The sequence below is a fragment of the Metabacillus litoralis genome (assembly GCF_003667825.1).
GTDB lineage: Bacteria > Bacillota > Bacilli > Bacillales > Bacillaceae > Metabacillus > Metabacillus litoralis_B.
The window spans coordinates 298,014-413,356 of the sequence record NZ_CP033043.1 but is presented as its reverse complement, the minus strand read 5'-3'; the positions used below and the strand labels follow the sequence as shown (position 1 = coordinate 413,356).

The window sequence follows — 115,343 nt, the reverse complement described above, 5'->3', positions numbered from 1 at the left end:
AATCAGGCATGCCATACCCTGAAACTTCAATACCTTTTAATGCCTTATGATAGTTTTGTTCTTCGATTGTGTGATAGGTCTGAATAATATATGCTTCTTCTCTTAACCAATCTTCAATCTTCTGAAACAAGGCTGAACGCTTATTTAAATCATCTAAGGATATTAAATAATTAAGCTCCATATCAATATGTTGTTTTGTTTTAGAGTCTAGTGCCATTCGAAGAACACTATTATCACTTGAATACATCATATAAAGACTAAGTTCCTCATTTATCTCAAACGTTTCACCTGTATAAATGATATCGTAAAGACCAAGTACCTTTTTCTCATAGATTTCTGAGGCTTGTATGACGGACACCTCAATATTAAGACCTATTTGCTGACAACGAATTTCCAGCCATTCCATGTCCTCTTTTGCTTCTTTAAAATCAAATGTTGCCACCTTAAGTACTTGTCCTTCATAACTGCTTAAAGACAGTAGTCTTTTTGCTTCTTTTAGATTATTCTCTAGATGATTAACGATTTGTTTACTTTGGTTCAACCTAAAGCTATATGCAGGATATCTCCTTGGATATCCAAGCTCCTTTACAAGTTTGAATGGGTCAACAATTTGCTGAATTGCCAAACGAAAGTTTTTATTATGATGACACCCATTTCTATTCAAATTAAAGACGAAAAAAAAGCTACCAAGCTCTTGATAAGTCGCTGTTTCGTGTTCCCCAGTATAAACTCTTTCCTCTATCTTATCTGGTTGTTCCTTTAAATTCGGCATATGCCAAACTTCAATTGTATCTAAGAAAGGTCTTCCCTGAAAATGATGAGGAAATGCCTCTAGCACAAGTAGATGTTCTTCATTTTTTTCCACTTGATATGGACCGGTTCCAATCGGCATTAAAGGATCTAATTCAATATCATGAGGAATAATAGAGGAGAAAAAGCTGCTCATAACATCAAGAAACATGTAATTTGGTTTCTTCAAAGTAAACTGTATCGTAATGTCATCTATCATTGTTACTTTTTCCACACATTCAAAGAGAGTGTGATAAGGAATTTGTTGATTAGTTCTTAATCTCTCAATCGTATACTGAACATCTTTTGCTTGAAGGACTCGACCGTGGTGAAACATTACACCTTTGCGTAAATAAAAGGTCCATTCTATTCCATTATTCTCTTCCCAGGCCAGAGCAATGCCGGGAATATAGGTTTTACTTCCCCGATCATAGCGAACTAGCGGATCAAAAATATGTTGTACGATGTGAGCTTCATGAACTATTCCAACAAAAGTAGGATCTAACGTATGAATTTTTAAATTTTGAGGAATTTTTAACGTGTCTCTTCGACCAGTAGAGTGAGTGATAGACTTTAACCCAAAATGACTGTGCATATTATGTAACAGTTTTTCTTTTATTACCTGAGAAAATTGAATACTCAAAATATAGGAGTATGCTTCTTCAAAATTCTTTTCAGTGAGTAATCTTTGCACATTACTAGTAGCAGCCTCCAGTAATGAAAGATGAAAAAGTAAAGTTGATTTTCTCCCTCTACCTTTTTGAGGCATCCATTTAAGATAGCCTAACTCCATCATTTTCTTCATCAAAATATTTGTATTTCGCATCGTACAAGAAAGATGATGAGATATTTCCCCTGTTGTTGCTTCAATCCTTTCTTCTTCCTTGTACTCTTGATAGGCTAATCGCAAATTAACATAATGTTCAATAAGATTCATAGTTCCTCCTAAAATACGAAATCATGTTAACACCGTTTACAGTTTTTCTTCTTATTTTTTTCATTATAATAAAAAATGAAGAAAGAAGGTAGATAGCATGAAATTTCGTGACTTACATTCAACGATAAAACTTAGAATAATCACAGATTTTTTTACAGACATTACTCAAATGTCCATTCTCCCGTTTATGGCCATCTATTTTAGTAGTCATGTTGGAGCTGGTATGACTGGGATACTTCTGATGATAAACATTTCTATCTCTATTGTAGTGGGATTATATTCTGGTTACCTTTCAGATCGTATTGGTCGTAAAAAAATGATGATCATCGCTCAAGTGATCCAGGTCATCGCACTAACCGTGATGGCATCAGTCAACTCACCATGGTACACTTCCGTTTGGATTACTTATTTAATGTTTGTCTTAAGTAACATGAGCTCTAGTTTAATTGGCCCTGCAGCAAACGCAATGATTATTGATATTAGCTCTGAAAAAGAAAGACCATTTATTTATGGGCTTGGTTATTGGACTGGTAACATTTCGATCGCATTAGGGGCAGCAATTGGCGGTCTACTTTTTGAAGATTATAAGTTCCTCCTTTTTCTTTTGTTTCTTATTGTCAGCGGCGTCACTTTGCTTCTTATCATCTTTTATATAGATGAGACATTAACTACACCTAAGATAGATATTGAAGAAGTTCAACAAAAAGCAGGAATCATCAATCACTATATGGCTGTTCTTAAAGATCGTGGCTTTATGTTATTTGTGCTTGCGACCATTTTCACAATGTCATTGGAATTTCAGCTTGATAAATATGTCGCAGTAAGGCTAAAAAATGAATTCCACACTTTCTTTTTCTCCATTGAAATAACAGGGATTAAGATGTTTGGACTTATTATGCTCATCAATACCATTACAATTGTGTGCTCCACTTTGTATTTGTCAAAATGGTTAAGTAAATATAATCCGAAAGTAATTTTAAGCATCGGTCTTTCTATTTACGCCTGTAGCTTTAGTGTTCTTGCGTTCAGTAATTCTTTTAGTTTACTTGTTTTATCAGCTCTTTTATTTACTCTTGGAGAGCTTATGTATTCACCTGTTCGTCAAACGATTTTAGCAGGAATTGTTCACGAACAAGCAAGAGCCTCATATATGGCAGTAGACAATCTTTCTTATAACGTGGCTATGTTGTTGGGTAGCTTGGGATTAACGCTAGGAGCGTTTATTCCTTCTAAAGCTATGGCTGTTTTATACTTTGGACTTGGTATCTTAGGGTTACTTTGCTATCGCTATTCAATTGGTATAAAGGAACGAAAATCAGTAGAACAAAACCAAAGGATAATGAATACGTTTTAGGTGAAAAGTTGATTCAATCGAATCAACTTTTTTTAACTTTCTTACTTAACCAAATTTGCATGAACTTTTTGGTTTTGACCAAAATAACAAACGAGGAGGTTTTTTACATGAATCATGCAACAATCCTATTAATTAAATTTGTGACATGTCTTATTGCCTTTGGAATTGGTCTAGATTTGTTTTTTGATGCAACAATCGTGGATATTGTTTCATTCAGTTTATTTGTCACAATTGTTTCATACGCCGTTGGTGAATTAGTGATATTACCTCAGTTAGGTAAAAGAGCTGCTGCAGTTGCTGACTTTTTACTCACATACCTTAGCGTTTGGATTTTTGGAAGCTTTCTGTTTGAAAGCTATCTACAAGTAGCATGGGGAAGTATCATTTCTGCTGTTATCATTACAGGTGCAGAAGTTTTTGTTCATCTTTTTGTTGCAGAACGTCAACATACTCCATCTCCTTCTAGAAGGAGAGGTCCTGTTTTGAATTCAAGATTAGCTTTTGGTACTGAAATGGCAGAAGAAGAAAATCTAAAAGATCTTTCTAATACTTTTAAAAAAAATGAAGAAAACAAGAAATAGTGGTTAGAGCTCTTACATAACAATCTGTCATCAGCTAAATGATGATGACAGATTGTACATGTTAAACAGATTCTTTTCTTCAAAAGTTACTTCTTTACTCAGATAAAAATTCTAGCACTCGCTTATTAATGTAACTTGGGTTTTCCATAGACATAAGGTGACCTACCTCTTTTACCAACTCTACTGTCATACAAGGAGATGAGTTCACAGCACGCTTGTAAGCCTCATCAACGTTATACATTACTTCATTTTCACCAAGCATTAATAAAATTGAGTTCCTAATTGAAGCTAATTCCTCATCCATAAACACATAAGGAAAACCATTTTCTTTAGGTGTTGTACTTTTAGATGGTTCTATCCAATTCATAGCTGCCACTAATTGTTCAGCTACAAAAGAATGTGGCTTATATCGATCATCAAAAATCCAGTTTAAAAACGATTGTACACCACTTGGATTTTTCACCATACCAAATGCATGTGTATAAAACTTAGCGTCAAACGGCACATATGTTGCAGCCGGACTCATTAACACAACCCGGTTCACTTTTTCTGGATAAAACAATAGAAAGTTAACTATATTTAACGCTCCATAAGATAACCCAACGATATCTGTCTTTTTAATCTGCAATGCATCCAAAACATCTTTAAGCCAAAGCGCATAACTTGGGCGATCTATAAAATCTGTTTGGGATATACTTTTATTTTTATCTCCTAATATATCAACACATATTACTCTGTAATATTTACTCCATTCCACTACATTTGGGTACCACATCGTTGAGCTCATGCTGCCTCCATGCAACAAAATTAAAGATGGAGCAGTCTTATTACCACTTTCAATAATATGTGTTTTTCCTTGAACGGTGTTCACATAATAAGTGGAATACTCAACCGGCCATAGCTCTAGACTTTTATCGTAAGACTCATGATATTGTTTTTCTTCTGTCATTATCATCTTTTCGGCCTCCATTTTATAACAAATTAATTAACGTACGTTATAATATGTATTATAAATAACACTATTGGAAACATCAACCATTTTTTATTCAAACTCAGTTATATTGAATACCATTTTTTCAACCTATCATGATAAAATAAACATACACTCGTACTTTTCATAGTTATATGTAGGAGGTTTAAAGTGACGGTAGAAAAACAAATATTATATTTGCTATCTAAGGTAGAACAGTTAGAAGGAAAAAAAATAATCAGTATTTATGAGGAAAGAAACTATACTTCTCAATCGATTCGGAATATGTTATCGAAGTTAAAAAAAGAAAAATTTATTACATCACCTCAGCGTTCAGTTTATGCAATAACTACATATGGACGGGATTTTATCACCACGATTGAACGAACAGAAAATTTTTATCAGCATCGTTGGAATAACAAATGGTACATGATTTTAACTGAGATCCCTGAAACAGAACGAAAAAAAAGAGACGCCTTTCGAAGACAGCTCATTCAACTTGGCTTCGGTCAATTATATAATAGTGTTTATATTTATCCTTGGAATCTAACAAACAAAGTACTAAATATGATCGATACATTAGAGATCGAAGAATACGTAACCATTCTTGTTAGTGATGAATTTCTTTTAAATAAGGTTCATAATCAAGGTGCAAAAGGACCTAATGAAGCAGCAAGAATATGGGATCTCGAAAGGATTCATAACATCTATATAGAAAAACTTGATTGGATTAAAAATGAATATGAACCAAAGCTTCATCCTTATTTAAAAGGAAACCTGCAAGATCCTTTAAAACTATTTATTTTCTATTTAGAAATCCAAGAAGTTCTCGATGTGCTTCTTGAAGAGGACCCCATGCTCCCTCCTGAATTTTTACCAACTAGCTGGTTAGGAACAAGAGCTTTAGCACACATCACAAAAATTCAAGCATCACTTGTTAATCTCATTCCAAATGATTCTTTTTACTACCAGTTTCTCACATCCATTCATGACAATGACAAATAAACATACTACGCCTCTAGCCCTAGTCAAAATAAAGCTAGGGTTCATTGTTGTGTTCCTTCCTTTTCCTTAAGATATAAGTAACTACAAATTGTACCGAAGGGAAAGATTATATGAAAAAATTATTTTTGCTTTTATTTTTTATTGGAGGTTTGTTCCTCATTATTCATTCAAATACAACATGGTTTGTTTTTGGAGGAAATGGCTCTTCAGCGGAGGTTTCAAATAAAGTGGATAAAATTGAATTAGATATTTCCGGAGCAAGTACGAAAATAATTCCTGAAAAAACGGATCAAGTAAGAGCTGAATTAAAAGGAAAAGGGAAAGTAGTGGTAACAGAAAATGGAGATACAATAAATGTTGAGTCAAAATCTCAAAAATGGTTTCACCTATTTTCTATGTTTAATAAGACTGAAATAACTATATATATTCCGGAGGATTATGAAAAGGAACTTATCATTGATAGTGGCTCAGGCAATGTTTCTTTCAACGGTCACTCAAAGATGAAATTGGATTCTTTAATGATCGACATGAGCTCAGGAAATGTCCAAATAAGTAAGTTAACAGCACATGAACTAGAGCTTGACGGATCATCAGGAAATGTTAACCTTTCATCTATCTCAACTAAATCTGGAATTTTTGATATGAGCTCTGGAAATCTGACGATTAAAGAACATACTGGGAAAGTTGAGGCTGATCTTTCCTCCGGGAAAATAAACTTAGAAATGAACAAATTGATTGATTCAATTGATGTTGAAATCAACTCTGGTTTAGCAACGATCAATCTTCCATCAAATGCTGACTTTACCCTTAATGGGAGTATTGGCAGTGGTCATATTTCTACTGATTTTGATTTAAAAGAATTACAAAAAAATTCTGAAGGAATGTTTGGTGTGTACGGCTCTGGTAAACACCAGGTCAACATTGATGTTTCCAGCGGAAAAGTAGAAATAAACTAAATATAAATAGAGGATAACTATAAGGAGTAAGTCCTGTTTGTTATCCTCTTCTCATTAACGAGATTTCTTTTTTTCTTTCCTTTCTTGTCGTTCAAAATGGCATTCATTACATATTTGAAACTTAAATTTATAGGACAAATTTTTACCGCACACTTTACATACTTTCTTTGTTATTTGGACACCCGACTTTAGCTGCTCATGAATTTTGTCACTAATTTCTTCACGCAGTCTTTCCCAGTAATGTGCTTCAGTGTTCCGGCCTAATTTATATAAAAATAATAAATGGAGGCCAATTGATTTATAAGAGAGTTCAAGTTCTTCTAAACCTGAATCTTTAATTAAAGGATCTGGTAGGTCCTCTCCATCAACAATCGCTTCTAGCTTTTGTTTCCATTGAGCTCTAAGGGTTGGTTCATTCGTTGAGAACGGCAAATGTAAAAAACCATATAGATCTGCCATGGATAGTTTTGCTTCGATGATTGTGTCTTCAATCATTTCGTACAATAGCTTTTCTTCTGCAAGAGAAGCTTTTTTTGTTCCCTTTGGACTTTTAAATTGATCCCATAGATAAAAAAACAAACCAAGCTTTCTCGAATATTTTTGGAACCGTTCAAGTACACCTGTTGTCGGAGCAATCGCGAATCCTTGAAGTGGTTGATCCTCTTGGTCTAGCAGGCGTGCCATTGCTTTTGGGTTGTGTACAAATGCTACCTTCCCAATATTATAAATTCCTCTTCTGCCGGCACGGCCAGCAATCTGTTTTACTTCTTGTGAGGTGAGCCACCTTCTTCTTGTACCGTCAAACTTATCATTTTCTAAAAAGACAATTCGACGTATAGGTAAATTTAGTCCCATGCCAATTGCATCTGTCGCTACGATAACGGTCGTCTCACCGTTAATAAATCTCTGCATTTGTTTTTTTCTTGTTTCTGGAGGCATGCTTCCATATATCATACTAACTTGACGACCTGTTCTTTGCAGCTCAGAAGCTGTCTCAAGCACTCTTTTCCTCGAAAAGCAAACTAGAGCATCCCCCCTTCTCGTTTGATTCAGGCGAAATAGCTGTGGTTCAACTTCTAGAGGGATATCTCTAATATATTCATGGATTTCAATATCAGAGTCACCGAGAAGCTGCAAAATCATTGGTTTTGCATTAAAGCTGCAAATAATATGAACTTCTTTTGCATTTGCTTTTGTGATGGCTTTATACCAAGAAAACCCACGATCTTTATCAGCAATCATCTGTGATTCATCAATCACTACCACATCATAAAAATCCTTTTCATAAAACATTTCAACAGTACATGCTATATGAGCAGCACCTTCAATTGTTTTTTCTTCTTCACCAGTTTTCAAAGAACATGGAATACCCTCTGCATTTAACTTTTCGTAGATCTCAAGAGCCAGTAATCGAAGGGGAGCCAAATAAATCCCACTACTTGCGTCCTTCATACGTTGAATCGCCTGAAAGGTTTTCCCTGTATTTGTTTCTCCAACATGAAGAATATATTGGATATTTCGGCCAGCTGGTGGATTATATTCTCTTCCAAAAATATCTTCAACCATTCTGGCTTCTTCTTCTTTGCTTCGTTTAATCTCTTCTAATTCTTCAACAACCTTACGTTCCCGCTCCGAAAGGTCATGCTCAAAAATTTTCTGATGTGCTTGAAGATCGAAAGGAGTATCGATAAGCTTTGTTAAATCTGTTACATACTCTTCTAGTAAGTCAGCGAAAAATTCTTCTGCAAGCTCCATAAATAAATCAAAGGCTATTTCCTTAATTAATGTATCTGGCACAGGTTCATGAAAAACATGCTTATATTCATCAAAAAGGTTTGAGGATAAACGTTCTTTAATCCAATTTGGCCCAAAATCAAACAAATAACCAGATATTAACCGTTCATACATTTCTGTCATGTCTTCTTCATATTGATGTCTGTTATAAGCTAGATGTGCTTCATCATATAAATAAGTTGAGAATGTTAAGCCTTCTGAAGCAATAACAACACCCTTTTGCTCAATTTCAATGGCAAGATGTGAACCAATTAAATAACGAACATATAGATATAATTCTTCATAGTTATCGTTAAGTAGCTCCTCTATATAAAATTCAAATTTTAAAATTAACTTTTTGGTAAGTTCACGGTGTTCCTGCATTTTTCGGCGATCTTCATACAATTCTTTTGCTTTCTCATATCTTTCGTTCCAATGATCACTATGATTCAAGAACATGTCATCTAACCAGTTTAGAACTTGAAAAGCCTCTACATCTCTTATTTCACTTCGAAACATTTGATTTATTAGCTTTTTAGTTACTCCTTCTAAGTCAAATCCTCTTTCTATTAAAAATTCCTTTTTCTCATAGCTCGCTGCATGACTCGCTGTTGTATTTAACCATGAATTTAACCAAATTTGATCGATATACTCTCCACGTTCTCTTACATATTGTTCGTATGAAGGTAATGTTTCTTTCGTTTCTAAATACTTATCTATATCCTCTAAAACCTTAGTTTTAGTACGTTCAACTGCCATTGTATAATAACTTGCTAATATGTCATTCATGATAAAACTCCTTCACCATGTAGGTTATCTCTAGTTTCTATATTTAATAATCAATTCATGTATGTATTGGCTAATTTGTCATTGTTCTTTTCATTGTAGATGAAAAATATGAAGAAGTGGTAGTATAATGTACGATAAAAAGCGAAGGGAATGATATAGGAGAAACTTTTCACTGAAAAATAGAAATAAAAAAAGAGCTGAAGGCAGCTCAATTTAGTGGAGCATTTCATTTAAAATCTGGACATGTTGTCGATCTTTATCCAATATCCTTTCAATAAGTTGTCTGCTATCATCGTCTAAATCTCCTCTTACAATTTCCTCTGACATGCCAATTCCGTAAAAGCTTTCACCTTTCTTGGCACTCTCAATAATGCCCTCTGTTGTGTCTGGGATTCGAAACTGGCTAAGGTACCCTTGAATGGAACCAACTAATCCTTCACTACTAACAGGTGTACCACCAAGATTTTGGATTCTCTCCGCTACTTGTAAAGCATGCTGTTTATGCTCCTGTTGCATTGTTTGAAATTGTTTTTTTATTAATCCATCATCAAGCTTTTCAATAAAATGTTCATAAGAACGAATCCCCATATATTGTCCTTTTAAAAATTCATTTAAAGTATCGATCACATTTTCCTCTTTCAATCACATTTCTCTCCTTTTTTAATCTTATATAATTAAGTAATTCTTCAACTTGTTGATTTATCAAATTTCACTCTATTTCCTTTTTCTTTTATAAATTGAAAGCCATATAGCAAAAGTGCTTTAAATTGAAAAACGAAGAGCAATTGTAATCTATTCATACGAACCAACGAACTAATTCCTAATTTCTGAAACCAGTTTACTAGTCGGAAAGAAAAGAATGAATCAACAAGCAGATTAATCAATAGATATAAATAAAATTTTCCATAAGTGAACTTCATAATCCATAGAGAGCCTATAAAAAAAGGACCCCAAATGAGTGGTGTTTCCCCTCGTATTTTAGGATGGATCCTTTCATAAAACCACCACCATCTTCTTTTTTTTGCAATAAAGCTTTCGAGCCATACAATAATTGAAATAAATAAACTTGCAGGATAAAACCGTTTAAATGATTTTTTATCGATAACTGGCAGAGAAAACCAAGGAAGGATCATCATTAAGAACAATAGAAGCCTTGAATATTTAAGCAATTATAGTTTCTCCTCCTTTTTTAAAAATTTCATTTAAATGCTATATGAATAAAACTTCTTTTAATAATTAGTTTTGGCAGAGACATGATTAATATACAACCTATTTTCATAGAGAACTATCATATTTGTAATAGAAGAAGCCCACTATAAAAGTGGGCTTCTTCAAGAAATATTAGATATTTTTTAAAGCTATTTGCTCCTTAGACTCAAGGTCTTCAATCATTTTAAGCCAAGCCTCAGGCTTATTAGGTAATACAGTATAATACCTCTTCAAAAATTTCACAACTACATCTGAATGAATAGTTGAGTGATTTTCTCCCATTGGTAAAAAGCAAAGATCAAGACCTGTTACAGCCTCACCATCATTATTCCAAGAAGGATGAACATATGGAAAGTCAATTCGTTTATAACCAAGGTGAGCTAACACTTCTCGACGTACATATGGATCCATTGGTTTTACACCGCCAAACTCATAACCTTCAACACGATATGGATCATAAATTTCCGCGAACATACCAGATAGCTTCTGTCCACTTTCATTAGCTAGCTGCTCCAGGTCCTGTGATCGTTTGTTTGCTAAGAAAGGACCAATACCAAGGCCAGCCTGACCAATAATCGTAAAATCAGTCATTGCAACATTAAAGTCTTCATAATAACGATACTCTGTTGCTCCTACAACTTTGCCTTCGGAAACAGCAACAAATACACGAATACCTGGATCTTCTAAAGGTTCTTTCCACAAGTTAAATTCCAATACTTCTTCAGGCGGGAAAATTTCCTTCATAAGTTGATGCATTTGTGCAAAAAGTGGGTCTTCAATATTTGATATACGGATATATTCCATTGAACTTTCTCCTTTGTGTTTTTATTTTAAATGAAAGGATTTTTCCATTCCATAAGAGTGCCATAATTGCAGGATTCTTCATCTTCTAAATAGTTTGACATAACTCCAATTGGTGTTCGGCTGCACCGTAATAAGAATGTTAATACAGGATCTTTAACTGTTCCTTTTACAACAGCTTCTACATATTGCTCAGGTGACATATTGTCAGACTTTTTATAATAACCTGGCATTCGTCCACCACCAAGCAATCGTTCTAACCCTAACTGAATAACAACTTCATACATGGAAAGCATCAGCCATTTTCCTAGACCTAATTTTCTAAATTTAGGCCTTACACCTATATCGACAACATATAAAGTGTTGCCTTCTGGGTTATGATTACGGATATAGCCGTTGTCTGTTATTTCTTCCCATGTATGGTTAGGATGATCCGGATCAAAGTTTACAATTAATGCAGTCATTGACCCAGCCATTTCCCCATCAACCTCAATACATAAAGCACCTTGTTGAAATAACCCAATGTGATTTTCCAATTGTTCTTCATTCCACCAAAGCTCTGATGGAAAAGGAGGAGGAAAACTTTCTTGTTGAATCAGGATTAAATCTTTAAAGTCCTTTTCTTCATAGTTACGAATGATAGCTTTAGTTGGTTTATCTTGGTCGAAAACATAAAATTCTTTTCGATACATAGAAACCTCCTGTTTAATATGTTACTTTTTCTGGTTCCCAATCAGGATATAGATCCGTACGACGGTCTCTCCATGTAGTAACAGATCCTGAGAGGCGTACTTTATACAAAAGTTCTAGATTCAAGTCTGCTGTTACAATCATATCTTGATTTATTTCACCTTCAACCATAATTCCTTTTGGTGGGAAAGGCACATCATTTGGTGTAATAACAGCTGCTTGCCCAAAGTTTCCTCTCATAAAATCAACAGTTTGAAGAGAACCAACTGTACCAGTTGTTACAACGTACACTTGGTTTTCAATAGCTCTGGCATGGCTGGTGTAGCGAACGCGATGAAAACCATGACGATCATCTGTACAAGACGGACAAAAAATCACATCCGCTCCCTTTGCCTTTGCCATTCGAACAATTTCAGGAAATTCAATATCATAGCATGTAAGCATAGCTATTGTCCCTTTATCTGTTACAAATACTTGCAGACTATCACCTGCACTCATATTCCACTCTTCTACTTCGGTAGGTGTAATATGAAGCTTTGCTTGTTCAGCTACTCGACCATCTGGATAAAAAAGGTGGGCCACATTATATAACTTACCTTCTTTTTCAATGACATGTGTTCCTCCAATAATATGCATTCCCGTATTGATGGCAAGTTCAATAAATAAAGATCTATATTTTTCAGTAAAATCGGGTAATCGATAAATAGGTAATGCATGACCCTTTTCATCCCCAATTGATAATAATTGTGTTGTAAAAAACTCAGGAAACAAAATAAAATCTGAACCAAATTCTTCAGCTGTTTTAACATAATGTTTGACTTGACTTTCAAACTCCTCAAACGAACGAATCGTGTGAAGGTGATATTGTACCGCAGATACTCTTAAGTTCATTTTTAAACCCTCTTTCAATCAATCTATGAAATCATAAAACACACTCATGGATGCTACTATCCACATTATTAGATAACAAACAATTTTTTACAAGTACATACTTTGCTTTCACTAAGTGTGTAAAAGTATACTAATGTATTTTACAAAGCATAACAAAAAACCACAAACAAAAAATTTGTGGTTTTTAATCTAACCTCTTATAGTTACTAGTCTAAACAATTATTTTCTGATATAATTTATTGGTATAATGATTTAACCTTTTGTAGATCTCCTATTAAATCATTCAATTCCCTTCTAGTTAAATGTACAGGTAATTGATCGTATAAAGTGACAAATTGCCCGCCATCCTCATCTTTATGCTTTGTTAAATATTCATAAAGTAGCAATAACTGCTTCTCTTTTAATGTTGATTCTGTATAAAAATGCTTTACTGTATGTATGGAAAACTCATTCATAGCAAAATCAAATTCTCCAGAAATAATTGTACCTTCAATTTTCATCTCTACACCACCTTATCTTCATTTTTATTTATTTTATCCTTTATATTTCTCAGTTATTTTGGAAATATTTTATATATCACCTATAAGAGTGTAGCTTGTATAATACTTTTATTAACCTCCAACTTCCTTAGAAAGGAGTGTTTACTATGGAAAAATTCTTTTCAAAAGTCGAACATTGGCAAGATAAGCATACCCTTCTTCGAGTAGCATATACGAAAACGAGACTAGGGAGAACTTCATTTTCAGGTCGAGTTATCCATTTATCCCCAGATAGGACTCAACTTTTATTTTACAATGTTGATACAAAATCTGTGTGTAGTCTTGAATTGAATGAAATTGATGATCTTGTCCCTTACGAAAATAATTAATAGGTTTTAAGTAACGATACTCTCTGAAACAAATATACTTTTGTCAAATTATAAGAATGATCGTCGAAACCCTTATCATTTTTTTCAAAATTGGCTACAATAAATTTTGAATTTATAACTATTTCAAGGAGTTTCAAATCATGCAAAAAAAGACAACCCTACAACTCATCTCAAATATAACACTTTATAGGGCATATAAAGATGCAATCAAATTAAAAGCATCCGATGAATTTATTCATTTATTACTGAATGAAATCGAATCCCGCCCAATGCCGCTACCAATCTCAACAAAATAATCCTTATTAAATTTATATCTTTACGACAAATTGCAACAATATCACCTAAAAGCCAACTCCCCCCCCGCGAAATATGTTGAAATATATTCTGAAAATTCTATATTTCATGAGATAAAATATAGATTTATATGATAAAATTGTAAATAAAATATTAAATTTATGTAAATTTTTTCAACTACTATTATTTTTCAGGGGGCTGTGCCTATGATTTCACCAGTAACTTGCTTTCATTTATCTGAAACATTACTAGATGTGATCCCCACTAATATAAGCAGCAGTAAAGTTGTATTTGTTTGCATAGGGACTGATCGTTCAACAGGTGATTCATTAGGTCCATTAGTAGGTTCCTTCCTAAAAAAGAAGGGTTACAGAAATGTAATTGGTACAATTAACAACCTTGTACACGCTAAAAATTTAAATGAGAAGCTAAGAGAAGTTCCTTTAAATAAGAAAGTAATTGTAATCGATTCAATGTTAGGGAAAGTGGACTCAATCGGCAAGTTTTATGTATTTGATGGAGGATTAAAACCTGGTGCAGGGGTTGGGAAAGAGTTAGATGCTGTTGGCGATTATAGCATTACAGGTGTGGTCAATGTTGGAGGATTTTTATCACAACAAGTGCTTCAATACACTGAACTCTCTCTTGTTTTAAAGATGGCAGAAGAAATGACTGAGGCGATAGAAAAGAGATTTCCTATACCAGAATGGTTAAAAACATCCAATGAAATGAATTGGAGAATTACATCTTAAATTAGAAAGAAAGATTGAAGAGACGTATAGTGGTCCATTCAATCTTTTTTTAATCTCTTTCTATGAAAGAGTCTTTATATTCTATGTTGCTCACAATACTGGTCAATTAGCTTTTCTATATTATCATGTACTGGAAAGTCCCCTGAAAAAGAGAACTTAATCTCTTCAACAAACTCACCTTGATGATAAACATGTATAGCCCCATTCTGATTGATTACACTAAACTCAGGTTCAAACCGGTATCCACTTCTCTCTACTGCACCCAAATCCACAACACAACCTCTCAATAGATTTTAATCGTGGCTAGTATGAGCTAAATGAGATTTTTTATCCTCTTATTTGTATGCATTCATCATGCCGATGTAGTGATTTCCTCCATTGATGCAAACTGTTCTTCTGCTGGAGGCAACATTTTGTGAGTTTCCTGCTGAAAGATAATTTATCTATTGTCTTTTTGTCACAATTCAAGCAAGACTCACATAAGATAATTGGGTCAAATGCCCAAAAATTGATGATTGAATATTTTCCTGGAGGGTGACTTCAATGAATAAAAAAATTCAAAATAGGTATAATGCGAACTTAAATTTCATGCATACAGAAATTGCCATGAACGAGTTGAAAACCTTTTTCGAATACAATTTTTCAGAAGCTTTAAATTTATTAAAGGTTTCTTCACCTATACAGGTACATAAAGGTAAAAAAGATTTACATTCTTTCACAGATTGGAAAAGAACAACCCTTTTTAAATACGGATTTACACAGGGTGAAGGATTATATACAAACCTAAGATCAATTAAAATAAACATTCCTATTGAACAATATGATCCATTCTTTACTGAAGAATGGGAATGGGAGAAAATCATCTTAGAAAAACATAAAAATATAGATTATTTGATAACAGAAGCTAACAATATTTATAGTTCGATTAAGAAAACAGAGGAGCATATGAAACAATTTCATCCTACCTTTCAACCTGTTTTACCAAAAGGTTTCCAAAAATTGTCTAAAGTAGAACTTGAAAGCGCAATCGCGAACACAGCAGTAACCAATACTGAAGAAAAACTAATAAAACGTTGTGGTGCTATTCTTTTTCTTAATGAATATAAAAATACAAATGATGAGTCTTACACAATAGGATTATTGAAAGTGTGGAATCCACTTCTTAAAAGCCCAGTTACATTGTTTTCTATTGGCTTACGAGCAGATGTAGGAAAGTTCAATTCAGTTGGTGGAAAAGTGGATCAAACAAATTTATGTATGCTACTTCTAAAAAAATTAAATGATCAACAGGTAAAACCTTATAGTTGGAAAGAAGATAATGATGTGAAGAATATATCTCTAGGAACTAAATAAAGAAAGAAAAAGAGACCAGGTGAAAACCACTGGTCTCTTTTTTGACGCGCCTTAGAGGATTCGAACCTCTGACCGACGGCTTAGAAGGCCGTTGCTCTATCCTGCTGAGCTAAAGGCGCATTATCTAAAGACAAAAATGGCTCCGCAGGTAGGACTCGAACCTACGACCGATCGGTTAACAGCCGATTGCTCTACCACTGAGCTACTGCGGAACAAAATGTATGATATAAAGTGGGCCTAAATGGACTCGAACCATCGACCTCACGCTTATCAGGCGTGCGCTCTAACCAGCTGAGCTATAGGCCCATAAGTTTTTTGGAGCGGGTGAAGGGAATCGAACCCTCATCATCAGCTTGGAAGGCTGAGGTTTTACCACTAAACTACACCCGCATATCGAAATGAATTGGAGGCACCACCCGGATTTGAACCGGGGATAGAGGTTTTGCAGACCTCGGCCTTACCACTTGGCTATGATGCCTTAAAATAAATGGCTGGGCTAGCTGGATTCGAACCAACGCATGTCGCAGTCAAAGTGCGATGCCTTACCGCTTGGCTATAGCCCATTGAATTAGCTTCAAGAATTGGCTTCCTTGAATATGCTACATGAATCCTCATCGCAAGAGGATATTTTGGGTTATTTCTGACAGGAAATAACACGAAATATCGTCGACTACTAGGTATACTTTCAACCTTAATCAGTCTCGTTCACTTCATATTCCACACTTTTTACACATAAATTAATGTCTTGTGCTCAAACCAACAAGAGGAAATTTCTTTTCTGCATCTATAATTACTAAGTAACAAGTTACTAAGCAACAAGTCTGAATATAAAATTGGGGCGGCTGATGGGAATCGAACCCACGAATGTCGGAACCACAATCCGATGCGTTAACCACTTCGCCACAACCGCCACAAAATTTTAAATTGGCAGGGGCAGTAGGAATCGAACCCACACCAAAGGTTTTGGAGACCTCTATTCTACCGTTAAACTATGCCCCTAAGATTTTTTTTAGAATCAGTGGAAGATATTTTGCTATCACAAAAATCTATGGTGGAGGGGGGCAGATTCGAACTGCCGAACCCTAAGGAGCGGATTTACAGTCCGCCGCGTTTAGCCACTTCGCTACCCCTCCATATATAAGAGTGCCGGCGAGAGGACTTGAACCCCCAACCTACTGATTACAAGTCAGTTGCTCTACCAATTGAGCTACACCGGCATTATTATAGATATCTATATAAAGCTCTATCTTACTTACCAGTCACCCAAATCTCAGAAAGATTATTCAAGAAGCGGCTCGATTTGTGTGCTGAAGCAAATACTTCGAAGCATATTCGATCGTGCTCTACCAATTGAGCTACACCGGCATTTTTTTTGCAAAATTGAAAGGTGGCTCGGGACGGAATCGAACCGCCGACACATGGATTTTCAGTCCATTGCTCTACCAACTGAGCTACCGAGCCATATAATTAGTTAGTATTAATATATAAGATACAGGATTGCTTCTTTACGTATTAGTTATTTGTTCTGATAACTTGGTAGTATTTTAAGGTTTTCAATTAGTAAATCGTCCTCATCTCGGAGGGTTTATTCAAGAAGCAGCTCGATGAGTACGCTGAAGTTTATTCAGAGAAGCATATTCGAACGTGCTCTACCAACTGAGCTACCGAGCCCAAAAAAGTTTACGGCTTCCACTAAGCTTCGAATCTCTTCGTCAGCTCCCTCACTCACATCCTCACGTATAGTCATACGCTCCGGTGCTCGTTCACTTGCTTCCTCGACCTTCTCGCTTATTGAAACCCTTTTACTCAAAAATTAGAGTCTGAATTTCCATTATTATCTATTATAATAATGGCGGTCCGGACGGGACTCGAACCCGCGACCTCCTGCGTGACAGGCAGGCATTCTAACCAACTGAACTACCGGACCGGAGTTTTTTAACGAAGTGAAAATAACTTACCTTAACATTTACCATAACATTACATTTAAAGTTTGGTTGCGGGGACAGGATTTGAACCTGCGACCTTCGGGTTATGAGCCCGACGAGCTACCAGACTGCTCCACCCCGCGATAATAAAATAAAAAATAAATATGGAGGAGGAAAGGGGATTCGAACCCCTGCGGGCTTTGACACCCCTGTCGGTTTTCAAGACCGATCCCTTCAGCCGGACTTGGGTATTCCTCCAATAACATATGTGACCTATTGGCCGTTTGTGCAAATGGTAGCGGCGGAGGGAATCGAACCCACGACCTCACGGGTATGAACCGTACGCTCTAGCCAGCTGAGCTACACCGCCATAATGACAAAACGCTCACTGTTTAAAAACCATGCTCGTCATGTCTCTTGTCAGACACATTCCTCGCAAGCCTACAATGAAGCTTATTCATGATGTTTACGGCTCGCTCTAGCCAGCTGAGCTACACCGCCATAATTGTATATGTTACTTATAAAGAAATTAAACAAATTTGGTGGAGCCTAGCGGGATCGAACCGCTGACCTCCTGCGTGCAAAGCAGGCGCTCTCCCAGCTGAGCTAAGGCCCCTTAATAATGAATGGTCGGGAAGACAGGATTCGAACCTGCGACCCCTTGGTCCCAAACCAAGTGCTCTACCAAGCTGAGCTACTTCCCGTACTAAATATCAAAGATGTATGTGGAGATCAGAGACTTAGCTTTGCTTAAAAGCACAACTCTTATTCACACATCTTACTTTTAAATCTAATATTGGCGCGCCCGAGAGGAGTCGAACCCCTAACCTTTTGATCCGTAGTCAAACGCTCTATCCAATTGAGCTACGGGCGCATATAATCTAAATTAATCTATAAAAATTAAGGTAGTTATTTTCGCTAGCGCGAAAAAACTATGGTGCCGAGGACCGGAATCGAACCGGTACGGTAGTCACCTACCGCAGGATTTTAAGTCCTGTGCGTCTGCCAGTTCCGCCACCCCGGCACTACTATTGGAGCGGAAGACGGGATTCGAACCCGCGACCCCCACCTTGGCAAGGTGGTGTTCTACCACTGAACTACTTCCGCGTACTGGATAGTTATTTTACTATCATAAAAAAAACATGGTGCGGGTGAAGGGACTTGAACCCCCACGTCACAAGGACACTAGATCCTAAGTCTAGCGCGTCTGCCAATTCCGCCACACCCGCTTTTTAAGTTGTTTCGCTAGAGCGAAATATTATGGTGGAGGATGACGGGATCGAACCGCCGACCCCCTGCTTGTAAGGCAGGTGCTCTCCCAGCTGAGCTAATCCTCCAAATTAATACGTTACTTCCTATATTAAGTTATAGTAAGTGACCCATACGGGATTCGAACCCGTGTTACCGCCGTGAAAGGGCGGTGTCTTAACCGCTTGACCAATGGGCCATATTTTAATTGTTTCATGACCATAAAATGATCATGCCTGGCAACGTCCTACTCTCACAGGGGGAATCCCCCAACTACCATCGGCGCTGAAAAGCTTAACTTCCGTGTTCGGCATGGGAACGGGTGTGACCTCTTCGCCATCATTACCAGACAATTTTTAAAGACAAATATTATTATAATAACTTCACAAAAAATTTCAAGACCTTTTTATAAAAAACTTATTTATCATGTTTCACTTCAACGAAGCAGGATTTATAATTTATCACATTAATTAATTATGTGTCAATATCTTAATACATTTTCTCGACAATGAAGATAATCTTATCATCTAGTATAAAAAAGGTAAACACTTATAGGCAATTATCCCTTTGTTTTCTTAAAAAGTTCGTCCCCCCTTTCTCTATCTCATTAAATCATTCTAAATAGGATAAACTACTTTTGACATTTTTGGAGGTGTATAGAAATGAGCTTAGAGGAAGAAAGAGATATTATTACTGTTGAAGATGAGTACGGAAAAGAAAGAACGTTCTCAGTTGAAGCATTACTTGCTGTGGAAGCTGAAACCTATGCTCTATTAACATCAAATGAGAATAATGATGATCCCATCATTATGCAGGTTTTAGACGAGAAAGATGGTCAATATCTTGTTGGAGTTACAGATCCAATTAAAAAGAATATCGTTTTAGATGCGTATGAAATTGCTGTTGATGCGAACCCCGCTGATTAAACCAAAGGAGATCGGTGATGAAAGATAACATTATTGAAGTAATGGACGAAGACCTGAAGCTTAAAATTGAAGAAGAACTAAAAGGAATGACCTATACTAAGAACTTTCGCTCACCTTCTGCAGAGGAATGGTATGTTTTTTTACCAAGTTATAAAGATCCTTTAACAGGTGGAGCTGCTGGAAAAACAATCATTCACTACAATCTTTTTGATACGAAGCATATTTTTATCAATACGACTATTATCTTTGATGATCCTGAATTACATATAAGAAAACATCACCAACTTGTTTATTCGATTTCTGATGAAATAGTTAATCGACTTGTCGGCTACGCAGACACCTTATTGTCTGTTCATTCTGGTGAAAACTCATATAATGCTGAATATAAACAATAAGTAAAAGGGGGAATAAAAAATGCCCAACAAATTAATTCAAGCGATTAAAGATTATTCTAAGCCAATACATGAATCTAAGGATTTAGATTCTTTGATAAATGAAATTAGTGACCACCAATTTGTCCTTCTTGGAGAATCTTCTCATGGTACTTCTGAGTTTTACACAATGAGAGCAGAACTTTCGAAAAAACTTATAAAGGAAAAAGGATTTACATATCTTGCAGTTGAAGGTGACTGGCCTGCATGTCAGCAAGTAAATAGATATATAAAAGGTATTGATAAACAATCCTCACATGCACGTGATGTGCTAAAATCCTTTAATCGCTGGCCAACATGGATGTGGGCCAATGAGGAAATGATTGATTTAATTGAATGGTTAAAAAATTACAATCAAAATCAAGCCGAAGATAGAAAGGTTGGTTTCTATGGAATAGATGTTTACTCTTTATGGGAATCAATTGATGAAATTATTAAGTATTTAGAAAGAACAACTCCTTCTCAAGTTGAAACAGCAAAAAAAGCTTTTGCTTGTTTTGAACCATTTAATCGCCGCCCTGAAAAATACGGCATTTCTGCTTCATTTTATGGTGAAGGCTGCCACGAGGAGGTTTCCAAATTATTATCAGATATCCGTCTGAATAAATCAAATTATTCAAGTAATGAAGAAAATGCATTGGACCTTGAAGTAAATGCAATCATCACAGCAAATGCTGAAAATTATTACCGAACAATGGTATTGAATGATAATGAATCATGGAATATTCGTGACCGTCATATGGTAGAAGTCATTAATAAAATCCATCAATTTTATGGAGAAAATGCAAAGGGTATTATTTGGGAGCATAACACCCATGTTGGGGACGCACGTGCAACAGACATGGTTAACGAAGGAATTGTAAACGTAGGACAGCTCTTAAGGGAACAAAAAGGGGAAGACCAGCTTTTTATCATTGGATTTGGCACACATCACGGAACAGTTATTGCAGCAGATCAATGGGGTGTAAACCTAGAGAAAATGGTCACCCCTCCCGCTCAATCTGGCAGTTGGGAAGACTGTATGTATCAAGCAGGTTCACATGATAAATATTTAGTATTCAATGAACAAAATAAGCATCTTTTCAATAAGACGATTGGGCATCGAGCAATCGGAGTTGTCTATAATCCTGCTTACGAACATTATGGAAATTATGTACCATCAATCATGTCAGATAGATACAATGCTTTCATCTATATAAACCAGTCAAATGCTCTAAGTCCAATCGAGGTCCAAGAGGTCTTACTATAATTAAGGTAAAGAGTTAAATTTTACTCCCTTCTTTCCTATAAGTAAAGGCTAGAAATTAATTTTTCCCTTGTTATAATGCTAAATGGATAGATTATTTCATAAAGGTGGGCATTTATGGGGAACACATGTCGGTTTGTTGTCAATGCGGTAGGTAAAAAGGGAGAAACTTACTATACCCAACTAAACACAAAAAAAGAACTTGAAAATTGGATAACAGACCATCAAGACAAATTATTAATGGATGAATTAAAAATCGTAGACAAGAAATTACCGCCTTTCTTAAAATGGTTTTTGAACAAATAAAATAAGAAGCATAAGTAGATATGAGGTATCTTCTTATGCTTTTTCCTTTTTATAAAGGAATTTTAAAAGTCTTTTGATACGATTACTTCTCCATTCTGTGCATCGATAAACGCTATCTTTCCATCCAGCTTCGGAAAATCAGGTACATAAACCATTACATAATAAGAAGTTTGTTCTTTATACTCCTTTTTCCACTTAAGCTTCACGTCAAAGTATCTTTGATAATTTTTCACTGCTTCCTGCATAGAAATGGCTGGCTTTGGGTTTATTTTCTTAAGATCCTCAAGGTTCATGTCAGGACCCAGGTAATGATCGATTGTCCCGGTTGTTCTGTTCACACCTATCCATGCTGAACCAAATCGATTTCGAACATTACCCCAATGGACGTTAAAGTGGAAATGGATAAAATCCCCCTCTTCTTCATCTTGAGAATTCCTCCTAACCATTCGTAAAAACTCATCCGCATTTGGATAAAGTGAAAACAAAAATTCTAGCGCAAGCTTCTTACATTGTTCCTCATTAAGAAATAAATCTCCTTTTCGGTCAAGAAACGAAAACAGCCCGCGTATCTGATTTGTTTTCTTGTCATGCTTAAACTTTAGTGTAAGCTGATTTCTCTTCTGAAAAAAATCATTAATTGACGTTCCTTCAACTTCACTAGTAAAAGCCTTTGGTCTCCAAACCGAGCCGATCTCATCACCTAAATCACTTTCACGTATTTTCTCAAATTCATCTTCATTAAAACCAATCAACTCGTTAAGTAACCTCTCTATTTTAGGAGGAGAAAGCAACTCCAGGTCTTCTTCTGCATCTTCCTCAACATCCTTTAACACACTTGTCCCATCAGCAAACAAATCGCTGAAAGGGAAAGACGGCTCATAAACAAGCTTTGACGAAGCGCCAGTATAGTCATGTAACTTATTAGATAGATTTGTAGTTTGTAATTCCATTTCAAGTTCTCGTAGAAATCTTTCCTTCATCTTCTCTTTTTCCATGATAAATTGTGGAATTCTAATATCCTCAGCAATTCCCATATATTTAAATAGCACTACTTCTCCATCTTCTAATATTGACAACCAAAATCCGGTATGAGGAAGGGCTAAACCTTCTTCTTTTTGCACGTATGAAAGTCTATATCCTCTATTTTCTTCTCTTTTCCATTCCTCCAAAGTAAACTGATGAAGTGCCGAAGGGTAATGATTTAAAACAAAGTCTATTGCCTTTTCATATAACTGTTTCTCAGAAAAGATTAAGGCTGATGGTGATAGTAGGTCTTTATTTAAATCAAGTAGTGTTCCATTCATACTAATCTCAATCCAAACACCATTATCTTCATACTCTCTATGTTTCCATACAAAACAAGCAACCTCATCTTCTAATCGTAACTCTTCAATTTCTAGATCAAAGTCTTCCGTGACCTTCCCGATTTCTAACGCCCGCTCTCTTAACTCAGTTAAATTCATGTCATTCTCCCTTCTAGTATTAGAAAGTAATGCTATAAATTATTACGGTTGATCTTCATAAAAGTTCCTATTAAATTGTCTATTTTTTACAATCATGACATATTTCATCTATTAAAAGTATTTAAAATCTTCATTTTACACTTATTGGATCTTTTCATTTTTAACTTTCCCCAATATAATTACCTGTTAAAGGGGGGAAATGAATGGCGGACATAAAACAATATATTTTCTTTGATTTCGAGATGTTATGCTCTGATCAAGGGATGGCTTTTGAGAAGATGGAAGCCATTCGTTTGGGCGCGGTAAAATATGAGTTAGATTCAGAAGAAATTTCATATTTTGATCGATTTATTAGACCAGAAAATAGAAACCCATTAACTGACTTCTGCAAAACGTTAACGGGTATTGATGATTCTGATTTAGAAAAAGCTAGCGATTTTAAAGACGTTTTTGCTGATTTTCTTGAATGGGTTGGTGGGTTAAAGAAGTCTCAATATTTTTCCTGGTCTCCAAGTGATTTATCACGTTTAAAAATCGATTCATTAAAACATAGCATCCCAGAACGGACAATTAGAAAAATCGAAACACGATATACAGACTTTCAAGATACTTTCAAAAAAAGAGTTTCTAAGAATAATATATCGGTTGAGGATGGATTAGCTCTGTACGGATTAGAGTTTCTAGGTGATAAGCACAACCCTATGTATGATGCTTACAATACACTTCGTATCTACCAAAGCTATTTGTGTGAACCAATTAAGTCTGACATGATTATGCTAAAACAATTTATCTTTGAAGAAGAATCACCTAAAGACATTAGGATGATAAACCTAAAGCTTTCTAAACAGCTGCAACAAGATGCAAAAGAAATTCTAGAACAATTACGCGAAATATACCGGATACGTGATGTTAAAAAGCTCTTAAAGCCAATAAAGAGACTTTCTCTAAAATATGAAAATGTATGTATAAATCGATCTGGAATATTTACTACACAAAATGTATGTAATGCTGAGAGCTTTCTTTCGTTTTATCAAGATTTCCTATTCACCTTTGAGGAACATTTTGCACATTCATCGAGAGTTGTTATATTTCATGAATATATGCTTAACCCATTAAAGCAATTAATCTCAACAAACACTTAAACTCCACTTATAATAGTGGGGTTTTTTTAGTGTCGTATTTATTATTAACTTCTAACTGAACAAGTATATCTACGGTTTAATTAATCCTCTATCTTACTTATTAACGTTTGATAAAATCTCTCTGGTTCATCCGGTGAGAGATGTACTTTCTTTACTTTTCTCTTAAAGCCATACATGAATTTTGCTTCCTGCTCACAAGTAAATTCGATTTCAAATATTGGCTTTTCTTTCATAAAATCAGCTAGTACTGCATCAAATACCTTTTTACTCTCATCTTTGGACAATTTTTCGGGACCATCATAATAATGTATGCTTTTTATTTCCTCTAAAGGTACGATTAGCTGCTTTCCTAATCCAACCTGTAAAGACACAAGCCGGTCAGTGATTATAAAAGGCGTTAGACGAATTGCTTGAATTTCAGCTAATAAAAAGAAAAGGGTATACACATTCAAAACGAGTGAGATGATAGCCACAACCTCATTCCAAGAATGTAGCAGAAAATGAAACCCTACAGATTCGAGGATCAAGGCGTGAATTAGCATGATATTTAATGCCATAGAGCTTGATTTTTTGTGGTACGTAAACATTTCTTGATTATTACTTATTGTTAGTGACTTTTTTCTCCAAGTGCAAAGACTAAAATAAAACATAGAAAGCTCAGATACGATGATGTTTAAGAATCGTGAAGGCTTTAACTCATGATAAATAGACTGTTCTATTCGATATTGCAGAGTAGGAATTTCCGCTTGATGTGTTTTTACTCTTTTTAAGATAGCAGGTATTTTTGTTATTAATTTATAAACAATATAAAGCTCTAGTAATAGTAACGCAGCTTCCCCCGCAAAAAGCAGATATTTAACAAAAGAATAGGAAGAAAGTAGTCCGTTCGGTACAACGAGATAAGCAATTCCATAGCCTGCTAATGCAACAGGAAGTAAATATTTTAAAGAGTAGCGTTTTCTTATGATAAAAAAATAGGTCAATAAAGGGACCACAATAATAAAATCAAACAAAGAACCTAACGCAACCTCATTTGGGAGCGGTTTCACAAATTCCACACGATACAGCATTGTGTTGGTTGTGATAATTAATGAAAGCAGAATAAAAAAACTAATCAGGTTTTTCTTTGATATTGAATGCATATTAATACCTCCTTTCTTTTATTATATAAGAAAAAATAGGAAGAAACGGGAGTTCACAAAGGTAATTTATTACAATTTGATGACGAGTTTTTTTATTTGTTTTTGTGGTGTGAAATAAAATACATAATTTAAGCTAAAAGGAAAAAGATTAATAATATATAAATTTCATTTAGGAGAATGAATATGTCGATTATAGAATTAATATCAAGAATCGCTATTGCCTTTACTACGCTATTAGTTTTAACGAGAATAATGGGACGAAAAGAAATCTCTCAAATGACTTTTTTCAATTTTGTTTCTGGAATTGCGATCGGTACGATTGGGGCTTCATTAGTAATCAATTCAACAGTTTCAATTAGAAACGGCATTATAGCATTGGTTGGATGGAGTCTATTCACAATTGCTCTTGGTTATATCGATATCAAATCGAAGAGAGTACGTACAGTCATTGAGGGACAGCCGCGAATTTTGATTAAAAACGGGAAAATTATGGAGGATGAACTTCGTAAAGTTCGCCTAGATGTTAATGCATTAAATGCCTTGCTTAGACAAAAAAATGTATTTTCTGTGCTTGATGTTGATTATGCTATTTTCGAAACGGATGGTAAGTTATCCGTTATGAAGAAAGAAGCCCAACAACCGTTAACGAAAGCGGATATGAATATTCAATCTACAAAACCCGTTTATTTTCCAATAGCTACTGAGGTAATAAATGACGGAAGAGTAATCTCAACAAACCTACAAAAATTAAACCTAAATCAAGAATGGCTTGAACAGCAATTACAACAATCCGGAATTGAATCGATATCAGACGTATTTTATGCTCAAGTTCAGAAAGACGGAAGCCTCTATATTGATACAAAAAATGATTTGATACATTAACAAGCAAAAGAGGCCTTACCAATTTGGTACAGCCTCTTTCATTCGACATACTTCGGGTCGTGCCTGTCACTTGTCAGACTACTTCCAAGCACTATTCGCAATGTCAATAACGTGGCGAACCTTCGCCCATTGCTCTTCTTCAGTTAGTAAGTTACCTTCTTCTGTGGATGCGAATCCACATTGTGGACTTAAGTGTAACTGATCTAAAGATACGTATTGTGCCGCTTCGTTAATTCGAGCTTTAATAGCATCGGCATCCTCAAGTGAGGGTGTTTTTGTTGTGATTAGACCCAACACTACGTGAAGGTCACTTCTCTTAATGTGGCGAAGTGGCTCAAAACCACCTGAACGACTATCATCAAACTCTAGGAATAGACCATCAAGGTTAAGTTGTCCAAAAATAATTTCTGATGCACCATCATAGCTTCCAGAAGAAGCATAGGATGATTTGTAGTTTCCACGACAAATATGCATTGTCATAACCATATCATCTGGCTTAACAGAAGTAACTTCATTTACTGCATGCTTAAACTGATGGATCAGTTCGTCTGGATCAGACCCAAAAGCTCTTACAAGGTTACGACTGCTCTCATCAAAAAATAATGCCCAAGCCGTGTCATCAAGCTGTAAGTAACGGCAGCCTTCATCATAAAATGCAATTACTGCGTCTTTGTATGCTTGAATGAGATCTACATAAATTTCTTCTAAACTACTATAAAATTGTTTTTCAAAATCACTGCCAATTCCTTCTCTAAAGAAAATCATATTTGGACTTGGAATAATCATTTTTGCAATATGACCTTCGTTACCAACTACTTCGTTTAAAAAACGGAAATGCTCAAGCATATAGTGATTATTAAATTTAATTTTGCCATTAATCTGAATATTGAAAGCAGAAGTTTCCACATCATGGAATGGTACACCACGCTCTGTTTCAACAACCTCAATACCCTCTAATCCTGCTAAGTAATCAAAGTGCCACCAGCCGCGTCTAAATTCTCCATCAGTAATTGTTTTTAGGCCTACTTCTTTTTGCTTAGTTACTAACTTTGTAATTTCTTCATTTTCTATATTCGTTAATTCTTCAGATGTTATACTTCCTTCAGCATACTGTTTACGTGCTTCTTTTATACGCTGTGGTCGTAGAAAACTTCCTACATGATCAAATCTTGGTAAAGTAGAAACAATAGTACTCAAAATGTATCCTTCCTCTCTTTGACTCCGAAAGCATTTTAAAATAGTAATCTAGTACGGAATCATTCTTGCTACAATTGATTATACACATTTTTTCATTATTCACCTAATTTCGCGATTGTTTATTTCCGCTATTTAGAATTTTTAATAAACTCTTATAAATATAATTTTGGCTCTTAAATATGTATTTTACGCCAATCCCTACCTATTTTAAGAGATTAGCGTATTGTAAAGTGAATATTCTAAATGAAAACGACTCTACCGTTCAACTCCACACCAATCAACAATTGTTAGCGCAATAATTTCAGCGGCTTCAAAAACTTTATCAATTTCAATGTATTCATTTGGGTAGTGAGCTTTTTCAGTAACGCCCGGCCCAAACACAATAGTCGGAGTTGAACCAACTGAAGTTAGCAGGCCACCATCTGTTCCCCATGGAGATGCTTCGATAACTGGTTGCTCGCCTGTAACTTTTGAGTAGCTTTTTGTTAATGAAGACATGAACGGATGATTAAGATCAATTGAACCCGGAACCCATCTTGCTCCAAACCATTCAAGAGAAACTGGATATTTAGCAAACCACGGATCAACTTTTTCTAGGTCTTGAATCCATTGTTCAAATTCTTTCTGAGCTTGCTCTATCTTTTCATCGGGAGAAATGCCTACTCTTCCTTCTAGTTTGACAAGATCAGCGACAGAGGATGGCCAATCTCCACCTTCAATTTTTCCTATATTAATTGGGATAGGAATAGGGATATTATTGTAGAGGGAATCTGTAATACGCTCATTTCTACTTTTTTCAAGTTTTTTAATATGTTCAATCACGATCATAGTTTTTTCAATTGCACTGACTCCTTCATACCGTGTTCCTCCGTGTGCAGCTAGACCTTTAACTTTTAACCGAAACCACATTGATCCTTGCTGCTTCGGGAATATTTTCATATTTGTCGGCTCAGGAATGAGAGCAGCATCTGCCTGGTAACCTCTTAATATCGCTGCTAGTGTGCCAGCGCCGCCACTTTCTTCTTCTATTACACTTTGAAAAATAACATCACCTTTCAACGGAATACCAAGTGCACGTAAAGCAGATAATGCCAAAAGAAGGGAAACATTGCCCCCCTTCATATCTGTTGCACCACGACCATAAAGCTTCCCATCAATTACCTTCCCGCTATAGGGATTCTGGTCCCACTGTGTTACATCACCCTCAGGCACAACATCAATATGTCCATTTAGTATAAGAGAACGACCTTCACCTGTTCCCTTTAATACACCAACAACATTTAGACTGCCTTTAAATTCAGTTCTTGGTGAAGCAAAATAAGGATGTTCAACTAGCTGTTTCCCCTCAGGCTCCCACGCATCCACTTTTAAGCCAATTTTGCGTAGTTTTTCAATAACAATTGTTTGAGCTTTCCGCTCATTCCCCTGTATGCTATTTTCTTGAACTAAATTTTGTAATAGCTTTATTCCATGATCATGATTATTAGCTAGCCATTGGTTAATTTGTGCCCGAAGCATCTCTCGTTCTCCGTTCACCCTTCATCCCCCATCTCTTTTTAGTAGGTTCTGTTCTTACTATTTTCTGATAGTTGTAATTTAGCATTTGTAAGACTCACAACTTCTTCAACTGAATATGGTTTCATCACTTCTTTTAACAGTAAACCCTCATTTGTTACTTCAATTACTGCCATTTCTGTAATAATCATGCTAACACACCTTTTTGCGGTTAAAGGAAGTGTACATGTTTTAACAATTTTGGACTGCCCTTTTTTATCACAATGATTCATTAAAACAATGACTTTTTTTGCTTTTTTTGCTAACTCCATCGCCCCACCAATACCAGGTACTCGTTTACCTGGAACAATCCAGTTTGCTAAATCACCTTCTTCACTTACCTGTAGTCCACCGAGAATGGTCATGTCTAAATAACCTGAACGAATCATTCCAAAAGCTGTGGCACTATCAAAATAAGATGCTCCCGGCACAATCGTCACCGGAAAGCCTGCTGCATTGCACAATGTTGGATTTTCTTCTCCCTTTTTGGGTGACTCACCCATTCCTAAGATTCCGTTTTCGGCCTGAAACATCACTTGTAGATTCTCAGGTAAATGGTTTGGTACAAGAGAAGGAATTCCAATACCTAAATTAACAATCATGCCTTCTTCAATTTCCTTAGCTGCCCGTTTGGCAATTCTATTTCTAGCATCTAATTCTGCCACTTTTCTGACCTCCCCTTTCGGAATTTCGACATAATTCGGGGAATGACAGGCACCACTTCCACGTCTCCCCGGAACAGGCACCACCCACTACTCCCAAGCCCATTTCCAATCAATCCCTTTGCTTTGGACGACGATGTCTACGTATACGCCTGGTGTGATGATGGCTTCTGGATCAAGTTCTCCTGTTTCGACGATTTGTTCAGCTTCGACGATTGTATATCGACCAGCCATTGCTACTAGGGGGTTGTTATTGCGGGCACTTGTTTCATATACAAGGTTTCCAAAGGTATCAGCTTTTTTGGCGTAAACGATTGAAACATCTGCTGTAAGTGCTGTTTCTAATAAAAAGTCTTGGCCGTTTATCTTGATCATTTGTTTGCCTTCTTCAATCATGCTATCAATCCCGATATCAGTGAGAATACCTCCAAGACCAACTCCACCTGCCCTAATTCGTTCTGCCAATGTTCCTTGAGGGCAAAATTCAACTTCCATTTTGCCATCTATCATTAGCTGCCCTGCAACCGGATTTGATCCAATATGGGAGACGATCATTTTTTTCGCCCTTCCTTGACTAACCACTTTGCCAATCCCTATTGTAGGAAATCCGGCATCATTTCCTATGAGTGTTAAATCCTTTATTCCCTTTTGAAGTATGCCATTTATAATAGTAGGTGGATTTCCTACTCCTCCAAATCCTCCAAACATAAGTGAACATCCATCAATAATACGGGAAAAACCTTCTTCTAAACTCCCAACCTTATTTATCCTCTTCTTTGGCATTGGTTGCTTCATGGTCTGTTCCCCCTGTTAGTCTTAACTCTGACTGTATTTCGGAAACAACTTCCTTAAAAATAGAAACAAGTTCCTCTATTTCATCTTTTAAGATAATAAAGGGAGGAGAAATGATAATCGCATCTCCACCAACCCCATCATGACCTGCGGAGGAAGGATAGATTAATAAGCCTTTTTCTCTAGCTTTTTTTACAATCTTGTTTGTAACAGCACCATTACATTGAAAGGATTGTTTTATTTTATTATCAGAAACAAACTCAACCCCGATCATTAATCCTTTTCCACGGACATCACCAATTATGTCAAAGTTGGCTGTTTCTTCCCTAAGTCTTTTCAGCAAGTATTTGCCATGTTCTTTTACCTTATCTACTAACTTATGATTCTCAATATAATCTAAAACCGCTAATGCACTAGCTGCTGATTGAGGGTTGGCACTATACGTATGGCCACTCATGATAGAGTTTGAGCCATCTAGAATCGGTTTCATCACTTTTTCACTTACGAGTGTTGCAGCAATAGGGGTAAAGCCCGCACTCATTCCTTTTCCCAGTGCAATAATATCAGCCTTTACTCCCCAATGATCTAGGCCGAACATTTTACCAGTTCGACCGATTCCCGTCATTACTTCATCCGCTATAAATAAAATGTTGTAGCGATCACAAATCTCTCTAACTTTCTGATAATATCCGTCCGGGGGTACAATAACACCTCCTGCTGCACCAATAATTGGTTCAGCGATGAAAGCAGCAATATGATCAGCTCCGATTCTTTTTATTGCTGCTTCCACTTCAGATGCACACACTAACTGACAAGAAGGATAGGTTTTATCAAAAGGACATCTGTAGCAATAAGGAGCTGTAACAGAGGGATAATCCTCTAATAAGGAAACAAATCGTTCCCTGCGATTGACATGTCCAGACATAGATAACGCACCAAGAGTGATCCCATGGTAGCTCACCCACCGCGACAAAATTCTTTGCTTCTTAAAATTCCCTTGCTCCTGCCAATATTGGATTGCAACCTTCATCGCTGTTTCCGTTGCTTCTGATCCACTATTTACAAAAAAGGACCAATAATCTTCATTAGCATCAACAAGTTTGTTTAATTTCTCAGCCAGACGTTCAGCTGGCTCTGAAGTAAATTGAGAACGATAAACAAATGAAACTTTATTAGCTTGATTTTGCATGCTTTTAATAATTTCTTCTACACCGTGACCAAGGCTCGCTGTAACTGCACCTGAGGATCCATCAATATATCGCTTTCCCGTATTATCGTATAGATAAATCCCCTTCCCATAACTCACAGTTGGATATTGCTCATTCATGGTTGGTTTAATTAATAATGACCGCTTCATACGATCGCCTCTTTCTTTTACATAAGCAACCTTAAAATTTAAAATAGTTACGTTTTAATAACCTAGGCATTGTCATCAATGAGTGGAAAGAAATCACTTTATCTACTTTCTTCGTATCAATCAAATACAGCTGATCTTCTAGCTCCTCAATTATCTTTTCATCTTGATATTCCATTCCACATGAGGTACATTTCACACCAGGCGTGTCGGTAATTTCAATAGCACGTGTACCATCAGGCAGTTCCCAAAAAACTGTACAGGTTATGTTTATTACATTAGCGGATTCACACCATTCACATTTCATTTAAAATAATGACACCTCCCTTTTACCTCTGTTTGTTACCTAACTTTCTTTCTTTTGTTGTGCCTGAAACTTTTTCTCCTTTAATTCATCACGCTTTTCTCGCTTTTCTTTTAATGATGAATAATTTGGATCTTCTTGGAAGCTTTGTCTACGGTGAAGACGTTCTAATGACTCTGGTACAAGGTTAAATTTCTCATCATTTAAAAGAGAGGTAATACCTGTTTTAGACGGTTTAATCATTTCCCCTCCATAAATCTCATTAAAGTAATCATCTGCACGCCCTGCAATATACTTTTCTGGTTCGGGATACGTTGTGATTACACCTTCAAAGTTGCGTAGTACCGTTTTAGTCGGACTTTGCGAAATGACATAGTTTGGTTGTAATGTAATTTTCCCTCCACCACCAGGTGCATCAACGACGAAGGCTGGAACAGCATAACCGCTCGTATGTCCTCGTAAGCCTTCGATAATTTCTAATCCTTTTGAAATCGGCGCTCTAAAGTGACCGATCCCTTCTGAGAGATCACACTGATAAATGTAATAAGGGCGGACTCTAATTTTCACCAAGTCATGCATGAGCTTTTTCATAATCGAAACACTGTCATTAATTCCTGCTAAAATAACAGCCTGATTGCCGACAGGCACACCTGCATCAACAAGCATTTCACAAGCACGCTTAGATTCTTCTGTTATCTCAATAGACGTATTAAAGTGTGTGTTTAACCAAACAGGATGATATTTTTTTAAAATGTTACAAAGGTTTTCAGTTATTCGTTGCGGAAACACAACAGGTGCTCTTGTGCCAATCCGAATGATTTCCACATGTGGGATTTCACGCAAGTTTTTTAAGATATATTCTAAAATTGTGTCATTTATTAAAAGTCCATCTCCACCAGATAAAAGAACATCCCTAACTTCTGGTGTATTGCGAATATAGTCTATTGCACCATCTAGTTGCTTCTTAGGCACCCCCATCCCAATTTGCCCCGAAAAACGACGGCGGGTACAGTAACGGCAATACATGGAGCATTGATTGGTGACGAGGAAAAGTACACGATCTGGATAACGATGTGTTAAACCTGCTACAGGAGAATCTTCATCTTCCTCTAACGGATCTTCCAAGTCATACTTCGTTTTCTTTATTTCTTGGCTAATCGGAACAGATTGCATTCGAATTGGACATCTCGTATCAGTTGGATTCATAAGTGATGCATAATAAGGAGTAATATTGAGTGGAATCGTTTTTGTAGATATTTTAACACCCTCTTCTTCCTCAGGTGTTAAGTCAATGACTTGCTTTAAATCATCAAGAGTTCGGATTGTATTTGTTAGCTGCCAAATCCAATCATTCCATTTTTCATCCGTGACATCTTTCCATAAACTAATTTCTTTCCAATGACGGTCCGGTTTATATAAATCATGCATACTGAAGATTTCCCCCTTACATTTTGTTATTCACAATTTATTAAGCAAGATTTGTGCCAACTATAAGAAGGGAAACCATTTCCTTTAGATAAACCGTTATGATTAACCGTTTTTTAAAATAAATTTAGTTCGAATGTTTATAAAGAAATAACTTTCTTTTTATAAAAAAGAACTGCCATTGCCAAGATTCGGGCAAATCACATCTGTTAAACTTGCTAAAAATTCGGCAGCATGTTAAAAACTTGGCAGTTAATGAGAGAGATCTTTCACCCATACGTTCATATCTTCAAGCTTATCAAATATATAACAGTTCTTAGTCAATCTCCCATTATATTCATAACCGAGCTGATAAAATGCTGCATTCATCCCAAAGGATAGTGACCTCGCAATTGAAAACGCACAAAAAATCCCATTATTACGTAAATCTGTTTCAAGAAATAATAGCAGCATTTTCATTAACCCGTACTTTCTATGTTCTGGTAATGTTGCACAGTCAGTTAACTCAGCATTTTTAAAATCAATGTTCACATCTGCAGAAGCAGCACTAACTAATAAGTTATTGCTCTCCACTACATAAAAAAGATTGCCGGCATTAATCAGTTTTTTTACATAGTCTTTATTATTCATCGGTGTTGGATAAATTTCAAATACCTTGCCATATAAATCGGCCAGTTGTTCAGCATCGTTGATTTCTGCTTTTCGGAAATGATAATGAGCAGGTAAGTCTGTTTGATTTATTTGTCTTTCTTTTTGAAAGACTTTTTCAAGAATAGTATTCTCTTGAATCCAGTGTTCACTTGTTCTTCGTTTATCATCTATATACTTCGTCATAATCATGTTATCTGCTCCATTAAAATATCCTTTTATGACTGCTTCCATCTCATATCCTTTTGATAAGAGATCCATCCATTGCTCAGGGCGTGTGTAAAAAATTATTTTTTGAAAGGTATTTTCTAGGCTTAATCTTTCTATTTCCTGCAAAATCATTGTCATATTTCCCCGGTAATGATCGACTCGAATTCGTTCATTAAAATAATCTAAATACAGTTGCATGACATACCGAGATGTTGAAATTAACTTCGTTTCGGAAGACAAGGTCATTGTATCCACCTCATTTTTAGTGAATTTTATATTTTTTCATTTTATATTGAAGAGTTTGTCTTGGGAGTTCAAGGATCTCGGAGGCCTTAAGCACATTTCCACTTGTTTTTTGTAAAGCTTGTTGAATTAAGTCTTTCTCTGTTTTCTCAACAACTTCACGAAAGGATTTCATTACAACCTTCTCAGCAGGAACTTTATCTTTAATAAATGAAGGTAAGTGGTGGATAGTTATTGTATCCTCATTTTCTACCATGTTCATCGCATATTCAATTACATGTTCAAGCTCCCTAACATTTCCTGGCCAAGAATGACTTTCTAACAGTGATATCACTTTCTCATCAATATGAATGACAAGTTTACCAAAATTATAGTTATATTTTTGAATAAAATGATGAATTAATAGAGGGATATCTTCAGTTCTCTTTCTTAAAGGAGGAATTTCAAGAAAAAATACATTTAGCCGATAGTATAGATCAGTCCTTAATTGCTTCTTTTCCATACAAATATAAGGATGCTCGTTCATCGCGACAATAACTCTTACATCTACTGAATATGAATCAACACCTCCCACTCGCCTAATAATCCCATCTTCCAGGACTCGTAATAGCTTTGCCTGAAAATCTAATGGCATTGTATGAATCTCATCTAAAAACAGCGTTCCACCATGAGCAAGTTCAAATAATCCTGCCCGATCGACCGCTCCTGTGTAACTCCCCTTTTTCGTCCCAAATAAAATACTTTCAAGCAAGGATTCAGGTAAAGAAGAGCAATTTTGAGCAATAAATGGTCCATCTTTTCTTATGGAACCATTATGAATGGCTTGAACCATTAACTCCTTTCCTGTTCCAGTCTCACCATATACCATAACCGGTGATGTACTAGTGGCAGCTTTTTTAGCCAACCTCTTTAAGTCTTTTATTTCTTCACATGCAGTTACAAAATGGTCCCACTCATACTTTGCTCCTGAAGTGGATATTGGCCTTGATTGCAGTCCATTCATTTTTTCTTGAAGTTCAAGAAGCTTTTGAGAAAGTTGTTTCACTTTTGTAAAGTCCTTAGCAATTTCGACAGCCCCAACAACGTTATTCCCAACTTTAATAGGTAATGTAGTATTTACCGTATCAATTAGCTGACCTTTACTATTTTTATAGGTCTGAGATTGCTGATAAATTGTATTTCCTGTCTCAATAACCTTAAGCAAGGTACTTGTTTGCTTATTTAATGAAGGAAATACCTCAAGAACATGTTTCCCAAGTACTTCCTCCATTTCAACTCCGTCGTGTTTCGCAGCTACTTGATTATAAAAAATTGTGACTCCTTCAGAATTAACAGCATGGATCCCCTCATCAATACTTTCTAAAATCGCCTCAAGCATTTGTTTCGTTTCAAAGGATTTTAAAAACATTGGAACACTTCCTTAAAAATCGTAAGAGATGTAGGCCTTATTTCTATTTTTATTAAGAAAGAGCGAGTACTATTCTAAATCCATGGTTTGAACTTTCTTCCTTAAGCTTGCACGTCCTTCATCCCAGATGACTGAAACATCAGATTCAAAAAGAGCTGAAAGCTTCCTGGCAGATAGCATCTCTTTTGTTTCACCAGAATCGAATACTTCTCCCCTTTTTAATAAAAGAGTATGAGAAAAAATTGGCAAGATCTCTTCAACATGATGAGTAACATAAAGAAGAGTTGGTGCAGATTCCTTTTTCATCATAGCTTCTATGGATTCTAATAGCTGTTCACGTGCAAGAAAGTCTAAACCTGTTGTCGGTTCATCTAAAATTAACAGCTCTGGCTCTGTCATTAATGCTCGAGCAATCAAAACTCGCTGCCTTTCTCCCTGTGACAACGTTTCATATGCTCTATCCGCATAATGTAAACTGCTTAGTTCTTTTAATAGTTCAATCGCTTTTTGTCTCATTTCTTCTGTTGGTTTCTCATAAAGTCCGATTGAAGCAAAAGCACCACTTAATACAATTTCAAAAGCAGTATCTGATGGATAAAATTTCTGTTGTAGTTTTGTCGATACTAGTCCTATTTTTTGACGAAGTTTTTCCGCTAAATAATCATGACCAAATGCCTTCCCTAAGACTTTCACATCTCCTTCAGTTGGAAAATAGTACGCACAAAGCATATTTAAGAGCGCTGTTTTTCCAGCTCCATTTAATCCGTACAATACCCAATTTTCATGCTTTTGGATCTCCCAATTAATATCCTTTAAAATCCATTGACCATTTCTTTTAAGTGAAACGTGTTTTAATTTAATTATCGATGTCATAAGTTTCTCCCTTCACCCACATTAGCTTTTTCCTCTTAATAATATAAGTTTAAAAGAAAAAAGCGATTGAATAAAGGCAATCGCTTTGCTAACTGTAATGGTCAAAAACATTTCTTCAGGGTTAGAAATGAAAGAGTGCTTTCAGCCCTTGATAACCAAAATATAGTCCAAACCCTAGTAATGAAGCACCAGATATAATGGAGATTACTTTTAAGCTTGTATCATTTAAAAATTTACGGAATCCTGTTGTAAGACCAGCAACAAAAACGTCCCACAATGTTAACCCGACAAAAATCATGCAGCTGTAAACCAGCAGCTGGCTTGTACCGTTCATTTGGATCGTCTTAGCTAATACTGAGCCATAAATGCCTAACCAAAACAAAATAGAAAGTGGGCTTGTTATAGACATCATAAACCCAGTAAAAAAGCATTTTGTTAAGGAATCCTTTTTACGACTTATTGTTAGATTAACCTTGTTCACACCTAGAATGCTCTCAATACCTGAATAAATAAGAATAAATCCACCAAACAACCATAGAAAAATTTGGACAATGGGTATATCTAAAAAATTCACCATACCTAGGTAAACAAAGAGCATAAAAAAAGCATCTGCAACCATACTTCCTGCTCCAACAATCCATGCATGCCAAAATCCATTTTTTATTCCCTTATCTAATCGAGCAGAATTAACTGGACCAATCGGAGCAGCTAAGGATAATCCTAAAAAAATGTAACTAATTAATATGCTGATACTCAATGAAACCACACACTCCCTTTTTACCCGACTTGTACATTATATGAAGGGAGTTGTCCACTATGATTAAATGTTAAAAAATGGAGTAAGAATACTCTGGTTTTTAGGGCATGATAAGTTTACCAACGGTTATTAGCGAGGTGTTTCAATATGGCAAAAGAAAAAGAGCAAGAACAAACAGGTACTGATGATGCTATAATTTTGATGTTTTTAGATCTTGTTGAGCAAGACGGAGTTGAAGTTGATGTTACTTTAAGTGTAAACGGAACTGTTGTCTCAGGAACTCTTATTGGGGCAACTGCCTATTATGAAGGAATCACAGAAGCATCGAAGAATTTTCATGATAGTACGATGTCAAAAATTATTTCAAAGAAGTTTCATGATTTAAAAGAAGAATACGCAAAGCAGAAACAAGAAGAATCTGATCAAGAGTCCAAAGACAATTCGACTCCTTTCACCTTTATTCATCTTAAAGATGCGAAATATCTAAATACAAACAGTCAAGAAACTCCTAACCGCGGTACATGGTGGAGAGGAAGAATTTCAGCAGTTGATGGCTTTTCCTTCAATTCGCTTGTCTAATTATATTCCCCTTACTAGTGTAAGGGGTTTTTAAATGATGCTTAGCCTTCTATTTCTGAAAGCAACCGAAACTTTACATAATAAAATCGATTCTTTGAAACCCTAATTATTAGGGAGTTTTAGGAGGGTATTGTATGGGAAAATCTGCGAATAACACATCACAAGGCAACTTGAAGTGGTGGCAGTTATCACTCATTGGAATTGGATGTACTATTGGAACCGGTTATTTTCTTGGGTCTGGAATTGGAGTTAAAATCGCTGGACCTTCCATCGTTTTTTCCTTTTTATTAGCTGCACTTGGTACTTTTATTGTTTATAACGTTTTAGCAAAAATGACCGCTAAAGACCCGCAGGAAGGCTCATTTTGCTATTATGCTGGAAAAGCATTTGGTAAGTGGGCTGCATTTGGTTGTGGATGGAATTATTGGAGCTCCAATATTCTTGTCATGGGAAGTCAATTAACAGCACTAGCTATTTTGTCACAATTTTGGTTTCCTAATGTTCCTTTATGGATTTTCTCAGCAGGATATGCTGTACTTTCCATCCTTGTTGTCATCTCTGGAACGAGTGGGTTTGATAAAATGGAAGACATTTTTGCTGTTGTAAAATTTGCTGCGATTCTTATGTTCATCATTCTTGCCTTTGCCGCACTCTTCGGATGGATAGGTGGCGGTGACGCAAAACCAACAGGTGTACCTGTCGCACCAAAGGAACTTTTCCCTGATGGTTTTAAAGGCTTTTATGCTTCACTCATTTATGCCTTTTATGCATATGGCGGTATTGAAGTTATTGGATTAAAAGCAATGCAATTAAAGGATAAAAAGGACGCACCAAAAGCTGGATCTTTGATGTTAATAAGCTTAACTTCCGTATATGTTTTATCGTTAGGACTCGCTGTTTCACTAGTTGCATTTGATAAATTTAGTGAAAAAGAAAGCCCATTTGTCACAGCTTTATCTGATTTTAATTTGGCCTTTTTCCCACATGTTTTTAACGGCGCCATTATTATCGCTGGTTTTTCTACCATGACAGCCGCTTTATATGGAGTAACAAACCTCCTTGTTACTCTTGCTGATGACGGCGATGCACCAGCTGTATTTTCAAAAAAATTAACGTTTAAAAGCTTACCCTTACCTTCATTAATTCTTGCAACGGTTGGGCTTATTGCCTCAATTGTTACTGCTTTACTGTTACCTGGAAAAATTTATGAATACATTACAACAGCAGCAGGAATTTTGCTGCTATACAATTGGATCTTTATTATCTGTTCCTCATTTAAACTTCTGAAGCTAAAAGTCTGGAATAAGATTTTAGGATATATTGGCTTGTTACTTCTTCTCGCTGCTATCAGCGGAACTTTATTAGAAAAATCAATTCGACCTGGTTTTTATGTAAGTATATTATTTGTTACCATTATCGGGATTGTGTGTTTAATTATGAGAAAGCATTGGAAAAGTCCTAAATCTTCTACCAAAATGAAATATTATTGATGCACCGTTTGGTTCCATATACAGCAAAAGCCGGTTTTCAATAGAACTCCGGCTTTTGCTTTACACCTGATCCTGTCATTGTCCATTTACTTCTTTTGCCTCGTGATTTTCCCAATGATATTCTGCAAGAATATCAGCAAAAACATCAACTGTTCTTTCAAGTTCATCAAGATTATTATCTACTCCACCAATTTCAATTAACATGGCTTTATTAGATACATCTTGATTATAAACACCATTGCCCTCACTTTTTGATTTTAAAAACACACCTCGACTAATTCCTGGATATTTTTTTTCGAGTTTCTGATGTAGGGTTTTCGCAAAATCAAGATTTTCTAAATAGTTTTCATTTTCTTTTCCCACAACAAAATAGAGTCTTGCGTAAGTCTCTCCATTTATTGTTTTGGTTGTTATGTTCTTCCTTGCAGAATCACGATGTATATCAATGTAATATACATATTCACCTTTTGTTGCCGTTGCTGCTTGATCCACAATTGTTCCAGAAACGGTATATGCCTTCGTTGACTTCCAACCTTTTTGTTGTAGCTCTTGCGTCATATTGGTTTTATCTTGCTCAACACCAATTCCCTTTTTTATAAGATTTTCAGCTAACCGACTTCCTAAGCCAATTACATTTACACGCTCATCTGAACTGATTGCCTCATTTGGCTGTTCGGCTCCCTCTAGTAACGGTAAAAATGACTCCCAACTATGGCTCTGATAGATAAACACTGTTTTTTCTTCTGGATTCGTTATTTGTTCATCATCACTGTCTCCCGTTGTTCTTCCCTTTAATTCTTCCTCCACAACTTTTCTTTCCTGAAGTAAAATTTCTGTTGGCGGTGGGGATTCATATGGAATGTTGCTAAGATTTGTTCCTTCACCTGCAACAGCTATCTCTGTATCATATAATCTGAGACCAGGTAATTCATTTCCTAGAAATGTCCTTGCGTCCGTAGGCTTTACACTAGTTGCAAGCTGGATGGCTAAGGTAGATAGATTAGATGTTGTTAATAAGGGGTTTTTAGATTCCGGGTAGAAATAATGATTTTCAAATTGGAGAAAATGTACAAATAACTCTTCTGTGTTCAGTTCACCGATTGTTCTTTGAATACTTCTGGAATCCAAAGTAACATTCATCGAAATCAGAATGCCAATTAAGGAGAACATGAGGAGGATTATTAGAATAGGCACATAAACAAGTTTTAAAATGAATGGTCTTGTCGATTTCACCGTACAACCCCCTTCACTTATATATATGAAGTGAAGATGATTGTATGGCTAATTTTTCTTAACTTTAAACAGAAAAGGCCACTATGTTGTCATTTTACACACAGCGGCCGATCTGTTAACTAACACTTTCTATTTTAGTCTGCTTGAGTTCATCTTTTTTCTCCTTTTTATAAAAGAAAAGAAAACCAATCAACCCTAAAAACGATGATCCTGCTAGTAAGAAATATAACGTTGATCCCCCAAAGTTTTCAAAAATAATTCCTCCAACTGAAGATCCGATAATTCCTGTTATACCAAAGGAAATGCCTACAAACACCATGTGTCCCGTTGCTTGCAATTCTTCTGGAATGACTTTATATAGGTACTCAAGAGCACCTAAAAAAACGATGGCAAAACAAATTCCATGTAAAACTTGAATACATAAAAGCATCGTTGGATCCTGAGAAAGCGCTGTTAATATCCAGCGTATACAATAAAGAACTGAGGCGATAATGATATATAAAATCGGGCTAGAGGAGCGAAACCATTTGGCACTTAAGAAAAAAAGAAGTGCTTCACTTGATACACCAATAAACCATATCCAACCAACTAACATTTCGTTTCCACCTATTTCAAACAAATATAAGCTAATAAACGAATCACTAGTTCGATGTGTTAGCAAAACTAACGCAATCAAGATGAAAAATGCGGTTAAGGTTGGATCTTTAAAAAACATCCCGATGTCTTTATAGTTCACCTTTTTGCTACCTGCTTTTGCATCAGTCAGGGTTAATGAAAGCAAACAAGTAGAAACGGCAAGAACAGTAATAGGGATGGCTAGAAATCCAATTCCAAACTTCGAAAGTAAAAAGCCACTAAATAATGAAACGAGGGCAAAACCAATAGACCCCCACATCCTTATGGAGCCAAATGTAACGGAGTGAATCTGAGATTGTCTTTTTGCCAGATTGTCAGCCAGAGGATTAACTGGTGAGAAAAAAAAGAAAAAAAGAGATCCAGCTATAATAATCCACAAAAATGAATCAATCTGAAACAGCCAAATAACACTTACAGAAAATCCTATCAAACAAGCAAATAAAACTTTTTTAACCGTCTTATACTTGTCACTAGCATATCCCCATAGCGGCTGAGCAATCAAGCCGACAAATGGACCAATTGCCAAAAACCAACCAATCTGGGAGCTAGAGAACCCTTTATACTGAAAGTAAATTGGGAGAAAACTAACAACCATTGATCCGATAGCGCTAACAAAAAACATAAATGTTCGTAATGGTACAAGGGAGTTTTGGTTTATCATAAAAAAATCCTTTATGTTTTATTTGCAAGTATGAGATGATGATTAGTTTCATACTTACATATCTTAGAAGTTTAGTTATCAATTTTTCTATTATAAAACATCTTCTCCAGAAATGTAAGGGTTTTAAACTAGTATTATACAAGAAAAAACACCAGTAAATAATTACCAGTGTCTCCTCCATTAAATCTATTTCTATTTGTTAAACATGATGTTATTCATCGTTTTCACAATTATCTTTTTCTACATTACATCTTTGGTGCTTCCATTCCGAGTACTGCCCATTCATCTTTTGATGGTCCATAAACTCCTGAAACATCAATTCCTGCTTGCCGCATAAGTACTGTCAATTGTCCTCGATGATGTGTTTGGTGCTGAAGTAAAAATAACAATAATGTTCCAACAGGCATTTTCTGTCCGAAAAATTCAATCATATCCTGCAAGTTATGATCTGACCATTGAGTTTGGATTGCCTCTGTAAATGCCTGAGATGACTGCTTATAGCTTTCGGAAATATAAGTTGAGGACGTTGGTACAGGAAAATCTTCAGATGGTCCTTCAAATCTTAGGTTAGTTTGGGATGAAATAACACGAATGGCTGTCACTATATGCCATGCAACTCTTCCCAAGGTCCAGTGATTAGGTGTAATCTCCTGATTAAGCGAATCATCAGTTAGTTGATTCAGTAACTTTTGTGTAGAAGTTGCTTCAAATTGCCAAGACATTATAAAACGTTCTTTCGTTTGAAACATAATGATCCCTCCATTTATACAAACATCCTCAATCAATTCTCTATAAATGAAGAATCACCTTCTTATTTTTTGAAAAATAGGAATAAATTTACATACTCAACAAGAAATGTAACCCATAAAATTTATAAAACTATTCACCTTTTTCTGTAGCACGAATCGTTTCCTTTTCTTTTAAGTAGTTTAGGTAATTCGTTTTATCCTCTAATTCACGCTCTAAGTAACCCATGTACGCGAATAATAAACTAATATCCTTAGATAATTCATTGTCTTTTCCTCGGACATATTTTTCTCTTATCTTTTTAACCTCTTTTTTCACAATCCACCGCTCTTGATTAACTCCTTCTTCTATGACGTCAAACCCTTTCACATCAGCTGACGTAATCAGCTCAATTCCCATAAAGCGTTTCACAGGATTTTCTTCATGTTTATTAATGATATAAACAAACTTTTCTGATTCAAGTTCCGAAAGCGCATCAGGGTGAATTTTAATTGATTTTGGGATTACATCTTGATTTACAATAAATTCTTTTAACTGATCAACAATCTTCATTACTATAGCCCCCATTTCAATGAATGTTGATAAAATAAACGATTAGTACAACCTATTCAATGGCTATTTAAAAAAGTACCGAATCGCAAATAAGAGCTTACAACGAAAAAAATCTAAAATAAAAACAGACCCTAATAAGGGCCTGTTGGGTGGTTTAGTTGGTTTTATATTTTTTGAACGTTAGCAGCTTGAGGACCTCTGTTACCTTGCTCAATGTCAAAAGTAACTTCTTGTCCTTCATCTAAGCTTTTATAACCTTCTCCTTGAATTGAAGAGAAGTGAACAAATACGTCATCTCCACCTTCAACCTCAATAAATCCAAAACCTTTTTCTGAGTTAAACCATTTTACTCTTCCTTGTGCCATTACAAATTTCCTCCTAAATCAATCAAAACATGTTTGATAACAATTTCGGTTATTATTATTACCCGTTGAAAAAAAATTAAACATATATAAACTCTTTTTTTAAAAATATTTTTTAACCAGGTTAAAACTGTGTTAAATTATAGCTAAATTTTTATTAACCCGTTTTTTCTATGTTAAAATGATAACTTGAAGAAACTGGATTACAAATACACTTAACCTCCTTTTTAGGAAGAAAAATTTATGAATATGAGATGGAGATTGAAAAATGACTAATTATAAAATTTTGTTTCTAGACATTGATGGTACACTGTTAAGACCAGACGACACAATAGAAGATTCCTCAAAAAAAGCTATAGCTCAAGTGAAGAAAAAGGGAGTTGAAGTATTCCTTGCGACAGGTCGCCCGTTACATGAAATATCACATATTGCAGAAGAATTAAATATTGAATCATTTATTGGCTACAATGGAGCGTATGCCATTCATAAGGGTGAGGATATTTTTCGGGCTCCAATGTCGAGTTCAACGGTTGAAAAGTTTGTTGATATTGCCAAAAACAATGAGCATGAGCTTGTCTTGTACACTCATGAGGAGAATATTTTCTCTGACTTAGAAAGTCCAGTCGTAAAAGAATTTATTTCAGCTTTTCATCTACATAAAAATAATTCCTATTCACTTGATGTAATTGATAAAATTTTAGGAATCACTCTTATTAATTTAAGTGAGAATGAACCAGCACTTTATGAAAAAGAAGATCCTTCGATTCATTTATCACAGGTCAATGTTGATGGATTACGTCATTGCTATGATGTGATTCGAGACAACGTAAATAAAGGGATTGCTGTTCAACATATCCTAGAGCTACTCTCTATCCCAAGAGAAGCTGCCATTGCTTTCGGTGATGGAATGAATGATAAAGAAATGCTCGAGCTTGTTGGAGAAGGCTTTGCTATGGGAAATGGACATCCCGATCTTTTTCAATACGCGAAATATAAAACAACGAAAGTAACAAACTCAGGTGTATACAACGGTTTAAAATCACTTGGACTTGTTGACTAAGCTATTTTTCTAACTTGTCTAAGATAAGGAGGGAAAAGTGCTTTGTACGAACAAAAAACAAAAGAAAATGATAAAAGTGTCATTGAATATATTGAAAGCGTGGAAAGTCCCAAAAAACGTGAAGATGCCTACAAATTATTAGCTATTTTTACGGAAGTATCAGGCTATCAGGCAAAGATGTGGGGACCAAGCATTATTGGGTTTGGGAAGTATCACTATAAATACTCCACCGGTCATAAAGGTGATGCACCTCTTGTTGGCTTTTCTCCACGAAAAGCCAAAATTAGCTTGTATTTTGCAACAGGTGATTCCGAACGAGAGAAGTTACTAGAAAAATTCGGCAAGCACACTAGTGGAAAAGCATGTGTTTATATTAATAAACTGGCAGATATTGATACAAAAGTTTTAGAGGAGTTAATTTCTCAATCAATCAACTTTTTGAGAAGAACTTATCCAGAGTAACAAAACTAAACCGTTCATAAGGTGTTGAACGGTTTAGTTTTTAATTTTTTTCACTTACTCCTCAGACATCATCGTTAGTGTTGTCTCTAATAAGACATTTACTCCCTTTTCACAATCTTCCCAGCTTGACTCCTCCACCTCACAATGACTCTTTCCATTTACACTTGGAACAAACACCATTGCAGAAGGAACAAAGCTTGCTAAAAATTGTGCATCATGTCCAGCACCACTTACCATTCTTTTGTAGGAGTAACCTAATGTGTCTGTTGATTGCTCCAAGAGTTCGCATAGGTCTGGATTAAACCAAACCGTATTACGATCCCATAATTTTCTTATCTTTACTTCACAACCTTCTATAGATGAATTGGGGAGTGAACGGATAATTTCTTCAACTTTTTGGATGATCATGGAATCTTTATGTCTTGCTTCAAAAGAAAAAACCACTTTATTTGGAATGACTGTGTGTATATTCGGTAGCACACTCAACCTTCCTAATGTATAAACCAGTTCACCATCTAAGATTCCTACCTTTTTGCGTATTGTTGAGATAAGATGATTTGCTTCAAAAAGTGCATCCTTTCTCATACTCATCGGGGTTGTCCCAGCGTGATCAGATTCTCCAGTTACTTCTAATTCATAACATACCATCCCTAACACACAATCAACGATTCCTATGCTAAGATTTTCACTTTCTAATATCGGCCCCTGTTCAATATGTAACTCTAAAAAACAAGATGCTTCTGTTAATCGATTTTCTATCGCTCCATCATATCCACTTTTTTTCAGTGCCTCGGAAAAGGTCTCTCCATTTTGATCTGTACTTTTAATCATATCCGATTTACTAAACTTTCCTGATAGTACACCTGAAGCCATCATTGACGGTTCAAACCTTGCTCCTTCCTCATTGGTAAAATTAACAATGGTAATAGATGTTTCAGGCTTTATCTTATTTTCCACAAGTGTTCTCACAATCTCTAATCCCGCTACAACACCTAAAACACCATCAAATTTACCACCATTTTTAACTGTATCTAAATGTGATCCAATGACAATCGGAGGCCTCTTATTTTTTCCTTCTAGTGTTGCATAAATCGATCCCATATCGTCCACCTTTACCTTCATTCCAAGATCTTCACAACATTTACAAAAATAATCTCTAACCAAGATATCCTCCGATGATAATGATAATCTGGTTACCCCATTATTTTCTGTACGACCAAAATTAGCGAATGTTTCTAGTTCATTTTTAAGTCTTTCCCCGTTAATTAATAGCTTTTGTCTCTGCATTAGATCACTCCTTCTTCATATGTAGTATCTTCTTTGTTTTATTTTCACATTATTCTGATAGTAATGTCAGTTTATTTGGTATCTTTTCTGTCAGACTAAATTCCGACAAAAGGTGAATCATTTTTGACAAAACTCTGTTATCTTTTTATAACAAGAAGTTCGTTTCAACATATTAGTCAAAAGCAATATTATTATCGAATCAACAAAAAAACTGCCCCTACAATTTAGGAACAGTTTCATACTTGTTTCTTTTTATTTAACATCAAATCAAGATATAGCTGACACTTTTGATTGAAATCTGAAAAGTCAATTGTCGTTAACTCGGCAATTTGCTTCATTCGATAATTTAACGTATTTGGGTGAATAAACATCTGTTCAGCAGTTGGCTTCAATTTACAATTATTCACAAGATAATACTCAAGAGTTTTCACTAACTCTGTTTGGCTTTCCTTGTCTTTTTGTTGAAGAATCTCAAGGTTTTTATTTGTATAGCTGATACTCTTATTTTTTTCATTTATCACATCGAGATAGCGAAAAATACCAATTTTATCATGTTCATATGGAACATTTTCCTGTGTTCCAAGTTTTTCAGCAATTGAAACTACTTCCAGTGCTTCTTTGTAGCTCTTTTGAAGAAATGTAATAGGTTGAAATTCATTACCGATCCCAATAAAAATGTCTGAATATCGTTTCTCATCAAAGTTTGATAATAGATTTTCGATAATATTTAGGGCAGCTTCTACTGGTGAGTATTTAAGAGAATAACAACCGACGATAATCACAATATTTGTTCGATCAACTAAAACATGGCTTGTATTGTCTTTTAAGTTTAAATATGATCGAATGGTTTCTTTTAGTTCTTCTACAAGCTCCTCATCAGCATGAACGGCATTCACAACCATAACACTATAAATGGACGGCAAAACAATATCAAGCTGTGTCGCTTCCCATCTTAGTTCCTTCTCATTAACAAAGGCACCATTAATAACCTCTCGAAAAAAATGTTCGATTTTCTCAGCTTTTTGTTGTTTTAATTTATTTTTCTTATAAATCATCTTGCCGACATGAAAGGAAGCATCATAAAGGAAGGTTAACTGTTCATCAGTTAAAGGATCCTCAATTTCTTGTATCCATATGTACCCCATAATTGTTCCTTTGTATTTGGCACTTACAACAACACGCTGATTTAAACCTATTTCCCTCATTTCATGGATTCTAAAAGGGTGTTCATTTGTTTTTAATCTGTCAATAATTCCTGTTTCGACGAACTTTTCAAAAATATTTAATGGGCATTTTTTGGAAAAAATCGTTTGTTGATTTGCTGAATCAAAATGATCCACATAATAGGAATTATAAGCAAGTAAGAAAAAATGATCACTCTCAAGAATAACAGGCTTTTTTAAACCATTGCTGATTCCGTCCACAATTTCGTGTAAATCAGATAAAGATAACACACGCTCTAATAGCTCATCCATATGAAAACTCCTACTCATTGTTTCTTTACCAATATGATACTTTGTCAATAGAGACTTGTATAGATTCTTTGTAGGAAATGTAGCAAGGTTTTTTGTTATAAGTAAAAAGCGGACATCAAATTGTCCGCTTCATTCCTTATTTCTCATCTTCTATTACTGTGACTGAATCACTGCCATTGTCCCGTTTTGCTTCTTGAAAAGTAATATGATTATCCGTACGATTTGTTCGAGTTGCATATGATTTTAACAACTCTCCCATATCAATCCCTGTCATTTCTTTTAATGGTTCTTGAATATCTACCATTGTTTTTGTAATGCTTTTACCAAATGAAGAAACACCATGACCATTACCGGAATCAATAATCTTAACGGAATCGATATTCGTTAGAGGCTGTGCAATTTTTTCTGCAAATACTGGTAACATCTCAATTAATTTTTCAGTGATAATCACATCTCCGTGTTTTTCCATTGCCTCAGCTAACAGCTTACGAGCCTCTGCTTCTGCCTTACCACGCTCACGAATGACATCCGCTTCAGCAGATCCTTCTTCACGACGGATTCTGGCTTTTGCTTCTCCATCAATTTCAGATTTTCGTGCCTCGGCTTCTGCTTTACGTGTTGTTTCATAGTATTCGGCATCAGCTTTTGTTTTACGAACCTTACTTTCTTCTTCCTCAAGCTTAACTGCACGTTCGCGTTCTAAAAATTTTAGCGTTAATTCTTCTTCCTTCACCTCTTTAGCAAGCTTTGCTCTTTCCAATTCATAAGATTGCTCTGATTTAGCTCTTGCACGTTCAGTTTCCTCTTTGAAGGCAGCATCTTTAATATCTTTTTCCTTCTTCGATTCCGCAATTGCGATCTGGCGCTTATATTCTTCCTCTTTTGCCTCTTGATCTGTTTGCGCTCTATGAATTCGGGTTTCACGCTCACTATTCGCCTCGGCGATTTCTGCTAATTTACGAACCTCAGCAATACGAGGCCTTCCTAGGTTTTCCAAATATCCGTTTTCCTCATCAGCATCTCGCAAATCCGTTAACCCTAGTGAAGTAATTTTAAAGCCCATTAAATCTAATTGTTTTTGAGCTACCTCAGAAACATCATGATTAAATTTTTCACGATCACTGTTAATATCCTCAACCGTCATTTTCGAAAGAATTGCACGTAAATTACTTCCAAGTACCTCAATAATTTCTGCTTCAATTTCTTCCTGTTCTTTTCCTAGAAATTGTTCAGCATAATTGGCAATACCATTCAACGTATCTGCCACCTTTACCATGGCAACAGCATCTGCTACAATCGGTACGCCTCCATTTGTGTATACTCTTGGTGTTGATAGCTTTAACTGAAACGAAGTAAGATTTACAGGTGTAGCCGTTTGGAAACGTCTGAGTCTGTAACCGCCACCTCTGATAATTTTCATAGAACGTCCTTCTTGATCTGCAAATATATTCGTTTCTTTCTCAGGATCACCTAGTTTAGGACCAGTAATAATAAGTGCTTGGTTTGATCTGGCTGTTCGATAACGAATTTTCACCCAAAAGAAATAACCTACTCCAGCTATTGCTGCTACAATTAACAATGGAATTAAAATGACGATAACACCAAAGAAACCTGACATATGTTTTCCCTCCGTATGTTTTGATAATGTAAATTTTTATGATCCCACGTGGGAAATGACCATTTCTATTTACAATCTGTATAATGAAACGTAACTAGTTATGTTCATTATGTAATACGTACAAAGTAGACGAAAGTTTCACGAAATTAAAAGTTCTCTAACTTTATAACAGGAGGTGTATAATGTCATTTTCGCACGTTAATAATAGTGAAGTTCTCCCTGTTTTCGCTCATTCTGTTTTGGAAGAGTTAATCACTGGCGAGATCATTCAACAAAACAATTCATCATTAATTAATACGAGTTCAGGCATATTCGTTGTGTCTGGAAGACCGGATATTGATTTTATAGAACATACAATTCTTCCTATTTATGAAAATAAGAAACGAAAGAATGAACGATTTACCTTGTTTTCTACTTCCAAAGAATGGGATGAGTTATTACTAAATAAAGCAACCAATGAGTTTAAGCAATACAAGCGGTATTCTTACCTTTTTAACAAACATAGATATTCATTACTGATATTAAAAGATTTAACAGATGGGTTTGAGTTAAGAAGATTTAATGTAGACACGATTATCAAAAGTCATGAGTTTAATGAAGCCTATATAAAAGAATACTGGGGGTCAGTGGCGCGTTTTCTTCAGCATGGATTTGGATATTCCATTTCATATAAAGATAAAATTGTAAGCGAGTGTATTTCAATATTTGCTTTTGAGAACTACGCGGAAATTGATGTGGCTACTTCTTCAAACTTTAGTGGAATGGGTTTAGCCTCACATGTTTCAGCTGCTTTTATTAAGCATTGCCTAGAACACGATAAAGTACCACGTTGGGATTGTGATATACATAATGTAGGCTCGATAAACCTGGCTCAAAAATTAGGATTTGAGAATCCAAGAATGTATTCAATCTTTGTTAAAAGATGAGCCTTTAAGCCGGAAAAAGAGAAAGCAGAAACTTCTAAAGGTTTCCGTTTCCTATCACAAAACGTAATTTGCATAGGAAAACGCAAACCAAAATGTAATCCCTTTGCACTATAAAATGAAGGGCAATTTCTAAAACATTAAAAATAACAAGGGTTTCTATCTTGCTATCCATTCCGTTTTCATCTTTGAGAAGGTATGAGAATAGGCGGAGAATTTCCTGTTATTTTGTATTGGAAAGCTTAAAAAGCAAGAATAAGCGGAAATATTCCGTTTAACTGCTCTAGATAAGGCAAAAACAAGAGATTTGGATAGAATAAGCGTAATATTTCCCCTTATTTTTAATGAAATATGGGGAATTTGCCGATTTAGCCGGAATTTCTCCGTTTAATTTTTGCCATATCATTGAACTCCAACATTTAAGCCTAACCTATATCTTCTGTATATCAATTTGCAAGTAAAAATGAGTGTATTTTGTAGAGTTACACTGTCTATTGTACCCCCACATTTTAATATACAAATTGCACTACAAATTCTCCAAAAAGTTGTTATTGAAATCCTTTTAAATCAACAAAAAATGACCTCCAAATTACAATTCAATTTGAAGGTCATTTTTAATGTTTGCGAAAGTTAACGGAACCAGTTAAGAAGCTTCACTGCTTCTCCACCTTTATTATAACATCTCACTAATTGTTTTCGCCTGCATATGAAGAGCCAAGTAATCAGGTCCACCAGCTTTTGAGTCCGTTCCAGACATTTTGAAGCCTCCAAATGGGTGGTAACCAACAATTGCTCCTGTACAATTACGATTAAAGTAAAGATTTCCAACATGGAACTCTTGTTTCGCACGTTCAATATGTTTTCTGTTTCTTGTAATAACAGCACCTGTTAAACCGTACTCGGTATTATTAGCAATTTCAAGAGCTTCGTCGAAGCTCTTTGCTTTAGCAAATGCTACAACCGGTCCAAAGATCTCTTCTTGCATAATTCTTGCATTAGGATCAAGATCAGCAAAAATGGTTGGTTCAATAAAATACCCTTTTGAGTCATTTCCATTTCCACCACTTACTAAGCGGCCTTCTTCTTTTCCAATGGAAATATAGTCCATAATTTTATCAAATGACCCTTGATCAATAACTGGCCCCATATAAGTATCAGCACTTTCTGGGTTCCCAGTTACTTTGCTTTCCGTAATTTCGATAACACGTTGCAGGACTTGATCATATACATCCTCATGGACCACTGCACGAGAACCTGCTGAACATTTTTGTCCTGCAAAACCAAATGCCGAAGCGAAAATGGATTGAGCAGCTAATTCTATATCACAATCATTATCTACAACAACTGTGTCCTTACCGCCCATTTCGGCAATCACTCGTTTTAAGTGCATTTGACCTGGTTGTACTTTTGCGGCACGTTCGAAAATACGTGTACCCACTTCACGAGAGCCAGTAAATGTAATGATGCTTGTTTTTGGGTGATCAACTAAATAGTCACCTACTTCAGCTCCACTACCTGGAACAAAGTTCACAACCCCTTTTGGCAATCCTGCTTCTTCAAGGACTTCAACAAATTGGGCAGCAATCACAGGTGTTGCACTTGCAGGCTTTAATACTACTGTATTTCCAGTTACAATCGGTGCAACTGTTGTACCAGCCATAATCGCGAATAGGAAGTTCCAAGGTGGAATGACAACAGTTACGCCTGTTGGTGTATAAATATATTTGTTGCTTTCACCTTCACGGCTGTTAACTGGCTTTCCTTTTGCTAATTCAATCATTTGTCGACCATAATATTCTAAGAAGTCAATTGCTTCAGCTGTATCAGCATCAGCCTCATTCCAAGGTTTCCCAGCTTCTTTGACTAACAATGCTGAAAAGTCATGCTTTTTACGACGAATAATGGCAGCTGCACGGAATAAAATATTAGCTCTTTCTTCCGGGTTCCAGTATCTCCACTCTTTGAATGCTTCGTCTGCTGCCTGGATTGCCATTTCTGCATGTTCTTGAGAAGCCTTTGATACTTTACCAACAACTTCTTCTTTGTTAGCTGGGTTGTATGAAACAATTTTCGCTTCAGTTGTTATTCTTTCTCCATTAATAACAAGTGGGTACTCTTTCCCCATAATTTCCTGGACGTTTTCCAACGCCTTTTCAAAAGCTACTCGGTTTTCCTCAATTGAAAAATCAGTAAATGGCTCGTGTTTGTATGGTGTTGTCATCATTCATCGTCTCCTTTATTTGAAAGTTTATTTTTTGGTCATTCCTTTAAGTGCAAAGGCAATATTGGCTGGACGCTCAGCAAGTCGTCTCATAAAATATCCATACCAGTCGCGCCCATATGGTACATATACACGCATTTTATAGCCTTCTTTAACTAACTCTCTTTGTGTTGTTGAACGCATTCCATAAAGCATTTGAAACTCAAAAGAATGTTTAGGAATGTTATATTCTTCTGCTAATTTCTTCGTGTACTCAATAATTGCATCATCATGAGTGGCAATCCCAGCATAATGCCCATTTAATAGATGTTTTTTGATTAATTTTTTGTAATTGTTATCTACATCCTCTTTTTCAGGAAATGCTACTTTGGGAGATTCTTTATATGCACCCTTTACAAGACGTAAAAAGGGTTGATAACTGCTTAATTCATCTAAGTCTTTCTCTGTTCGATACAAGTATGCTTGTAGAACAGTACTTATATAGTGATAATCCGTTTTTAGATCTTTGAAGATTGATAGTGTATCTTGACAACGTTGCTCATCCTCCATATCAATTGTTACCATGACTTGATTCTTTTCAGCTGATTCCATGATTTTGGTCATATTCTCATAAACTAGATTTTTAGAAATATCTAAGCCTAATGAAGTAAGTTTTAATGAAACATGAGAATCTAGCTGCTGAGCAACAATCGTTTCGATTGTTTGAATACATTCTACTGTACGTTCTCTTGCTACCGCTTCACTTCTAACAAACTCACCTAAGTGATCAACTGTAACCGATAATCCTTCGTTATTTAATTCTTTAATAAATTTAATGGAGCTTGGAAAGTCCATTCCACCCACAATCTTTCCTGATGCAATATTTGCACCCCAATTTTGAGCGGCACGATTTAACGTTTTGTTGTTAGATAAATATAAAAATAGATCTCTTGTAATAACTGACACTTTAAAACACCTCCATTAAGAAGCAAGTAAGAGTTTGTTTCTTTACAAATATTTTACGATTTTACAGCGGATTTCCACAATGTAGCGCATATACAAAGATTTCATTACCTCGTTGTGTAAAACATACAACCCATAGGAAACCGTTCACAAAACTGTTCATCAACCATCCGCTATATTTATACACTTCCACAGTTTTAGTTAAGTTAAACAAGCTTAAAGAAATTCACTCATAATTTTATGTCAAAGAAAGGTCTGTATAAGTATGACTAGATCACCGTTTTTAAATCTATAAAAGTAGATCTTTCCTTAGATAAAAAGTAAGTTAAAAAGGACATGTCTCAAAAAGATTTATAGTATGATAGTTAAAAGATCTTATTTGAGGCGAGGAGGACAAAAAGTGAAATTAGCCATCTTTCTAGTGATTATTATTGGGGCAATCTCCTTAATAGGGACGATTTTAATAGGTGGCAAAGGTGATAAAGATTATGATGAGAAAACAAAATCTAATATTTCTCGTTTATCATGGATTTATATTCTTCTAGGTATCGCTATTATTATCGCCTTCGCCATATACTTAAAATAAGAGCATAATACTTTTTCATTCTTCTTAGTTTAAATGTGAACAAATTAAGAAGAATTTTTTTGCAGGTAAAAAGGAAGGGTTCATTAGGTTGACATTTCCTTCTAAACCAATTAAAATGAAAGCGTATACAATAAATCTAACATATAATTGAAACCGATTTCACATATTTGTAAAGAATGAGTATTAACATCAAAGGAGAGTACAGAAATGAAACAGTTTGTTTTTTTAATTGACCTAGGAGAAGATAAAAGAGAATATAAAATTGCTGCATCAGGTATGACGGAGGCAGTTGCTAAATTAAAAGATATTAAAAATCAGTTAAAACAAGAGAATTATGCAAAGTTTAAAATTCAATTTAAAGGTGTTATTTATGAAAACGCTTCCTGACATTTGGATCCATTTTGGAATCGGAGCCGAAATATCAGAAAAATAACTACGACAACCCAAAAAAGAGATCGTCCATGACGATCTCTTTCTTTTGGGTTATTTTTGAGCTTCTGAAGTCTTATCCTGTATTTTCTCAAGTTTATGAAAATATGCCGCAAATGATACATATGCAATCAGTGTTCCCATGAAAAATGGGATAAGGAATGTGAATACTCCTATGCTCATATAAAGAATAATTGCACTAGTTACTAACACCATTAAATTAATTAATGGATAAACCATTGTGAGAAAGAATGAATTCTTAATACTTGTAAATAGCTTTAACTCGGTATGAACGGTGTTTGAGAAGAAAAACACTGTCATTAAAAATAAAAATAAGAAGCCTACTAAAAAAAACGAGCTTATAATCATATTCATTTTAGCAAAAAAGAAAAAATCCGCTCCCCATACTACCCAGATAAATGTTAGGATTATTCCCCCTGTTAAACTTCTCAAATAGTTTTCTTTATAAAATAACCAATACGATTTTAGTAATGGTACATCGAGGTCACCCATCACCCATTTACGAACTACACCAAACATAGCCGTTGTTGCAGGGAAAAAGATAAAAGGTGCCAACACTGCAATAGTTAATAAAAACAAAAACATAGACGATTGATCTGTAGCAAAAAGAATAGAGAAAAGTAAATAACAAATTGGTAGATTAAACAATATCCAAAGTATATTAATAACGGACAAACGCATAATCCATTCAAACACACGATTTAGTCCACCCATTATACCACTCATCAGCAACATCCCACTTTCACATATAATACTAATTTTATTATACCACTAATCTGTATCCGATTACATCTGTAGGATTTTCACCTATTATAAAGCCCTTTACCAATTTATAATAAGAGCATAAAAGTATCTTTTTGTACGATTTAAAGTATTTGCTATACTGTAAGAGAAAGGGTGGGATTTATTATGAGTTCACAAGACATCCAACAAAAAATAGAAGAATTGAAAATGGAATATATACGAGTACAAGGCGATATTGAGAAATTAGAAGCAACAGGACATTCAATTGAAAAGCTTGAGAGTAAGTTACTTGAACTTGAGGAAGAACTATCAAAATATCGTTCTCAACAAAAAAATAGTTAATTAGCGATTTCAGCCAATCTAGTTTGTATTAGACACCTTTTGTAGTTAAAATAAATATATAATTAAGAAGTACAGAGAGAAGTACAGAGAGAACAAACCTTTTTGGTTTGTTCTTCTCACTTCATTTCAACTACACATATTAATCTTCAATGGTAGTAATAAAGAGATCAAAACCCATTAATTGTCATTCCGCCATCTACAAACAATGTTTGCCCACTAATGTAGCTTGAAGCCTCTGATGCCAAGAACACTGCAGGACCTACTAATTCAGGGAGCTGTCCAATTCTTTTCAACGGAGTAACAGCTAAAATGTCTTTAACATACTCTTCATCCGAAAGTAATTCTTTCGTTAACAGAGTTTCAAAATACCATGGGCCAATTGAATTAACATTTATATTGTATTTCCCCCATTCAAATGCGAGGATTTTTGTCATTTGAATCATCGCTGCTTTTGTTGCCCCATATGCAACTCCTGTTCTAAGAGCCATTTTACCAGCAACAGAAGAAATATTAATGATTCTTCCCCCATCTCCTTGCTCCTTCATAAGCGCACCTATTTCACGAGACATGAAAAAAGCAGATTTTAAGTTGGTGTCCATAATTTTATCCCATTCATCTTCTGTTACATCTAAAGCTTGAGAGCGAATATTCATTCCAGCATTATTCACCAAGATATCAACCTTTATCTTTTCCTGCTTAATTCTTTCAATAGCAGAGTGAATGTCAGCAGGCTTCGTCACATCCGTAACAACAGGTAGTGCTTTTCTCCCTATCTCAGTGATAGTTGACGCTACTTCTTGAAGGTCTTTTTCGGTACGAGATAGCAATACTACATCTGCTCCAGCCTCTGCAAATCCAATAGCTAACGATTTCCCTATTCCTCTACCAGCACCTGTTATGACAGCAACTTTATCTGATAAGTTAAAAGACGGTAAATACATGTATATCACTCCAAACCAATTTTGTCATTTAAAATTGTAACCCTATCATTTCTTTATGCCAAATTTTCAAGTTTAAATTCTGTATAATATGCACCTTATGAGCAAAACACCCATATATTATTGTCATAAGTAGATATAGGGAGGGATGAAATTGTCTACTAGTGCTTATATCAAAAAAAATGTTTTCCCCCAAGTTTTTGTGAACCCTCAATTAAATCAAATGAATGTAAATCAACGTTTATATTATTCAAATAAAGTACTTAAACATATTGAGAAACAAAAAGAAAAGAACGGTGAGTTAGAAAAAGCACAAGAGGAATTGAATTGCGAGTTTAATGACCTATTGTTGAAGAATAAAAGATTAATGAGTGATTTTTGTCAGCATGTTGCAAAGCAGACGAATTTCACAGAGTGGATTACTCAACAAGTTAAGGAACAAGCTACCCTTCATGCAGAATTAGTTGATAAACAAAATGCTCAAAGTCAAGTTTTACAATCTATTTCTCAAAATGTTTCCAGTCTTTCCTCTACTCAAGCAAATCATACTAACCAACTAAGCAATCAAAAGCTGGAAATGGAAAAAGTAAAAGAAGATGTTTCTAAAATAGATGAATTACAATCAACATACTCTAAGCAATTATCTGAATTTAATCATGAAACAGTTTCTCTTAAGGATCAAGTGTTACAACAAGGCAAGGATACTGAAAACCTTTTTCAAGAACAGGAGAGCCTTAATCGTTTACTTTCAGCTCAACAAAAACAAATAGATGCTCACTATCTTGAGCTTTCTAATCAATTAGATGAGCAAAATCATTTCGTTAAGAGTGAGTTAGACGAACATAGAAAAGCTCATGATGAAATGAATCAGAAGTTTTCTACTCAAGATGAAATTAACAAAGATGTGGAACAACATTATAACAAGCTTAACAATAAGTTACTTGTTCAAGATAAAATAAACGAAGACGTAGAACAACAATATAACAAGCTTAACGATCAGTTGCTTGCTCAAAATAAAATAAACGAAAAGGTTACTTCTTCTATACACGATCATGATCGAAAAATGAGCAACTTCTCAGACCGCTTGTCTCAACAAGAAGCTCTATACCAACTTCTTCACGCTAAACTGTTGGATATAGATGAGCAACATAATCACTTGTTTCATCAGCTAAATGAACATGAAACATGTATTTCAAAGTTAGACCAACATTTACTTGATCATGATCATATCCATAAAAATTTATATGAAGAACTTTTTTCCCAAAAAGAAGAACTACTTTATCAAGTGAAAAAATATGAAGATATGTACAATGAGCTTCACAACAACATGAAGAAAAGAATAAAAGCTCTAAAACGTCACATCGCAAAAACAGTTGCCTTGAATTTTGCAATGTTTAACTCCTCTACAGAACAGCAAACTCAATACGAACTCTCTACTTCAACTAATGAAGCTGATAAAAAATATGGGGAATTAATTCAAAAATTAAATGATCAAGTAAAAGAAAATGTTGACCTTAAAAGAGAACTTATAAAAACGAACTATAAAGGACCATTCGTAGAATTATTTAAAGGGTTGCCTTCGAATTTCCCAATTGATTCTATCTTAATTAATGGAAAAAATATAGATGTTACTCGATTCTTAAATATAAGTTCTGAAGGTAGTATTGCTCATTTTACAGATGAACTGCAGGTTAAAACTGTTGATTGTAATAAGATAGATGGAGTGAATTGGGGGAAAGAAACATTTGATAATAAACCAAATGATTACAATTAATAAAAAGGAGCGATACTTGCAGTATCGCTCCCAAAATGGTTAAGCTTCTTCTTCTTCTTCTTCTTCAGCTTCTACTTCTCCAAAAGATAGCCCGTCAACTTTATTAGTGTCGACAACAACGACTTGACCGTCTTCACCAACAAAGTAAGCACAACAGTCACACACATTTGAGATGTTTGTAACAGGTACTAATAACCCGTTTAAGAAAAGTCCTCCCATTGGATACCCTGGAGGTAGTTTTTTTAGAATATCCTCAATACAAGTTTTTTTGTAATCTGACATTACAAATTTCCCCTTCCGATTATATATTCTCTGACTTTTCAGAGTTAATATACTATATGAAGAGGATTCATTAATGTATAGACTAGTATAATAGATAAATAAAAAGGGCATTTTCAATAGGATAATAGACTAATAATCTTAGATTTAAAATTGGTTTTTCAGTATCGTGCTAATGGCTTAAACCTTAGTTTTCACTTTCTGAAAGTACAAAAAAGGTGCGTACTTATTACCGCACCTTAATTACTAGCATCCACCATTTTCTTCTTCTTCTTCTTCAGCTTCAGCTTCTCCAAATGATATACCTTCGACTTTTCCTGCATCTACAACAACGACTTGACCGTCTTCACCAATAAAGTAGGCACAGCAATCACATACATTTGAAATAGCAGCAACAGGTACTAGTAAACCATTTAAAAAGATCGCTCCTACTGGATAACTAGGAGGAAGTTTTTTTAGAATATCTTCGATACAACTTTTTGGCTTTTGCTCCTTGGGCTGTAATAATTGATCCCAAGTACTAGACTGTTGACTTTTGCCTTTACTACCTTTTTTTGAACTCATACTATTCCTTCCTTTCAAGTTAAATTTCTCAAAACTTGAGAGATAATGTACACTATGAAAGGAAATATATTTTTGTATAGACAAGTGTCAAATTAATAGAAAAAAAGGCGTATCAAACAGGAAGAAAAGCCAAGTAAATGGTAAGTAAAGTTAGAGCGAGCTTTTTTAACTAACAATCATCATCATCAAAATCATCATCTTCTAGTTCCCCAAAGGAAATACCATCTATTTTTTCAATATCAAAAATAAGTACCTGACCTTCTTCATTTATAAAATAAGCTACACACTTTTCACAATCCATATTAGAAAATGCCCAAACCTTTACTGGTACACCATTTAGATAAATTGTATTAACAGGATAATTTGGAGGAACTGTCATTAATACCTCTTTTATACACTTTTTACTCTTTTCTTCCACTGCTCTCCCTCTTTTCTAATCATTTTTTCTCCTACGAGATACTATAGGATATTAAACTAGTGCCCTATCTGTATGGACGAATAACTATTTTCTAAGAGGGAAGTCGCCTAAATTTTGGTTCTAGACTGATAGATCGTTATCACTAACTCATGTGTAGTCCCCACACCTATTTTTAATAGACGAGACAGGTGAACTAATCATTATGTTATTTTCTTACATATTTTAAGTATGAACACAAAAATAGGATATAAGGAGGCAATTCACTAAATGAACTATGATGAATTTTTAGCATTTATGGAGTTTAAGGAAGTTAAGAAGTTTAATCGTCATTTATCACCTAGCCGCTGTTCATGTCATGACGAAACATTTCAAGATAGGGAAGACTGCTTTGGTCGTGAATTCACATGTAAAAAAACTCTTAGCAATGAATTTTCCTTTCGATTACGCAAGCTAATTGATTGCGATATTACAATCGAAATGTTTTCTGGAGAAAATATTGAGAAAATAAGAGCAAAACTAGATTTTGTTGGTAGTGACTTTATTGAAGTCTGTCTAAATCATGAGAATGAAAAACCTCATAAAGAATGGGAACATTATAAACAACCAAAAGAAAGATATGCGGCCAAAAAAAGAATCATCCCTATGGAATCAATTAAGTGTATTGATCTTTAAGAATTTATAAGGACTCAGTGGCTCATTTATATTAAGGTGCCAGCTACTGAGTCTATTCTTTTAAAAACCTGTAAAACCTTTATAAATATATTCAGTCAGAAAGCTAGTAAGCTTTGTGAGAATATCAAAAAATAAGAGGAGCCCCACAACGATCATCATCATCCCTGACAGTTTCATAAACCTTTGACTATATTTTCTTAAGGAATTTGTTTTTTCTAGAAAAAAGGCCATTACAAAAAAGGGTATAGAAAATCCGAGCATATAGGACATCATAAAAAGAAATCCTTCCCCCGTATAAAGTCCAAGAGCAATAACCGAGGCAAGAATCGGCCCCACACACGGCGTCCACCCAGCTGCAAATCCAACTCCAATTAAAATTGACCCCACATAGCCTGAAGGTCTTTTCTTTAGCTTTATTCTTTTCTCCCTAAAGAGTACCCTTGGCTTCAAGAGTCCGATCGTTACAAACCCAAAAAACAGGATGAAAACTGCCCCAATTTGTCTAATGAAATCCTGGTATTGAATAAATATGTGGCTTATCCAAGAGGTTGACAGTCCTAACACGATAAAAATAATTGAAAAGCCTAGCAAGAACGAAAGTGTGTGAAACATGACAACTTGTTGCTTCCCTTTTGCCCCCTCTCTTAATTCATGAACAGATATGCCTGTTATATAGGATAAAAAAACAGGATATAAAGGAAGACAGCAAGGTGAGAGAAAGGACAAGAATCCAGCTCCAAAGGCTAAAAAGACATTTACATCAACCACCGTTATTCATCCACAACAAGCTCTTCCATTGCAATTACAATATCATCTACTTTAACTGCTTCGTTTTGATTAGCCATATCATACAGACCTCTTATTTGCTGCTCCTGATCGATTAAGAACATTGTTGTGTTATGAGCAATAAAATCACCTTCGAATTTCTTGTATTTCATATGATAAAGGTCTGCAATCTTCTGAGTCTGTTCTTCAGACCCCCTTAGGAATTTCCAGCCTTGAGGATTTGCCTTGAATGCCTGTGAATAATCTTTAATTACTTCAATGGTATCATTTTCAGGATCAAGAGTAATCGCCACCAGTTCTACCTTTTCTCCAAAAAGACCTTTTCTTTGAAGCTCGGATTGTAACTTTTGAAAATCAACCATAGTGAGAGGGCATATATCAGGACATTTTGTGTAAAAAAAGGTTAATAATTTGACTTTTCCATTATCCGAATCATAGCTTTGCTCATCAATCGATTGCAAAACAAACGGTTCTACTTTATCTAGAACAGGGAGCCTTTCTTCTTTTGGCCAGAAAGAAGAAATAAGAAAAAAACCTGCTAAGATAAACATAGCAACCAGACCATTTACAATCATTTTCCTGTTCTTCAAGTTAATTCCCCTCCTGGACTGTAAAAGGAACCTCATTCATTACATGCTGTTCTTTTGCTGTAACGTGATACATCATCTTATAAGAACCTGATTCCTCGAGCAGTAGGTCAACGATATACATTCCCTTTCCGTCAAAAGTCGCTTCATACGTGGTTTTCTTTGATTCTTCTCCATCCTTCCACACATCTATTCGTACATCATCTGCATGATTTATATCATTCTCCATTTGAGTAATATGAAGCTGTATCGAAAATGAAACACCCGCTTTTATCTCCTCTGGATTAAGCTGAACTGAAACATCAATAAATTCTTCTTTGCCCTGCAAGCCATGTTCATGATGACTAGAAGGGTTCTGACAAGCAGTTATTAAGAAAAACAAGAAGGAAGTCATGGTCGTGATTGTTAGCTTTCTCATTATGTTACCTCCTATTTTTTAACATACTATGTTTTATGTATGTTACCGGTCTATGATATTAGCGGAATTTCAGTACTTTAGACATATGTTTAATCCCTTTCCATTGGAAAAACATACCATAATTATTATAGGGTTAATCAAGATGGATAACTCTTTCAGGCGTCCTTACCGATATCTCCCCTATGAAATATAAAGTTGAATTTATTAAAGGAGGAAAAAGTATGAACTATCATGATCACAAAGACTATCATTACCATGATAAACAAATTGGGTATCATCATGACTATCACAAATGTAAAAAGCATGGACAAGATTTCCATGATGACTGCCATGAATGTCATGAACACCGTCATTATCATCGTGACTACGACCATTGTCCTAAATGCAAAAAACCTAGGCACCATCACCAACTTGATTGTGATTGCAAGAAACATGATCACAAGCATCATCACCACCACAACTGTGATTGTAAGAAATTTGATCAGCATGATCATTTTGAAACGTGTAAGCATCCAGTTATTTTTGACAGACGCTTTGTCGTAAAAGAATGTAATTTTCATCACCATGATTCGTTTGATTTCCATGATGATTTTTGCTTAAACAATCACTTTATTTGCGATGATCGTTTCCGTTTCCGTTTAGCTGGTCTAGAAGGAGGCATGGCCTTTAGACTACGCCAATTAATTGATTGTGACGTAAAAATTGAACTAGAGTGTGGAGAAAACGAAGAAGAAATGCTTCAAGGAAGGATCTGTTTTGTTGGAGCTGATTTTGTTGAGATTGATGTTATGAAAAAAGAAAAGAAGAAGAAAAAAGTGAAAAGAAACCGACTTATGCAGAAAAGAGTTATTAAAAAGAAACAAACATGTAAAGAGAAAAAAGATGAGTTTCGCATCTTGCCATTTGAATCTATTACGTCCGTTTCCATTATGGAAAAGAAAGACGATTGCTGCTAATATTACCTTCTTCTAACTCTCTTTTTCTACCCCTTTATCCCTTTCAATCTAGTATTATCCACATAAGATATACTATCTGATTTTGAAGGGAGGTGAAATTATGAGCTGTTCCTGCAAAAAGAAAAAATCTTGCAGCTGCCATTCACTCTGTCACGAAGACTTCCACTTTGACCACTTTTTTAGACATCGCTGTAATTTTTTCGGTTCTCACTTTAGATATTCTTGTTTCCCACGTTTTAGACATTCTTGCTGCTCTCGCTTTAGACACCATGACCATTGCTGCTAGATAATCTTCTTCTCATTTAACATGTGGCGTTAAATGCTGAGATTCGCTTTGCGAATTCTCAGCATTTTTTGCGGCCCTAAATCCCTTTTCCAAGAAAAACTCCCCTATCATGTGATAGAGGAGTACTAGAAAATGATTTAATTAACATCAAGGCCATCTTTAAATTTCATAAAACAAACTACATTTAGTGGAATTTCACGATCTTTACCTTCTCTACATATTGTGATAGTTTCGCGTGACAAATCTATAAGTTTACCTTTAACTAGTTGATTGTCCAATTTCACCTCAGCCTCTTTATCTAAAAGAAGAAGTAGGAAGTTATTTAGGCGAATTCGGAAAAATAGTTGAATTAACTCAGGTGATGATGAAACGACCTCTCCAAAATTATAGGCCAAAGCACGTCTAAAACATGGGTCAATATTAGTTAGTTGAGGTTCGTCTGTGGTTTCAAGAAGAGGGCCCTCTGATTTAATGAAACAAATTTTTTCAAAAGGAATAAGGACGAAAGTATCCTCATGCTTCAATAGAACAAAATCCCAACCAACGAGATTAACACACCCTTTAGGTCTTCTTGCAAGTATTTTTTTCTTAAGCATTTGTTTCTTTTTTACTGACATTCTCTTTTTTGTTGTTAATACCTCTTTTTCACATGTTAATTTTACCCTAATGAACTGTCCCATTAACCCATCAAAAGCGTCTCTTCTAGCTTCTTCAGGCTGCTCACCAGATAAAGCTAGATTTAATAATAATTCATTTACTACGTCAATTCTTTCCTCTAGTTCACGCTGAACTTCCTCAGGTAAACAAGTAGTCGGCGATGGAAACTTTGGAGTAGCTATTTGATCAGGGCAGCATTGTTCTGGAATACAAAAGTCATCCGGTGCACCTGGTGGAACAACCTCCGGACAACTAAACTCACAGCTCTCAAACTTTTCTCTCACATTTTTACCTCCTTTCAAACTTAGGGAGGAATAGCCACCCTCCCCTATCAACTAATCTTTTAATGTTGGTAAATGCTTTTGAAGCTCTTCATGAACACGAATGATTCCCCACATCCCTTGTTCAATGTCCCAACGGATATTTCCCGAACGGTACATATAGTCTCCTGGGAAGTTTAGAATTCCTCCAGCACCACCAATAAGTTCAAGATTCTCTGCTGCTCCAGCAATGAGATGACCGACAAATGATTGTACACGCGAATCGATATCTTTTACATCGAACTTCCATTTGTGTCCATGTAAATGGAACGTATGAGCACGTCTTCGTTCAGAAGGGTTTGTTAAACGAATGACAATTGGATCTCCTGGATAGGCTTCAAAAACAGGTGTTGCTGGGTCTCCAAATACTTTTGAACTAAATAAATCACTTAAAACCGGATGTTCTCGATATCGATTAATTAAGCGCTCTGTTCGATAGTTGAACCCACGCGAACCAAAATCATATGTGTCCACCTCTTCCTCAGGATCTGGTTCAGGTAAGATACCATCAATTGGATCAATGATTAGCTGCTCTTTTTTATCAACAAGTCGAACTCCATCATGCATAATTAATACGAATTCTCTCGTTTCTGGCAAGAATGGATTCTTAAGGACAACGTTTGCTCCAATATTCACCTCACATAATGTGTATGGATCATGATAAGTTGTAAATCTTGGTTCAGCAATAAATGCTCCAAATGTCCCAAATGAGCGATGATTACGTAAATCAGCGACATCCCACATTGCACAGGTTCCATGAGAGCCATCAACAAACCATCGATACGTGATTTTTTCATCTGGACCAACTGTTTGATCAGGGTTAAACCCGACTGTATCTCCACTTGATGTTTTTACATCATAGTCTAGTAAGCTCGTGTGAAGAGATATTCTTAGAGAAGGTGGATAGAAAGCTTGCTCCTTGACAGGAGGATATGGGTGAATCCCATCTGGGAAAGGAAACAAGTCAAATTTTAATTTACTTGTTAAAGTGACTTCTACTAAATCCCCCGCATTACCTCTTAGAACGAGCGGTTCAGGATTCTTTTTCCCACATAAAATATCCTCCACATCCTCTTCTAGGGCAAAAATGATTCCAAATGGATCGTGATCACCATATTTGTTGTAAATAATTGGTGTTTGAAAACACACAACGTCATACTTTCTAACGGGTGCTTTATCATGTGCTTTTGGTGGTAATGAACACAATGGATCAGCCAAAGCCGGTGGTTTACCTGTTACTTCAGGTAAAGATTTCGTTCTAGGAGGTGGACAAGGCCGATCTGGCAATACTATTAAATCGTCTACGAGCTCATCAAAAGCCCGAATTAACCCCCATGTTCCTAACCAAATGTCCTCTTCATCTTCAAAGGCCCATAAATAATCGCCTGCTAAAGGAACCTCTGTTTCAAACGTAAACGATTCTGATATTCCTATATGCTGTTGAGCTTGGAACATGGAATCTAAGTCTGCTCGTTCTGACTTCCACTTTAGACCATGTAAGTTAAAGCTATGAGATTCTTCATGCGCCCCTTGCAGCAATCGGATTCGAATAGGATCACCTTCATAGGTTCTAAGAATTGGTGTGACAGGATCTCCATGAACATATGAGCTAAACGAATAGGCTGGATCACAGTCTTTTCCTAATCTGAATTGTAATGGCTCGTTTTTATAATTAACCCCAAATACACCTGGATCTTCGAGTGATCCGGGGAATTCAGGTGGTTGGATAGGACATCCATCTTTATCAAAAAGATAAGCAAAATCCTGTACAAACAGTGATTGATCACGATAATCCGGGATAATAGGATTCACAACAGTTACCTGTGTACCATGATCCACTTCTTCTCCTGTACGACTATCAAAAAATTTCGAAAACCTAGGCTGAATAATACCTGCACCAAAAATCCCGTGTTGCTCATGTGAAGTGGCGTTCAAATGATCATGGAAAAAGAATGCCTTTAATTCGGTATCAGCATACCATTCATAACGTATTGTCTGACCAGGTAGGACAGAGCTATCATAATTCCAGCCTACATTTGCACCATCCGTGACTAACACATCAAATTTCACAAAATGAATATGAAAACCTACTTCATAAGTTCTTGTTACAAGTTGGAATGCATCTCCATCAAGAATGTGAGGTAACAGATTTGTAAAGTTCATTCGGATACACGAACTAGCCGGTATTTGTAAAACAAGGGGCTCAGGCTCTTTTCTACCTGCCAGCACATCATCCAGATCTTCATCAAGTACATAGAATCTCCCTTTCGGATCATGCCAGCCTTGACGATTATAAATAATCGGTAACTCAATAAGAGATACGTTATATTCCACAACAACAGGATTAGACAAACACGAATCAACAAACACGGCACCAGGTCTAGCATTGGGAACAGCTGCATTTTTTTCTAATTCAGTCATTTCTCGTCCACCAACGATCCCAAGTGGTGGACGAGGTGCTTTACATCCTACTTTACCTGGAATAAAGTTCGGGAATCCTGGATTTTCTTTTGTAGGCTTCGGTGGACAAGGTCGATCAGGTAATGGTTTCAGTGGTGCAATAGGTACACCATTCGGATAACACTGACTACCATCTTGTAAGGTGTCAAAAATACGATTAATTCCCCACATTCCTGCATCAAAGTGTGGATATAAATGACAATGTATAATCACATCTCCAAATGCTCCATGAAGACTCCCTAGTCCATAGAGCGGACTAATATCATAGTGTGACTGTGGACTAATTGCTTGTGAATCAACAATTTCGGATAATGTGTTACTTGGGTCACGAAGCCATTGATGGACATGATAATGAAAAACATGTGTTTCTTTTGAAGCTCCATGAATTAACCTTATTATAGCCGGATCTCCTTTATATCCTCTTAATATCGGTGTAGCTGGATCACCAAATACCCAAGAATCATGATGAACTTCTTCTCCTTCAAGTTCTGGACTGACTACACCTTCTTCAATTAGTCTTAATCTATTTCTCAGTGGTTCATACCTTAAGTTAACTCCATGAAATGATTCAGATTCCTGATTAGTGATTGGATTTAAGGGTCTATTTCCTGTTAAATCATTCACTTCCATTTCGTCATTAAAAAACCATGCATACTCTCTAAATGATGGTAAAAATGGATTGTGGATATCAGCAAAAACACCACTATTTATTTGCCCACCCGTGACAGGATCCGTCCACCATGAACCCCTTTTCTCAACAATTAATGCACCAAATAATCCTTGGATGCTTGAACCTTCTTCAGTACTTGCTACATTACCTAAGTCGGTGAAAAAGTAGGTCCCCTCAGCTGTAGCGTGAATTCTATATAGAATCTTCTCCCCGCACTCTACCAGAGAACTTGGGTTAAACCCTACATTTGCACCATCAGAGGTTAATACATCATAATCCGCTTCTTGAAAGTGCATTCCTGCAGCAAATGGCAGTTGATTCTCAAAAAGAATTTCAACTACATCACCTTCATTTGCCCGAATGGTTAATGGTTGAACTAAATCCACAGGGGTAAAAGGATTTTTACGGACGCATTCTCTTACTTCATCAACGTTTTCTTTTAATACGTATATCCTTCCATCCGGGTTGTAGTCGCCAAAATTGTTGACTACAATTCGAATCGGTATCGCAACGACATGGTATTGCCGTAACATAATGTTCCTCCTTTCTATTAATCTGTTAGTCTAGGAATTTCCACTCCGCCTTCTTGTTCAATATAAAAAACCTCGATATTATGAATATGAATAAACCATGTTCGGTTCTCAAGTTGTGCGAAGTGAGTAGCTTCTACATCAATTAACACCATATCCTCCATAACATCTAAAATTTCTCCAACAAACATAAAGGGAAAAGAAGGAGTAAGAACAAAAGCTCTATTCCCAATATTTTCTATAAAATAATCAGTTATCGCTTGATCACGAACGACATTATGAGTTGAATTAAATGAATTACCCTTCACTTTTTTATCATCTCCTTTCGGCATTACTTAAATAAGCGGGAATCTCTCATCACAATCAAAATTCGGAGTAAATTGCGCAATTTTTTCAAGTGGAATTGATAATGGAGTTGGAAACTGAAAAAATGGTGCATTTAAAATTTTAATAGTTACTGGACTTAACGTAACATGACCTTGCTCTACTTCTACTATAGGCCCGCAAAAGATCGGACGAAATGTTTGACCTAATAAATTTAACTGTGAAGACTCAGTTATAATCAAGACGTCCTCGCCCATAAGTTTCTTCAGTTCTCTAAATATATTGTCCTCCTGATATTTCACATCTTTTTCCTCCTTTCGACCTAGTGTTATATAGTATTACCGTCTTATAAAATTGCCTCTAACACACACCTATTTTTTGGTAAAAATAGTTAATAAAGAGAGAAGCCGCAAACTTGTCACCCTACTAATAGTGCCTAAATTAAGCTCCCACTTTTTATTAAATGAGGAAAGCAATAAATTGTTTTCTTGTACATCTATGATTTGACCCACATACGAGCAATCCTGAGTACTGACTTTCACCCATATACCCTTCCACGCTTTTAAATTTGTGTGCAACGTTTCTTCATAAAATTGTTGTTTTAAAGCATCTCGTTTGGAAACAGTCTGTCCAAAATCATAAAGCAATTTTCTTTTTAAATCGTTGTCAAAAATGTAGGACTGATGACTATTTGAATAGTTTGGTATTCCAGAAGGAACATTGGCAGATATAATGGCATGATAAGGAAACCAAATACGATCCTTTAAATTTGTCAGCATGACAAAATCTCGGCCAATTGCTGTAACTTTACCTAACGTGTGAACTGTTTCTTCTCCATGACTAGAATAAATTTCAACTTGCTGATACCGCTTCATCTTAAAAAAACGTTTTAACATAAGAGCCTTCCGCTGATTAGGTGTCGATTTTGTGATGTTAAACAAGTTGGCTTGTTCCATATATTCGTTGAATATTCGTATCTCCTCCGTTGACGTTGAGCCTGCTGGTGAAGTGATTTGATTACCACTTTCGTGAATAGGATCCTTTTTACGTTCTTCTCTATGTCTTTCCTCCAGTATTTTTTTTACATACTCATCATGACGTAATCCTGTTTTCAATTGTTTCACCTCTTACATCCAATTTCTTACATATTAATCTATGTTCAAGTTTTTAAATTGCTATGTTTTAGTTTAATAAATGAGTAAGTGTATATAGGGGATTCTCCCGTCTTACACTTTTAAAGCGAATAGCAAGAGAAGGGTTGTTAGAAGATGGAGAAATAAACCAAAAAGACCAAAAAAGAGGACCAGCTCTTGCTGATTATAGATTTGTGTTGGAAGGCTACAAATCGATGGATCTAATGAAACTGCTCCTATCATCGTCCCCATTATGGCACCTGTTCCACCACTGTAAATGCCTGCTATAAGAGTTTGCGAGTTTAATAAAGAACCAATTGTCACACCTATAGCTACGCCGATTAAAAGATTTACAAAGCTGATCACGGTAAAATGATTAGAGAATAAATAAAAGAGGTTGTTAGTCATAACAAGGCTAACAATATTACCTCCTGTTATAGAGACGATAAACCCGAAACGATCACTAAAAAGATAACGAGAACGAAATAAGACTCGATAAGCAAATAATGCAATAAGACAGTTTGTTAAGAGTATCAGCATGATGGTGTTCAACCTTTTTCACCTATCTTATGAAGAATTTTTTGATGAAAGAATAAGTAATCCAAATGCTCCAATAATACAGAATTCAAGAAATAGAATAAACGTTGTCCCGCTTGCTGCTGCTCCAATCATAGGAGACATAATTCCCATCATCAATCCATTTATAAAGCCTGTTAATAACGTTTGATAATCAAAAAGTCCACCAAATAAACTACCTATTATTAGTCCCGTTAATGTTGCGATAATCGTAATTTCCAGGAAATGAAGCGGAAATTGATTTATTAAAATAACTCCAGTTCCAATTGCAAGACTACCACCAGCAACCATCGCTATATTCATGCCTAAATGAAAACCAATCAATTTTCGTCTTTTATAAAAGTAAATATATGCTAAAAACATCACAACAAGATTCATATAAATCAAAAGTCCATACCATTCGGACATGTTCATCACCTCTATATTAAATTATGAATCTTATAAGAACATGTTCCTAATAACCAAGTTCCATTTATAATTACTCCTAAAATGACAAGTAACCATTTTACGTTTAAATATAGATACCCGCTTATACATCCCCCAACAATATCTATATCTTATATATTAGATTCGATCCTAGTACATTGAGAAAGGTTGTTTCAGCTGTATGTCCAATTCCATGACAAATGATTCATTAATAACAAGAAACACTCAGATTCCCAACGATATTGAAGTCAGTATTATTATTCCGTCTTACAATAAATATCCATTGAATTTATTTACTCTTTATTCTTTAGAAAAACAACACTTCGATCTTTCAAAAGTAGAGGTTTTTTTAATAGATGATGCTTCTACAGATCAAACATATGAAACTTTAGAGAATTACAAAGCCCCTTACAATTTTTACTATATTCGTTGTAATTCAAATAACGGTCGAGCAAAAGTAAGAAATATAGGAATTCAACATGCACGTGGAAAAGTCATAATTTTTCTGGATGCCGAAATGTACGTAGAACCAAGCTTTATTCAAAATCACTATCAATATCATCAACAAAAAAACAACTTAATTGTAACGGGTGCCATGTCCTATCACGCTTTGTATTCATGTGTTTTTCCAAGCTTCCAACCGGAACAAGTGCAAGAAGTCAAGGAAATGATCAAGGATGATCCAAAGCTTTCTTTACGTTTTTTGGAATACCAAAACTCATTGTCAGCACCTTTTCCCTTACTTGAAAACAAAGACTTTGATGATAAAAGCTACAAAATGTTAAGCTTTGAAAAATCTTCGTGGTTTAGCTTTATATTGGAGCAATATGGACCTAACTTAGATGGATTTTCATTTCCCTGGATGGCTTTTTTAACAGGCAATGTTTCCTTAAGGAAAGCTTTGCTAGATAAAGTAGGTGGATTTGATGAGGATTTTGTGGGCTATGGCTATGAAGATTGGGAACTTGGATATCGCCTATATGAAGCAGGTGCAGAATACTTAGCAAGTGAACATGTGGTTAGCTATCATCAAGAACATCCTGTCAGTTCAGATAATTGGCAAGAAGCAATCGATAATTTTCATCTCTTTCTAACCAAACATCCTGATATAGATGTTCTCTTTTTAGGAATTGAGCTAAGCCAAATATTGAATTTAAACGAAATGAACGAAGTGCTTATCGAATATAAAAATTTTCTGGAGAATGACCTGCAAGACTTCTTATTGTTTAACAAAATGTTTATCAAAATCCTTGTAACGATTACTTTGCTGTTAAAAATAGATGTTAGACATAAAAACATCATGGGTGCAGTAGGCTTCACTAAAAAACAGAGAGATGATTTGTTCAGCGAATTGATGAAGCTGGAAAATTTAAATCGTTACAACAAACTAACCAAATTAACTAAAAAAATCATCTTCACTTAACTAAATATGACAAAGGAGCAATAGGGATGAAAGTATCTATTATTACCTGCACGATAAGAGATCAGTTCATGGAAAATGTCTTTAGAAATTATAAACAACAGCAATGGGATGAAAAAGAACTTATTATCATCTTAAATAAAGATGAATTAGATCTTATTAAGTGGCAGAAAGAAGCCGCGAATTACCAAAATGTCCGAGTGTTTCAATTACATGAAGGAGCTGCATTAGGAGATTGTCTTAATTTCGGTATTTTAAAAGCAAATTATGACTACATTGCAAAATTTGATGATGATGACTGTTATGGTCCAAACTATCTTTTAAACTCCATGAAAGCATTTGAAAATGATGATGTCTTCATTATTGGTAAAAGTTCATACTACGTTTATTTTACAAATAAAAAAGCACTGATGCTTATTCAAAACAAAGAGAACACTTATGATGAAACAGTTTCGGGAGCTTCTCTTATTTTTAGAAAAGAAGTTTATAACAAGGTACAATTTCAAAAAAGAACAAGAGCTGAGGATTACTTTTTTATTGAAGATTGCAAAAAAAATGGCTATAAAATCTTTACAACAACTAAGGATGACTTTGTTGTCATTAGACATGATTCAGGAAATCATACATGGAAAATATCTGATGAAGACTTTCTGGCATGGGGGGAGATTATTGCCTATACGGATGATTTTAAGTCAGTTTTACCCAGTTTTAATGAGCCACCAATAAAAAATAACGTTCAAAACACTAAGTTAGATAATGAAATCAACACAGAGAAAAAATCTCTGGCTCTAAAAGAAGTTTATAAAGCCATGTTAAAAAACACTCTTCAAAAATACCAAAATCCTAACTTAACGAAATATAGCGGTTTCAAGTAATAGACGAGATCTTTTTAGATCTCGTTTTATGAATAAAAATGATCTTTAATCGAAATGATTGCAACATAGATTGCCTGTAGAAAAAACAGAAAGCCCCATAATACAGCAGGAATTTTTGTGTAGCTTGCTAAACTTGTTGCATCTCCAGCAGCCTTTCTCCGAATAAGACTTATCATAAATATTTGCAAAGCAGATGAAACGGATTGTGTTAATAAAATTGAAGACAAAAAATAGGCTAAGAAGATTTGCACCTCAGTTTTATCACTATAAATAATCCATCCACACATCATGATAAACGTGATAAGCCACAATGCTCCATAGACGTTCCGAATCCATAACAATAAATTCAGAACAGCAAGAAAAACAAATCCATATAAAATGAAAAGACTCTGCCCTTTAGAAATCAGCATAAAACAAACATATACAGTAATGGAAGAGAACGTGTAGCCAGCATAAGAAATCACAACACTTGAAAACCATCCTTTTTGTCCAGTAACTGCCTCACCAGAAGTATTGTGAAATAACTTAATGGAGTACACCTTTCCATTAAGAAGCAGCGCTGCAAGTGCATGACCATTTTCATGTATCATTGTGTTCACAATGGAAACATAACGGCCAATAAAGGGTAGGTTTGAAACAACAAACGCTAAGATGATGTAAAGGAAGATGTGATTTATTTGCAATAGCTCCATAAGAACTGGTTCTCCTTTCGAATATACCTATTGATATTCTAGGGAAAAATTTTAAAAAGTAAACTTAGAAAAGGAACAGATCTTAGACCTGTCCCTTTGAACTACCTAATTAAGTTAGGAGGAGTCTCTCCTTCTAATGCTTTTGCCAGATTTTCAGCTGCTAACGTAGCCATTTTTTCTCTTGTTTCTTTTGTAGTAGATCCGATATGCGGCAATGTTACAACATTCGGCAGGGTTAGTAATGGGTTATCCTTTTCTACTGGTTCATGTTCAAATACATCTAGACCAGCACGTAATATCCACTTTTGTTGTAAAGCTTTAATTAACGCTTGCTCATCAACATTTTTCCCTCTTGAGCCATTAATGAAAATCGCTGAATTCTTCATTAATTGGAATTCTCGTTCACCAATCATCTTTTCTGTCTCAGGGGTATGTGGGATCATAAGGCAAACAAAGTCAGATTGAGTAAGCAACTCATCTAGCGAGCAATAAATAGCACCAAATGATTCTTCGGCTTCTTTTTTTCTTGAACGATTGTAATATAGAATTTCCATATCAAAACCAAAATGAGCTCGCTTTGCAATGGCTTGTCCGATACTTCCCATTCCGATAATACCTAACTTTTTATGGTGAACATCTACACCAAATAAATCTTCATTTTTACTTCCATTCCAATTACCAGATTTCACATAAAAATCAAGCTCCGTCATTCTTCTAGCGGTTGCGAGAAGTAAACCAAAGATTGTATCAGCTGTAGTATCGTTTAAGACTCCTGGTGTATTAGTTGCTATAATACCTCTGTTCTTTAACTCTTCTAGGTTGAGATTATCATAGCCAACCGAAATATTAGAGATAACGGTTAAATGTGGCGCGTGATCTAACAGTTCTTTATCCATTTTCATGCTGGCTCCTAGTAACCCATTTGCATTATGAAGTTCATTTATAAATTCATCATAATTATTAGTATGTAAATTTTTGAAATAGCTCACTTCAAACTTTTCCTTTAACGTATTTATAACTTTTTCAGGAACTTCTCTATATATCACAACTTTTTTCTTCACTAGAGCACCTCTTTGTATGGAATTAAATTTTCTTAATTAAATACTTCAAGTTTGTTATAAAAAGTCCTTCTTTTTCAATTATAGCTTATGAATGATGGAAGGCGTAAAAAACTTAAGCAACCCTCCTCAGTAAACGAACTGAGAAGGATCTCGGTTTATCAACTTTCATTTAATAACAAAATTTAGAGCAACTCAAAAGGCGAAATACACACATTAATTCTGATTGTTAAGTTTCAGAATCAGGATCTTTCTCATTATTCACTTTACTCAACTTTGGTAATTCGTTTAGTATTAATTCATTTAACATACCTTTTAAGGCATCTTTTTTATTGCTTTTGTTCCCTGCCTTCCCCCCCAATTGTTCATCCGATTCTAAAATTGGAATCATTTCTGATAGTGATTCATTTGTTATAACCCGTTCTTTACCAAGGAATAGTACATTTTCAATTGGTAAGAAAAATTTATTGTTAGCTGAATGGATGAGTAAACTCTCTAAATGTCCATTTTCCTCATTAAAATAATAATCAGATATAACCCCCGAGTGTTCCCCGCCTTTTGTAATAACCTGAGAACCAATTAATGGAACCATTTTATTTAAAAAAGGAATTTCTTCTAACCCTAAAATAGAATTTTTCTGTTCGATCATAACTGCAGAATCTCCAACTCCAACAACATTGTCATACGAAAGTGCATCAAGGCTTACCTGCCAATCATCCTGTCCTATGATTAAATAATTTACTGATTTTTCATCAGGATTAATAATCAAATCTTTAATCATTCCTAGCTGCTTTCCTTCGGAAATACTAATGATAGGTAAATGTAGTAATTCTTTAGCCTTTTTCATTTTTAGCCCTCCATTTTTAACAACTTACCAAAACTCTATTCTACCGATGCAATAGGAACTATTTCTGATAAGAGCACTTTATTAAGTAACTGTATTTTTATATGTTTTTCTGGGCTAAAATGTGCAACGTTGACTTTAACTAAAATAAAAACCCTTGCTTGAACACTTCAAGCAAGGGTTTATTACTAAGCATTAAATTTCTAACAGAATTTTCCTCCAGCTTCCTGCATCTGAAATATCTTCTGCTTCTTCAGATGCGTATCCTTCACAGATAAACCCTGGTACTTCTTCACCATTTTTTAACTCAACTTTCCCAATTCCAAGTGGCGCGGGAATTAATGCTGCAAAAGCACCAAACGAGGAAAGTGGCATTTCCCAGATTTCTAGCTCAATTGCTTTTCCACCTGTTTGTTTCTTAATCAATCCTGGTTTGGCTGGCTCAGTTGAAAGTTTCACAAATTGATATTTTTCAGCTGTCACATCCTCGCGAATAAAGGATGCACCAAACTCAAGCATTTGCTTTTCTAAAGGGAAGCCTCTCATATGCAAACCACATACCGCAACTAGAGTGGTCTCTTGTTTTGCTGTTTTATTATTAACGAATGCCTCAGCAGCTCCTGCAATTAACCCTTCGTTCTGAGATAAAGCAAAGAATGTAATTCCAAAAGGCAGGTTTGCCGCTGCCTCTCCGGCTTGCACGGCAACCGCACACAAATCTAATAAATTACAATGATTTGTATATAGCCCCATATCACTATTTGTTTTAATTGGATCTTCACGGACTTGATCTCGAGTCCATGTTCCACCTGCAGTTGGCGTAACAAGAACAGCGTCCTGTAGTAGCTTGCTAGCTTTTAATTTAAATTCTTGTAACTTGTGCATTGAGTGAAATACAGATGCAGCATCATATTTTGGTTCTGAACCAGAACGAAGGACTTTTTCCGTTACTGGGAAGGTTGCTCCTGGATGATCATTAATAAAGTCACCTAGATCAGCCCATCGTTCCGCGACAAACGGGCCGTCATATAGGATCGCTGCTGCTTGTGCAAAGAATTGATAGTCAATGTATTCAATTTCGATTTTTAATTGTTTAATTTGTTGGACTGCCCCATCCCAGGCTTTTTTATATTCCTCAGCAAAAGGACCATAAAACGTTAAATCATCTTTTGGTAAACAGAATTTTTTAGGAAGCTTAGCTTGTGGAATAGCAAGATCACGTGACCAAGGATCTTCTTGATCTAAACCTCTAGCAACAGCATCAACTTTATACGCTTCTTCTAAACTATGTGAAAATACTGTAACACAATCAAGACTGGCACATGCTGGCACAACACCCTTTGTCGGCCATGCTCCTAGGCTCGGCTTTAAACCTACTAAATCATTCAGTGCAGCAGGCACACGACCAGAACCAGCTGTATCTGTACCCAGAGAGAAAGCAACCTGCCCTCTTGCAACTGAAATAGCAGATCCAGAGCTGGAGCCACCGCTTATCAGCTCTGGACGAAGCGAATTATGTGTTTCCCCATAAGGGCTTCGCGTTCCTACTAACCCTGTAGCAAATTGATCTAAATTTGTTTTCCCGACCGGAATAGCTCCTGCTGCTAGTAACCTCTCAACGACAGAAGCATGTTCCGAAGGTGTATAACTATATTCTGCACAACCGGCTGTTGTTGGTACATTTGCTAGGTCAATATTATCTTTAATAGCAAACGGAATCCCCCATAGTGGTGATGATTCAAAATCAAGCTCTGAAAGACGGTCAAGATAAGGCTGAATATGTTCCATTTGAGGTGCTGTAATCCAAATGTTCATTTCCTCATCATCACGGGAACGTTGAATGATTTCTTCAATAACTTCTTCCGGCTTCAATGCTCTCGTTTCATATTGTTTACGTAACCAGCTAAGTGTTAATTTCACAGGAATTTCTATCTTATTCATTGTGCAACACCTACCTTTTTTTCTTCAAAGATACTGACAATCAATTGACCTGCATGAACTGAATCTCCAGGTTTTACATATACTTCAGCAATTTCTCCATCACAAGGAGCTGCCTGAGGAAATTCCATTTTCATACTTTCTTCTATAATAAGGACATCGCCTTTTTTCACCTGCTGGCCTGGAGCAACAAGGACTTTCCACACACTACCAGGCATTGAACAATTAACAGGGATTGAGCCTTCTGGAAGTTCATCCTCTTCAATCGAACCCATTGAATTTTCTTCTGAAACATGCTCTGCAATTCCTTGCTCCTTCCATCTTTCACGTTCTGCATGGAAGGCTGCTTGTTGACGTTGTTTAAACTTCTCTGCACTTTCTTTTATTTCATCTTGGAACTTCAAGTATTCCCCGAGATCGAATGTTGTTTCGGTAATATCAACTTCAAAACGACCACGAAGTACATCTTCACGAAGTTGTAGCAATTCATCGGCTTCAACTGGATAAAATTGAATTTGATCAAAGAAACGTAATAACCATGGTTTACCTGGTTCAAAGCTCTCAGTTGAACGAAGCTTATTCCACATTTGAATCGTACGACCAACAAATTGATAGCCACCAGGTCCTTCCATACCATATACACACATATATGCTCCGCCAATTCCAACAGCGTTTTCTGGTGTCCACGTTCGAGCTGGGTTGTACTTCGTTGTAACTAATCGGTGTCGTGGATCAATCGGCGTTGCCACAGGGGCTCCTAAATAAACATCTCCTAATCCAAGAACAAGGTAATTAGCATCAAAAACAACATTTTTCACATCTTCGATACTTTCTAAACCATTTATTCGTCGAATGAATTCAAGGTTATCCGGACACCAAGGTGCATCTTGTCGAACATTTTGCTGATAGCGCTCTGTAGCTAATTGTACTGATGGATCATTCCAAGATAATGGTAGGCGCACAATTCGTGATGGCACCTGAATCGATTCGAGTGGTGGTAAGTTGCGATCAATTTCTACTACTTTTTCCACTGCTTCTTTTATCGTTATTTTTGAAGCGTCAATATGAATTTGTAATGAACGAATTCCTGGTGTTAAATCCAACACAGGAAAATCCTCACTCTTCTGAATAGCATCCATTAAGACATGTGCTTGAAATCGTAATTGTAAATCAAGCTCCATATCTCCATATTCTACAAGGAGATTTTCATCTCCACTGCAGCGAATCGTAATTGGAATGTTTCTATCCTTTTCGGATGCTAAAATAGGGTAAGCAGGTGTCATTTCAACTTCAGGCTCAGCAAGCTGAACTTCACTCAACTGAGTGAAATTAGCTTCTCCGATTGCATGAAGATTTCCATCCTGTAGCTTTCGCAAACGAGCTGCTTCTTCTAAAGTAATTAATTTAAATTGAACCGTATCACCAGGATGTAGCTGACCAATTTTCCAAAACTCTGCTGAAGCAGTAGTAACAGGGCAAACAAATCCACCAAGACTCGGACCATCAGGGCCAAGTAAAATTGGCATATCACCAGTTAAGTCAAGTGTCCCGATTGCGTATGCATTGTCATGAATGTTCGATGGGTGCAGACCTGCTTCTCCACCGTCTTCACGTGTCCAAAGTGGTTTAGGACCAACTAAACGGACTCCTGTGCGTGAACTGTTAAAATGAATTTCCCATTTTGTTTCAGTAAGTTGTGTTAAATAATCAGCCTCTAAAAATTCCTCTGTACAATGCGGACCTGGAATAACTCCAATTGTCCATGTGTTGTTAACTATTGGTTGATGTACCATTGGAAGCGCATTTGTAGTTGGTGGAATAACATCGTTATGCACAGAAAGAACATCACCTGTGCGAAGCGCTCTACCACCATGTCCACCAAAGTTTCCAAGTGTAAATGTAGAAGAGCTGCCTAAAATTTTCGGCATATCGAATCCGCCTGCTACTAGCATATAAGCTCTCATTCCAACCTTTGCTTCACCAAAAGATAAGATCTGATCCTTTTCGGCAAAGATCGGTTTATATAAGGAAACATCTTCACCATCTAGCTTCGCTTCCATATCAGCACCGGTTAAACAGAACCACATCTCATTTCGGAATTGATAAGATCCTCCTCGTAATGTAAATTCCAAGCCTGGTGCATCGTCGTTATTTCCTAAAAGCTTATTACCAATTCGAAAGGATAAAGGATCCATCGGTCCACAAGGTGGTACTCCAACATCCCAATACCCTTTTCGTCCAGGCCAATCTTGAATTGTTGTTTGTACCCCGCCATCTAGTACTTCAAGTGCATTTTCAACTGCTTCAAAGCTGTTTAGCATTCTGGTGTACACATTGCCTGCGACACACTCCTCTTCATGTAACAATGCTTGTAAATACTGAAGATTCGTTGTGATTCCATACATTCGGGTTTCACTTAAAGCCTGAATTAACTTACCTATTGCATCTTGTCTGTCTTCACCATGAACGATGATTTTTGCAAGCATTGGATCATAAAGAGATGTAACAGTTATTCCGTCACGGATCCATGTTTCATTGCGAGCAAGATCTGATAAAATTACATGGTCTAACTGCCCTGCACTTGGACGGAACTCATGAAAACAATCTTCTGCATATATTCGTGCTTGGATACTATGTCCTTTCGGTTTAGAAACGAGAGTGTGTAAGTTTTTCAATTCATCTGCTGCTTCCTTTACCATCCACTCTACTAAATCTAAGCCTAATACCTCTTCTGTTACTCCATGTTCAACCTGTAAGCGTGTATTTACCTCTAAGAAGTAAAAACCACAGCTTTCAGGGTCATATAAAAACTCAACCGTTCCAGCACTACGATAGCCTACCTCTTCGGCTAAACTCTTTGCAGCAGCAAACATCTTTTGGCGAACATCTTCTGAAAGCTTAGGAGCTGGGCTTTCTTCAATAACCTTTTGGTTACGACGTTGAATCGAGCAATCACGCTCTCCTAATGTCACTACCTCCCCAAAACGATTACCAAAGATTTGCACCTCAACATGTCGTGCTTTCTCAATGTATTTCTCCAAAAATAATCCAGCATTGTTAAAATTCGTTTCCGCTAAATGACGAACACCCTCATAGGCTGCCAGAAGCGCATCTTCATTGTCACAAACACGCATTCCAATTCCTCCACCGCCTGCTGTACTTTTTAAAATGACGGGGTAGCCAATTTTACTTGCGTGATTTAATGCTGTATCAAGAGAGTCAATTAAATCAGTTCCAGATAACATTGGTACGCCAGCATTTTCAGCAATGTCACGTGCCGAGTGCTTTAGACCAAACATCTCCATTTGCTCTGGGGTAGGACCAATAAAGGCAATCCCCTTTTCTTGACACGCTCTAGCAAAGTCGGCATTTTCACTTAAAAAGCCATATCCAGGATGAATTGCTTCTGCTCCTGTTTCAATAGCTGTATTAAGAATAAGTTCAGCATTTAAATAGCTGTCCTTTGCCGCTCCCTCTCCAATGAGAACTGCTTCGTCAGCATAATCAACATGCAGGCTGTCTTGATCAGCTTTCGTATAGACCGCTACCGATTGAATGCCTAGCTTTTTTAGTGTCCGTTCAATTCTTACTGCAATGGCACCGCGATTGGCGATGAGTACTTTTTTAAACATGAAAACCTCTCCTTACTAAAGTTCTATGATGATGTTATATTCGAAAGATTCTGTTTATTTATCCCAAATTAACACACGTACAGGCGTAGGATTATACGCATTACATGGATTGTTTAGTTGAGGACAATTACTAATTAACGCAACAGTCTTTACAATTGATTGCACCTCTACATAACGACCAGGTGCTGATACACCGTCTGCGAATGTTAGACCGCCATCAGATGTTACTGGTACATTCATGAAGAAGTTAATATTAGGTGCTAGATCACGCTTCGTATATCTTTCATCGTACTTGGAAAGCTGAAGCATAAACGTATCTCGGCAATTATGCATTGGCAATGTATCATGTGCATATCGCACTGTATTACTTTGTGCTGAACAAGCTCCTCCCAATGTATCATGACGCCCACAAGTATCAGCCACAATTTTAAGAAGCTCTTTATTTGATTCAGAACGTAAAACCGTTCCTGTTGATAGATAAATATTTTTTTGACCTAGCATCGTCGCGACTGCACTGTAATGATCTTCTGGGTCTTCAGCATGATAGAACAGGGTATCCGCTGCTTGATTTCCCTCTAAATCTACTATTCTTAAAACCTGACCAGGCTCTAGCTCATGCATCCAGCCTTCTCCAGAAGGAATCACTCTATCATAAATTGCTTCTTCTACTTTTCGTGAGCTTTCTGTATAATTTAAAACCGCCATGTTTTCTCCTCCTTATAAAATCATCTTCGACATCTCTTTTATTTCAGTACAACTGATTTTGAATCACTAAGTAGTGTGTGGTATTCCCATGTATTTTCAAAAGCTCTCCTGTTTTCCGGACGGAAGTTCACACACACATCATCATCTTTAACTGGCTCTGCATTGAATACTTCTATTTGAATTGGTACTGAAGGATATTCGTTACGAGGATCTAATGGATTTGGTGTATTCGAGAAAATGAATAATGTATCCATCTCGGTTCTTAATGTCACAGTTGCTCCTTCTTGGCAATGATCCTCAACATAGTGCATATCGCCATTTTCATCACAAAATACCTTTGAAAATAGGTTTAATACCGGAACAATATCACGTACACCTAATCCATTTCTAACAAGCTCTACAGCAAAATTTTCTTCGCCGCTTCTTAACCAATTATTCCTAAGCTCTTGATAGGTTGTGATCCCGTATTTCTCATCTGTTTCCTTACGTGACGTATATCCTGAAATACTGTCATGCCAGCCTAGACTATCCTCCACTATACTCGTTAACACCCGCCCGTTATCACTCATTAGCACATGACCTTTTGTTAGGTGAGAAGTATGTTGAGCTTTTAATGTATCCGGCATGTTATAACGCTCTGTTAACTGATTTGCATGATACATGATTGTTGAAAGATTTGCCCCCTTACCTAAAGCTGTAAATTTTACAAGTTTCCCTTTTCCGATTGTTCCTGACCATTTCCCACCAGCTGGGATTGTTTTATTCCAAATGCTATTTATCATAAAGAATTCCTCCTTTGAATAATATCGAGTAGAGAAAATAAAAAAGATAAAAGCCTGGGAGATTTTCGTCTCCCAGGCTTTTATCCCTCCGTGTATATAGCTAACATGCGGTATCAGCTATACGCTCTCTCTCGGACCAGACTCCTTGTATTGAATGAGGGGATATTCGCAACAAGAACGGAACCCTAGACAGCTTTTTCCTTCTCATCTGAGAAGCTTTATTTAATTTGTTCTGTAAATTTATTATAGACCACCCTATTACAACCTTCCAAACACTATGTCAGATTTTCTAACACACTTTTTGAAAATTATCTATTTTCGATTGCTACCTTTCCTTCCTTTAAAGTAGAAATCGGCTTTTTAAACATGCTTGTTCGGATTCCAATGTAAATAAATCCTATTACAATCCAAGCAATTCCAATTAAGAGTGTTTGTGCTTCTAACAAAGTTAATAACCATCCAATAAAACAAGCACCGACGAAAGGAAAAATGAGATAAAGAAAAGTTTGTTTAGCAGACCGCATTTTACTTTTTACATAATAATGTGAAATAACAGATAAATTGACGAACGTAAATGCCGTAAGGGCACCAAAGCTAACAAATGTTACAGCTGTATCTAAATCAATAGCTATGGAGAAAAATGAAATGATTGTCACAAAGATAATGTTAATCACGGGTGTTTTATATTTAGGGTGTAAATAACCAAACACTTTGTTCGGCAAGATTGACTCTCTCCCTAATGCAAATAAAAACCTCGTTACACTTGTAACAGATGAAACTCCTTGAGTAAAGGTTGCCACAATTAATACGGTTGTAAAAAGGGCACTTAATAGATTTCCACCAACCATTTGAATAAGCTCAAAAGAAGCTGTATCACCATTTTCAAACGTAAAGTTAGGATAGGCTAGTTGTGTTAAATAAGAGATAGAAATGTATAACACTGCAGCAATAATAACTATTAGGAAAATTGCTTTAGGTATTGTTTTACGAGGATTAACTGTTTCCTCTGCCATTGTGGTTACTGCATCAAATCCTAAAAAACAAAAGCAGATAAGAGCTGCTCCTGAGAAAATCGTTGAAACGGAAAAGTCACTAGAAAAGAACGGTTGAAAGGAAAATAAACCTGATCCGTCTCCGCCAACAAGAATATCCTTTGTTACAAAGGCACAAAAGAAGATAATAAAGAGGATCTGAAAAATAACAGAAAACCCACTTACTCTTGCTACTGATTTAATCCCAATAATATTCACAAATGCCAAAATGACATTTAACAAGATAATCCATACATAAACTGGTATACTCGGAAACTGTGCATTTAAGAATAGGCCAAATGTTAAACAAGCAATAATTGGTGAAACAATATAATCAAGCAAAAGAGCCCAGCCAACAAGAAACCCCATCTTTGGATTGATTGCTTTCTTAGTATAGGTGTAGGCTGAGCCCGAAATCGGATAAGCCTTTACCATTCTGCTATAGCTATATGCTGTAAAAAAAATCGCTATAAATGCTACAACATAAGCAGCAGCAAGCATTCCACCCGCTGCTTCAAACGCAACACCGTACACGGTAAAAAAGATCATTGGTGTCATCCAGGCAAGTCCAAGGAAAACAACACCAAATAAATTTAGAGACTTTTTGAATTCAGTTGTTTGTGTCATGCTTTTTCCCTCTCTCTTTTTCTGAATATTCAGACCATATAAACCACAATTTCACTACTATACTTTAAAGCGATAAATAACATTTTTACTTGTGTTCCATTATAATGTCGCAAAATCTAACAGTTCAAATAGTGTGTTAGATTTTGTGACAAACTATTTCACCTAAACTTTAAACCTTCCCACCGTAATCTGTAGTGTTTCAGCCATTGTTGCTAGATTTTCTGCTGAAGATGTAATTTCCTCAATGGAAGCAAGTTGCTCCTCTGATGACGCGGCTACATTTTGAATCGTCGCCGAAGCTTGTTTGGTCAGTTCAGATAATCCCTCAATCGATAACATGCTATCGTTTGCTTCTGCTGACATTTCTTCTGCCAAAGCAGAGATACTTTCTACTTGTAGTGTGACATTCTCAATTTCTTTTGATATTTTTTCAAAAGCTTCACTTGCTTCATTAACAGCAATCAATCCTGAATCTACTTCCTTCTGACCATTAAGCATATAATCTATTACTACTTCTGTACTCTCTTGTATTTTTTGAATAATAATTGTAATTTGACTAGCAGATTTTTTCGATTCCTCTGCTAACTTGCGAACCTCTCCAGCAACGACAGCGAAGCCTTTTCCTTGTTCTCCGGCACGAGCAGCCTCAATTGTTGCATTTAAGGCTAGTAAATTTGTTTGATCTGAAATTCCTGTAATCACATCTGATATTTGTCCAATTTGCTTCGTTAAATTTCCTAATTCCTTTGTTTTTTCATTTGCTTCACTGACTGTTTTTTGAATGAAGTTCATTTGTTCTCTTGATTGATGGATAGCAAGGTTTCCGTTTTGCGCAGCACTTGATGTATCTTTTGCTGAATCATAAACAGACAGTGAAAAATCAGCAATTTGCAATGCCCCCGAAGAAACGTTGGACATTTTGGTAACACCCTCTTCAGAATCCTTCACTTGTCTTTCACCAACAACAGAAATTTCCTGCATTGCATTTGTTAACTGGTTAGAAGCAGCGGCATTTTGTTCCGCACTAGCAGAAAGTTCGTCAGATGAAGCTGCTACTTCAACAGTTGTTTTTTGTACGAGCTTCATTAACTGCTGAATATTGTCCAGCATCTTATTAAATGCATGAGCTAGCTGACCCACCTCGTCTTTACTCTTCACCTCAAGTCGTGCTGTTAAATCTCCTTCATTGTTAGACAATTCTTCAAGTTTTTGTACTACTTGAGTTAATGGTTTTGTAGTATTTCTCGAGACAATAACAGCAATTAAGAATCCTATGATGATGGCGATAACAAAAGCACATAGTCCAAAAAGTGCTTGTCGATCCATTGTGTCAGCCTCCTGCTGTACTTTCGTGGAGATCAACTCTGTTTGTATTTCTTTAAAGTGTTCTAATTGACTGCTAAAGATCTCTCTCACCTCAGCATATTTACCATTAAATAGCTCGAGAGTTTTTTCCTCATCTGTTGCAGCAAGCTCCATCATTTGTGTTTCAAGATCAATTAGCTCCTGATTATGTAGTTCAAGGTTATGAAAAATTTGTATTGTTTCTTCATTATCTAAAAGTGGAATAACCTCATTAATGTGTTCCTCTATTTTCACTGCATATTCATTGTATCGATCAAGCTCAGCCTGATTTGACGGCTCAATAATAATGCCTCTAACGGAATCTGTAAGAGTTAAATCATCAAACTGAATATCATGAGCTAGCTCAAGCTTTTTTACTTCTTGTTCTGCTAGTGTTTCGTACGAGTTCATTACGTGTTGAAGGGAAAAATAAATGATAATAAATGCAATAAGGGCCGCTGTAAGTACAGCTGTAAATCCAAATAGTAGTTTTGTTCTGATGCTCATCCTTGAGCCCTCCTAAAAATGAAATCGTTATAGAAGAATTAAATTCCTTTTATCAAAGATAAATCTAAAAATCCCCCTGCTATTGTAGATATTCTGCAACAATAAAGGCAGTAGCTAAGCACCACTGCCTTTTACCACACCATGTAAAATGTGACCATTTAATGCTTTAATAACGAGACAATATGCTTCTTCAGCTTCATAAATTGATCAACTTCCACCAAGTCACCATCTTGAAACAGGTGAAGGTCTGCGTCAATTTCCTCGATAATTTTCCCTGGTCTTGCTTGCATTACGTAAATTCGTTGCGATAAGAAAATAGCTTCATCAATATCATGTGTAATAAAAACAATTGTGGTCTTTTCCTTTTTCCAAATATCAAGCAATAACTGCTGCATCGATTGCTTTGTTTGTGCGTCGAGTGCACCAAACGGCTCATCCATTAACAAAACCTCTGGATTATTAGCTAATGATCTAGCAATTGCCACCCTTTGCTTCATACCTCCCGAAAGTTCTTTTCCATATGATTCAGCAAACCGCTCAAGACCTACTAATTCCAAATACCGATCAGAAATTTCCTTTCGTTCTTTTGAACCCATTCCCTTTAGTTTTAGACCAAATTCAATATTGTCACGAACATTTAACCATGGAAATAGTGTGTAAGATTGAAACACCATACCCCTGTTTACACTAGGTCCTACTACTTCTTGATCTGAAACCTTTACACTTCCACTCGTAGAATCTTCTAATCCTGCTAATATCCGTAGAATTGTAGATTTACCACAACCAGAAGGACCTAGTATGGAAACAAACTCCTCATTTTTCACATACATTGACACATCTTCTAGTGCTTGAAAGCTTCCTGCTTTTGTTTGATACACCTTTGATAGTCCGTTTATACTAATCTCTAATTCCGATTGTAGAAGTGGCTCTGCTTGTTTTACTGCATTTAACATTCTATTGTCCTCCTTCTGCCCAAGGGAATAATTTTTTCGTTAAAAGTGCAAAGCAACGATCAATAACTAAACCTAATAATCCAATAACAATAATTCCAACAAAAATTAACTCTGTATCTAAAAAACGCTGTGCCTTCATAATCGTATATCCAAGGCCACTGTTTGCTGCTACAAGCTCTGCTACAACTAAGTACGTCCAAGCCCATCCCATAATAAGACGCATTGTTACCATTAACTTTGGTAAAATCGCTGGTATGATCACTTTCGAAATGACCTGACCTCGTTTTGCTCCTAATGTGTAAGATGCGGATAACAAATCTTTATTCACTCTGCTAGTGTCTTCGGCTACCATTAGCAACAATTGGAAGAAACATCCTATAAAAATAACAAGAATTTTTGCAGTTTCACCGATCCCAGCCCATACCATAATAAGTGGAATAAATGCTGCTGCCGGCATATACCGGATAAATTCAGACATAGGTACAACAATCGATTCTGCGATTTTAAACGTCCCAGCAAAAATTCCTAGTGGAACACCTATGATACAAGCTAATAAAAATCCCATAAAAACACGGTAAACACTAATGCCTATTTGATTCCAAAAATCAGAATCAGCAAGGGACATAAAGAGCGATTCAATCACGACAAATGGTGAAGGTAGAAACACTTCCTTTACAACCCCCATTATGCTCAATAGATACCAAATTAGAAACAGTCCTATAAATGCGGATCCTATTCCGACTAAATACCAAGACTTCGGAATTTCCTCATGAATTCGAAATAATGTTCTCAAGTAACCTTTCTTTTTTGCAGCCTCCATGTTTGTCACCTCTTTCCGGTTCTACTCATGACTATTTTCAATAAAACTAGAGTCAAGTAATAATGTCATATCTGGAATCTCTTTTATAAACTCTAATTTTTGAAGGAATTTTGCATTTTCCTCGGCCGTATATTCAATAGATTTATAGCTATCTGATTTTTCAAAAGCAGCAACGTTTTGCTCAGGTGTGAATAATTCAAACCCTTCCATTCCAATAGCAAGTTCATCAACCGTAATACCGGCGGCTTCAGCAATAATTTCAAGTGATTCTTCTTCATTTTCTGAATAATAGTTTACTGCTTCAAACCAAGCAGCAGTTATTTTTTCAAGATCTTCTTGACGGTTTTCTGCGATTTCCTTGCGAACTACAAAGAGATCTGCAATAAGACCCGGGAATTCTGCTGAGGTAATTAATTTATGTCCATTTCCTTCTGATTCAGCAGTACTAAGGAATGGCTCCCATAATCCAGCTGCATCTAAATTTCCAGCAATAAATGTTGTCCCTGCATCTTGAACAGTAAGGTTAGTAAAATTCACATCAGATTCCTTTAAGCCAGCCTGTTCAAGTGCTGTTAACATAAAGAAATGCTCAATCGTACCAATTTCTGTTCCAACTTTCTTACCTTTTAAATCTTCAACAGATTGAATATCCTTTGTTGCTACTAGGCCATCTCCACCGTTTGAGTTATCTGTTATAAAAACTGATTTAAGTTCAATACCGTTTTCAAGTGGGGCAATAGTGTCAATAAGCGCTTGGCTGTTTCCATCAATTTCTCCAGTGTTTAAGGCGGATAATGAATCAGCATAAACCGGAAAATAAACTAATTCAACCTCAACTCCATGTTTTTCAAAGAATCCTTTTTCTTCGACTAGATGCCATAAGTACCAGCTAGGTAATGCACTGAACCCAATTTTTATTGGTTCACTTTTAGAGCTACTTCCACTTGCCTCTTCACTTGAATTTCCGCAAGCTGCTAATAAAAAGACAAACAATACTGACAAAAGTATGTTAAATTGTTTTTTCATGCTTCTCACTCCTGTTTTTTTTATTTTGGTAGAGCTATAAATACTTCAGATCTCCTTTCCTGTTAATTTATTAAATATTGGGAATTTTCAAATTATAATAAGAGGAAAAATAAAAAGCCTTGGAGAGGTCGTCTCCCAGGCTTTTGTCCTTCCGTGTATATAGAAACAGGTTATTTCTATACGCTCCCTCTCGGACCAGCTTGGTAAATCCAACGGAACCCTAGGCAGCTTTTTCGTTCTCAAATTCATAGAGAACCTTTATGGAGTTGAAAAATTGAATGCTTTTGTTATAACAAAGTATAAATGGGATAAAAGGTTCATGCAATGACCGTGTTATATAATCTAACACGGTTTCTTCGCTTAAAACGGATCTGTAAAATTTCTGAAAAGATCTAGTTTTTTACTAATAGCAATAACCTAATCTTGCAAATCATTTATCTTAAAATAAAAAAAGACAGACCACTATTCCCGAGTCTGTCCTCCTTCATATCTTATACGTGCAATTTATTTATTTCCTCAACAATTGTTTCAATCATAAATTGAACATCCTCTAATTCTATACTTAGTGGTGGAGACAAGGTTAGAACATTATTATAGCCAGCTACGGTTGCTCCATTTTTACCTACGATAAGTCCTTTTTCTTTACATCCTGAGATTACCTGATTCACATAAGAAACTTCAAGCGGTGTTTTAGTGCTTTTATCAGAAATAAGCTCTATCCCAATTAATAATCCTTTCCCTCTTATATCTCCTACTAGTGGATGGTGTTGCAGTTTTGTCTTCAAAGCGCTTAACGTATTTGTTCCTATTTCCTTTGAACGGGAAAAAAGCTTTTCTCTTTCCATAATTTCGAGATTTTTTAATGCTAATGCGCAAGCGGCTGGGTTCCCCCCAAATGTATTTACGTGCCGAAGATAATCATATTCATCCGTTCCTCTAAATGCTTCGTAAATCTCTTTTTTAACAGCCGTTGCAGATAAAGGTAGATAAGCACTGGTAATTCCCTTTGCCATGGTGATGATATCAGGCTGTACACCATAGTTCTGAAATCCAAAAGCCTCACCCGTTCGGCCAAAACCACAAATAACTTCATCAACAATTAAGAGGGCACCACTTTCTTCACATACCTCTTTTACACCTCTCATGTACTGTTCAGGAGGCATTAAAATGCCACCTCCAGTAATAACTGGTTCCATAATGACCGCTGCAACCGTTTCATTTAATTCCCATGTCATCACCTGTTCAATGGTTTGTACGGAAGGTAACTCCCGAGGGGGACACGATGGGTCCTCTGGTTTTCTATAGGAATCAGGTGGTGGAACATGAATAAAACCAGGGGCCAATGGTTCGTATCGATACTTACGTTGTGCCTGACCAGTTGCAGCTAATGCCCCCGCAGTGTTTCCATGATATGCTCGATATCTTGAAATGATCTTGAAACGATTATGTTCTCCTGTTTGTTGATGATATTGTCGAGCAATTTTGAAGGCTACTTCATTTGCTTCAGATCCACTATTCGAAAAGAAGATAACATAATCCCCGCCAAGCAATGAATTTAATTTTTCAGAAAGTTCAATAGCTGGAGTATGACTATGCGTTAGCGGAAAATATGCTAATTTTTTTAATTGCTCATATGCAGCTTCTGCTAATTCCTCTCTCCCATGACCGATATTTACACACCATAAGCCTGCCATTGCATCTAAATATTTTTTTCCATTGATATCTGTAATCCACGCACCATTTGCTTCTTTTACAATCATTGTTGCATCAGGCTGATATGGCTTCATTGAGTGCCAAACATATTTTTCATCTTTTGATTTAAGATCATCTTTTGCCATGTTAATGGAATTCATATACACTCCTCCTACTATTCTTGAAGGCTATCTTTTCTGTTGGCCTTCATTTACGCGACCCTTAATATGCTTAGCCTTAACTAAATGGCTAACAGCATCACTTGAGTTAAGTAGCTTTAAAAATCAAATCGCGATGTTATCATCTTTTTTCGTGTATAAAAATTTACTCCATCCTTCCCATTAACATGAAGGTCACCATAAAAAGAATCTTTCCAACCAGAAAAAGGAAAGAATGCCATTGTTGCCGGAACACCAACATTAATTCCTAACATACCTGCGTCAGCTTCCTCTCGAAATTGCCGAATTGCCTTTGCATCCTTTGTATAAATCGTTGCGCCATTACCATATCTCGATTGCCGTAAGTACTCTAAGGCTTCATCTAAGCTTTCCGCATGAAGTAAACTTAATACAGGTGCAAAAATTTCTTCTTTTGCGATGGTCATATCAGGTGTCACCCCATCAAAAATAGTAGCACCTAAGAAATAGCCTTCTTTTTTGTTATCTATTTCCGTTCTTCCATCTCGTATTAATTTCGCTCCCTCTTCAATGCTTAATTCAATATACGAAAGAACCTTTTCACGATGCGAAGCTCTAATAATTGGTGTTAAAAGAACTTCTTCATCCAGTCCATTACCAAGGATTAATTCATCAGCCTTTTGTTTTAGTTTTGATACAAACTCTTGCCCTTCTCCAATAATGACAACTGCACTACATGCCATACAACGTTGTCCCGCACTTCCGAAGGCGGATCCAATAATGTGTTGTACTGCTTTGTCTATGTTTGCATCACTCATAACAATATGATGATTTTTCGCACCAGATAAGGCTTGAACTCTTTTCCCATTCATAGCAGCTTGTTCGTAAACATATTTCGCAACAGGCTGTGACCCTACAAATGATATAGCCGAAATATCTGGATGTTGTAGCATTCCATTTACGACCTCATGAGAACCATGAACGATATTTAATACTCCAGGAGGAGCACCAGCTTCTGTAAACAGCTCTACTAACCTATTTGCTAACAAAGGTGTTCTCTCTGAAGGTTTTAAAACAAAAGTGTTTCCACATGCTATCGCTAGAGGAAACATCCAAAGTGGGACCATCATCGGAAAGTTAAATGGTGAAATTCCTCCAACAACTCCAAGAGGATACCGAAACATCTCTGAGTCTATTTCTTCTGCTATGTTAGAAAGTGATTCCCCCATTATAAGACTTGGAGCACCTGTTGCGAATTCAACACATTCAATTCCACGTTGCACCTCACCATATGCTTCATTAAATGCTTTTCCGTTCTCTAAAACAATTAATTTTGCTAATTCCTTATGATTTTCCATTAACAGATGGTGGTATTTAAATAAAAGCCTGGCACGTTTAGGTACAGGAACATTTTTCCATGTTTGAAATGCTACCTTTGCAGACTTCACTGCTTGATCAACATCTTCTTTTGTCGAAAGAGGCACCGTCGCAATTTTTTCGCTATTTGCTGGGTTATGTACCTCGGCTACATTTTTCCCTTTAGCAGAAACCCATTTACCATTAACAAAATTTTTTATAGGTGATGTTGCATTTACAATTGTCATTGTATACTCCTCCCTTTAGACTCATGTTATAAACCTATTATCAATCATTAAAAAGACTCGTTCATTAGACATTTTGTAAAGCAACACGTCTCCATTATGCTACATTTTGGTGGATACAAAAAAGAAGATACCTCAAATGGTATCCTCTTAAATCATTGGGCCCTTTTCAACTTAAAAGGTTTAATTAAAATGTTTTCGCTAAATCCTTTGCACGGGCAATCCCATTCTGTTTAATTTCTTCCGCTTTATCTGGCATTGCTGCATGACCTTCAATAAATAACCCATCAAAAGAAGGTACGCCAAAGAAATTCATAATAACGGTAAGGTAACGATGTCCCATTTCAACTTCTGCTGCCGGACCTTCTGAATAAATGCCACCTCTTGCTTGAATGTGAAGAGCTTTTTTATCTGTTAGTAACCCAACAGGTCCTTGCTCCGTATATTTAAAAGTTTTTCCTGCTACTGCAACAGAATCAATATATGCTTTCATTACAGGAGGAAATGAGAAATTCCAAAATGGTGTGACAAATACATATTTATCTCCATTTATAAATTGCTCACATAATTCATTAAGACGACTGACTTTTGCTTTTTCATCCTCAGATAATTCTTCAAATCCTTTACCTGTTTGAAGTTTTCCCCAACCACTAAATACATCAACATCAATGTGAGGTATATGCTCTTTGTATAAATCAATATGCACGATCTCATCATTTGGATTTGATTCTTTATAAGAATCAATAAATGCCTTACCTGCTGCCATACTGAATGAGACTTTATCATCATGAGGATGAGCAGTAATATACAATACTTTTGCCATATTTAATCTACCTTTCTTTATGTAGTCATTTTAGTTTGAACGAAATCATAAAAAATAATCCAAGATTGTCCTAATTTTTAAAAAGTCTCGTTGTAAGGCGAAAAAAAAGCAATTTAAAAGGATTTGTTTCAGTTAGAAAACAAATCCTTTCAAGTTTATTCCGTTTCGTTAAACGTATAAGGATTTGCTCCAATGTTTTTTCTTACTTCATCTGTCATTTCATAAGCTTCTGTTAAGTTTGTTTCATTTGTTGTTTCATAGGTAAAAGGAATACTACCATCGTAATGTAAAGGCTTTTGATTCATGTTAACACCTCCATATTTTAGTTGAAAATTTCATTTTACAAATATTAGTATTTACACTATGATACAATTTATTTATATTAATCAATTGTTAAAACTATAATCTTACCGGAGATTTCAAATGCATTTCTTTTTTATGAGTTGTTAAGTAATCATATGCAACTAACATAAACTCAAGTTCAAGTCTCTTCTTTGAATTCATAAAGTTTCCACCTAGGATTGCCTCTAATTTTTCAATACGATGATAAAGTGTTTGTCTTACAATAAATAATCGTTTTGATGTTTCTTGCTTTGATCCATTACATTCCATATATACCTTTAAAGTCGATAATAGTTCACAATTATACTTTCTATCATATTCAATAACTGGTTCCAAATACTCGTAAACAGTTTCTTCCAAATTCCCCTGATTTTTAAGAAGTGTTAACATCCGATATAAATGTAGATCCTGATAAAACATGCTTTTGTTTTCAACAGCTACAAACTCTTGAAGTTCAAGAGTTTCTTTAGCTGAATGATAGCTTTTGTTTATATTCATGAGGTTTTTCTTTACGTATTGCCCTACACCGACTGGAATTTCCTGTATAGTATTTTTATTATATGAGTCATGTTGCTGAATTCTTTGAAAAGCTTTTATCATCCTTTGCTTCCAGCTATCTGATTTACGTTTATCCAATGAAATAACAACAATATGTTGTTTTGTTTCAACGAAATACAGATAAAAACCGAATTGTTCAAACACTGTTCTTGTCATTAATTTAAAATAGGTGAGTTCCTTGTTAACAGTTCTTACTGTTAAATCTTTTACTTTACAAACCCAAACAACGGCACCTGTAAACGGAGAAGATCGTTCTGTCTTCGATAATTGCTCGACTAATACATCTTCCCTTATCTCCCCTTCTATCCAATCTGTCAGCCAATCTTTTTCACTATCCATTCTTTTTTCACTCACATATAAATCTCTTAACCAAAATTGCCCTAGAACAGTTGTTGTTCGATCTAAGATTAATGAATCGAAATCATTAAGCCTGCGACCAGTAGAAACAATCGTGATCTCTGCATATGTATCACCAAATATTTGGACAGGTTTAGTTATTGATCTTTCATTATTCTCAGCCTTTTTTCTATTCAACACCTGTTGCTTTAGTTTTTCTGTCATGTTAGGAAAACTTTCAATTCTTCCAGAATGGAATACTGCAAAAACCTGCACTTCTAAATATTTCTGAAGAAATGATAAAACATCTCTGTGTTGGTCTATTTCTATAATCATTTTATTTAATATTTGAGAATATTGCTCTAAATCAGAGAGGAGTTGATATTGATTATTGATAATGAGGGAATGAATATCGTGAGTAATTTCTACAAATAGCACTTCTTTATGGAATAATATAATTGGAAATTGATAAGAATCCGCCAATTCTATTACGTTTTGTGGAATATCTTTAATATAAGTATTCATTTCTATACATAGACCTGCAGCATGACAATCAATTAATTGTTTGACAAAAGAAAAAAGTTGCTCAGGCTTTTCTTTCCAACCAAGGCCAGTAGATAAAATAAGTTCGCTTCCCTTTAATAAATTATTTATTTGGATAGACTCTACAACATGAACCCATTTTATTTGATGCCCTAATCCTTTTTCACCAGCAACAATTTCAGCTTCTTCAAAGTGCTTTCTCTCTAATATATTTTTAATTGAGAAGTATGATTTCATTGGCCAACCACCTTTTCTATCATAATAACAAGTATTATAAATAGAAATATATGGAACAACCATGAAGTTGTAATATTTACTTACAATAGAAAAACAGGACCTTGATTTATCGTCCTGTTTCCTAAAAGATTATGTTGATTTTTTTATCCATAAAAGAGTTGAAAAATATTTTCTTGCCTCTGCCATTTTAAGTTGAATTTGTCTTACTTCCTTTTCACCGTCATCTCCTTTTTCAAAAGTAACAAACGCTCCACTCACATTTTCTATAACACCTACAATCTGAAACCCTTGATCTAATAAGCTATCTATTTTTTCTTTTTCCAGTAGAAATTCCTTATACTCAGACATAATTCTCTATTCCTCCTGTCTACACTTTCTCTGCAGTTGGATTTGGTGAGATAGCAACATCAATTTCAACCTCTTGCTCAACTTCAATTTTCCAATTTCTGCCGACAGAGATTCCTAAATATTTCTCATCGCTAGGATCTGTTAACTCTGCTTGTTTATATTTCTCAAACCACCAATACTTCCCTAAAAGAAAATAACTAATTGCTCCAACTGCAAATCCCACAATAAACGAGTAATTTGCGAAGATGACGGCAGCTCCTCCTCCAAGAATCCATGAAATTAAACCTGCCCAGTTTATTCCGTTAGCATAATGGTATTGTCCATCACTTTCATATAAATCAGGTACATTTACCCGACGCTTACGAATCAAATAATAATCAGCAATTAAGATTCCTACAATTGCTGAAAGTACTCCCCCAACAATTAATAAAATTTGTGTAATGATTCCAAACAAACTCCAAGGTTGAACGATGACACCTACAATTCCTGCAACGACAACACCTGCCCAAAATGGAATTTTCGGTCCTCCAACATTTGAGAATATTGTTGCTGCAGGTATTAAGTTAGCTGTTATATTTGTTGACCATTGAGCAAACACAATCATTAATAAAAGAATACCTAAAATAAGTCCGCTAGCTGATTGCTGTAAAGCTACAACAGGATCATAGTTTGACACAGCCACATAAGAAACGGCACCGATCATTACCATAAATGTTTGAACGATAGGATATGCAATTAAATTTCCTGCAATTTGTGCTTTATTACGCTTAAACCAATTCCTCTCATGCAAGGGTGCCTTTACAAAACGGGATAATGAAGGCATATCGGCTGTTAGCGTTCCCCAAAACCCCATATTAGACATAATAACAACGATAAATGCAGTAACTGCAGCCCCTCCTGTTACAGGACTTTCAATCCAAGACCATACTTCACGGCCCTGTTGTAATGCTTGATCTGATAAGGTGAAATACATCCATCCTGAAATAATAATGATGATAGGTGCTGCTAAGTCAGCAAAACGTTCAACAGCTTTTATCCCTAACGCTGTATTAGCCACTTGGAGAGCACCAAAAATAATGAAGCATACAAACCAATTATCAAATCCAACCATTGTTGCCAAGATCGCGTTCATAGCAGTTGATCCAAAATATGTGTTAACTCCAAACCAGCAAGATGCCACAAAACCACGAACGATCGACGGTATATGTGTTCCCACTGTCCCAAAAGGTGCCCTCATATAAACTGGAAACGATAAACCATGTTCAACCCCAATGTCACCTGTCATTGTCATTAGAAAACCAAGTGCCAAAGAGGCAATAATAGTAGCAATAACAACCCAGCCTAAGGATAAACTTTGTACACCCGCTCCACCAATGGCGAAAGCTGCTAATACAACAGCCATCCCAACCCAGATAAATGAAAAGCCAACGGCTCCGATTTTCTTTTTATCATGAGATATCGGTAATAGATCTGGAGACTTCAAATAATTTTTTGCCATATTAATAACCTCCTAGATTTATACTTTCTTCTTGAAATACAGTTGATAGACATTAAGGAAAAGAAACAAGAGGTGAAATGTAGATTGAAAGCAATCAGCAAGAAAACCGATTGCCTTCTGAGTAAGATGTTTTTTACAATGGTACCTTTATTTCCTGATCTCGGATGGAGTATTGTCCATACTTAGCTCTCTTTATAAACTTACCTTTTCCAGCTTTACCTACAAAAAATTTGTCACGAACAACAAATTCCCCTTTAGATAAAACAGAAACAGGTTCCCCCGTTACTTTCATACCTTCAAAAGCATTATAATCAACGGCCATATGATGGGTTTCTGCAGAAATTGTCCTTTCTACATTCGGATCAAAAATTACAATGTCAGCATCTGAACCTACTGCTATTGTTCCCTTTTGTGGAAATAAGCCAAATAACTTTGCAGCTCGTGTTGAGGTAATATCAACGAATTGATTCAAGGTAATTCGATCTTTTTTCACCCCTTCAGAGAATAGAATACTCATTCGATCCTCAATCATTGGACCTCCATTTGGAATCTTTGTAAAATCATTTTTCCCTAAGGATTTTTGCCCATTAAAGTCAAACGAACATTGATCTGAACCTAATGTTTGAAGTTCACCGCTTTTTAAAGCATTCCAAAGAACATCTTGATGATGTTTCTCCCTAAGTGGTGGTGACCATACATATTTTGCCCCTTCAAAATTTGGTTTTTCTAAGTACGTTTTATCGAGAACTAAATACTGTGGACATGTTTCCCCCCACACATCTATCCCTTTACTTCTTGCTTCGGCAATTTTTTCTACGGCATCCTGACAAGAAACATGGACCACATATAGTTGTGAATTCGTTAACTCTGTTAATTTTGCTGCCCTGCCTGTTGCTTCACCTTCTATTTCTGGTGGTCTTGTCAGTGCATGATAGATTGGTTCAGTCTTTCCTTCCGCCAATGCCTTCTTCGTCAAATAATCGATTACATCACCATTTTCAGCATGGACCATAACTAGCGCACCAAGCTCTTTTGCTGCTTCTAATGTACGGTATAATGTTCCATCATCAGCTTGAAACACATCTTTGTATGCCATAAACACTTTGAATGACGTAATTCCTTCATCGTTTATTACACTAGTAAGTTCCTCTAGCACTTCTTCATTAATTTCTCCAATCATTAGATGAAAGCTATAATCAATAACGGCTTTATCTTCTGATTTATCATGCCATGTTTTGATTGCCTTTTTTAATGGTTCTCCTTTGTTTGTTAAACAAAAATCAATAACAGTCGTAGTTCCACCAAATGCCGCTGCAATCGTGCCTGTCTCAAAATCATCCTTCGTCACTGTACCTCCAAAAGGCATGTCAAGATGTGTGTGGGGGTCTATTCCTCCAGGAAATAGATATGTCCCTTTTGCGTCAATGACTTCATCTACTTCTATATGAAGATTACTTCCAATTGCGATAATCTTCTCGTTTTCTATTACTATATCTGCCTGGTACGTGTCTACTGCAGTTACAATCGTTCCATTTGTAATTAACTTTTTCAAGAGAAACACCCCGTTTATTTTACTAGGTTAACGCTACTATTAGTCATAGTCGCTAATACAGATTGTCGCTCATTCCAGCTCATTGGTGGAAGCTCACTTTTCACCTCTACCATATTGATCGCCCCGTCTACAGGACATACAATAGAACATAAATTACAACCTACACAATCTTCTTCTCTTACCTTTAATGAAGTCTTTCCTATTGGATCTCTTAGCAAGTCAATACATTGGTGTGATGTATCTTCACACGCAATATGGCACTTATTACAATTAATGCAAACATCATTGTTAATTCGAGCAACTACTTTATAGTTTAAATCCAAATTTCCCCATTCAGAATAATTGGTTACAGACTTTCCGACAATCTCCATGATAGAATTAAGCCCTTTATCATCTAGATAGTTTGATAGACCCTCAATCATATCTTCAACAATTCGAAAGCCATGGTGCATAGCAGCTGTACATACTTGAACTCCAGTTGCTCCCATTAATAAAAATTCAACAGCATCCTGCCAGTTGGAAATGCCGCCTATCCCAGAAATAGGTACATTAACTTTTGAATTTCTTGCACATTCTGCTACCATGTTGAGTGCAATTGGTTTTACTGCTGGCCCACAGTAGCCACCGTGCGCTCCTTTCCCACCAACATGTGGAATTGTTTTCCATGAATGAATATCCACCCCCGCTAAACTATTTATTGTGTTAATCATACTAATGGCGTCCGCTCCCCCCTGTACAGCCGCTTCAGCAGTTACAGTTATATCTGTAATATTAGGAGTGAGCTTTACAATAACTGGGGATGTGGCAACCTCCTTTACCCAAGATGTTTGCTTTTCTACTAATTCAGGGACCTGACCTGAAGCTGCCCCCATCCCCCGTTCAGCCATACCATGGGGACATCCAAAGTTTAGTTCAAATCCATCTACACCAACATCCTCTACCCTTTTAATAATTTCATGCCATTTTTCCTGTTTCGGTTCAACCATTACTGAAGCAATAATTGCATGATGGGGAAATTTCTTCTTTGTTTCGTATATTTCTTTTAAGTTGACCTCAAGTGGTCGATCAGTAATAAGCTCAATATTATTAAAACCTGCTACTCTTTGGCCATTAAAACTAACTGCTGCAAAGCGTGAAGAAGTATTAATTATCGGTTCACCTAAAGTCTTCCAAACAGCACCACCCCAACCAGCTTCAAACGCCCTTTGTACTTGGTATCCGGAATTTGTGGGAGGAGCAGAGGCCAACCAAAACGGATTGGGTGATTTTATTCCGGCAAGATCAATATGTAAATCAGCCATACTTAAACCTCCTTATTATCGAATTCATACTTTACTATGCTGTTTCAACAGCTTCACTACCTAGCTTTTGATGAAGTTCATAGGCAGCTAATTTTCCTTGTTGTGCTGCCGACACAACCATGGCCTCACCTTGACCTTTCCCAAAAATAACGTCACCACAAGCAAACACTTTTGGATTAGATGTTTGCTGTGAACCATTTGCAAGAATAACTACTCCAGCCTGATGTTCAACTTCTAGCTTTTCCAGCAATTGATTATGCCTCGATTGTCCGATTGCACGTATTACTGCGTCTACTTCCATAACATACTCAGACCCTTTAATCTCAACTGGATGTCTTCTGCCATCCTCACCTTTTTCAGATAACTCCATTTTGATACACTCTAGACCAATGACTTTTCCTGTTTCATCAGAAATAATTCTTTTTGGAGCAGTTAACCAACTAAATTCAACTCCATCCTGTTTAGCAAATTCAAACTCAAAATCATAGGCTGTCATTTCCTTTAAGGTACGACGATAAATAATTTTGACGTTTGCTGCACCTAACCTTACAGAACAGGTCGCTGCATCAATGGCCGTGTTACCAGCCCCAATAACTGCGACCTTCTTTCCAATCAGGTTCGTCGGTATCTCTGTTGATTTTGTTTCTTTCACAAAATTAATCGCATCGTAAACTCCAGTAGCTTCTTCTCCTTCTATATTTAATTTCGGAACCTGTGCCATTCCTGCTGCTAGAATGATAGAATCGTAAGTCCCGAGAAGCGCTTCTACAGAAACATCCGTACCGACCCTAGTATTTGTTTTGATTTCTACATTCAGCTTTTTCACCTGATCAACTTCCCAATACGTAACATTTTGAGGTAGACGAAATGATACAATGCCATACGTGTTTAACCCTCCAGCCTTTTCCTCTGCCTCAAAAATGGTGACTTCATAGCCTAATCGAGCTAGCTCTCTAGCTGCTGATAGCCCTGCTGGACCACTTCCTATAATCGCTACACGTTTGCCATTTTTCTCCCCTTCTTGGAAAAGAATCTGTTCATTATGAATGGCCCAATCTGTTGCATACCTTTGTAGATTTCCTATCATGATTGGCTTAGTAGAATAATTCAGGACACATGCTCCCTCACATAGTTCCTCTGTTGGGCATACCCGAGCACAACTAGCGCCAACTGGATTTGATTGCATAATTGTCTTGGCAGAGCCTTTTAGATTCCCACTTGAGATTTTTTTAATAAAGGAAGGAATATCAATTTCCGTAGGACATGCCTTGATACAAGGAGCGTCATAACAGTATAAACATCGATTCGCTTCTTCCAAGGCTTCTCGATTTGAAAGTCCTTTTTCCACTTCTTCGAAATTTTGTTTTAGGTCAGTTAGCGAAATTTCTTTCCTTTCTCGATTCACCTATAGTCCCCCTTATCCACCACTTTTTCTATTATTAAGGAAACTTTTCTTTACCCCATATTTAACGTAAAAATTATTAGTTACTCCTCACTCCTTTCTCTTTTCGTATTCATCATATATTGATTGTACTTTCTTAAATTTCGTTCGCCATCTTACAAAATGTTAAAACGTCCTATCTGTTTCTTTTGCATTTTGTAAGATTATTTTTCTTATCATCTTACTAGGTAACTAGAAACCATCAGTTTTTTGTAAGATTTTATAACAACTTAATATTTTTTTACGAAAATTGGCTTTATAGTATATATAGAATAAGAAGTTTTCAATAAAATTCTCCACAAAAAAAGACCGCCGATCTAATAAAGATCGACAGCCTTTTTTTAACAGTAAATCAACCTGTATTACGTAATCCAGCTGCAATTCCGCTGATTGTTAATAATACTTCTGTTAATAACTCTTCATTTGGTTGTTCTTGTTTACGAAGTTCCTTAATAAGCTCTACTTGTAAGAAGTTCAAAGGATCTACATATGGATTTCTGCGGTGTACAGATTCTTTAATATTTGGTGTATGATCTAATAACTCATCATCACCTGTAATTTGAAGAAGAATCGTTTTCGTTTTTTCATATTCTTCCACGATATTACCGAAAATACGATCAGCAATTTCCTGATCATTAACTAAAGATGTATATTCTTTAGCTGTTGTGATATCTGCTTTCATTAGAGCCATTTGCAGATTATCAATTGTAGAACGGAAGAAAGTCCATTCCTTGTACATACGTTGCAGAAGCTTTAAGTTATCTTCACTTTCTGAAGCAAAGCTTTCTAAACCTGTACCTGCCGCATACCATGCTGGTAGTAATTGACGACTTTGTGTCCATGCAAAAACCCATGGAATTGCACGTAAGTCTTCAAAACGATTACGGTCTTTACGCTTCATAGGACGTGAACCTATATTCAATTCAGCTAATTCGTTTAATGGTGTTGCTTCAATAAAATACGTTAGGAAATCTGGATCTTGGAACACAAGTGATTGATACTTTTTAAGAGAAACATTTGAAATCTCTTCCATTGCATCTTCCCAAACCTTTTCACGTAAATGTTGTTGCTCTGAATTCTTTGAAAGATTAACAGATGCTTCAAGCAATGTAGATGTTGCTTGTTCTAAGCTTCGGTAAGCAATATCCTCAATAAGATAGCGAGAAGAAAGCACTTCACCTTGTTCAGTTATCTTTACACCATCTCCTAATGTTTCAGCAGGCTGAGAAAGAATGCTTCGATTTAACGGACCGCCGCCACGACCTAGTGATCCACCACGTCCATGGAAGAATTTTAAACCAATATTATAAGTCTTTGCCATATCATGAATTTCTAGCTGAGCTTTGTAAAGCTTCCAGTTTGCTGTTACCGTTCCACCATCTTTACTTCCATCGGAATAACCAAGCATGATTTCTTGGGAATCTCCATGAATTTTCAGATGATTACGGTAAACATCCATGTTAAATAATGTTTCCATGATCTTCGGACCCGCAATTAAGTCATCTACTGTTTCAAGAAGTGGAGCAACATTTAAATGACTTTCCACTGACCCATCAGCATGAAGACGATATATACCTGCTTCTTTTGCAAGTACCAACACTTCAAGCAAATCACTTGCAGATTGAGTCATACTAATAAGATAAACAAGAATTGATTTTTTCCCAAATGTATCATGTGCCTTCTTGATCATTGTGAAAACTTTGATCATTTCTTGCGTTTCTTTTGAGTAATCTTCATTTAATAATAAAACAGGACGAGGATCTTTTAAAACACTCTCTAATGTTTTGATTTTTTCTTCCTCACTAAGAGCCGAATAATCCTCTGTTACTTTTACTTTACGCAATATTTCTGTAATGGCTGCTTCGTGCTCTCCACTATGGTTACGAATATCAAGTGTAGCTAAATGGAAGCCAAACAGTTGTACTTGACGAATAAACTTTTTCAACATCTTTAACTCACGTTTTGCAGGCTGATGTGTATCTACACTACGTTGAATAAGATATAAATCCTCTAGAAGTTCTTCAGATGCTTTGTATCCGATATCTGATTTTCCTACTTCTTCAAGGCGCGCTAATATAATAGCAATTTTTCGACGATATACTTCTGTTTCAACAGGCCACTTTTTATCATTTGTTAAGTATGTTTGTTCTTCTTTCTCTACATTTGATAGAAGTTCTTCACTAACTTGAACGCGTGTACTTGAGTGACTAAAGCGCTTCATTACTTCTACTAATGATTCTTTATATTTCTTTAGAACTAATTCACGATGACTTTCTAATGTTTCCCACGTTACTTCAGGTGTTACATTCGGGTTACCATCACGGTCTCCACCGATCCATGATCCAAAGCGAAGGAAGTTCGGTACATCCCAGTTATGTCCTGGGAATTGTTCAGACAGACCTTCTTCTAAGTCTTGATGAATCTCAGGAAGTACATCAAAAAATGTTTGTTCAAAATAATATAGGCCGTTGCGTACTTCATCCATTACTGTTGGTTTACGATGACGAAGTTCGTCTGTTTGCCATAGAATCGTTACTTCATTTAATAAGCTATCCTCAAGCTGTTTACGTTCTTTATTAGTCAGCATATTATTATCTAAGCTTTTCAATATATTACCGATTCGCTTTTGAATTTCGATAACTGAGCGCTTTGTTGCTTCTGTTGGATGCGCTGTAATGATTAACTCTAATGATAACGTGTTCAATACATTTTGAATGGTATTCTCATCAATTTCATTATCCTTTAATGATAGGATGGCACTTTCAATTGATGCTGGTTGAACAACATGATCATCTTGGAGCTGATATTCACGACGGCGACGAATTCGGTGATTAGATTCTGCGGCATTAATTAGATGGAAATAAATTGAAAAGGCGCGAATAACTTGTTTTCGCATTGGTGTATCTAGGTTTAAAATTTCTTCTTTTAGTTCCTTATATGTTTGCTCGTCAAAGTTATTTCGAAGTGATTTCGCCATCATCCTTAGCTTTTCAACTTTATCAAGTAGCTCCGTTCCTCCATGATGAACGATAATTTCTCCCAGAATATGTCCTAATGATTTCACATCACGACGCAACGGAAGACTGCTGTCATTTATTTCAGTTCTTGCTGTCATTATGTCACCTTCCCTTAGAATTTATTATTCTATTAAATTTTAAGATAATTCTATCATATCATCTTTCGCATGAAATTTCATTAAAAATGTTCGGAATCGATATCTATATGAGATTAATCATATGATTTTAATCTTATTTACATATCATTTTTAGAAAGAAAGCGCCTTCTATTAGTATATGTCATTTTTTGTCGATTGATAAGGATGTTTTTTTTTTCCAAAAAACGGTATGATCCTTTTGTTAGGTCTTTTTTCCTGATAGCTATTGAATAATTTACTATTTTGCGAGGTTCAAACATGTTGAAAAGTATAAAAATCAAAATATTACTTATTTTTTCACTAATCTTAATTTTATCATCGGTTTTAATTGGCTTTATCACCTTTAGTTCTACTTCCGAAATTGTGTCTGAGGTCATTACAAGTCAAGCATCTGGTATCGCAAACCAAGCTGTTGAAATAATTGATCTAAATAAATACGAGCAATTAGTAAGTAGTAACAAAGAAACAGATTATTATTATGAGCTTAGAGAGCAATTAAATGAAATCCGCGAAGCAAATGGAGTTGAATACTTATATACGATTAATCGTGTAAAAAACGATAAAGGGTATGACTATGTATACATTGCTGATGGCATGCCAGTTGGTCATGAAGATGAGTCACAATTTTTAGAAGTTGAAGAAGACATAAGTGAGTTTCCAAGTACAATGAAAGTGTTTGAATCAGGTAAGACCGAAATAGAAATGGGTGTTTCAGAAGAATACGGCGCACTTGCAACAGCCTATATTCCAATTAAAAACAGTAATGGAGAAATAATCAGTGTGTTAGGTGTAGATCTTGATGTTTCGAACTTTTATGATTCTCTTGCAACTGAAAAAAGAAACACATTAATGATCTCAGCTATTATCTTATTCATTAGTTTAGCAATACTGTATTTTTTTACATCTTCTATAACAAAGCCTATAAAAAAATTAACATTACAAGTTAAGCAAATGGGAAATGGAGATTTTTCAAACCGTTTTGTTAGTAAACGAAAGGATGAAATCGGTATTCTTTCTAGTGCTCTTCAGCAAATGTCTGAGGACATTCGAAGTGTAATTGAGAGTATCCATCGAAATTCTGTTCAGCTAGCAAAATCAAGTACGACTCTTCAATCAATAACGAATGAAACAAAACAAGCTAGTGACCAAATTGCCTTAACGATGGAAACTGTATCTGATAAGTCTACATCTCAATTTCATAGTTTAAATGAAAGTGCAAAGGTTATTGAAGAATTAGCTGTTGGTGTGACACAAATTGCTGAAGCTGCATCAAAGACTTCAGACCTATCTTATAAAACAGTAAATGATGTTGAGAACGGAAAGAATTCAATTAATAGCTTAACTACACAAATGAATACAATCGAGAAATCGGTTCATCATTCGGCTGGTTTAATCGAAACCTTAAAAAATCACTCTGATGAAATTACTTCTATTATTACTCTTATAAAAGAAATTTCTGCACAAACGAATTTGCTTGCTTTAAATGCAGCAATTGAAGCTGCAAGAGCAGGTGAAGCAGGAAAAGGGTTTGCTGTTGTTGCAAATGAGGTACGAAAATTAGCAGAACAAACAGAGCACTCTACAAGTGGAATTCAACAGATTTTAGATAAAATTGATAAAGATACAACAGAAACAGTTGTAGCCATGGACACCGTTATCCATGATGTAAAAAACGGATTACAGTCTGTAGACATAGCAAGCAATGTTTTCTCCGACATTCTTTCTTCTGTTAATGGAATGTCTCAGCAGGTGATTGAAGTCACAACAACTGCTGAACAAATGACCGCATCAACTGAAGAAGTGAGTGCATCAGCGTTAGAAGCCTCAAACATAGCTGAAGGAACGGCAGTTAGCACACAAGAAACAGTACAGCTAACGACCAAACAACAAGAGCTTATGACAGATGTTTCTGCAACAATTGAAAGTATTAGCTCTATGTCTAATGAATTAAACAATTTAGTTACTAAATTTAAACTTTAATAAAAACAAAAATGCTTAACATGTTCATACGATGTTAAGCATTTTTTGTTGCCTCATTTTTTCCATTGTATGATGAACTAAAAAGTTCTCGTATATATCCCTAAAACAATTTGGCCTGAACAAGTTTGCAGCATGACCAGCATGCTTTATTTCCTTATAAATTACGTGAGGAATAATACTTTTCAGGTCAGTTAACGTGGATTTATACAAGCTATCATACTCACCCATCACCCATAACACCGGAGTCGTTACTCTCTCTAAATGGCTTCTCAAATCATAATTCAGCCGATGCCAGATAGCATTCTTTAAAATTTGTTCATCAAGCTTTAACCCGAACTTATAGTAGATTCTTTTAGAAATAGCCGAATAAAGATCGAGTATGCTTTCTGTAGGATAAATATCATTAGAATATTTTTTCAGCCATGTATCGTAATCTTCATCACGAGTATCCCAATAAAATCTAAGAACATCTAATAGCTTGGAAGGTGCATTATAATGTCCGCCTATGAAGCACAAGCTTTTCACTCGCTCTTTCCATTTGTTTGCGAATATAGCACTTGGATAACAACTATAGCTCAAGGAACAAATATGGGCTTCCTTTATGCCATTTGCATCATAAAACGCTTCTAATTGCTTTACTAAATTATCCAGAGTAAAGTGAACATGTTTACCTATATGTTCTCCATGACCAAGTAAATCATATGTATATGTATGATAATCCTGATTGAAGTACTCTATTTGTTTCTTAAAAGCGCGCTTTGAGCCAGTTAAGCCATGTATAAAGATGATACTTTCCTTCATATAGCACCTCCAAAACACATTTAGAAAAAAGTGGGTACTTAAATTTTAATATGTGAATGTAAAGAAAATGTAAGTGACCAGTTAAAGTATTGTAAGGAAAAATAATAGTCAGCCCCCTTTGGAGCTGACTTTTCACTATTCTATGTTTTCTAAAACAATGGTAACTTTAAACAAATCACCATCAACGTCAATATCTAAATGTCCTTCATGTAAATCAATAATCGATTTGGCAATCGCAAGTCCTAATCCTGATCCATCTGTATGACGTGAAGTATCTCCTCGCTTAAAACGTTCAAATAACTCATCCACATCATCACTAAGCTCATATTTTGAGATGTTTTTAAAGCTAATAATGATTTGACTATTGTCCACTTTAATAGCTATATAAGCACGAGTATGCTCTAATGAATATTTAATAATGTTACCAATTAAATTATCAAATACCCTCCAAAGCTTTTGTCCGTCGATTAAAGCATAAACAGGTGAATCTGGATTTGTAATTCGAAATTGGATTGTAGAAGCTTGAATCGTTTCATTATATTCTGCCAGTGATTGTTGAAGAAGTTGAACAATATCCACCTTCGTTTTTGATAGTTCAATATTGCCGCTTGCCATTTTCGATGCTTCAAATAAATCGTCAATTAATACTTTTAATCTTTTAGATTTTCGATCAATGATTTCAATATATGTGCTGCGTTCATCTTCAGTTAACTCAGGGTTTTTCAACAACTCTGAATACGTAATAATGGAAGTTAAAGGTGTTCTTAAATCATGACTAACATTTGTAATGAGTTCAGTTTTTAGCCTCTCACTTTTCGCTTGCGCTTTTTGTGAGGTTTTTACTCCATGCTTCATTGTATTAATATCTTCCGCTAGTTTTGCAAGTACGGATTTCCCAACTACTTTTAAATCAGGTTCAAATTGACCAGAGGCGAGAGCATGTGCATTTCGGGTAATTTTATTAAAGTATCCAACTTTTCTTACGATCAATATAAAAACAGGAATACCAATAATGAAAAATGCAGGAACATATGCAATCATAAATTCAGGTTCAATAAAGATTGGACCTGCTCCAAGACCAAACAGATAAACAAACCCTAAAATGAGTAATACTTGAGTTCCAACGCGACGGTTATAAAAAGCTTCTCTTATGATTTTTAAGAATCGCGCAGTCATTGTTTTTCTTAGGATTTCTCTGTTTTTAGATAAATCTTTTACAATTGGATATAAGAAAATCAATTGAATTATTGTTAATCCAAGAAATACACTCATGATAAAGAGTTGATTTAATACATCTCTAAACGTGTAATAATTGTATAAATTAGGAAAGTCCGTAATGAATACTAGAGAGATTAATAATGTAATTCCAGTGAGAGTAACTGCTAGATCAAGTGGAAGTTTATTATAAATTTCCCGTGATTTATGAGAGCTTATTTTATTTAAAATTTGAATTTTTCTACCTATGAATAAACTAGCAAAAAGTGCCACAATTGCCCCAATTGTATAGATCCAAAATAACTTTCTTTGCTGATCATACTGCTTATATGAAACCATTATGGCATTAGAACTTGAAACTCCTTCTCGCAGACCAATTTTCCCTTCATATAAAGAATTTGCTTGATCATGAGAGATAAGATCTTCGTATCCATATATAAAGGAAAGCTCAGCTATATCTAAATAGCCGTTATTCTTTGAAGGATATTGATCAATATGAAGCATTTTATCTGATGAAATGTACTTATCTACTTCTGCTTGATCCTTTGTAGGTAGATTTGTAAAAACCTCACCAGTGGATGTGTTTACTAGAAAATAAGAAAAAGCCTCATCATAAACGCGAAAATCCTGCCGGTATGTAGCCAGCTCTTTATAGTACTCATCTACTCTTTGTTCTTTTTCTTTTCTAATTTTTTCTTCAACGTACTCATCACTTTCAAAATTTTTCGTAATGTCCGCTATTTTTGCATCTCTTTCTTTAATATACAAATTTGCTTGATCTTGATTATTATTAGCCTGTGCTTCTTGAATCCTTGATACATATTGTTCCTCTATGCTACTAATCTGTTCGGACAATTCACCATACATGAAACGATACTCATCTATCTCTTCCTTTGATACGGTAATAGCCTCTTTCATATCTTCTTTTGATTGATAATCCATTTCAAACGCATGTAGATAGCTGGCATAAGTGCCCACCGTATCTCTATATTGCGAGGTTTTAAAATAGCTTGTTTTCATATAGTCTTGATCATTTAATAGTGCTGTTAAAACACCACTTACTCCAAAAGTAAATAAAACAAGCCATAAGATTAGAATGATCCTATTTTTCCATTTTGTATCCAATGCCCCATACCACCTTTAAATATCTAGGATTTTTAGGGTCGATTTCAATTTTTTCTCTAATTTTACGAATATGCACAGCCACGGTATTTTCCGCATTATAGCAAGGCTCCTGCCATACCTTTTCATAAATTTCAGAAATAGAAAACACTCGACCAGCGTTTACCATTAATAGTTCGACAATTTTATATTCAATTGGAGTCAGTTTTACCGCTTCTCCATTTACAGTCACTTCTTTTGCTTCTTGATCGATCATTAAACCATTAAGATCAATTAATTGATTTCTTCCTTCAAAATGACCTAGTTTTACATATCTTCTAAGCTGTGACTTCACTCTTGCGATAAGCTCGAGAGGGTTAAACGGCTTTGTTACATAGTCGTCAGCCCCTACCTGTAATCCTAAGATTTTGTCAGTGTCCTCACTTTTAGCACTTAAAATAATAATCGGGATATTTTTCTTTTCACGAATTTTAAACGTTGCAGAAATTCCGTCCATTCTTGGCATCATAATGTCTAAAACAATTAAATGAACTTCGTTTTCCTCTAAACACTCAATCGCCTCAACGCCATCCTTTGCCAATAACACAGTCATGCCTTCATTTCTCAAATATATTTCAATTGCCTCACGTATTTCTTTATCATCATCTACTACTAAAACGGTATAATTATTCATCCTTCTATCCTCCTTTCCAAAGTATACCATGTGTTATCTGCTAGGGATGTACTCAGTATAAGCAAAAGTTCTTAACATTAAGGTGGGGAAAATATGAAGAAATTCTTAAGAATTAGATATAGTTAATTTTAGGTAGCTTTTTACGAAGGGCTCTAAACAAAAAATAAGTGAGTCATATAGAATAGACTCACTTAACAACGGCTGCTTATACTACAGGTATTTTATTTATCATCACTACTTTTTTTGTTTCATTAGCTTCAAGTGCTGCTAAAATTACCTCAAGTGACTTTTTCCCTTCTTCCCCATTTATAAGGGGGGCTTTTTTATTCAGGATAGAGTCTATAAAGTGATCAATAACATGTGTATTCGTTTGACCACCTTCATCATTCGTTTGTATTTTATCTAGTTGATGCTTCACAACTTCACCATTATTATATTGAACAATTAGTGAATGATCTGGATCATCCTCTAATCTTAAAACAGCATTTTCAGCGTAAATGACTGTAGAATTGTCTCCACCAGCTACATATGACCAGCTAGCTGTTAATGTTCCAATAACACCAGATTCCATTTTCAAAATAGCTACCGCATTATCATCTACCAGTGTATCTTCTTTTGCAGATGTTTCAACAAATGCACTTACCTCCGCAACATCTCCTAATAAATAGCGAATTAAATCTGATTTATGGACACCCAAATCTCCTAGTGCACCAATGAATGCCCGTTCTTTATCAAAAAACCAACTATTCCTTCCATCAATACTCCATCTCTCCGGTCCCGGATGTCCAAAAGTTGTTCGAAAACTATAAATTTTTCCAAGCTCACCACTTTCTATTATTTGTCTTGCTTTTTGGTGAGAAGATACAAAGCGTTGATTATGTGCAATCATTAATGTTTTGTTATTCTTCTCTGCAGCTTCTATCATTTCTTCTGCTTCTTTTCTGGACGTTGCCATAGGTTTTTCACAAAGAACATTTTTTCCAGCATTTAAAGCAGCAATTGAAACAGGAGCGTGTAGATCATTTGGTAAACAAACACTTATCACATCTACCTCCGCAAGTTGAACGACTTTCTCATATTGTGTAAAAGCCTGTGCTTCATATTTTTCAGCCATCTCTACTGCTCGCGATTCCACAATGTCACACACTGCTATGATTTCGACATTATCATTATTTGCATACTCAACTAAATGACGTCTTCTTGCAATACTTCCACAACCAATTACAGCTACTTTTATCTTTGACATGGTTTTTCATCCCCCAATAATTTGTTTTATCCTTTCACTGCCCCACCTGCTAATCCTTTTACAACTTTCTCTTGTGAGAAAAGGTAAACAACAAGAATTGGTAAGCTTGCTAGTGTTAAGGCGGCCATAAGACCAGGTATATTTACTGAGAATTCTCCTCTAAAGTCTTGTAAGCCTAATGGTAATGTCATGTTTTCTGGGCTTGAAATTAGAACGAGGGCAAAAATAAACTCATTCCATAAGTGGATAAAGTTATAGATTAACACTGTCATTAACGCAGGTGTTAACATCGGCAAGATTACTCTCCAGAAGATTCCAAAATGGTTACAGCCATCCATCTTCGCAGCTTCCTCTAATGACTTGGGAATTTCTTGCATAAACTGAGTCAAAATGAAAATTGAGATTGGGAGACTAAAAGCGATATATGGTCCTAATAAAGCCCATACTGTATCAAAAACCCCCATGCTTTGTGTGAGCTTAAAAATTGGAATAAGAGTAGCATGAATAGGCAGCATCATACCTGATATAAATAGTAGGAATAATACTTTGTTCAACTTAAATTTCATTCTACTTAAAGGATAACTCGCTAACGCTGCTACTAGCATTACCACAAAAACAGCTACTACAGACACCAAAATACTATTTAAAAAATATCGTGTTAACCCCATTTCAAAAACGGATCGAAAGTTTTCAAAATTAAATGATGAAAATAGCGCAAATGGCTCCTCAAAGAATTGACTTCGTGACTTGAGTGAAGTTGAAATCATATAGATGAAAGGAAAACCAGTGAAGACTAACAACATAATGGCAATGATATAGAGAGGTACTTTTTTTAATCCCATTGTCATATTCCGTAGGCTCCTTTCTTTTTACGTAAATGATCCATTACCTGAATAATAATCGTAACGAATAAGGCTAAGAAGAACATAATAAAGGCAATAGCACTAGCATAGCCCATATTGAAGTTGATAAAAGCCTGTTTAAACATATACGTTCCTAATAGTTCCGTTCCGTGGTTAGGCCCTCCACCTGTCATAATATAGAAGATATCAAATGCTTTTAACGAACCTACAATTGCTAGAATTGAAGAGCTTACAATTGTTGGCATCAGGAGAGGTAATGTAATCTGAAAAAACTTTTGGAAAGAACTTGCACCATCAATTTCAGCAGCTTCATATAATTCATCCGGTATTCCAACAATGGCTGCTTTAAAAAGAATCATATAAAACGGAGAGAATTGCCAAACAATAACCAATAATACAGCAAATAATGCTGTATTTGTTTCACTTAGCCATGAAACATTTTCAAATCCAAATACATTAATGATACTATTGATTATCCCATTTATTGGATCAAACATTAAAACCCATAACAAACCGATTGCTACTGTTGACATAAGAAATGGAAAGAAATAAACACTGCTAAAGAATTTAATTCCTTTTATTGGTGCAAATAACATAAGTGCCATAATTAACCCAAGAGGAATTTGAGCAAATACCGAGGTTAACACTACCCATGTATTATTTGTGAGGGCTCTCCAAAAAATTGCGTCTTTAAAAAGGTCAACATAATTTTGTAATCCTATAAATACTCCTACTCCCATTCCGTCCCATTTATAAAAACTGTACATGAGGGTAGACATAATAGGGAACAAAACATAGACTGCATAAATAATAATGGCAGGGGCGACAAATGCACTAATAGTTAAGGCGCTTTTTATTTTCTTTTGTGTACGTGATACTTTTTTGACTACCGTCCTATTTTCAGCCACTTTTATATGTGTATCCATTTCAGCCACTCCTTTTTTACAATAAGAGGGGAAATCCCCCCTTACCGCACTACTCTAAAAGCTCTTTTGCTTTTTCTTCCATTTTCTTTGCAGCATCTTCAGGTGTCATATCTAGCCCAAATACAGCTTGAGTCGTGTCTTTGTGTAATTCTGCTAATTCAGGTGGAAGAGTTTGATCATACGGCATTTGTAAATGAGTTGCTTGTTCTACCACTTCATAAAAACGTTTTGTAAATTCATCAGCTGGAACAACATCTTTCACACCTGTTAATGAGCCAGTGCGATCTGTGTAATTTTGCGCTGTTTCTTTGCTTGTTAGTTCATTAACTAACTCAGCAGCTAAGTCAGGGTTTTCACTGTTTTGTGCAACTGACCAAACAGGTCCGGTTGCTGCCCCAACATGTGTTTCGTTCCCTTTACCTCCAGGAATAGTTGGGAATAAGAAAAAGTCTAACTTTTCCTCGAATTCAGGAGCCTCTTGTCTTACGTTATTTAAGAATGAGATTGTCATATCCATCATCGCTGCTTGACCAGTATACATTAACTGACGCCCTTGACCTTCATCATACGGTACACCGTTAAATCCTGGATTAAACGCGTCTCTTTCTACCAATTCTTGAATATACTTTCCTGCCTCAACATAAGCTGGGTCATCAAAGCCTCTACCCTCTCTATTAAAAGCACTCTCAAACAGTTCAGGCCCAGCAATTCTACTTGCAAAGTTCATTAAATAATAAGCTCCGGGCCATTTTGTTTGGTTTGTTAATGCAATAGGAATAATTTCGTTTTCTTTTAGTGTATCGATCACATTTAACCATTCATCATAAGTTTTTGGTGCTTTTAGACCGTACTTATCAAATAACTCTTTATTATAGAAAACAACATCAATTGAAAGACTTAATGGCTGACCGTAAACCTTGCCGTCAAATGTAGCATTGTTCAAAGCCAGTTCATTAAAGTGAGATTTATCTGTTGTTTCTGTGATATCATATACCTTCCCCTGGTCCACAAAGTTCTTCAGCCATCCTCCACCCCAACTATGGAATACATCTGGTGCATCATTTCCAGACATAGCAACAGATAACTTTTGCTTGTATGCATCATTTGGAATTTGAAGAACCTTTACATCTACGTCAGGATGCTTTTCCTTGAATCGTTCAACTGCTTCTTCATAAACTGCCTCTTTTTCCCCTGTATCAATATGCCAGAATTCAAGTGTCTTTTTCCCTCCGTTAGACTTACTCTCACCAGAATCAGATGTTGCCTGTTCTGTAGAGCCACCACCATTAAGTCCACATGCAGTTAGAAACAAAACAGTCATTATCGTTAAAACAGAAAGTAATTTTTTCATTCTTCCATCCCCTTTGTTTTCGTTTTCAACTTTAAACTGTTATTAATTGTTTTTC

At 35.8% G+C, this 115,343-nt stretch carries 107 protein-coding genes, 23 tRNA genes, 1 rRNA gene and 2 riboswitches (2 of these 133 cut by a window edge); of the genes, 28 read left to right on the top strand and 103 right to left on the bottom strand.

Going from position 1 to position 115,343, the window contains the following annotated elements; all coding sequences use genetic code 11:
- Positions 1 to 1,726, bottom strand: the 5' portion of a protein-coding gene (locus D9842_RS01855; protein WP_121661012.1) for an ABC transporter substrate-binding protein. Its footprint begins 65 nt before the window's first position; the window shows 1,726 of its 1,791 coding nt (coding positions 1–1,726); it begins with the start codon at positions 1,724 to 1,726; its stop codon lies beyond the left edge, outside the window.
- Between the two features lie 97 nt (positions 1,727 to 1,823).
- Between D9842_RS01855 and D9842_RS01850 the strand changes: the two genes are divergently transcribed.
- Both D9842_RS01850 and D9842_RS01845 read left to right on the top strand, forming a co-directional pair.
- Positions 1,824 to 3,080, top strand: a complete 1,257-nt coding sequence (locus D9842_RS01850; protein WP_121661011.1) for an MDR family MFS transporter — start codon at positions 1,824 to 1,826, stop codon at positions 3,078 to 3,080.
- A gap of 107 nt (positions 3,081 to 3,187) precedes the next feature.
- On the top strand, positions 3,188 to 3,661 hold the full coding sequence (locus tag D9842_RS01845; protein WP_121661010.1) for a YndM family protein: 474 nt from the start codon (positions 3,188 to 3,190) through the stop codon (positions 3,659 to 3,661).
- A 94-nt stretch (positions 3,662 to 3,755) separates the two neighbouring features.
- Here D9842_RS01845 and D9842_RS01840 read toward each other — a convergent pair whose 3' ends face one another.
- Positions 3,756 to 4,616, bottom strand: a complete 861-nt coding sequence (locus D9842_RS01840; RefSeq protein WP_121661009.1) for an alpha/beta fold hydrolase — start codon at positions 4,614 to 4,616, stop codon at positions 3,756 to 3,758.
- A 186-nt stretch (positions 4,617 to 4,802) separates the two neighbouring features.
- Between D9842_RS01840 and D9842_RS01835 the strand changes: the two genes are divergently transcribed.
- On the top strand, positions 4,803 to 5,636 hold the full coding sequence (locus D9842_RS01835) for a PaaX family transcriptional regulator C-terminal domain-containing protein (protein ID WP_121661008.1): 834 nt from the start codon (positions 4,803 to 4,805) through the stop codon (positions 5,634 to 5,636).
- A 110-nt stretch (positions 5,637 to 5,746) separates the two neighbouring features.
- A complete protein-coding gene (liaG, locus tag D9842_RS01830) occupies positions 5,747 to 6,592 on the top strand; it encodes a LiaG family protein (protein ID WP_121661007.1) in 846 nt (281 codons plus the stop codon).
- A gap of 54 nt (positions 6,593 to 6,646) precedes the next feature.
- Here the strand turns inward: liaG and D9842_RS01825 are convergent, their stop codons facing one another.
- From D9842_RS01825 to D9842_RS01795, 7 genes are all read right to left on the bottom strand, one after another.
- On the bottom strand, positions 6,647 to 9,154 hold the full coding sequence (locus D9842_RS01825) for a DEAD/DEAH box helicase (protein WP_121661006.1): 2,508 nt from the start codon (positions 9,152 to 9,154) through the stop codon (positions 6,647 to 6,649).
- A 213-nt stretch (positions 9,155 to 9,367) separates the two neighbouring features.
- Complete coding sequence (locus D9842_RS01820) at positions 9,368 to 9,796, bottom strand: ferritin-like domain-containing protein (protein ID WP_121661005.1); 429 nt, start codon at positions 9,794 to 9,796, stop codon at positions 9,368 to 9,370.
- A 44-nt stretch (positions 9,797 to 9,840) separates the two neighbouring features.
- Entirely contained in the window at positions 9,841 to 10,323 is a 483-nt protein-coding gene (locus D9842_RS01815; protein ID WP_121661004.1) for a hypothetical protein, read from the bottom strand.
- 172 nt (positions 10,324 to 10,495) lie between these two features.
- The gene (locus tag D9842_RS01810; RefSeq protein WP_121661003.1) at positions 10,496 to 11,167 is read right to left on the bottom strand and encodes a GNAT family N-acetyltransferase; all 672 of its coding nucleotides are present in this window, start codon (positions 11,165 to 11,167) and stop codon (positions 10,496 to 10,498) included.
- Positions 11,168 to 11,193: 26 nt separating this feature from the next.
- On the bottom strand, positions 11,194 to 11,856 hold the full coding sequence (locus tag D9842_RS01805; RefSeq protein ID WP_121661002.1) for a GNAT family N-acetyltransferase: 663 nt from the start codon (positions 11,854 to 11,856) through the stop codon (positions 11,194 to 11,196).
- A gap of 13 nt (positions 11,857 to 11,869) precedes the next feature.
- Entirely contained in the window at positions 11,870 to 12,745 is an 876-nt protein-coding gene (locus D9842_RS01800) for a carbon-nitrogen hydrolase family protein (protein ID WP_121661001.1), read from the bottom strand.
- A gap of 236 nt (positions 12,746 to 12,981) precedes the next feature.
- Positions 12,982 to 13,245: a hypothetical protein gene (locus tag D9842_RS01795; RefSeq protein ID WP_121661000.1), complete on the bottom strand. Its 264-nt coding sequence runs from the start codon at positions 13,243 to 13,245 to the stop codon at positions 12,982 to 12,984.
- Positions 13,246 to 13,391: 146 nt separating this feature from the next.
- On the opposite strand from D9842_RS01795, the gene D9842_RS01790 reads away from it, so the two are divergent.
- From D9842_RS01790 to yyaC, 3 genes are all read left to right on the top strand, one after another.
- Positions 13,392 to 13,613: a hypothetical protein gene (locus D9842_RS01790; protein ID WP_121660999.1), complete on the top strand. Its 222-nt coding sequence runs from the start codon at positions 13,392 to 13,394 to the stop codon at positions 13,611 to 13,613.
- Between the two features lie 140 nt (positions 13,614 to 13,753).
- Positions 13,754 to 13,909, top strand: coding sequence for a sporulation histidine kinase inhibitor Sda (gene sda / locus D9842_RS01785; protein WP_121660998.1), 156 nt, complete (start codon positions 13,754 to 13,756; stop codon positions 13,907 to 13,909).
- 204 nt (positions 13,910 to 14,113) lie between these two features.
- Positions 14,114 to 14,659 carry a spore protease YyaC gene (yyaC, locus tag D9842_RS01780; protein ID WP_121660997.1) on the top strand — a complete coding sequence of 182 codons (546 nt, stop codon included), beginning with the start codon at positions 14,114 to 14,116 and terminating at the stop codon, positions 14,657 to 14,659.
- Between the two features lie 74 nt (positions 14,660 to 14,733).
- Here yyaC and D9842_RS01775 read toward each other — a convergent pair whose 3' ends face one another.
- Positions 14,734 to 14,925: a YbxH family protein gene (locus D9842_RS01775; RefSeq protein WP_121664909.1), complete on the bottom strand. Its 192-nt coding sequence runs from the start codon at positions 14,923 to 14,925 to the stop codon at positions 14,734 to 14,736.
- A gap of 277 nt (positions 14,926 to 15,202) precedes the next feature.
- Between D9842_RS01775 and D9842_RS01770 the strand changes: the two genes are divergently transcribed.
- Positions 15,203 to 16,012: a class-II aminoacyl-tRNA synthetase family protein gene (locus D9842_RS01770; protein ID WP_121660996.1), complete on the top strand. Its 810-nt coding sequence runs from the start codon at positions 15,203 to 15,205 to the stop codon at positions 16,010 to 16,012.
- Positions 16,013 to 16,057: 45 nt separating this feature from the next.
- Here D9842_RS01770 and D9842_RS01765 read toward each other — a convergent pair.
- The 24 genes from D9842_RS01765 to rrf form a co-directional block, all read right to left on the bottom strand.
- Positions 16,058 to 16,131: transfer RNA gene (locus D9842_RS01765), tRNA-Arg, on the bottom strand.
- An 18-nt stretch (positions 16,132 to 16,149) separates the two neighbouring features.
- Positions 16,150 to 16,224, bottom strand: a tRNA-Asn gene (locus D9842_RS01760).
- 20 nt (positions 16,225 to 16,244) lie between these two features.
- Positions 16,245 to 16,318, bottom strand: a tRNA-Ile gene (locus D9842_RS01755).
- A gap of 10 nt (positions 16,319 to 16,328) precedes the next feature.
- A tRNA-Gly gene (locus tag D9842_RS01750) sits at positions 16,329 to 16,402 on the bottom strand.
- Positions 16,403 to 16,416: 14 nt separating this feature from the next.
- Positions 16,417 to 16,490, bottom strand: a tRNA-Cys gene (locus D9842_RS01745).
- 10 nt (positions 16,491 to 16,500) lie between these two features.
- Positions 16,501 to 16,575: transfer RNA gene (locus D9842_RS01740), tRNA-Gln, on the bottom strand.
- Positions 16,576 to 16,846: 271 nt separating this feature from the next.
- Positions 16,847 to 16,922: transfer RNA gene (locus D9842_RS01735), tRNA-His, on the bottom strand.
- 15 nt (positions 16,923 to 16,937) lie between these two features.
- A tRNA-Trp gene (locus tag D9842_RS01730) sits at positions 16,938 to 17,011 on the bottom strand.
- 50 nt (positions 17,012 to 17,061) lie between these two features.
- Positions 17,062 to 17,145 (bottom strand) — tRNA-Tyr (locus D9842_RS01725).
- 11 nt (positions 17,146 to 17,156) lie between these two features.
- A tRNA-Thr gene (locus tag D9842_RS01720) sits at positions 17,157 to 17,229 on the bottom strand.
- A gap of 171 nt (positions 17,230 to 17,400) precedes the next feature.
- Positions 17,401 to 17,473 (bottom strand) — tRNA-Phe (locus tag D9842_RS01715).
- 389 nt (positions 17,474 to 17,862) lie between these two features.
- A tRNA-Asp gene (locus D9842_RS01710) sits at positions 17,863 to 17,939 on the bottom strand.
- Between the two features lie 64 nt (positions 17,940 to 18,003).
- Positions 18,004 to 18,080 (bottom strand) — tRNA-Met (locus D9842_RS01705).
- A 22-nt stretch (positions 18,081 to 18,102) separates the two neighbouring features.
- A tRNA-Ser gene (locus D9842_RS01700) sits at positions 18,103 to 18,195 on the bottom strand.
- A 35-nt stretch (positions 18,196 to 18,230) separates the two neighbouring features.
- Positions 18,231 to 18,307 (bottom strand) — tRNA-Met (locus tag D9842_RS01695).
- Between the two features lie 170 nt (positions 18,308 to 18,477).
- A tRNA-Ala gene (locus D9842_RS01690) sits at positions 18,478 to 18,553 on the bottom strand.
- A gap of 11 nt (positions 18,554 to 18,564) precedes the next feature.
- Positions 18,565 to 18,641 (bottom strand) — tRNA-Pro (locus D9842_RS01685).
- A gap of 93 nt (positions 18,642 to 18,734) precedes the next feature.
- Positions 18,735 to 18,811, bottom strand: a tRNA-Arg gene (locus D9842_RS01680).
- Between the two features lie 61 nt (positions 18,812 to 18,872).
- Positions 18,873 to 18,961, bottom strand: a tRNA-Leu gene (locus D9842_RS01675).
- Between the two features lie 8 nt (positions 18,962 to 18,969).
- A tRNA-Gly gene (locus D9842_RS01670) sits at positions 18,970 to 19,044 on the bottom strand.
- A 36-nt stretch (positions 19,045 to 19,080) separates the two neighbouring features.
- A tRNA-Leu gene (locus D9842_RS01665) sits at positions 19,081 to 19,166 on the bottom strand.
- A 32-nt stretch (positions 19,167 to 19,198) separates the two neighbouring features.
- Positions 19,199 to 19,274 (bottom strand) — tRNA-Val (locus tag D9842_RS01660).
- A 38-nt stretch (positions 19,275 to 19,312) separates the two neighbouring features.
- Positions 19,313 to 19,384: transfer RNA gene (locus D9842_RS01655), tRNA-Glu, on the bottom strand.
- A 35-nt stretch (positions 19,385 to 19,419) separates the two neighbouring features.
- Positions 19,420 to 19,535: ribosomal RNA gene (rrf, locus tag D9842_RS01650) — 5S ribosomal RNA — on the bottom strand.
- A gap of 312 nt (positions 19,536 to 19,847) precedes the next feature.
- Here rrf and D9842_RS01645 point away from each other — a divergent pair.
- From D9842_RS01645 to D9842_RS01630, 4 genes are all read left to right on the top strand, one after another.
- Complete coding sequence (locus tag D9842_RS01645) at positions 19,848 to 20,111, top strand: DUF1292 domain-containing protein (protein WP_121660995.1); 264 nt, start codon at positions 19,848 to 19,850, stop codon at positions 20,109 to 20,111.
- A 17-nt stretch (positions 20,112 to 20,128) separates the two neighbouring features.
- On the top strand, positions 20,129 to 20,506 hold the full coding sequence (locus D9842_RS01640) for a hypothetical protein (protein WP_121660994.1): 378 nt from the start codon (positions 20,129 to 20,131) through the stop codon (positions 20,504 to 20,506).
- Between the two features lie 19 nt (positions 20,507 to 20,525).
- Positions 20,526 to 21,791 (top strand): erythromycin esterase family protein, encoded by a 1,266-nt coding sequence (locus D9842_RS01635; RefSeq protein WP_121660993.1) that lies wholly within the window; start codon positions 20,526 to 20,528, stop codon positions 21,789 to 21,791.
- A 114-nt stretch (positions 21,792 to 21,905) separates the two neighbouring features.
- On the top strand, positions 21,906 to 22,094 hold the full coding sequence (locus D9842_RS01630; protein ID WP_098798479.1) for a hypothetical protein: 189 nt from the start codon (positions 21,906 to 21,908) through the stop codon (positions 22,092 to 22,094).
- A 62-nt stretch (positions 22,095 to 22,156) separates the two neighbouring features.
- On the opposite strand, the gene D9842_RS01625 is transcribed toward D9842_RS01630, so the two are convergent.
- On the bottom strand, positions 22,157 to 23,557 hold the full coding sequence (locus D9842_RS01625) for a YcdB/YcdC domain-containing protein (protein ID WP_121660992.1): 1,401 nt from the start codon (positions 23,555 to 23,557) through the stop codon (positions 22,157 to 22,159).
- Positions 23,558 to 23,760: 203 nt separating this feature from the next.
- Between D9842_RS01625 and D9842_RS01620 the strand changes: the two genes are divergently transcribed.
- On the top strand, positions 23,761 to 24,699 hold the full coding sequence (locus tag D9842_RS01620) for a 3'-5' exonuclease (protein WP_121660991.1): 939 nt from the start codon (positions 23,761 to 23,763) through the stop codon (positions 24,697 to 24,699).
- A gap of 80 nt (positions 24,700 to 24,779) precedes the next feature.
- Here the strand turns inward: D9842_RS01620 and D9842_RS01615 are convergent, their stop codons facing one another.
- On the bottom strand, positions 24,780 to 25,841 hold the full coding sequence (locus D9842_RS01615; RefSeq protein WP_121660990.1) for a hypothetical protein: 1,062 nt from the start codon (positions 25,839 to 25,841) through the stop codon (positions 24,780 to 24,782).
- A 183-nt stretch (positions 25,842 to 26,024) separates the two neighbouring features.
- On the opposite strand from D9842_RS01615, the gene D9842_RS01610 reads away from it, so the two are divergent.
- Positions 26,025 to 26,723: a DUF421 domain-containing protein gene (locus D9842_RS01610; protein ID WP_121660989.1), complete on the top strand. Its 699-nt coding sequence runs from the start codon at positions 26,025 to 26,027 to the stop codon at positions 26,721 to 26,723.
- 78 nt (positions 26,724 to 26,801) lie between these two features.
- Here D9842_RS01610 and D9842_RS01605 read toward each other — a convergent pair whose 3' ends face one another.
- The 11 genes from D9842_RS01605 to D9842_RS01555 form a co-directional block, all read right to left on the bottom strand.
- A complete protein-coding gene (locus D9842_RS01605; protein ID WP_121660988.1) occupies positions 26,802 to 27,920 on the bottom strand; it encodes a 5-methyltetrahydropteroyltriglutamate--homocysteine S-methyltransferase in 1,119 nt (372 codons plus the stop codon).
- A 255-nt stretch (positions 27,921 to 28,175) separates the two neighbouring features.
- Positions 28,176 to 29,438 carry a peptidase gene (locus tag D9842_RS01600; protein ID WP_121664908.1) on the bottom strand — a complete coding sequence of 421 codons (1,263 nt, stop codon included), beginning with the start codon at positions 29,436 to 29,438 and terminating at the stop codon, positions 28,176 to 28,178.
- A gap of 38 nt (positions 29,439 to 29,476) precedes the next feature.
- On the bottom strand, positions 29,477 to 30,139 hold the full coding sequence (locus tag D9842_RS01595; RefSeq protein WP_121664907.1) for a CoA transferase subunit B: 663 nt from the start codon (positions 30,137 to 30,139) through the stop codon (positions 29,477 to 29,479).
- Between the two features lie 87 nt (positions 30,140 to 30,226).
- Positions 30,227 to 30,931: a CoA transferase subunit A gene (locus tag D9842_RS01590; protein ID WP_121660987.1), complete on the bottom strand. Its 705-nt coding sequence runs from the start codon at positions 30,929 to 30,931 to the stop codon at positions 30,227 to 30,229.
- Positions 30,897 to 32,285, bottom strand: coding sequence for an aspartate aminotransferase family protein (locus D9842_RS01585; RefSeq protein ID WP_121660986.1), 1,389 nt, complete (start codon positions 32,283 to 32,285; stop codon positions 30,897 to 30,899). The genes D9842_RS01590 and D9842_RS01585 overlap by 35 nt, the downstream gene beginning before the upstream one ends.
- 31 nt (positions 32,286 to 32,316) lie before the next feature.
- The gene (locus D9842_RS01580) at positions 32,317 to 32,589 is read right to left on the bottom strand and encodes a YokU family protein (protein ID WP_121660985.1); all 273 of its coding nucleotides are present in this window, start codon (positions 32,587 to 32,589) and stop codon (positions 32,317 to 32,319) included.
- A 39-nt stretch (positions 32,590 to 32,628) separates the two neighbouring features.
- Positions 32,629 to 34,014 (bottom strand): lysine 2,3-aminomutase, encoded by a 1,386-nt coding sequence (gene ablA / locus D9842_RS01575; protein WP_121660984.1) that lies wholly within the window; start codon positions 34,012 to 34,014, stop codon positions 32,629 to 32,631.
- 249 nt (positions 34,015 to 34,263) lie between these two features.
- Positions 34,264 to 35,115 carry a putative beta-lysine N-acetyltransferase gene (gene ablB, locus D9842_RS01570; protein WP_121660983.1) on the bottom strand — a complete coding sequence of 284 codons (852 nt, stop codon included), beginning with the start codon at positions 35,113 to 35,115 and terminating at the stop codon, positions 34,264 to 34,266.
- Between the two features lie 16 nt (positions 35,116 to 35,131).
- Positions 35,132 to 36,520: a sigma-54 interaction domain-containing protein gene (locus tag D9842_RS01565; RefSeq protein ID WP_121660982.1), complete on the bottom strand. Its 1,389-nt coding sequence runs from the start codon at positions 36,518 to 36,520 to the stop codon at positions 35,132 to 35,134.
- 69 nt (positions 36,521 to 36,589) lie between these two features.
- Positions 36,590 to 37,393: an ABC transporter ATP-binding protein gene (locus tag D9842_RS01560; RefSeq protein ID WP_121660981.1), complete on the bottom strand. Its 804-nt coding sequence runs from the start codon at positions 37,391 to 37,393 to the stop codon at positions 36,590 to 36,592.
- Positions 37,394 to 37,514: 121 nt separating this feature from the next.
- Positions 37,515 to 38,150, bottom strand: coding sequence for a LysE family transporter (locus D9842_RS01555; RefSeq protein ID WP_121660980.1), 636 nt, complete (start codon positions 38,148 to 38,150; stop codon positions 37,515 to 37,517).
- Positions 38,151 to 38,297: 147 nt separating this feature from the next.
- Between D9842_RS01555 and gvpU the strand changes: the two genes are divergently transcribed.
- Both gvpU and D9842_RS01545 read left to right on the top strand, forming a co-directional pair.
- Positions 38,298 to 38,729 carry a gas vesicle accessory protein GvpU gene (gvpU, locus tag D9842_RS01550; RefSeq protein ID WP_121660979.1) on the top strand — a complete coding sequence of 144 codons (432 nt, stop codon included), beginning with the start codon at positions 38,298 to 38,300 and terminating at the stop codon, positions 38,727 to 38,729.
- Between the two features lie 134 nt (positions 38,730 to 38,863).
- Positions 38,864 to 40,219, top strand: a complete 1,356-nt coding sequence (locus D9842_RS01545) for an amino acid permease (protein ID WP_121660978.1) — start codon at positions 38,864 to 38,866, stop codon at positions 40,217 to 40,219.
- 75 nt (positions 40,220 to 40,294) lie between these two features.
- Here the strand turns inward: D9842_RS01545 and spoIIP are convergent, their stop codons facing one another.
- The 5 genes from spoIIP to D9842_RS01520 all read right to left on the bottom strand — a co-directional run bounded on the left by spoIIP (position 40,295) and on the right by D9842_RS01520 (position 44,413).
- Positions 40,295 to 41,452 (bottom strand): stage II sporulation protein P, encoded by a 1,158-nt coding sequence (gene spoIIP, locus D9842_RS01540; protein WP_232273554.1) that lies wholly within the window; start codon positions 41,450 to 41,452, stop codon positions 40,295 to 40,297.
- 115 nt (positions 41,453 to 41,567) lie between these two features.
- Entirely contained in the window at positions 41,568 to 42,749 is a 1,182-nt protein-coding gene (locus tag D9842_RS01535; RefSeq protein ID WP_121660977.1) for an MFS transporter, read from the bottom strand.
- Positions 42,750 to 42,994: 245 nt separating this feature from the next.
- Positions 42,995 to 43,498 carry a DinB family protein gene (locus tag D9842_RS01530; RefSeq protein WP_121660976.1) on the bottom strand — a complete coding sequence of 168 codons (504 nt, stop codon included), beginning with the start codon at positions 43,496 to 43,498 and terminating at the stop codon, positions 42,995 to 42,997.
- Between the two features lie 130 nt (positions 43,499 to 43,628).
- On the bottom strand, positions 43,629 to 44,048 hold the full coding sequence (locus D9842_RS01525; RefSeq protein WP_121660975.1) for a hypothetical protein: 420 nt from the start codon (positions 44,046 to 44,048) through the stop codon (positions 43,629 to 43,631).
- A 164-nt stretch (positions 44,049 to 44,212) separates the two neighbouring features.
- Positions 44,213 to 44,413: a cold-shock protein gene (locus tag D9842_RS01520; protein WP_046510818.1), complete on the bottom strand. Its 201-nt coding sequence runs from the start codon at positions 44,411 to 44,413 to the stop codon at positions 44,213 to 44,215.
- Between the two features lie 265 nt (positions 44,414 to 44,678).
- Between D9842_RS01520 and D9842_RS01515 the strand changes: the two genes are divergently transcribed.
- Both D9842_RS01515 and D9842_RS01510 read left to right on the top strand, forming a co-directional pair.
- The gene (locus D9842_RS01515; RefSeq protein WP_121660974.1) at positions 44,679 to 45,470 is read left to right on the top strand and encodes an HAD family hydrolase; all 792 of its coding nucleotides are present in this window, start codon (positions 44,679 to 44,681) and stop codon (positions 45,468 to 45,470) included.
- A gap of 42 nt (positions 45,471 to 45,512) precedes the next feature.
- Positions 45,513 to 45,932 carry a DUF1801 domain-containing protein gene (locus D9842_RS01510; RefSeq protein WP_121660973.1) on the top strand — a complete coding sequence of 140 codons (420 nt, stop codon included), beginning with the start codon at positions 45,513 to 45,515 and terminating at the stop codon, positions 45,930 to 45,932.
- Between the two features lie 54 nt (positions 45,933 to 45,986).
- On the opposite strand, the gene D9842_RS01505 is transcribed toward D9842_RS01510, so the two are convergent.
- The 3 genes from D9842_RS01505 to D9842_RS01495 all read right to left on the bottom strand — a co-directional run bounded on the left by D9842_RS01505 (position 45,987) and on the right by D9842_RS01495 (position 50,312).
- Complete coding sequence (locus tag D9842_RS01505) at positions 45,987 to 47,219, bottom strand: Zn-dependent hydrolase (protein WP_121660972.1); 1,233 nt, start codon at positions 47,217 to 47,219, stop codon at positions 45,987 to 45,989.
- Positions 47,220 to 47,455: 236 nt separating this feature from the next.
- Positions 47,456 to 48,694 carry a PucR family transcriptional regulator gene (locus tag D9842_RS01500; protein ID WP_121660971.1) on the bottom strand — a complete coding sequence of 413 codons (1,239 nt, stop codon included), beginning with the start codon at positions 48,692 to 48,694 and terminating at the stop codon, positions 47,456 to 47,458.
- Between the two features lie 136 nt (positions 48,695 to 48,830).
- Positions 48,831 to 50,312 carry a flotillin family protein gene (locus D9842_RS01495; RefSeq protein WP_121660970.1) on the bottom strand — a complete coding sequence of 494 codons (1,482 nt, stop codon included), beginning with the start codon at positions 50,310 to 50,312 and terminating at the stop codon, positions 48,831 to 48,833.
- Between the two features lie 182 nt (positions 50,313 to 50,494).
- On the opposite strand from D9842_RS01495, the gene D9842_RS01490 reads away from it, so the two are divergent.
- Positions 50,495 to 51,238, top strand: a complete 744-nt coding sequence (locus D9842_RS01490; RefSeq protein ID WP_121660969.1) for a GNAT family N-acetyltransferase — start codon at positions 50,495 to 50,497, stop codon at positions 51,236 to 51,238.
- Positions 51,239 to 51,908: 670 nt separating this feature from the next.
- Here the strand turns inward: D9842_RS01490 and pruA are convergent.
- Positions 51,909 to 53,456: an L-glutamate gamma-semialdehyde dehydrogenase gene (gene pruA, locus D9842_RS01485; RefSeq protein WP_121664905.1), complete on the bottom strand. Its 1,548-nt coding sequence runs from the start codon at positions 53,454 to 53,456 to the stop codon at positions 51,909 to 51,911.
- Between the two features lie 27 nt (positions 53,457 to 53,483).
- Positions 53,484 to 54,401, bottom strand: a complete 918-nt coding sequence (locus D9842_RS01480) for a proline dehydrogenase family protein (RefSeq protein ID WP_121660968.1) — start codon at positions 54,399 to 54,401, stop codon at positions 53,484 to 53,486.
- Between the two features lie 397 nt (positions 54,402 to 54,798).
- On the opposite strand from D9842_RS01480, the gene D9842_RS01475 reads away from it, so the two are divergent.
- Both D9842_RS01475 and D9842_RS01470 read left to right on the top strand, forming a co-directional pair.
- The gene (locus tag D9842_RS01475; RefSeq protein WP_121660967.1) at positions 54,799 to 54,984 is read left to right on the top strand and encodes a hypothetical protein; all 186 of its coding nucleotides are present in this window, start codon (positions 54,799 to 54,801) and stop codon (positions 54,982 to 54,984) included.
- A 207-nt stretch (positions 54,985 to 55,191) separates the two neighbouring features.
- Positions 55,192 to 55,371, top strand: a complete 180-nt coding sequence (locus tag D9842_RS01470) for a hypothetical protein (protein ID WP_121660966.1) — start codon at positions 55,192 to 55,194, stop codon at positions 55,369 to 55,371.
- Between the two features lie 96 nt (positions 55,372 to 55,467).
- On the opposite strand, the gene D9842_RS01465 is transcribed toward D9842_RS01470, so the two are convergent.
- Positions 55,468 to 56,160 (bottom strand): YesL family protein, encoded by a 693-nt coding sequence (locus tag D9842_RS01465; protein ID WP_162987269.1) that lies wholly within the window; start codon positions 56,158 to 56,160, stop codon positions 55,468 to 55,470.
- Between the two features lie 183 nt (positions 56,161 to 56,343).
- On the opposite strand from D9842_RS01465, the gene D9842_RS25585 reads away from it, so the two are divergent.
- Positions 56,344 to 56,520 carry an SE1832 family protein gene (locus D9842_RS25585; RefSeq protein WP_162987268.1) on the top strand — a complete coding sequence of 59 codons (177 nt, stop codon included), beginning with the start codon at positions 56,344 to 56,346 and terminating at the stop codon, positions 56,518 to 56,520.
- A 167-nt stretch (positions 56,521 to 56,687) separates the two neighbouring features.
- Here D9842_RS25585 and D9842_RS01460 read toward each other — a convergent pair whose 3' ends face one another.
- Positions 56,688 to 57,461: an SDR family NAD(P)-dependent oxidoreductase gene (locus D9842_RS01460; RefSeq protein WP_121660964.1), complete on the bottom strand. Its 774-nt coding sequence runs from the start codon at positions 57,459 to 57,461 to the stop codon at positions 56,688 to 56,690.
- Between the two features lie 151 nt (positions 57,462 to 57,612).
- On the opposite strand from D9842_RS01460, the gene D9842_RS01455 reads away from it, so the two are divergent.
- Positions 57,613 to 59,232, top strand: coding sequence for a synaptonemal complex protein 1 (locus tag D9842_RS01455; protein ID WP_121660963.1), 1,620 nt, complete (start codon positions 57,613 to 57,615; stop codon positions 59,230 to 59,232).
- 39 nt (positions 59,233 to 59,271) lie between these two features.
- Here the strand turns inward: D9842_RS01455 and D9842_RS01450 are convergent, their stop codons facing one another.
- The 3 genes from D9842_RS01450 to D9842_RS01440 all read right to left on the bottom strand — a co-directional run bounded on the left by D9842_RS01450 (position 59,272) and on the right by D9842_RS01440 (position 60,493).
- Positions 59,272 to 59,514: a hypothetical protein gene (locus D9842_RS01450; protein WP_121660962.1), complete on the bottom strand. Its 243-nt coding sequence runs from the start codon at positions 59,512 to 59,514 to the stop codon at positions 59,272 to 59,274.
- Positions 59,515 to 59,757: 243 nt separating this feature from the next.
- Positions 59,758 to 60,075, bottom strand: a complete 318-nt coding sequence (locus D9842_RS01445; RefSeq protein ID WP_121660961.1) for a hypothetical protein — start codon at positions 60,073 to 60,075, stop codon at positions 59,758 to 59,760.
- A 169-nt stretch (positions 60,076 to 60,244) separates the two neighbouring features.
- Positions 60,245 to 60,493 carry a hypothetical protein gene (locus D9842_RS01440; protein ID WP_121660960.1) on the bottom strand — a complete coding sequence of 83 codons (249 nt, stop codon included), beginning with the start codon at positions 60,491 to 60,493 and terminating at the stop codon, positions 60,245 to 60,247.
- Between the two features lie 267 nt (positions 60,494 to 60,760).
- Between D9842_RS01440 and D9842_RS01435 the strand changes: the two genes are divergently transcribed.
- The gene (locus D9842_RS01435) at positions 60,761 to 61,165 is read left to right on the top strand and encodes a hypothetical protein (RefSeq protein WP_121660959.1); all 405 of its coding nucleotides are present in this window, start codon (positions 60,761 to 60,763) and stop codon (positions 61,163 to 61,165) included.
- Positions 61,166 to 61,225: 60 nt separating this feature from the next.
- On the opposite strand, the gene D9842_RS01430 is transcribed toward D9842_RS01435, so the two are convergent.
- From D9842_RS01430 to D9842_RS01420, 3 genes are read right to left on the bottom strand one after another with little or no spacing between them, the layout of a single operon-like run.
- Positions 61,226 to 61,933, bottom strand: a complete 708-nt coding sequence (locus D9842_RS01430; protein ID WP_121660958.1) for a cytochrome c biogenesis CcdA family protein — start codon at positions 61,931 to 61,933, stop codon at positions 61,226 to 61,228.
- Between the two features lie 2 nt (positions 61,934 to 61,935).
- Positions 61,936 to 62,541 (bottom strand): SCO family protein, encoded by a 606-nt coding sequence (locus D9842_RS01425; protein ID WP_251401210.1) that lies wholly within the window; start codon positions 62,539 to 62,541, stop codon positions 61,936 to 61,938.
- Between the two features lies 1 nt (position 62,542).
- Positions 62,543 to 62,956, bottom strand: a complete 414-nt coding sequence (locus tag D9842_RS01420; RefSeq protein WP_121660956.1) for a FixH family protein — start codon at positions 62,954 to 62,956, stop codon at positions 62,543 to 62,545.
- A 221-nt stretch (positions 62,957 to 63,177) separates the two neighbouring features.
- Between D9842_RS01420 and D9842_RS25580 the strand changes: the two genes are divergently transcribed.
- Positions 63,178 to 63,912 carry a hypothetical protein gene (locus D9842_RS25580; protein ID WP_162987267.1) on the top strand — a complete coding sequence of 245 codons (735 nt, stop codon included), beginning with the start codon at positions 63,178 to 63,180 and terminating at the stop codon, positions 63,910 to 63,912.
- Between the two features lie 423 nt (positions 63,913 to 64,335).
- Here D9842_RS25580 and D9842_RS01405 read toward each other — a convergent pair whose 3' ends face one another.
- The 7 genes from D9842_RS01405 to D9842_RS01375 all read right to left on the bottom strand — a co-directional run bounded on the left by D9842_RS01405 (position 64,336) and on the right by D9842_RS01375 (position 71,276).
- On the bottom strand, positions 64,336 to 65,139 hold the full coding sequence (locus D9842_RS01405; RefSeq protein WP_121660953.1) for a hypothetical protein: 804 nt from the start codon (positions 65,137 to 65,139) through the stop codon (positions 64,336 to 64,338).
- Between the two features lie 51 nt (positions 65,140 to 65,190).
- On the bottom strand, positions 65,191 to 68,838 hold the full coding sequence (locus D9842_RS01400) for a multicopper oxidase domain-containing protein (protein ID WP_121660952.1): 3,648 nt from the start codon (positions 68,836 to 68,838) through the stop codon (positions 65,191 to 65,193).
- Positions 68,839 to 68,855: 17 nt separating this feature from the next.
- Complete coding sequence (locus D9842_RS01395) at positions 68,856 to 69,143, bottom strand: hypothetical protein (RefSeq protein ID WP_251401204.1); 288 nt, start codon at positions 69,141 to 69,143, stop codon at positions 68,856 to 68,858.
- Positions 69,144 to 69,170: 27 nt separating this feature from the next.
- Positions 69,171 to 69,461: a hypothetical protein gene (locus D9842_RS01390; RefSeq protein WP_162987266.1), complete on the bottom strand. Its 291-nt coding sequence runs from the start codon at positions 69,459 to 69,461 to the stop codon at positions 69,171 to 69,173.
- A gap of 69 nt (positions 69,462 to 69,530) precedes the next feature.
- Positions 69,531 to 70,283 (bottom strand): hypothetical protein, encoded by a 753-nt coding sequence (locus D9842_RS01385; protein ID WP_121660950.1) that lies wholly within the window; start codon positions 70,281 to 70,283, stop codon positions 69,531 to 69,533.
- 102 nt (positions 70,284 to 70,385) lie between these two features.
- Entirely contained in the window at positions 70,386 to 70,844 is a 459-nt protein-coding gene (locus tag D9842_RS01380) for a hypothetical protein (protein WP_121660949.1), read from the bottom strand.
- Between the two features lie 15 nt (positions 70,845 to 70,859).
- A complete protein-coding gene (locus D9842_RS01375; RefSeq protein ID WP_257535967.1) occupies positions 70,860 to 71,276 on the bottom strand; it encodes a hypothetical protein in 417 nt (138 codons plus the stop codon).
- A gap of 211 nt (positions 71,277 to 71,487) precedes the next feature.
- On the opposite strand from D9842_RS01375, the gene D9842_RS01370 reads away from it, so the two are divergent.
- Both D9842_RS01370 and D9842_RS01365 read left to right on the top strand, forming a co-directional pair.
- Positions 71,488 to 72,717, top strand: a complete 1,230-nt coding sequence (locus D9842_RS01370) for a glycosyltransferase family 2 protein (RefSeq protein WP_162987265.1) — start codon at positions 71,488 to 71,490, stop codon at positions 72,715 to 72,717.
- 26 nt (positions 72,718 to 72,743) lie between these two features.
- The gene (locus tag D9842_RS01365) at positions 72,744 to 73,589 is read left to right on the top strand and encodes a glycosyltransferase family 2 protein (RefSeq protein WP_121660946.1); all 846 of its coding nucleotides are present in this window, start codon (positions 72,744 to 72,746) and stop codon (positions 73,587 to 73,589) included.
- Between the two features lie 26 nt (positions 73,590 to 73,615).
- Here D9842_RS01365 and D9842_RS01360 read toward each other — a convergent pair whose 3' ends face one another.
- From D9842_RS01360 to ppc, 23 genes are all read right to left on the bottom strand, one after another.
- Positions 73,616 to 74,281: a M50 family metallopeptidase gene (locus D9842_RS01360; protein WP_121660945.1), complete on the bottom strand. Its 666-nt coding sequence runs from the start codon at positions 74,279 to 74,281 to the stop codon at positions 73,616 to 73,618.
- Between the two features lie 101 nt (positions 74,282 to 74,382).
- A complete protein-coding gene (locus D9842_RS01355) occupies positions 74,383 to 75,342 on the bottom strand; it encodes a 2-hydroxyacid dehydrogenase (protein WP_121660944.1) in 960 nt (319 codons plus the stop codon).
- Positions 75,343 to 75,568: 226 nt separating this feature from the next.
- Positions 75,569 to 76,186, bottom strand: coding sequence for a PRC-barrel domain-containing protein (locus D9842_RS01350; RefSeq protein ID WP_121660943.1), 618 nt, complete (start codon positions 76,184 to 76,186; stop codon positions 75,569 to 75,571).
- Between the two features lie 192 nt (positions 76,187 to 76,378).
- Positions 76,379 to 78,124 (bottom strand): allophanate hydrolase, encoded by a 1,746-nt coding sequence (atzF, locus tag D9842_RS01345; RefSeq protein WP_121660942.1) that lies wholly within the window; start codon positions 78,122 to 78,124, stop codon positions 76,379 to 76,381.
- Positions 78,121 to 81,753, bottom strand: a complete 3,633-nt coding sequence (gene uca / locus D9842_RS01340) for an urea carboxylase (RefSeq protein WP_121660941.1) — start codon at positions 81,751 to 81,753, stop codon at positions 78,121 to 78,123. Before uca ends, atzF begins: the two co-directional genes overlap by 4 nt.
- Before the next feature lie 54 nt (positions 81,754 to 81,807).
- Positions 81,808 to 82,458: an urea amidolyase associated protein UAAP2 gene (locus D9842_RS01335; protein ID WP_121660940.1), complete on the bottom strand. Its 651-nt coding sequence runs from the start codon at positions 82,456 to 82,458 to the stop codon at positions 81,808 to 81,810.
- 38 nt (positions 82,459 to 82,496) lie between these two features.
- Complete coding sequence (locus tag D9842_RS01330; RefSeq protein WP_373995088.1) at positions 82,497 to 83,240, bottom strand: urea amidolyase associated protein UAAP1; 744 nt, start codon at positions 83,238 to 83,240, stop codon at positions 82,497 to 82,499.
- Positions 83,241 to 83,307: 67 nt separating this feature from the next.
- A riboswitch (guanidine-I (ykkC/yxkD leader) is annotated at positions 83,308 to 83,440 on the bottom strand.
- Between the two features lie 108 nt (positions 83,441 to 83,548).
- On the bottom strand, positions 83,549 to 84,898 hold the full coding sequence (locus D9842_RS01325; protein ID WP_121660939.1) for an APC family permease: 1,350 nt from the start codon (positions 84,896 to 84,898) through the stop codon (positions 83,549 to 83,551).
- A 162-nt stretch (positions 84,899 to 85,060) separates the two neighbouring features.
- Positions 85,061 to 86,749 carry a methyl-accepting chemotaxis protein gene (locus D9842_RS01320; protein ID WP_121660938.1) on the bottom strand — a complete coding sequence of 563 codons (1,689 nt, stop codon included), beginning with the start codon at positions 86,747 to 86,749 and terminating at the stop codon, positions 85,061 to 85,063.
- Positions 86,750 to 86,907: 158 nt separating this feature from the next.
- On the bottom strand, positions 86,908 to 87,702 hold the full coding sequence (locus D9842_RS01315; protein WP_121660937.1) for an ABC transporter ATP-binding protein: 795 nt from the start codon (positions 87,700 to 87,702) through the stop codon (positions 86,908 to 86,910).
- 1 nt (position 87,703) lies between these two features.
- Entirely contained in the window at positions 87,704 to 88,522 is an 819-nt protein-coding gene (locus tag D9842_RS01310) for an ABC transporter permease (protein WP_121660936.1), read from the bottom strand.
- Positions 88,523 to 88,543: 21 nt separating this feature from the next.
- The gene (locus tag D9842_RS01305; RefSeq protein WP_121660935.1) at positions 88,544 to 89,548 is read right to left on the bottom strand and encodes an ABC transporter substrate-binding protein; all 1,005 of its coding nucleotides are present in this window, start codon (positions 89,546 to 89,548) and stop codon (positions 88,544 to 88,546) included.
- A 130-nt stretch (positions 89,549 to 89,678) separates the two neighbouring features.
- A riboswitch (guanidine-I (ykkC/yxkD leader) is annotated at positions 89,679 to 89,783 on the bottom strand.
- A gap of 256 nt (positions 89,784 to 90,039) precedes the next feature.
- Positions 90,040 to 91,401 carry an aspartate aminotransferase family protein gene (locus tag D9842_RS01300; protein WP_121660934.1) on the bottom strand — a complete coding sequence of 454 codons (1,362 nt, stop codon included), beginning with the start codon at positions 91,399 to 91,401 and terminating at the stop codon, positions 90,040 to 90,042.
- 116 nt (positions 91,402 to 91,517) lie between these two features.
- The gene (locus D9842_RS01295) at positions 91,518 to 92,981 is read right to left on the bottom strand and encodes a CoA-acylating methylmalonate-semialdehyde dehydrogenase (RefSeq protein WP_121660933.1); all 1,464 of its coding nucleotides are present in this window, start codon (positions 92,979 to 92,981) and stop codon (positions 91,518 to 91,520) included.
- A gap of 184 nt (positions 92,982 to 93,165) precedes the next feature.
- Entirely contained in the window at positions 93,166 to 93,801 is a 636-nt protein-coding gene (locus D9842_RS01290; protein ID WP_121660932.1) for an FMN-dependent NADH-azoreductase, read from the bottom strand.
- 155 nt (positions 93,802 to 93,956) lie between these two features.
- Positions 93,957 to 94,106, bottom strand: a complete 150-nt coding sequence (locus tag D9842_RS25575; protein WP_162987264.1) for a hypothetical protein — start codon at positions 94,104 to 94,106, stop codon at positions 93,957 to 93,959.
- Between the two features lie 94 nt (positions 94,107 to 94,200).
- A complete protein-coding gene (locus D9842_RS01285; RefSeq protein ID WP_121660931.1) occupies positions 94,201 to 95,817 on the bottom strand; it encodes a PucR family transcriptional regulator in 1,617 nt (538 codons plus the stop codon).
- A gap of 129 nt (positions 95,818 to 95,946) precedes the next feature.
- Entirely contained in the window at positions 95,947 to 96,165 is a 219-nt protein-coding gene (locus tag D9842_RS01280) for a hypothetical protein (RefSeq protein ID WP_121660930.1), read from the bottom strand.
- A gap of 19 nt (positions 96,166 to 96,184) precedes the next feature.
- The gene (locus D9842_RS01275) at positions 96,185 to 97,663 is read right to left on the bottom strand and encodes an NCS1 family transporter (protein WP_121660929.1); all 1,479 of its coding nucleotides are present in this window, start codon (positions 97,661 to 97,663) and stop codon (positions 96,185 to 96,187) included.
- A gap of 133 nt (positions 97,664 to 97,796) precedes the next feature.
- Positions 97,797 to 99,215: a dihydropyrimidinase gene (hydA, locus tag D9842_RS01270; protein WP_121660928.1), complete on the bottom strand. Its 1,419-nt coding sequence runs from the start codon at positions 99,213 to 99,215 to the stop codon at positions 97,797 to 97,799.
- Positions 99,216 to 99,229: 14 nt separating this feature from the next.
- Positions 99,230 to 100,516 carry an NAD-dependent dihydropyrimidine dehydrogenase subunit PreA gene (preA, locus tag D9842_RS01265; RefSeq protein WP_121660927.1) on the bottom strand — a complete coding sequence of 429 codons (1,287 nt, stop codon included), beginning with the start codon at positions 100,514 to 100,516 and terminating at the stop codon, positions 99,230 to 99,232.
- A 34-nt stretch (positions 100,517 to 100,550) separates the two neighbouring features.
- Entirely contained in the window at positions 100,551 to 101,921 is a 1,371-nt protein-coding gene (locus D9842_RS01260; protein WP_257535966.1) for an NAD(P)-dependent oxidoreductase, read from the bottom strand.
- 388 nt (positions 101,922 to 102,309) lie between these two features.
- Positions 102,310 to 105,072: a phosphoenolpyruvate carboxylase gene (ppc, locus tag D9842_RS01255; protein WP_121660926.1), complete on the bottom strand. Its 2,763-nt coding sequence runs from the start codon at positions 105,070 to 105,072 to the stop codon at positions 102,310 to 102,312.
- A 297-nt stretch (positions 105,073 to 105,369) separates the two neighbouring features.
- Between ppc and D9842_RS01250 the strand changes: the two genes are divergently transcribed.
- Positions 105,370 to 107,091 carry a methyl-accepting chemotaxis protein gene (locus tag D9842_RS01250; protein WP_121660925.1) on the top strand — a complete coding sequence of 574 codons (1,722 nt, stop codon included), beginning with the start codon at positions 105,370 to 105,372 and terminating at the stop codon, positions 107,089 to 107,091.
- Positions 107,092 to 107,115: 24 nt separating this feature from the next.
- On the opposite strand, the gene D9842_RS01245 is transcribed toward D9842_RS01250, so the two are convergent.
- From D9842_RS01245 to D9842_RS01210, 8 genes are all read right to left on the bottom strand, one after another.
- On the bottom strand, positions 107,116 to 107,892 hold the full coding sequence (locus tag D9842_RS01245) for an alpha/beta fold hydrolase (RefSeq protein ID WP_121660924.1): 777 nt from the start codon (positions 107,890 to 107,892) through the stop codon (positions 107,116 to 107,118).
- Between the two features lie 135 nt (positions 107,893 to 108,027).
- Complete coding sequence (locus D9842_RS01240; RefSeq protein WP_121660923.1) at positions 108,028 to 110,232, bottom strand: HAMP domain-containing sensor histidine kinase; 2,205 nt, start codon at positions 110,230 to 110,232, stop codon at positions 108,028 to 108,030.
- Positions 110,210 to 110,902 (bottom strand): response regulator transcription factor, encoded by a 693-nt coding sequence (locus D9842_RS01235; RefSeq protein WP_121660922.1) that lies wholly within the window; start codon positions 110,900 to 110,902, stop codon positions 110,210 to 110,212. The genes D9842_RS01240 and D9842_RS01235 overlap by 23 nt, the downstream gene beginning before the upstream one ends.
- 205 nt (positions 110,903 to 111,107) lie before the next feature.
- Positions 111,108 to 112,148, bottom strand: coding sequence for a Gfo/Idh/MocA family protein (locus D9842_RS01230; protein WP_121660921.1), 1,041 nt, complete (start codon positions 112,146 to 112,148; stop codon positions 111,108 to 111,110).
- A 26-nt stretch (positions 112,149 to 112,174) separates the two neighbouring features.
- Positions 112,175 to 112,996 carry a carbohydrate ABC transporter permease gene (locus tag D9842_RS01225; protein WP_121660920.1) on the bottom strand — a complete coding sequence of 274 codons (822 nt, stop codon included), beginning with the start codon at positions 112,994 to 112,996 and terminating at the stop codon, positions 112,175 to 112,177.
- A complete protein-coding gene (locus tag D9842_RS01220) occupies positions 112,993 to 113,937 on the bottom strand; it encodes a carbohydrate ABC transporter permease (RefSeq protein ID WP_121660919.1) in 945 nt (314 codons plus the stop codon). Before D9842_RS01220 ends, D9842_RS01225 begins: the two co-directional genes overlap by 4 nt.
- 49 nt (positions 113,938 to 113,986) lie before the next feature.
- Positions 113,987 to 115,288, bottom strand: a complete 1,302-nt coding sequence (locus D9842_RS01215; RefSeq protein WP_121660918.1) for an ABC transporter substrate-binding protein — start codon at positions 115,286 to 115,288, stop codon at positions 113,987 to 113,989.
- Positions 115,289 to 115,319: 31 nt separating this feature from the next.
- On the bottom strand, positions 115,320 to 115,343 hold the 3' portion of the coding sequence (locus D9842_RS01210; RefSeq protein ID WP_121660917.1) for a sugar phosphate isomerase/epimerase family protein. The gene runs 741 nt beyond the window's last position; the window shows 24 of its 765 coding nt (coding positions 742–765); its start codon lies beyond the right edge, outside the window; the stop codon is at positions 115,320 to 115,322.

Coding starts and splice junctions, on each gene's coding strand:
- D9842_RS01850 (WP_121661011.1), top strand. CDS start 1,824: ATGAAATTTCGTGACTTACATTCAACGATAAAACTTAGAATAATCACA.
- D9842_RS01845 (WP_121661010.1), top strand. CDS start 3,188: ATGAATCATGCAACAATCCTATTAATTAAATTTGTGACATGTCTTATT.
- D9842_RS01840 (WP_121661009.1), bottom strand. CDS start 4,616: ATGATAATGACAGAAGAAAAACAATATCATGAGTCTTACGATAAAAGT.
- liaG (WP_121661007.1), top strand. CDS start 5,747: ATGAAAAAATTATTTTTGCTTTTATTTTTTATTGGAGGTTTGTTCCTC.
- D9842_RS01825 (WP_121661006.1), bottom strand. CDS start 9,154: ATGAATGACATATTAGCAAGTTATTATACAATGGCAGTTGAACGTACT.
- D9842_RS01810 (WP_121661003.1), bottom strand. CDS start 11,167: ATGGAATATATCCGTATATCAAATATTGAAGACCCACTTTTTGCACAA.
- D9842_RS01805 (WP_121661002.1), bottom strand. CDS start 11,856: ATGTATCGAAAAGAATTTTATGTTTTCGACCAAGATAAACCAACTAAA.
- D9842_RS01800 (WP_121661001.1), bottom strand. CDS start 12,745: ATGAACTTAAGAGTATCTGCGGTACAATATCACCTTCACACGATTCGT.
- D9842_RS01795 (WP_121661000.1), bottom strand. CDS start 13,245: ATGAAAATTGAAGGTACAATTATTTCTGGAGAATTTGATTTTGCTATG.
- D9842_RS01790 (WP_121660999.1), top strand. CDS start 13,392: ATGGAAAAATTCTTTTCAAAAGTCGAACATTGGCAAGATAAGCATACC.
- sda (WP_121660998.1), top strand. CDS start 13,754: ATGCAAAAAAAGACAACCCTACAACTCATCTCAAATATAACACTTTAT.
- yyaC (WP_121660997.1), top strand. CDS start 14,114: ATGATTTCACCAGTAACTTGCTTTCATTTATCTGAAACATTACTAGAT.
- D9842_RS01770 (WP_121660996.1), top strand. CDS start 15,203: ATGAATAAAAAAATTCAAAATAGGTATAATGCGAACTTAAATTTCATG.
- D9842_RS01645 (WP_121660995.1), top strand. CDS start 19,848: ATGAGCTTAGAGGAAGAAAGAGATATTATTACTGTTGAAGATGAGTAC.
- D9842_RS01640 (WP_121660994.1), top strand. CDS start 20,129: ATGAAAGATAACATTATTGAAGTAATGGACGAAGACCTGAAGCTTAAA.
- D9842_RS01635 (WP_121660993.1), top strand. CDS start 20,526: ATGCCCAACAAATTAATTCAAGCGATTAAAGATTATTCTAAGCCAATA.
- D9842_RS01630 (WP_098798479.1), top strand. CDS start 21,906: ATGGGGAACACATGTCGGTTTGTTGTCAATGCGGTAGGTAAAAAGGGA.
- D9842_RS01625 (WP_121660992.1), bottom strand. CDS start 23,557: ATGAATTTAACTGAGTTAAGAGAGCGGGCGTTAGAAATCGGGAAGGTC.
- D9842_RS01620 (WP_121660991.1), top strand. CDS start 23,761: ATGGCGGACATAAAACAATATATTTTCTTTGATTTCGAGATGTTATGC.
- D9842_RS01615 (WP_121660990.1), bottom strand. CDS start 25,841: ATGCATTCAATATCAAAGAAAAACCTGATTAGTTTTTTTATTCTGCTT.
- D9842_RS01610 (WP_121660989.1), top strand. CDS start 26,025: ATGTCGATTATAGAATTAATATCAAGAATCGCTATTGCCTTTACTACG.
- D9842_RS01600 (WP_121664908.1), bottom strand. CDS start 29,438: ATGCTTCGGGCACAAATTAACCAATGGCTAGCTAATAATCATGATCAT.
- D9842_RS01590 (WP_121660987.1), bottom strand. CDS start 30,931: ATGAAGCAACCAATGCCAAAGAAGAGGATAAATAAGGTTGGGAGTTTA.
- D9842_RS01585 (WP_121660986.1), bottom strand. CDS start 32,285: ATGAAGCGGTCATTATTAATTAAACCAACCATGAATGAGCAATATCCA.
- D9842_RS01580 (WP_121660985.1), bottom strand. CDS start 32,589: ATGAAATGTGAATGGTGTGAATCCGCTAATGTAATAAACATAACCTGT.
- ablA (WP_121660984.1), bottom strand. CDS start 34,014: ATGCATGATTTATATAAACCGGACCGTCATTGGAAAGAAATTAGTTTA.
- ablB (WP_121660983.1), bottom strand. CDS start 35,115: ATGACCTTGTCTTCCGAAACGAAGTTAATTTCAACATCTCGGTATGTC.
- D9842_RS01565 (WP_121660982.1), bottom strand. CDS start 36,520: ATGTTTTTAAAATCCTTTGAAACGAAACAAATGCTTGAGGCGATTTTA.
- D9842_RS01560 (WP_121660981.1), bottom strand. CDS start 37,393: ATGACATCGATAATTAAATTAAAACACGTTTCACTTAAAAGAAATGGT.
- gvpU (WP_121660979.1), top strand. CDS start 38,298: ATGGCAAAAGAAAAAGAGCAAGAACAAACAGGTACTGATGATGCTATA.
- D9842_RS01545 (WP_121660978.1), top strand. CDS start 38,864: ATGGGAAAATCTGCGAATAACACATCACAAGGCAACTTGAAGTGGTGG.
- D9842_RS01535 (WP_121660977.1), bottom strand. CDS start 42,749: ATGATAAACCAAAACTCCCTTGTACCATTACGAACATTTATGTTTTTT.
- D9842_RS01530 (WP_121660976.1), bottom strand. CDS start 43,498: ATGTTTCAAACGAAAGAACGTTTTATAATGTCTTGGCAATTTGAAGCA.
- D9842_RS01525 (WP_121660975.1), bottom strand. CDS start 44,048: ATGAAGATTGTTGATCAGTTAAAAGAATTTATTGTAAATCAAGATGTA.
- D9842_RS01520 (WP_046510818.1), bottom strand. CDS start 44,413: ATGGCACAAGGAAGAGTAAAATGGTTTAACTCAGAAAAAGGTTTTGGA.
- D9842_RS01515 (WP_121660974.1), top strand. CDS start 44,679: ATGACTAATTATAAAATTTTGTTTCTAGACATTGATGGTACACTGTTA.
- D9842_RS01505 (WP_121660972.1), bottom strand. CDS start 47,219: ATGCAGAGACAAAAGCTATTAATTAACGGGGAAAGACTTAAAAATGAA.
- D9842_RS01500 (WP_121660971.1), bottom strand. CDS start 48,694: ATGGATGAGCTATTAGAGCGTGTGTTATCTTTATCTGATTTACACGAA.
- D9842_RS01495 (WP_121660970.1), bottom strand. CDS start 50,312: ATGTCAGGTTTCTTTGGTGTTATCGTCATTTTAATTCCATTGTTAATT.
- D9842_RS01490 (WP_121660969.1), top strand. CDS start 50,495: ATGTCATTTTCGCACGTTAATAATAGTGAAGTTCTCCCTGTTTTCGCT.
- pruA (WP_121664905.1), bottom strand. CDS start 53,456: ATGACAACACCATACAAACACGAGCCATTTACTGATTTTTCAATTGAG.
- D9842_RS01470 (WP_121660966.1), top strand. CDS start 55,192: ATGAAACAGTTTGTTTTTTTAATTGACCTAGGAGAAGATAAAAGAGAA.
- D9842_RS01465 (WP_162987269.1), bottom strand. CDS start 56,160: ATGAGTGGTATAATGGGTGGACTAAATCGTGTGTTTGAATGGATTATG.
- D9842_RS25585 (WP_162987268.1), top strand. CDS start 56,344: ATGAGTTCACAAGACATCCAACAAAAAATAGAAGAATTGAAAATGGAA.
- D9842_RS01460 (WP_121660964.1), bottom strand. CDS start 57,461: ATGTATTTACCGTCTTTTAACTTATCAGATAAAGTTGCTGTCATAACA.
- D9842_RS01450 (WP_121660962.1), bottom strand. CDS start 59,514: ATGTCAGATTACAAAAAAACTTGTATTGAGGATATTCTAAAAAAACTA.
- D9842_RS01445 (WP_121660961.1), bottom strand. CDS start 60,075: ATGAGTTCAAAAAAAGGTAGTAAAGGCAAAAGTCAACAGTCTAGTACT.
- D9842_RS01435 (WP_121660959.1), top strand. CDS start 60,761: ATGAACTATGATGAATTTTTAGCATTTATGGAGTTTAAGGAAGTTAAG.
- D9842_RS01420 (WP_121660956.1), bottom strand. CDS start 62,956: ATGAGAAAGCTAACAATCACGACCATGACTTCCTTCTTGTTTTTCTTA.
- D9842_RS25580 (WP_162987267.1), top strand. CDS start 63,178: ATGAACTATCATGATCACAAAGACTATCATTACCATGATAAACAAATT.
- D9842_RS01400 (WP_121660952.1), bottom strand. CDS start 68,838: ATGTTACGGCAATACCATGTCGTTGCGATACCGATTCGAATTGTAGTC.
- D9842_RS01375 (WP_257535967.1), bottom strand. CDS start 71,276: ATGTCCGAATGGTATGGACTTTTGATTTATATGAATCTTGTTGTGATG.
- D9842_RS01370 (WP_162987265.1), top strand. CDS start 71,488: ATGACAAATGATTCATTAATAACAAGAAACACTCAGATTCCCAACGAT.
- D9842_RS01365 (WP_121660946.1), top strand. CDS start 72,744: ATGAAAGTATCTATTATTACCTGCACGATAAGAGATCAGTTCATGGAA.
- D9842_RS01360 (WP_121660945.1), bottom strand. CDS start 74,281: ATGGAGCTATTGCAAATAAATCACATCTTCCTTTACATCATCTTAGCG.
- D9842_RS01350 (WP_121660943.1), bottom strand. CDS start 76,186: ATGAAAAAGGCTAAAGAATTACTACATTTACCTATCATTAGTATTTCC.
- atzF (WP_121660942.1), bottom strand. CDS start 78,124: ATGAATAAGATAGAAATTCCTGTGAAATTAACACTTAGCTGGTTACGT.
- uca (WP_121660941.1), bottom strand. CDS start 81,753: ATGTTTAAAAAAGTACTCATCGCCAATCGCGGTGCCATTGCAGTAAGA.
- D9842_RS01335 (WP_121660940.1), bottom strand. CDS start 82,458: ATGGCGGTTTTAAATTATACAGAAAGCTCACGAAAAGTAGAAGAAGCA.
- D9842_RS01330 (WP_373995088.1), bottom strand. CDS start 83,240: ATGATAAATAGCATTTGGAATAAAACAATCCCAGCTGGTGGGAAATGG.
- D9842_RS01325 (WP_121660939.1), bottom strand. CDS start 84,898: ATGACACAAACAACTGAATTCAAAAAGTCTCTAAATTTATTTGGTGTT.
- D9842_RS01320 (WP_121660938.1), bottom strand. CDS start 86,749: ATGAGCATCAGAACAAAACTACTATTTGGATTTACAGCTGTACTTACA.
- D9842_RS01315 (WP_121660937.1), bottom strand. CDS start 87,702: ATGTTAAATGCAGTAAAACAAGCAGAGCCACTTCTACAATCGGAATTA.
- D9842_RS01310 (WP_121660936.1), bottom strand. CDS start 88,522: ATGGAGGCTGCAAAAAAGAAAGGTTACTTGAGAACATTATTTCGAATT.
- D9842_RS01305 (WP_121660935.1), bottom strand. CDS start 89,548: ATGAAAAAACAATTTAACATACTTTTGTCAGTATTGTTTGTCTTTTTA.
- D9842_RS01300 (WP_121660934.1), bottom strand. CDS start 91,401: ATGAATTCCATTAACATGGCAAAAGATGATCTTAAATCAAAAGATGAA.
- D9842_RS01295 (WP_121660933.1), bottom strand. CDS start 92,981: ATGACAATTGTAAATGCAACATCACCTATAAAAAATTTTGTTAATGGT.
- D9842_RS01290 (WP_121660932.1), bottom strand. CDS start 93,801: ATGGCAAAAGTATTGTATATTACTGCTCATCCTCATGATGATAAAGTC.
- D9842_RS25575 (WP_162987264.1), bottom strand. CDS start 94,106: ATGAATCAAAAGCCTTTACATTACGATGGTAGTATTCCTTTTACCTAT.
- D9842_RS01285 (WP_121660931.1), bottom strand. CDS start 95,817: ATGAAATCATACTTCTCAATTAAAAATATATTAGAGAGAAAGCACTTT.
- D9842_RS01280 (WP_121660930.1), bottom strand. CDS start 96,165: ATGTCTGAGTATAAGGAATTTCTACTGGAAAAAGAAAAAATAGATAGC.
- D9842_RS01275 (WP_121660929.1), bottom strand. CDS start 97,663: ATGGCAAAAAATTATTTGAAGTCTCCAGATCTATTACCGATATCTCAT.
- preA (WP_121660927.1), bottom strand. CDS start 100,516: ATGGCTGATTTACATATTGATCTTGCCGGAATAAAATCACCCAATCCG.
- ppc (WP_121660926.1), bottom strand. CDS start 105,072: ATGACAGCAAGAACTGAAATAAATGACAGCAGTCTTCCGTTGCGTCGT.
- D9842_RS01250 (WP_121660925.1), top strand. CDS start 105,370: ATGTTGAAAAGTATAAAAATCAAAATATTACTTATTTTTTCACTAATC.
- D9842_RS01245 (WP_121660924.1), bottom strand. CDS start 107,892: ATGAAGGAAAGTATCATCTTTATACATGGCTTAACTGGCTCAAAGCGC.
- D9842_RS01235 (WP_121660922.1), bottom strand. CDS start 110,902: ATGAATAATTATACCGTTTTAGTAGTAGATGATGATAAAGAAATACGT.
- D9842_RS01230 (WP_121660921.1), bottom strand. CDS start 112,148: ATGTCAAAGATAAAAGTAGCTGTAATTGGTTGTGGAAGTATTGCAAGA.
- D9842_RS01225 (WP_121660920.1), bottom strand. CDS start 112,996: ATGACAATGGGATTAAAAAAAGTACCTCTCTATATCATTGCCATTATG.
- D9842_RS01220 (WP_121660919.1), bottom strand. CDS start 113,937: ATGGATACACATATAAAAGTGGCTGAAAATAGGACGGTAGTCAAAAAA.
- D9842_RS01215 (WP_121660918.1), bottom strand. CDS start 115,288: ATGAAAAAATTACTTTCTGTTTTAACGATAATGACTGTTTTGTTTCTA.